Source organism: Rhodococcus sp. NPDC059179 (assembly GCF_042754885.1).
Taxonomy (GTDB): Bacteria; Actinomycetota; Actinomycetes; order Mycobacteriales; family Mycobacteriaceae; genus Rhodococcus_G.
Genome location: NZ_JBHZBV010000005.1, coordinates 225,743 through 310,944 on the forward strand (window position 1 = coordinate 225,743; position 85,202 = coordinate 310,944).

An 85,202-nucleotide genomic window follows, 5' to 3' on the forward strand; every position below is an offset into this window, starting at 1 on the left:
CGGTGCCGGAGGCGATGATCGTGGAAACGCTGATCGAGGAGGCCATGCGGATCGCCGAGGAGTTCGGCGAAAACGAATCCGCACCGGGATCCCCGGTCGTTACCGTCAGCTGACGCTCGCACGTATCGTGGGATCACCAGACCCTTTCGACCCGACCCGGGGGTGACTCGGTGCTCAAACTGCTCGGCGCCAGGCAGCTCGGTGCGCGCGACAGGGTGCACGTGTTGCGGGTGCTGGACGCCGACCCGATCGCCTCGTGCATGGTCGCCGCCCGAATCCAGGACCTCGGGGTGGACCCACGCGCCATCAACGGGGAGCTGTGGAGCCGGGGCGGGCCGGCCGAATCGCTGTGCTTCTCGGGCGCGAACCTGGTGCCGCTGCGCGGCGACCTCGACGACCTCCGGGCCTTTGCGGACCGGGCGTGCCGCGGACCGCGGATGTGTTCGTCGGTGGTCGGGCGCACCGAGCTGACGTTGCCGCTGTGGGAGATGCTCGAGACCGACTGGGGTCCCGCGCGGGAGGTCCGGGCCGAGCAGCCGCTGCTGGCGTTGTCGGCGCCGCCCGTCGTCGCGCCGGATCCGTACGTGCGGCCGGTGCGGATGGAGCAGCTCGAGCCCTACCTCAAGGCCGCGATCGCGATGTTCATCGAGGAGGTCGGCGTCGACCCCCGGTCCAACGACGGCGGCCGCGGTTACCGGCGCCGGGTCGCCGGCCTGATCGCCTCGGGCCGGGCGTGGGCCCGGTTCGACGGCGAGGAGGTGACCTTCAAGGCGGAGGTCGGCTCGATGTCCGCTCAGGTCGGCCAGATCCAGGGCGTGTGGGTGCACCCCCGGTACCGCGGCCACGGTCTCGGCGCGGGCGGAACGGCGTCCGTGGCGGCGGCGGTGGTGGCGTCGGGGCGGACCGCGAGCCTCTACGTGAACAGCTACAACCATCAGGCGAGGCGGACCTACCAGCGCATCGGGTTCACCCAGGTCGGCACGTTCTCGACGGTCCTGCTCGACTAGCGGCTGCGCCGCCCGTGCGCGAGTCGTACCCGGTTGGGGTGAAACACACTCAGAGTCCGGGTGTCTCCCCGGCCGCCGCGCCACCCCCACCTACGATGGCAGGCGATGATCTCTACCGCCGCGCCCCGCATCCTTTCCTCGCTCGTCGTCACGGGCGCGCTCGTCCTCGGCGCGGCCGCGTGCACACCGAAGCCGGACGGCCCGGAACCGGCAGCGCAGGAGTTCCTCGACGCGGTCGCCGACCGGGACACCGGGCGTGCCGCCGAGCTGTCCGACCGGCCGGAGGAAGCGCGGTCCGCGCTCGACTCCGCATGGGAGGGGCTGCAGGCCGAATCCCTCACCGCCACGACCCGATCCGTCCGGATGGACGGGGACACCGCGACCGTCGGCTACACCTACGAATGGCACCTGCCCAAGAATCGGGTCTGGACCTACACCGGCGACCTGCAGATGGGCAGGCGCAACGGGGAGTGGGCGGTCCGCTGGTCCGCCGCCGACGTGCACCCGAAGCTCGGCGACACCCAGACGATGACGCTGCGGGCCACTGCGGCGCCGCGGGCCCGGGTCAACGAGCGGGCCGGCTCCGACGTGCTCGTGCCGGGGACCATCGAGCGGATCGAGTTCAACGCCAAGGACTCTGCCAACGTGACGGCGGTCGCGACCGCGCTGGCGACGGCGCTGGCGCCCTTCGACAAGTCGCTCACGCCGCAGTCGATCGTGGAGTCGGCGACCGCGGTCGAGGGCGACTACCTGGTGGCCAGGCTGCGGCAGGAGGACTACGACACGGTGGCCGGGGCGCTGAGCGGCCTGTCCGGGGTCACGGTCTCGGAGGTGGCGGACCTGGTCTCCACCGATCGCGACTTCGCCCCGGACCTGATCGGCCAGGTCAAGAAGCGGGTGATCGACGAGGTGGACGGCAAGGCCGGCTGGAGCGTGGTCACCGTCAACAAGAACGGCGTCGACATCGACGTGCTCACCGAGACCAAACCCGAACCGGCGCCGTCCTTCTCGGTGAACCTGGACCGACCCATCCAGGTGGCAGCGCAGAACGCGGTGAACGCCCGGGTGGAGCAGGCGATGATGGTGGTGCTGCAGCCGTCCACCGGCGCGGTGCTGGCGGTCGCGCAGAACAAGGCCGCAGACAAGGACGGCCCGGTCGCGACGACCGGTCTGTACCCGCCCGGCTCGACGTTCAAGATCATCACGGCAGGCGCGGCCATCGACAACGGCCTCGCCAAGCCCGGCACCCCCGTCGGGTGCCCGGGCCGGATCATCATCGGGGAACGGTCGGTGCCGAACTACAACGAGTTCGCGCTTGGCACGGTGTCGATGAGCACCGCGTTCGCGCGCTCCTGCAACACCACCTTCGCCAAGCTGGCCAGCGAGATGGAGCCCGACGCGCTGACGGTGGCGGCCGCGCGCTTCGGCATCGGGCCCGACTACGACGTCGCCGGGCTGCCAACCGATTCCGGCTCCGTCCCGCCCGCGCCGGAACTGGTGCAGCGCACCGAGGACGGGTTCGGGCAGGGCAAGGTCGTCGTCAGCACCTTCGGCATGGCGCTGGCGGCCGCGACGATCGCGAACGGATCGACGCCGGTGCCGCAGCTGATCGCGGGGGAGGAAACCACGATCGAGGGCGCTCATCCGCCGATCACCCCGGAGATGGTCGAGGGCCTGCGCGGGATGATGCGCGACGTGGTGGTCAGCGGTACCGCCACCCGGATCGCGGACCAGGGCGAGGTCTACGGCAAGACCGGTGAGGCCGAGGTCGACGGCGGCTCGCACGCGTGGTTCGTCGGGTACCGCGGCGACATCGCGTTCGCGACGCTGGTGGTCAGGGGCGGCAGCTCCGACAACGCGGTGGCCGTGACGCGGGACATGTTCGCGGCGTTGCCCGAGGGGTACTGAGGCGAGCGATGACGCCCGCCGTCACCGACTTTCGCGCGCTCGCCAGGTCGTCGCCGTGGCGGTGGTCGACACTCGAGTTCGAGCTGGATCGCTCGGGAATGGTCGAGCATGCCTGGATCGCGCGGCCGGACCGGCTGCGGGTGGAATCGAGGGGCGAGGTCACCCAGGTCCAGTCCGAAGCCCAGCCGTTCAACCGCATGGGGTACTCGAGCAACGGCAGGGGCACGCCCATCGAGCGGGTCTGGCCGACGGACGTCGATCCCACATTTGACGGCAGCGGGCTGGTCTCGGCGCGGCCGGAGGATGTCGCCATCGACTACGACCCGCCGCTTCACTCCGACTACTTCTGGGTCGCGCTGCTCGACCCGGTCGAGCTATCCGACGGGGTGGAGATCGGCGGTGTCCGCGAGGTGACCCACCATGGTCGCCAAGCCTGGGAGGCGCGGGTCCGGCCCACACCCGACTACGAGCCGCGCTGCGACTGTTGTGCCCTGCTCAGCGGCTCGGGTGCACTCGATCAGGTGCCCTGGGTTCCCAACGCGGACACGGTGGTTCGCCTCGACGTGCAGACCGGGGTGTGCGTCTCGATCCGGCACCTCGGCGATGCGTGGTGCGGGCAGGAGGGCGAGATACGGATCCTGGCGGTGGACGAGCCGATGGCCGACGAGCTATTCAGGCGGCGGCGTTTCGGTCGGTGGCGACGGTTCCTGCGCTCGCGGAACGGAACTGGCGTGTAGCGGCGCGCGGTCAGGCAGTGTCGAGCCGAGCGGCCAATCGGTCCCGGACCTCGGGCCAGTCCTCGGCGACGATCGAGAACAGGACGCTGTCCCGGACGGTGCCGTCCTCACGCCGGAAGCTGCGGCGGAGCGTCCCCTCGTAGGTGGCGCCGAGGCGGGCGATGGCCTGTTGCGAGCGGACATTGCGCACGTCGGTCTTGAGCTGGACGCGTCCCACCCCCAGTTCCTCGAACGCGTAGCGCAGCAGGAGCGCCTTCGCCTCGGGATTGACTGTGCTGCTCCAGACTTCGGGGGCATAAAGTGTCATCCCGATCTCGAGCCGGGCGTCGCGCACGGCAACGTCGAGGTAGGCCGTGATCCCGACGATCGCGCCCGCTGGAAGTTCTCCGATCGAGGCGACGGTGCGGACGGTCCACTGCTGCCACTCCTGTTGCTCGCACCGCGCGCGGAGGAAGGCCTCGAACTGCGCGGGATCCGACGGCCGCCAGGGTACGTGGGCCCAGACTCGGTCGCGGTCGAGCGCATGGAACAGTTCCGGTGCGTCGGCGGCCGGGTCCAGCGGCGTCAACCGGATCGAGGCGCCGACGAGTTCGGTTCCGGCGGGGACCGGCCACGTCATCGTCGGCCACGGATGATCGGCCGGCCTGGGATCGTCGATCGGCCGGAACCGGGCGGGGTCGGTGTGGTGCTGCGGCATTCGACCAGTATCGACTGCCGGCATCAGCCGCCGACGTACACCTTGCACTCGCTGACGCTGTGGGTCTTGCGGTCGAGATAGGCGAACAGCACGGCGTGCCTGCCGTCCACGGTGCCGGAGGCGGTGACCGCGTCGCCTGCGGCGATCACCTTGGTCAGGTCGGTGATCGCGTTGCCGCCGAGCATCTTCAGTGCGTTCGCGTCGCCGCGATGTGCCGAGTCGACCAGTCGCCGGACCGACGCCTTGCCCTTCTTGCCGACGCTCAGGGCGGCCTTGCCGAAGGCGAGTGAGCCGCCCAGGCCCTGCAGTCGCAGCATCCGCGCACTCATCGCCGCGGTGACCTTCAGTCGCTCGGGGCTGACGCCGGCGACCTGCGCGAACATCGGCGTCACCTCCCAGTGTGCGGCGATCCTGCGGATGCGGGGTTCGCCGTCGTCGAGGGTGGCCTCGTAGAGCAGGTGCATCGGCGCCCTGGCCACGACCCCGGCCGAGAGTCGGGTTTCGATGGTCACGTCCCGGACGACGTGCAGTCCGTCGACGATGTCCTCGTGTTCGATGTCGAAGCTGATGCCGTTGGGTGCGATGAAGGTGTCCCAGAACCGGGCCAGCGGGTCGCCGCCGCGTCGGCCCGACTTCCGGTCGTGCAGCCCGCCGAGCACCGGCCGCCCGCCGACCGGGTCCTCGATGATGTGCTGGCGCGCGAACAGGCCGAGCCAGGCGGCCCTGTCGTGCACGGCGACGGCGGTCGGGGAGGACCGCGCCAGCGCCAGCAGGTCGTCGGTGGTCGGATTCGCGGACATGGCACCCCTGAGATCGGCGTCGGACAGTCGATCCGGAGTATGCCAGGAAAGGTAGAACTTGTTCTAGATTCTGCGGCCTCGCGGCGTCGCGGCGTCAGTTCATCGGTCCGGGCGGGACGCCCTCCTCGCCGAGGTACTCGGGGTGCAGCTCGGCCTTCACGCCCAGCTTCTTGTTGGCCAGGTTGTTGACGAACCACAGCACCACGCCGATCGCCAGCAGCACGCCCGCGATCTTGTACTGCGTGGGATCGCGGTCGGTGAACGGCGTGGCGAGGAAGGCGCAACTGATCGCGCCGATGATCGGCAGCACCGTCGGCGCGCGAAAGTGCTTGTGGTCCACCGTGTCCTTGCGCAGTACCAGCACGGCGATGTTGACGACGGTGAACACGCAGAGAAGCAGCAGCGCGGTGGTGCCGCCGAGCTGCGGCACCTCGCCGACAATCATGATCAGTCCCAGCGCCAGCAGGGTGGTGAACCCGATCGCGACGTACGGGGTTCGGCGCGTGCGGTGCACCCTGCCGAGCTGCGGCGGCAGCACATGCTGGCGGCTCATGCCGTACAGCAGGCGGCTGGCCATCAGCATGTTGATCAGTGCGGAGTTGGCCACCGCGAACATGGTGATGAACGCGAAGATCCCGATCGGGAACCCCGGGGCGCCTGCCTGCACGACCTTGAGCAGCGGGGTGTCGCCCTCGCCGAGTTCATCCGCCGGCACAAGGGCGATCGCCGTGACCGATACCAACACGTAGATGAGGCCGGTCGAGACCAGGCCGATCAGCAGGACCTTCGGGAAGATCCGGCTCGGCTCCTTGCATTCCTCGGCCATGTTCACCGAGTCCTCGAAGCCGACCATCGCGTAGAAGGCGAGCGTCGTCGCGGCGATGACACCGCCGAGCGCGGACCGGTCGCCGGTGTCGAAGGTGGCCGCCCGGGAGAAGTCGCCCTCGCCGATGCCGAGCGCCCACATGCCGATGAAGATGATGATCAGCAGGCCGGACAGCTCGATACAGGTGAGGACCACGTTCACCTTGACCGATTCGCCCACCCCGCGGAAGTTGATCGCCGCGACCGCGACCATGAACAGGATGCCGATCAGCGTGATGCCGATCCCGGTGCGCACGTCCAGGTCGAAGGCCTCGGCGAAGTTGGCGGCGAATGCCCGCGAGGCGGTGGAGGCCGAGGTGATGCCCGAGCACATGACCGCGAACGTCACCATGAACGTGAAGAACTGGATGCCGAACGCCTTGTGCGTGTACAGCGCGGCGCCTGCGGCCTGCGGGTACTTGGTGACCAGTTCCAGGTAGCTGAAGGCGGTGATCAGCGCGACCACGAAGGCCACCAGGAAGGGCAGCCACACCACGCCGCCGACGTCGTTGGCGACCTGTCCGGTGAGGGCATAGATGCCGGTGCCGAGGATGTCGCCGACGATGAACAGCAGCAGCAGCCACGGGCCCATTACCCGCTTGAGCGTGGGTTCTTCCGCCGACTCGCTCACGGTCCCCGGTGGATTAGTCATTGTCCGCCCCCTCGTGAGTAGCTCCGACGACCGACCGCGACACTCGATGATTCGATGCTGCCACAGTCGCGGTGGAGTTGACCGCCGAAATGGGCGGTCGCGGACTACGGGAGCAGACCGAGCCTCCTGGCGCTGACCACGGCCTCGTGCCGGGAGTGCGCGTCCAGCTTGCCCATCGCGCCGCGCAGGTAGCTCTTCACCGTCTCCGGTTGGAGGGAGAGTCGATGGGCCACTTCGTTGTTGGTGCAGCCGAGCGCGATGTGCGCGAGCACATCGAGTTCGCGCGGGGACAGGGTGACGGAGGTGTCGGCGGTCGCCGCGCCCTCCTCGCCGACCAGCGAGGCCAGCTTGTCGGACACCGCGCGGAGCCTGCCCCTGAGCGGGGCGTCCGGCACCGACTGCGCGAGCCCGCGCAGCTCCGCGTGCGCATCCCGGATGCCCTCGGCCACAGTCGAGTTCGAATGGCCGCGGTTGCTGTCGAGGACGCCGAGCATCTGCAGGCGACGGTCCACCTCGTCACGGATGGCGATCTCCGTGCCGAGGCGGCGGCCGGCCTGGACCAGTACCTCCGCGGTGCGGTCGCCGATCGGCATGGACTCGCGGACCGCGGCGTAGAGGACCGCGCGCGAGGCGCCCTTGACCAGAACCGGCACCGCGAGCACCGAGCGGATGCCCTCGCCGAGGACCGGTCGGTCGTAGTGGTGGGTGATCGACATCGAGCTGCTGTAGTCGGGCACCGAGGCCGGCTGGCGTTGTTCCACGACCCGCCCGCCGAGTCCCGAGTTCGGCGGGATGACCAGACCCTTGAGCCCGTTTGTCCTGGTCCCGAGGAACTCGGTCAGGTGCAGCGTGCCCCCGGCGACCTCCCCTCCGAACAGCACCGGCACGTTCGACCGCCCGGCAACGGTCCGCAGTTCGGCGCGCAGGGCGTCGCCGTCGCGGGGCCGCAGCAGGGGTGGGGTGCGGGAGAGCATTCGGCTACCCCTTTCCGGGGGTGGTGCGGGACGTTTGTGAGCTAGATCATAGGGCCATGGAGAAGTCCGGCGCCTGCCGGACCGCTGTCGAAGGAGTCAAACCATGGGCACCGATGCCACCTCGCGGGTGCGCGAGCTGCTGGAGCAGTACGACACGCCGCAGGCCTGCGCCGCTGACCTGCTGTGCGACCGGCATCCCGACACCGACGTGGCGTTCACGGTGATCGAGGGCGATCTGTCCTCGCGCGACCTGAGCTATGGCGAGCTGCGCGTGGAATCGGCCAAGTTCGCGGCCGCGCTTGCGGAGCTCGGGGTCGAGCCGGGCGACTGCGTGGCGACGTTGATGGGCAAGTCCGCGGAGCTGGTCGTCGCGCTCCTCGGCATCTGGCGTCGCGGCGCCGTGCACGTGCCGCTGTTCACCGCGTTCGCCTCCCCGGCCATCGCGTTCCGGCTCGGCTCCAGCGGCGCCAAGTTCGTGGTGTCCGATCAGAATCAGCTCGCCAAGCTCGCGCCCGGTGAGGACATCCCGGCCGACGCGCCCTGGCGGGTCATCGTCGCCGCGGGCGAGCCGGAGTCCGAGGACCAGTTGCGCTTCGCGGACCTGCTCGCCGCAAACGGTGCCGACGATCCCACCGGCGCCGCGGTCGCGGTCGGCGGCAACGGTCCGCTCGTGCAGTTGTTCACCAGCGGCACCACCGGGACGCCGAAGGGCGTGCCGGTGCCGGTGCGCGCTCTCGCGTCATTCCACGCGTACCAGGAGTTCGGCCTCGACGTTCGCAGAGACGATGTGTTCTGGAACGCTGCCGACCCCGGCTGGGCGTACGGGCTGTACTACGCGCTGCTGGGCCCCCTGGCGGCAGGCACCCGCAGCCTCCTGCTGCACTCCGGCTTCTCCGCGCCGCTGACCTGGCAGATCATCGAGAAGTTCGGCGTCACCAATTTCGCCGCGGCACCGACCGTCTACCGCAGTCTGCGCGCGGACACCAGCCCGGTACCCGAGGGTCTGTCGCTGCGCCGCGCGTCGTCGGCGGGCGAGCCGCTGACCCCCGACGTGGTGGCCTGGTCCCAGAGCGCCCTCGGCGCCCCGGTACGCGATCACTACGGACAGACCGAGCACGGCATGTTCATCGTCAACGCGTGGGCGGATGGCCTGCGCGAAGAGGTGCGGCCCGGCTCGATGGGGCGGCCGCTGCCCGGCTGGGCCTGCGCCGTGCTGCTCGACGACGCGGACGAGGTCGCGCCCGCAGGAACCCAGGGTCGCGTCGCCATCGACACGCTGGGCAGCCCGATGATGTGGTTCACCGGCTACGTCGACGCCCCCGAGAAGACCGCGCAGCGGTTCAGCGCGGACGGCCGCTGGTACATCACCGGGGACGCGGGCAAGACCGACGAGGACGGTCACTTTTTCTTCTCCGCGCGCGACGACGACGTGATCATCATGGCCGGCTACCGGATCGGGCCCTTCGACGTGGAGAGCGTGCTGGTCATGCACGAGGATGTAATCGAGGCCGCCGTCGTCGGCATGCCCGACGAGCTGCGCGGCGAGGTGCTTGAGGCGTTCGTGGTGCTCCGCGACGGAGTCGAGGGCACCGACCAGCTCGAGGCCGAGCTGCAGACCTTGGTCAAGAAGAAGTTCGCCGCGCACGCCTACCCGCGGACCGTGCACTTCGTGCCGTCGCTGCCGAAGACCCCCAGCGGCAAGGTGCAGCGCTACATCCTGCGCAAGGGGTAGGCGGCTGCGCCGCCCGTGAGTCCTTCTGGCCCCAGGATGGACCAGAAGGACTCACGGGTGCGTCAGCGCCTTACGGAGCAACCGACCGACGGAGGGTCCCGGACGGCGGTGCACTGAAGACATCGGACAGTTCGTCCAGGGATACGGGCTCCGCCACCACCTCGGACCAGGGGAAGACGTTGCGGGTGCGGTTCAGCAAGTCGATCGCTGCGGCGAGGTGGCGTGGCTCGTAGTTGTGCACCCCGGTGATCGTCACAAGCCGTCGCACCACGGATTCGGGATCGATCGACAGGGCCGGTCCGGGCGCCACCGAACCGGCCAGCACCAGGACACCGCCGACGTCGAGCCGGTCCAGCCCGTCCGCGATCGCGTCCGCAGCCCCGGAGAAGTCGAGGACGACGTCAACTGGCCCCCCGGTATCCCGGACGCCGCCGAACCGACGTGCGAGGCCGAGTCGTGCGGGGTCGATGTCGGTGATCCGTATCTGTGCGCCTGCATCGGCACACGCGGCGGCGGCGGTGACGCCGAGCATGCCTGCACCGCAGATCAGCACGCGGCGGTCCCGCAGCGGCGACGTGGCGTCGGGGGTGACGAGTGCGGCCGCGGCTATTGCGGCCATCACGGTCGCGGTCGCGCACGCCGCGGGCGCCGCGACGGCGTCCGGGAGGGTGTCGGGGATCCTCGCGACGGCCGTCCCGGCCGGCAGCACGATGTGCTGGGCATACGATCCGGACAGCGGCCACCGGCCGTCGAACGGCTCGTGTCCAACCTTGCGGACCCGCTCGCACTTCGCGGTGCGGCCCGCGCCGCACCGTGGGCAGGTGCCGCAGGCGACGGTGACGGACCAGACGATGCGGTCTCCAACGTCGACCGTGCCGTTCGAGGCTCCGCCGATCGCCTCGACCACGCCGACGGCCTCATGTCCGAGGACCGACGGGCAGGCAGCCGAACGGCGTCCGCTCACGGTGTGCAGGTCGCTCCCGCACACGGTGGCAAGCTGGACGCGGACGAGGATCTCACCCTCATCGAGGACAGGCACGGGGATGTCGCGGACATCGATTCCCGACCCCGTCCACACCGCGGCGCGACTCAGACGAGTTGTGAGCGTATCCACCCGGACAACCTTTCGATGGCGTAGACGATGACGAAGATGACGACGACGATCGCGCCTGCGACGTCGAAGTTGAGCGTGCGGATTGACTCGAAGAGCAGAAAGCCGATCCCGCCGGCCCCGACGATGCCGAGCACGGTCGAGGTGCGGATATTGACGTCGAACAGGTACAGGGTGGAACCGACGATCGAGGGCATTGCCTGCGGGAGAACCGCCGCGAACAGTGTCTTCCACCAGCCGCCGCCGACCGCGCGCACCGCCTCGATCGGGCCGGGATCGATCTCCTCCACGGCGTCGGCCACGAGCTTGGCGAGAAATCCGATCGACCCGATGGCGAGTGCGCAGGTACCGGCCACCGGGCCGAGGCCGAGCGCAGCAACGAAGATCACCGCCAGGATGAGTTCGGGGACGGCACGCACCACGAGAATCCAGGCGCGGGCCAGCCAATAGACCGCGGCGTGCGGTGTCACGTTGCGGGCGGCGAGGATGCCGACGGGGATCGACAGCACGGCACCGATCGCGGTGGCCACGACACCGATCGCGACGGTCTGCGCCGCCGCCGTGAACAGGTCGCCGCCGAGCGCCCCGAAGTTCGGCGGAATCATGCGGGTGAAGATCTCGAGTGAGGGACCAACCCATGTCACCAGCGACCACGGGTTGATCTCCAGTACCCACAGCGCCGCGATCGTCCCGACTCCGACGAGGCTCGAGAATAGAATTCGCCCCGCTCTCTCCCGACCGGGATGTGACCCGTTTGGAGTCAACAGCATTCGTCGCACGACAATCGCGACCAGTTCCATCATCGCGATCATCACGAGAATCACACAGACGATGCCGAGCGCCCGAGGGTAGATCAGCCCCCGCAGGGCGTCCTGCAGGGCGAAGCCGATGCCACCCGCACCGACGAAGCCGAGGACGACCGACATCCGCAGGTTGATATCGATGCAGGCACTGCGTGAACTCCTCGTCGACGGCCGCGTGGAGCGACGCGGTCGGACCACCGTCGTCGGCAGGCCCAAGGTGGTGCAGCCGCTGATGATCGGCTCATACACCGAAGACGCGCTTGCGCAGGGCCGCCAGGCCGGTCGCATCCTCGTCGGCTGGACCAACCTCGAGGCCGACGAAGCGCTCGCCCACCAGCTACAGATCCCGGCCGGTGCTCCGGTGCTCCAGCTCGAGCGAGTCCTGACCATCGACGACACCCGCGTCGGACTCGAAACCACCCGCCTTCCGGCGCAACGCTATCCGGGCCTCGCCGACAACTTCGACCACACGTCGTCGCTCTACGCCGCGATCCGGGCGAGGGGCATCGAGTTTGAACGAACCGTCGAGTCCATCGAGACCGCCCTACCCGACGCGAGGGAAGCGGCGTTGCTCGCCGTTGACGCCAGGACCCCGATGTTCCTGCTCAATCGGGTCTCGTTCGATCAGAACGACGTCCCGATCGAACAGCGGCGCTCGCTGTATCGGGGGGACCGAATGACCTTTACCACGACGCTCACCCGGTGACTCCAACGTCGTACTGTCGAACACCCTCGTCTTGATCAAAGGCCGAGCTGGTCGGCGGTCTGCTCGGCGAGGGCGGGGCCGAGCGTCATGCCGCGGCCGCCGGGGCCGGCCACCACCCAGACGTTGTCGGCGGGGTTGCCGCGGTGCACGAGCTCGCCGGAGTCGAGGCACTGGCTGTAGACGCCCGCCCAGCGCTTGACGATCGGGGGGAGCCTGCGGCCCAGCAGCTCCTCGACGACACCGGTCAGGTGCTGGTACGGCGCCTCGTCGACGTCGAAGTCGAAGGGCTCGTCGTACTCGTGGGTGTCGCCGATGGTCAGCCCGCCGTGCAGGCGCTGCACGCAGAGCAGCTGCATGCGGTGTTCCTCGGCGGTCGGGGCCTGCGGCTGGGCGGCCTTGAGGTTGTCGAGGGCGGCGCCCGCGAAGCCGGGGTAGTAGCGCAGGCTGTCGCCGTCGGCGATCGCCGTCGTCAGTGCCTCGCCGAGCGGGGCGGTCTGCATCATCTGCAGCCGGACTCGGCGCAACGGCAGTTCACCGGCCAGGTCCCGGGCCAGGCCGCCAAGGGTGGCGCCGGGGCAGACGATGGCGAGGTCGGCGTCGAACGTGCGTCCGTGGTCGTCGCGGACGTGCACGCCTGCCCCGTCGGAGCTCACCTCGCGGGCCTCGGTGCCCGCGTGGAAGGTGTACCGGCCGCTCGCCTCGAGGTGACGGCGGATCGCGGGCAGCGCCACGCGGGACTCGACGGCCCCGTCGCGGGTGCAGTGCAGGCCGGCGAGGAACTTGCCGCGCAGGGCGGGGTTGACGGCGAGCACCTGCTCGGGGTCGAGCAGCGCGAAGCCGCGGGCCTCGGCGTCGGGGCGGGCCATCGCCTCCTCGGCGACCGCGACCTCCTCCGGGGTGCACAGCAGCGTCATCGAGCCGGCGGGGCGAAACCCGATCGCCGGGACCCGGGAGGCGAGGTCTTCCCACAGCTCGCGCGAACGCAGGGCCGCGTCGAGCTCGTGCTCGGCGCGGCCGGAGACCCACACCAGGCCGAAGTTGCGGACGGTCGCGCCGCGGGCCTCGGTCTCGCGCTCGAGGTGGACGACGTGGTGCCCTCGGCGGATCGCCTCGTCGGCGTGCGCCGTGCCGAGGATGCCTCCGCCGACGATCAGAATTCTCATGGCGACGAGCATGCAGTTTGGTCTAGACCAGCCGGTGATGGTCGGGCCAACGCCGGGTGAACAATTGGTATAGACCAAATTCGGGTACGCTGACCGTCATGAATGGCGACCGGGTGGCCGTGGAAGCGGCTGGGGTGCAGGCCATCCCGAAGTACTACCGGGTGCGCACGGGACTCGAGGAGATCCTCGCCGACCTCTCCACGGGCGACCCGGTTCCCGCGGAACGCGAACTCGCGCAGCGGTTCGAGGTGTCCCGCGAGACCGTCCGGCAGGCGGTGCACGAGCTGCTGGTGGAGGGGCGCATCGAGCGTCGCGGGCGTGGCACGGTCGTCGCGAGCCCCAAACTCACCCAACCGCTCTCGCTGCGGTCGTATACCGAGGGTGCGCAGAGTCAGGGGCGGGTTCCCGGCCGCGAGCTGGTCACCTTCGGCCGGTCGCTCGCCGACGCCGACCTCGCCGCCGAGCTACGGGTACCCGTCGGATCCCACGTCCTCCATCTCGAGCGCGTGCTGCTCGCCGACGGCGAGAAGATCGGCCTGGAGAGCACCCACCTGCCGTCCCGGCGGTTCGCGGAGCTGGCCGAGACCTTTGATCCGCGCACCTCGCTGTACGCCGCGATCAGGGCGACCGGAGTGGAGTTCGCCTGCGCCACCGAGCGAATCGAGACCGTCCTTGCCACCCCGCGCGAGGCCGCGCTGATGGACTCGACGACCGCCATGCCGATGCTGCTGCTGCACCGCACCTCACTGGACGCCGACGGTGTGCCGATCGAGCGGGTGCGCTCGCTCTACCGCGGCGATCGGGTCGCCTTCCTGGCCACGCTGAGAGAATGAGCAGTGCCTGTCGCCCTAACCTGGCGGTCGGGGCCCGCAGTCCTGGAGGGTGCGCTCGGCGGCCGACCGCACGACCTCGGCGACGCACTGATTCCTCGCCATCGCGCGCCGCTGCCAGATGGCACCGTTGCCGTCCGCCACCTCGCGCCTCAACGACGTCTCGACCCGGCGGAACTCGCCCAGTTCGTCCAGCGACTCGTGCACGTGGCCGAGCAGGAGTCCCAGTTGGCGCCCGCACGGGACCGATTTGGTCGTGTTCGGGTCGATGCCCTTGCCGGACAGTCCGTCTCGCGCGGCGATCCAGTTGGCGACTCGCAGGGTTTCCATCCCTATTTCGGGCGCGGCATCGCCGCGGTGGATCGACGACAGGGCAGTCATGACGAGCGCCCGCACCAGGGTGGCCAGCAGGACCGTCTGGTCGACCGTTGGCAGGACGTCGCTCACCCGGACCTCCACCGTGGGCAGGTGCGAGGAGGGGCGAATGTCCCAATAGACCATCCGCTCGTCGAGTAGGCCGCCGCAGTCGATCATCATCGAGACGAAAGCGTCGTAGTGATCGGCCGAGGCGAACACCGGCGGCGGACCCGACACGGGCCACCGGGACCACAGGATCGTGCGCCAACTCGCATAGCGGCTGTCGATGCCGCGGTGGATCGGTGAGTTGGCGCTGAGGGCGAGCAGGATCGGGAGCCAGGGCCGAACGTGATTGCACACCTGGACCCGCGTCTCGCGATCGGGGACATCGACGTGCACGTGGCAGCCGCAGATGCCCTGCTCCAGGGCCAGGGTGCCGTACCTGTCCGCCATGCGGCGATATCGCTCGGAATCGCTGACCGGCATTCGACCCGGACCCATCGGCGGGGTTCCCGAGGCGAGCAGACGGCAGTCGTGTCGGGCCGCTGCGTCGGCCGCGGTCACGCGCATCTTGCGCAGATGCGCGCGCAGGTCGTCGCTGTCCCAACACACGGGGGAGTTGGCCTCGACCTGGCATTGAGAGAGTTCCAGTTGAAGTGGCACACCGAGTTCGGTTGCCGTCGAGGCCACCGCCGCGTTGCGCATCTGTGGCTGCCCCGTCGTCGGGTCGACGAGCAGGAACTCCTCTTCCACGCCGATAGAGGGAGGTGTCGGGAGGCTCATGCCGGAGTCGACGCTGGACCGCGCACGTCAGTACCAGTGCTTGCGGCCGCCCACCGCGCGGCCTGTGGCGCCGAGCAGGAAGAGAATCGCGCCGATCACCACGAGGATGATCCCGATCGTCCACAGGATCGAGATCCCGGTGAGCCAACCGATGAGCAACAAGATCAATCCGAGCACGATCATGGCCGGACCCCATCTCGGTTCCGTCGAAGGGGAGTGCCTCTGGTTCATCAATTGAAGCACTCCGGGCGGGCGTTCGGTAGCGACGTCGAGTCAGATCAACCTCGCGCTCCGGGTGGTTTCACCCGCTACCGCCCGGCGGCGTCGGGGCGGACAATCGAGGGGCAAGAAGACACGGCCTCCACCGACAAAGGAGGGGCAGCGGTGAACCGGACCGAGCTCCCACAGACATTGCGGCGATCGTCGAAGGAGGTGCAGGCGGCCTTCGCGGCGGCGCACGACACGGCCCTCAAGCGGTACGGGGAGGGCGAGGATGCCCTGCGTGCGGCGTACGGCGAGCTCAAACACGATTTCGAGTTGGAGACCGATCACTGGGTGCCCAAGCAGGGCTGACCCCGGCTGCTGTCAGACCGCGCGTCCGTCTGAGTGCGCGACGGGGCGCGGCCACGGGCGCCCGGCGCGGCGCTCGATGTCGAGATTGAAGCGTTCGAGCAGTTCCGCGAAGGCCGCGCGGTCGTCGGGTGTCCAGTCCTCGAGGACGGTCTCGAGCCCGCTGACGTTGCCCGCCCGCTCCCCGTCGAGGCGTCGTCGTCCCTCGTCGGTGATCCGGAACTTCCGCGCCATGCCGCCCTCGGGGTCTGGGATGCGTTGGACCAGACCGGAACTGAGCATCGACGTGGTCTGGCGGCTCAGGGTGGAGGTGTCCAGACCGAAGGCCTCGCTGAGTTCGCCGACGGACATGGGTCCCTGCATGCTGATGCGGGTGAGCAGGAGGTAGGCGCTGCCGTCGAGGTGACCCTCGCCGCGGCGAGGGTGCGCGAGATGCCGTGCGAGCAACAGGGTCTCGAACTCGATGCGGTCCGCGGCCGTGTCCATGTGCATCCTTCCTTCGATCCTCTCGGGCGGCATGCATCCTACCGCTCGCTTGTGCCGTACAACACATTTGCGCACTACATGCCCGTCCGGCCGACGGGCTTATTGTATCGTGCAATAAGTATGCATCATGCAAGTCTTGTGCATGGGGCACATCTGGCATTCGCCGCACCAGTACTGATAGTGAAGTAGTTAGGAGATTGCTCATGGTTGGGCCGAAACCCGCCGTGAACCCGAACGGCCTCGTCGGGGTACTCGCGTTCACCGGCATCGTCGCCGCGCTCATGCAGACCCTGGTCGTCCCGCTGATCGGCGACCTGCCACAGATACTGGACACGACCGCGTCGAACGCGTCCTGGATCATCACCGCGACGCTGGTGGCGGGCGCGGTGTTCGTCCCGATCACCGGCCGCCTCGGCGATCTGTACGGCAAGCGCCAGATGCTGCTCGCCTGCACGGTCCCGCTCATCGCCGGCTCCGTGGTGTGCGCGCTCGCGACGTCCGTGGTGCCGATGATCGCCGGCCGCGCCCTGCAGGGCGTCGGCATGGGATTGATCCCGATCGGCATCAGCGCGCTGCGCGACCTGCTGCCTGCCGAGCGGCTGAACTCGTCGATCGCCCTGATGAGTGCGTCGATGGGCATCGGCGGCGCGCTCGGTCTGCCGATCGCTGCGGCCGTCGCGCAGGGCACCAGTTGGCGGGTGCTGTTCTGGGGCGCGACCGTGCTGAGCGTCGCGATCGCCGTGCTGATCTGGAAGTTCGTGCCTGCCACGCCGGTCGACCCCGACGCCGGGAAGTTCGATCCCGTCGGCGCGATCGGCCTCGGCATCGGCCTCGTGTGCCTGCTGCTCGGCGTGTCCAAGGGCGCCGACTGGGGCTGGGCCAGCGGCACCACCCTCGGCCTGTTCGCAGGCGCCGTCGTCGTCCTGCTGGCCTGGGGCTGGTGGGAGTTGCGTACCAGCGATCCGCTGGTCGATCTCCGGACCACGGCACGGCCGCAGGTGCTGCTGACCAACGTGGCCGGACTGGTCGTCGGCTTCGCGATGTATGCCCAGTCGCTGATCCTGCCGCAGCTGCTGCAGCTGCCCGAGTCCACCGGCTACGGTCTGGGCCAGTCGATGCTGGTCATGGGCCTGTGGATGGCGCCCGGCGGTTTCGTGATGATGGCGCTCGCCCCCGTCGGCGCCAAGCTGTCGTCCGCCCGCGGCCCCAAGATCACCCTGATGGTCGGCGCCCTGATCATCGCGCTCGGCTACGGATCGTCGATGCTGCTGATGGGCTCGGCCTGGGGCCTGATGATCGTGGCCTGCATCTGCGGCGCGGGCACCGGCTTCGCCTACGGCGCGATGCCCGCCCTGATCATGAGCGCGGTGCCGCACTCGGAGACCGCCTCGGCCAACGCCTTCAACACGCTCTCCCGTTCCCTCGGCACCTCGATTGCCGCCGCGGTCGTCGGCGTCGTGCTCGCCCAGATGAGCGTCCAGGTCGGGGACTACACGCTGCCCACCGAGAGCGGCTTCCGGACCGGTCTGCTGATCGGTTGCGGTGTCGCCCTGGTGGCCGCCGCCGTCGCCGCGTGCATCCCGTCGCGTCGCCCAGTGCCCTCTGCCCCGGCTCCCGCGGCCGACGGGGAGTTGGTTGCCGCACGCGGCTGAGACGAGTCCGGCAGGACGCAGTGCGAACGGGCCCGGCTGGCATCCCTCGAAGGGATGCCCGCCGGGCTCGTCCGTGCATTCCGCGCGGTGGCGGTAGCCTGGGGCGCATGTCTGTGCGCGCATCCCTGGTTCCCGGAACCGTCTCGCCGACCCTGCCCGTGCCTGCGAAGATCGAGCGCCCCGAGTACGCGTGGAAGCCCACGGTCAACGAGGGCAACGAGCCGTGGGTGCAGACCCCCGAGACGATCGAGAAGATGCGGCTCGCGAGCAGGATCGCCGCGCAGGCGCTGGAGCAGGCAGGCAAGGCCGTCGCGCCGGGCGTGACCACCGACGAGCTCGACCGGATCGCGCACGAGTACATGATCGATCACGGTGCCTACCCGTCGACATTGGGCTACAAGGACTTTCCGAAGTCCTGCTGCACCTCGCTGAACGAGGTCATCTGCCACGGCATCCCCGACTCGACGGTGATCGCGGACGGCGACATCGTCAACATCGACGTCACCGCGTACATCGACGGGGTGCACGGCGACACCAACGCCACCTTCCTGGCAGGCGACGTCTCCGAGGAACACCGACTCCTCGTCGAGCGCACCCGCGAGGCGACCATGCGGGCCATCAAGGCCGTCAAGCCGGGCCGCGAACTCAACGTCATCGGCCGGGTCATCGAGGCCTACGCCAACCGTTTCGGCTACGGCGTCGTCCGCGACTTCACTGGCCACGGCATCGGCGAGACCTTCCACAACGGGCTGGTCATCCTGCACTACGACCAGCCGAACGTGGACACCGTCATCGAGCCCGGCATGGTGTTCACCATCGAGCCGATGATCAACCTCGGCACCGTCGACTACGACATCTGGGACGACAACTGGACCGTGGTCACCAAGGACCGCAAGTGGACGGCCCAGTTCGAGCACACCATCGTCGTCACCGACACAGGCGCGGAAATCCTCACGCTGCCATGAATGGTGCGCTGCTCGTCGCCGGAACCACCTCCGACGCGGGCAAGAGCGTCCTGGTCGCGGGACTGTGCCGGATGCTGGCCCGCCGCGGGGTGTCGGTGGCGCCGTTCAAGGCGCAGAACATGTCCAACAACTCGGTGGTCACCCTCGACGGCGGCGAGATCGGGCGGGCGCAGGCGCTGCAGGCGCGGGCCTGCGGGCTCGAGCCCAGCGTGCGCTTCAACCCGGTGCTGCTCAAACCGGGCAGTGACCGGACCTCACAGCTGGTGGTCCGTGGTCGCGCCGTGACGAATGTCGGGGCCCGCGACTACATCGAGCACCGCGAGTGGCTCCGTGGCGTCGTCACCGATGAACTGACCTCATTGCGGGCGGAATTCGACGTGGTGATCTGCGAGGGCGCCGGGTCGCCAGCCGAGATCAACCTGCGGGCAACGGATCTGGCCAACATGGGGCTGGCACGGGCGGCGTCTCTGCCGGTGATCGTGGTCGGGGACATCGACCGCGGGGGAGTGCTGGCGCACCTGTTCGGCACCGTTGCGGTGCTCTCGCCGGAGGATCAGGCGCTGATCGCGGGCTTCGTGGTCAACAAGTTCCGCGGTGACGTGGCACTGCTCGAACCCGGCCTCGACCAGCTGCGGGCGTTGACCGGCCGCCCCACGCTCGGCGTCGTGCCGTTCGCCGAGGGACTGTGGATCGACGCCGAGGACTCGCTGTCCACGGTGGCCGACGCCCCCGTCGGCAGGCCGGCCGCCCCGGTCGGGCAGGGGTGGCTGCGGGTGGCCGCGATCCGGCTGCCGCGGGTGTCCAACGCGACCGATGTCGAGGCCCTGGCCTGCGAACCGGGCGTCTCGGTGCACTGGGTCAGCGAGCCGTCGCGGCTGCAGGACGCCGACCTGGTGGTGATCCCGGGCAGCAAGTCCACCGTCTCGGACCTGGCCTGGCTGCGGTCGAGCGGGATCGCGGACGCGCTGAGCGACCGCGCCGCGGCGGGGCTACCCGTCCTCGGGATCTGCGGCGGCTATCAGATGCTCGGCCGCACCATCGTCGACGACGTCGAATCCGGGTCCGGGGCCATCGACGGGCTGGGGCTGCTGGACCTGGACATCGAGTTCGCGCCCGAGAAGGTGCTGCGGCAGGTCACGGGGACCGCGGGGGCAATCGCGGTGTCCGGCTACGAGATCCACCACGGCCGCGTCGTCCGCAACGGCGATGCGCCGCTGCTGTGCGGCGACGACGGCGAGCCCGAGGGCAGCATCCGGGGGCAGGTGCTCGGCACCCACTGGCACGGACTGCTCGAATCGGATGCGTTCCGCAGGGAGCTGCTTACCAGGGTCGCCGCCGTCACCGGCCGGCCGTTCACGGTCGCGCCCGACACGTCGGTGGCCGCGGAACGGACCGCTCAGCTGGACCTGCTGGCCGACCTGGTGGAGCGGCACCTGGACGTGGCCGCGATCGAGAAGCTCATCAACGGCGGTGCGCCGCAGGGGCTTCCGGTGATCACGCACGCTCCGGCGGGGGTAGACCCAGCTCGCTGATCGAGTGCCCGAAGTGTGCCGCCCAGGCCGCCGGTGTCGACCCGAACCGGTGATCGCGGATCGACGGGTCGGCGCCGAGGCTCAGCAGCAGCACAACCAGGTCGCGGTTCCCGGATCCCGCGGCCTCGTGCAGCGCCGTCTCCCACGGCTGCTCGATCGGCAGGTCCGAGCGGCCGAGGGCGTTGACGTCGAAGCCCAGGTCGGCGAGCAGTCGCACCACCGAGTCCTTCCCTGTCGCAGGACTGTGCGCGGCGACGGCCCGCAGGATCGCCGACGGGTGCCGTCGCCGGGCGACCGCCGCCAGCCCCGGGTCCGCGGCCGCCAGCGCGGTCGCGGCGGCCCGGTCCGCGGTCATCGCCGCGGCCATCAGCCGGTCGGCCGGGTCCAGGTCCGGTTCGCGGGCACCGGCGGCGCGCAGCGCGTCGGTGGCGACGGTCTTGCCGTAGACGAGCGCCAGCCCGAGCGGCGTGCGCCCGCCCCGTAGTGGTCGGTCCGGGTCTGCCCCGTGGCCCAGCAGCAGGTCCACCCGGTCGTGGTGCCCGTGCAGGATCGCCCAGCCCAGCTGGTCGCCGAGCAACTCGGCGGGGGACGGGAGGTCGACGCCCAGACGAGTCGACCACGGTTCGCGGTCGCCCCGGCCCAGGCCGAACTTCAGAAGCAGGCGCAGGTGCGTGTCGTCGCGCGCGAACATCCGGTTGTACAGGGCCTGTCCGTCGTTGGGGTTGGCGCCGGCCTCGAGCAGCACCCGGGCCAGGGCGTCCGCGTGCGGGTGCGGCGGCTGGTCGTCGCTGCCCCGCTCGCCGTTGCCGAAGGCGCCGGTCAGCGCGGTGAACGGGGGCTGTTCGCCGTGCCAGAGGTAGCCGGCATTCGGGTCCGCCCCCGCGGCCAGCAGCAGCCGGGCGGCGGTGACGGTCGCGGCCTCGGTGACGGCCGCGTCGTGCCGGGCGTAGGCCAGGTAGAGCAGCGGCGGCCAGCGCAGTGGGCCGCCCTCGGCGCCGGCCGCGGCCGGGTCGTCGGACAGCAGCGCCCACAACGCGTCGATGTCGGCGCACGCGGCCGCGGTGTGCACCGTCCGGGCGGCCAGCGCCGGGTCGGCGGCCAGCAGGCTCCGGGCCCGCTGGCGTCGGGCGTCGCCGTCGGCGGGGGAGTAGAGCAGGCAGGCGGACAGCAGGAACTCGTCGGCGGAGGTCACCGCCACCGCGCGATCGGGGTGGCGGGTGAGGCCTTCGTCGCTCACGCTCTCGTCGCTCATGGCGTCGCGCGGCGCAGCGCCACCCATCCGCCGGCGAGGGCGAGGAGGGCCAGGGCCAGGGGCAGCGCCACCAGCGGGAGCGCGCGCGGGACGTCGACGAACCACGATCCGATCTCCGGCCACCAGCGAGCCCAGGTGATCACGATCGCGGCGAGGCCCAGCGTGCAGAAGACGGACGTTCCGGCCGCGAGCAGGCCCGTGGTGCGCCACCGCTGGTAGATCGCGCCGGCGACGACGGCGATCCCAGAGGTGAGCAATAGGATCGCGAAACCCGAGAGCAGTTGGAGGGCCGGATTGTCGGTGAGGTAGCGCGCCAGCCCGAACATTCGCATATACACCCCCCACCCGTCGGTGGCGCTCTCGATCACGGACAGCACCTGCACCGCGACCGCGAAGATCGCCGACTGCGCGAAGGCCATCAGGAGCGTCGCGGTGTAGAACTCGCGGCGGGTCACGCTCAGCCCCAGGGCGAACGGAAAGCTCTGGGTCAGTGCCTGGACGTAGAACGCGATCACGAAACCGAGCAGCGCCGCGATGCTGCCGGTGAACCCCGCGCCCTCGTCGGTCCCGATGAGGTAGTAGATCGTCCAACTGATGGCGAAGGACGCCGCGATGAGGCCGACCGGCCAGGCGACCAGCAGGGGCCAGGCGACGGTGTGCAGGCGCAGGACCGAACCGATCCGGGAAGGTCCGGCGTTGGCGTGCATCGCGGGGGAGACGGTGGCTGTGGTCATGGCGTCGGCTCCTGGGTGGTGGTACGGATGACGAGTTCTTGCAGTGACGCCGGTTCGAGCGTGCCGCCGGCGTCGAGCAGTCGGGCACGGTCGGCCACGTCGGCGGTGACCTGCACGGTGGCACGGGCCTGGGATCCGAGCGAGTCACGTTGTAGAACAGTGCCTTTCGCGGCAAATATGTCGACGGCCGCGGTGGGTCCGGTCACGACAACGGCCCGTTGGCGCAGCCCGTCGGCGTCGTCGTCGAGAAGGATCCGGCCGCGATCGACCACGATGACGTGCTCGAGAAGGTTCGCGACCTCGTCGATCAGGTGGGTGGACAGCACCACGGTGCGCGGGTGCTCGGCGTAGTCGGCGAGCAGTCGGTCATAGAACATCTGGCGGGCCACGGCGTCGAGTCCGAGGTACGGCTCGTCGAACAGGGTCAGTGGTGCCCGCGACGCGAGACCGATGATCACCCCGAGGGCGGACTTCATGCCTCGGGAGAGCTTCTTGACCCTGCGGCCCAGCGGAAGCTGGAAGTCGTCGAGCAGGAGTTCGGCGAATTCGCGGTCCCAGTGCTCCATCAGATGCCCGGCGGTGGACAGGACGTGCTTGACCCGGAGATCGTCCGGGTAGGTCTGGCTCTCCTTGATGAAACTGACGCCCCGCAGCACCCGTGCGTTCTCGAACGGGGTGGCGCCGAAAACCGTGACATCACCGGACGTCTGGATGCTTTGACCTGTGAGGATTGACATGATCGTGGACTTGCCGGCCCCGTTGCGCCCGAGCAGGCCGTAGATCTTGTCGTGTTCGAGGTCGAACGAGACGTCTGTGAGCGCGTCGAAGTCCCCGTAGCGTTTGTCGACGTCCCGCATCGAGGCGACGACGTCGCGTCCGGTCGGCTGTCGGTCGTTGGTCGGGGCGACGGTCAGGTTCCGGGTCATCGTGTCACCTTCTTGGTGTCGAGCATGGACTTGAGTTCGTCGACGGGAATGCCAAGTCGAGTGGCCTCCGCAACGAGTGGCTCGATGTACTGGCGCGAGAAGGCTTCTCGGCGCCGGAACCGGAGGGCGTCGCGCGCCCCGACGGTGACGAACATTCCAATACCCCGCTTCTTGTAGAGGATTCCCTCGGCGACCAGCTGGTTCAGCCCTTTGGCTGCGGTCGCCGGGTTGATGCGGTGGAAGGCGGCGAGCTCGTTGGTCGAGGGCACCTGGCCGTCCTCCGTCAATGAGCCGTCGATGATCGCCTCCTCGATCTGCTCGGCGATCTGCTGGAAGAGCGGCCGGCCGTCGTCGATCACCGGAATCCCCACCGATGGAGGCTCGCTGGTTCATTACTCATGTAATGAACCATAGGACCGACAGCCGCGGGAGCGCAACCCCGGCGCACGGTTTCCCGTCCGGGGCACGGCGGCGTGTACCGTCCGGTGCCATGGAGTTGACGGAAGTGTCGGTCGGGGACGTCATCTACACCGTTCGGCTGGACGGTCCCGAGAGCGCCCACGTTGTCCTGCTGTTGCCCGGCGCAGGCGAGGACGGGTTGGTATTCGACGCGGTGTGCGGGCGACTGCACGACTCCGACCTGCGCACGGTGGTGCCGGACACGATCGACGGCCTGGATGTCGCGGGCGTCCTCGCGCTGCTCGACGGTCTCGGGCTGGCGTATGTGAACCTGGCAGGCAACCGGGAGGGGGCCGCCCTTGCGTGGGAACTCGCGGCCCGCACCTTCGGCCGGTTCAAGAGCCTCGTCGTCGCGGACAGTGCACACCCCGCCGTTGCGGGCGGGGACTGCCCGGCGGTGGAGATCCCGACGACGGTGCTCGTCGGCGGGCCCGACGCGCGCCCGGACGTCGACGCGTCCAGTCGCCACTGCTACTCCGACTTCCGGGTCGTCGAACTCGGCGGCATCGACTCGGTGCCCGGTGAGGCGGCCGCCGCGATGGCCACCGAGATCTCCCTGCGCACCAGCATGTGGTGAGGCTCCGCGACGGCCGCTTGCCGATCAGCGTGGCCGCGAAGTCGTCACCATCGGTACTCGTCGATGGTGCGAGAGGTCCTGCAGGCCGGCGACCCGGAGCAGGTCGAGCTTCTCTGCGTCGGCGGATCCGGGCGCGACCGTGTAGACGACGATCCGCAGGTCGCCGCTACCCGGCGCGCTGAGAACGTCGCAGTCCACCGTGATGTCGCCGACAGCTCGGGTGTGCACGATCTTTCGGCTGGACCGGTGCAGGGCCACGTGCGCCTGCGCCCACCGCGCCGCGAATTCGCCGGATTCCGCGAGGAGACGGTCCACGAGGTCCCTCAGTGGGGCATCGTCGGGGTAACGCCCCACCGCGGACCGCAGGTCCGCCACCAGGTCCGCTCTGAATTCGTCCTCCCCGACAGCGGTATGTGTGACAGGGGTCCGCGTTTCGGTGAACACCAGCCAGACAAGGTTCCGCCGGAACCCCGATCGCGTCGAGGGGTCGCCGAGCAGCGCCGCCCAGAGCGGATTCCACAGCAACAGGTCGTGTGCGGCGCTGTACACGGCGACCGGCACGTCACCGAGTCGGTCCACGATCCGCTGGACGCCCGGACCCACGTGCCGTGGCAACGAGGCAGGTGCCGGAACGGCGACACCGCCGACTCGGTACAGGTGGTCGCGCTCTTCGTCGGTCAAGCGCAACGCCCGCGCGAGTGCACCGAGCAGCTGCGCCGAGGGGCTGGTTGCCCGGCCCTGCTCGAGCCGCACGACGTAGTCGACGCTGACTCCGGCAAGCATCGCGAGCTCTTCCCGCCGCAGCCCCCGGGAGCGACGACCCGTACCGGGAGGCAGCCCGACCTCCTCGGGCTGTACCCGGTCGCGCCAAGCGCGCAGCACGCGCGCGAATTCGTCCATGCCCCCATCTTGCTGGCTGCCGGTCCGCCGTGGGTGGTACTGCCGGTCCCACCGTCGATCGGTGCCTGGTGCGCGCGCAGGAGCCGAGGGAATGTAGTGGGCATGACCACGACACTCATCACCGGAGCCAACCGCAGCCTCGGCCTGGAGACCGCGCGACGGCTCGTCGACGCCGGCCACATCGTCTACGCCGGCATGCGCGACCTGGCCTCGGCCGCCGAGGTACAGAACCTCGGGGCCCACCCCGTGCAACTCGACGTCACCGATCAGCGCAGCGTCGACGTGGCGCTCGGCCAGCTGCCCGAGCTCGACGTCCTGGTGAACAACGCGGGCGTCCTCGGCAGGTCCTTCGGCGTCGACGATCTCAATGCCGACGCCATGCAGGAGGTGTTCGACACGAATGTCCTCGGCGTCGTGCGTCTCACGCAGGCCGCGCTTCCGCTGCTGCGGCGCTCGGCGAACCCGGTGATCGTCAATGTCGCCTCCGGTGTCGGCTTCGCCCGGTCACTGAGCACCCCCGGCTCCGACGAGCACTTCGTGCGGGCCGTGCCCTACGCGAGTTCGAAGGCGGCCGTGATCGCCATGACTGTCCAGTATGCGAAGAACCTGCCCGAGTTTCGGGTCAACGCCAGCGACCCGGGCTACACCAGCACCGACTTCAATTGGCACCGCGGACATCAGACCGTGACCGAAGGAACCGATGCGACAGTGATGCTGGCCCAGCTCGGCCCCGATGGACCCACCGGACAGTTCTTCAACCGCGCAGGCCACATCGAGTTCTGAGCAACTCTTCTGCCCGGCTCCTCGATCCACGCGCGTGCCGGCCGTCGCTGCTGCCATGGTCGGCGCGAACGCGGAGCGCACTAGACTCTGCCGGTGTTCGACACCGTCCCAGCCCCTTCCGGCGTCACATCTGTCCGCTCGGCCCTGCGATCGCCGCGCCGGCTGACAACCGAGGCGCTGGCCGGCCTGGTCACCTCGCTCGCCCTCATCCCCGAGGTGATCTCGTTTGCGGTCATCGCGGGCGTCGACCCCCGGGTGGCGCTGTACACCTCGTGCATCATGGCGATGACGATCGCGTTCGTCGGCGGCAGGCCCGCCATGGTCTCGGCGGCGGCGGGCGCCACCGCGCTGGTGGTGGCGCCGCTGGTCGCCTCCCACGGCATCGACTACCTGATCGCGGCGGTGTGGCTGGCAGGCGCACTGCAGATCGCCTTCGCCGTCGCTGGTCTCGCGCGGCTGGTGCGGTTCATTCCGCGGTCGGTGATGATCGGCTTCGTCAACGCGCTCGCGATCCTCATCTTCAGCGCGCAGATCCAGCACCTGATCGACGTGCCGTGGCTGGTGTACCCGCTCACCGCCGCCGGAATCGCGATGGTCGTGCTCATCCCCAAGCTGACCACCACGGTTCCCGCGCCCCTGATCGCGATCGTCGTGCTCACCGGTGTGGTGGCGCTGCTGCACCTCGACGTGCCCGATGTCGCGGACCAGGGCGAGCTCCCGTCGGGCCTGCCCACGTGGATGATCCCGGACGTACCGTTCACGTGGGAGACGCTGACGGTCATCGCGCCGTTCGCACTCGGTCTCGCCCTGGTCGGGCTGCTCGAGTCACTGCTGACCGCCAAGCTCGTCGACGACATCACCGACACCCCATCGGACAAGACCCGCGAGTCGTGGGGGCAGGGCGTCGCGAACATGGCAGGCGCGCTCTTCGGCGGCATGGGCGGCTGCGCGATGATCGGCCAGACCATGGTCAACGTGAAGGAGGGCCGGGCACGAACCCGCATCTCCACATTCCTGGCCGGCCTGTTCCTGCTGGTGCTGTCCGTGACCGTCGGCGACGTCGTCGGCGCGATTCCGATGGCCGCGCTGGTGGCGGTGATGGTGGTGATCGCCGCGACCACGTTCGACTGGCACAGCGTCGCACCGCGCACGCTGCGCGTGATGCCGCGCAGCGAGACGCTCGTCATGGTGGTGACGGTCGTCGGCACCCTCGCCACCGAGAATCTCGCGGTGGGCGTCGTCCTCGGTGTGCTGACCGCGATGGTCGCGTTCGCGCGCCGGGTCGCCCAGATGGCCTCGGTCGCCGCCTCGGACCGCGACCGCGACGTCGAGGAGCGGGTCTATCGGGTGACGGGGCAGCTGTTCTGGGCGTCGAGCAACGATCTGGTCCACCGATTCGACTACGCGGGCGACCCGCAGTCGGTCGTCGTCGACCTCACCGACGCCGAGGTGTGGGACGCGTCGACGGTGGCCACGCTCGATGCGGTCCAGCACAAGTACGCGGTCCGGGGGAAGTCGGTTCGGATCGTCGGTCTCGACGGGGCGAGTCTGGACCGCATCGAACGGCTGTCCGGCAAGCTCGGTTGATGCAATCCTGACCAACGTCCCTGGGCAGTACGACTAGTCCAGGCCGAGGAGCGCATTCTCGACGACCTCGGTCAGCGCCGGATGAATCCAGTACTGGCCGAGCGCCATGTCCTGCGCGGACAGCCCGAAGCTCATCGCCTGGATCAGCGGCTGGATCAGCGTGGAGGCCTGGGCGCCGATGATGTGGGCGCCCAGCAGCCGGCCGGTGCCGCGGTCGGCGATCACCTTGCACAGGCCCTCGTCGTCCTCCATCGCCCAGCCGTAGGCGACGTCGGCGAACTTCTGCACCTTCACCGCGATGTCGAGGCCCTGCGCACGGGCCTGGTCCTCGGTCAGGCCCACGGTGGCGATCTGGGGGTCGGTGAACACCGCGGACGGCACGTAGCGGTGATCTGTCCGGACCAGCTCGACGCCGTCGCGCCACGCGTCGCGCAGCAGGTTCGCCTGCACGACCCGCGCCTCGTGGTTGGCCACGTGCTTGAGCTGGTGCGGTGAGGACACGTCGCCGAGCGCGAAGACGCCCGCCGCCGTGGTCCGCTGGAACTCGTCGACCACCACGCGGCCCGCGGCGTCCACCTCGATGCCCGCGCTCTCCGCGCCCAGTCGGTCACCGTTCGGAGTCCGGCCCGTCGCCACCAGCAGGGTGTCGCCTGCGACCACCGTGCCGTCTGCGAGTTCCACCTCGACCGCCCCGTCACCGCCGCCGACCCGCACCACCGGATTGCCCAGGTGCACATCCCATTTCCGGCGGGCGAGGTCGGTGAACCGCTGCGAGATGTCGGTGTCGAGGTCACGGAGCAGGCGGTTGCCGCGGCCGATGATCGAGACCCGGCTGCCGAAGGCGGAGAAAACGTGCGCGAACTCGGACGCGATGAACCCGCTTCCCAGGATCACCAGGTGCTCGGGCAGTTCGGGCAGCCGCATGATGTCGTCGTTGGTGAGGTACGGGACCCCGCTGCGACTGACCTCCTCGGGGATGATCGGTCGCGATCCGGCCGCGACCACCACCTGGTCGGCGGTGATCACCTCGCCGCTCCCGGTCCGGATCTGTCGAGGACCGACGAACGTCGCGTACCCGGAAAACAGTGTGGTGTCCGGGTTCTCGTCTTTTCGATAGCGCTCTCCGCCTGCCGAGATCGGGTCGATCCGGTCGAACACCCGACCGACGATGTCGGACCAGCGCACCTTCTCGACGCGCGCGTCGACGCCGTACCGGCTCGCGTGCTGGACCGCCCGCGCGACCTCGGCGGCGTAGACGAACATCTTGGTCGGGATGCATCCGACGTTCAGGCAGGTTCCGCCGAACGTGCCGCCCTCGAGGATCGCGACCCGCATCCCCTCGAAGCGCTCGTCGAGAATGGTGTTGCCGGAACCGGATCCGATGATCGCGAGGTCGAAGTGGTTCATGCGCCGTGCCCGTGCAGCCAGGTCAGCCAGAGGTCGACCTCGTCGAAGGCCTGCTTGCGTGGGACCTCGGTGGAGAGGAAGACGTCGTGCCTGGCGCCCTCGATCGGCACGATTGTGGTGCGGTCGCCGAGGCAGCCGGCCCAGCGGGCGATCTGCCTCACGTCGAGCACCAGGTCGGCCTCGTCGGACTTGGCCGTGTATCGCGAGGAGTAGTGCGTCTTCTCGGACCGCAGGATCAGCGAGGGCACACCGACGTCGAGGCCGCGGTGCAGCTTCGCGTGTCCCTGCCGGACGGCGCGCAGCCAGCCGAAGGTCACCGGGAAGCCGGTCATCGGCTTCCATTCGAGGTTGTAGTCCCACTCTCCGCTCGCACCGATGTGCAGGGTGCGTCCGTAGACGTCGGCGGAGGGGAGCTTGACCTCGAGCCGGTTCTTGACCCGGCCCACGGCATTGACCGCCACGGTGCCGACGCTGCGCAGGTACGCCGCGCCCTGCAGGTCGAACCACGGGCTGTTGAGGATCAGCCCGGCGATGCCTGCGCCGGCGCAGCCGCCGGGCCGCTTGTTCAGCCGGTCGAGCCACAGCGGCAGGATCAGCCCGCCGGTGGAGTGCGCCACCAGCAGAACGGTGCCGCCGCCGATCTGTTCGCGGACCAGTGCCAGCGCCCGGCCCAGTTCCTCGTCGTAGAGGGCGAGGTCGGTTACGAAGTGCGGGGTCTGGCCCAGCTTCAGCGAGCGGCCGCATTTGCGCAGGTCCAGGGCGAAGAACGAGTAGCCCTGGTCGTGGAAGTGCTCGGCCATGTGGTGCTGGAAGAAGTAGTCGGTGAACCCGTGTACGTAGAGCACGGCGCGCGCGGGCGTGCGGTCGATCCCGCCCTCGGGCTGGTACCGGACGAGTGTGGCGTCGATCTCACCTTCACCGTCGGGATCGGGCCCGAGTGGGATGGTCAACTGCTGATATCCGTCGCCGAGGACGTCGGGGGCCCAGGTAGTCACAGATCACAATGCTAGTGGGCTGGAAAGCCCTCCGCAGTGGCGCACAATTGGGTGAGGTGAACGACGCTCATACGCGCGGGTAACCTATCCGCTGCAGTCGGCGCGACTGCGCACTGCCAATGGACAAGGAAGTCGATTTTCCAGTGTCAGACAACAACGCGGTAGAGACCAAGACCGATGTAGTGCTCGTGGGTGCGGGCATCATGAGTGCGACCCTCGGAGCCATCCTGCGGCAGCTGCAGCCGGACTGGTCGATCAGCGTGTTCGAGCGGCTCGACGCCGCCGCCGCGGAGAGCAGCGACCCGTGGAACAACGCGGGCACCGGACACTCGGCTCTGTGTGAGCTCAACTACACCCCCGAGAACAAGGACGGCACCGTCGACATCGCCAAGGCGGTCACGGTCAACGAGCAGTTCCAGGTCTCCCGGCAGTTCTGGGCGCACGCGCTCGAGCAGGGCATCCTCACCGCGCCCAAGGAGTTCATCAATCCGATCCCGCACGTGAGCTTCGTGCACGGGGCGGACAACGTGAAGTACCTGAAGGCGCGCTATGACGCGCTCGCCGGCCACACGCTCTTCGACGGCATGGAGTACACCGACAGCGCGGACGAGTTCGCCCGCAGGCTGCCGCTGATGGCCAAGGGCCGCGACTTCTCCGACCCGATCGCCCTGAACTGGACCGACGGCGGCACCGACGTCGACTTCGGCGCGCTGACCAAGCAGCTGCTCAACCACGTCGCCTCGTCGGGCGGCACCGTGCACTTTGGTCACGAGGTCACCGGCATCAAGAAGCAGTCCGACGGCAGCTGGACGCTCAAGGTGCACAACCGTCGCACCGGCGGCCGCAAGACCGTGGGCGCCAAGTTCGTCTTCGTCGGCGCGGGCGGCGGGGCCCTGCACCTGCTGCAGCAGTCCGGCATCGCGGAGGCCAAGGGCTTCGGCGGCTTCCCGGTCAGCGGCGCGTTCCTGCGCTGCACCAACCCCGAGCTGATCGATCAGCACCGGGCCAAGGTCTACGGCAAGGCCGCGGTCGGCGCCCCGCCGATGTCCGTGCCGCACCTGGACACCCGCGTCATCGGCGGCAAGCCGGGCCTGCTGTTCGGTCCGTACGCCGGTTGGTCGCCGAAGTTCCTCAAGGAGGGCCGGGTCACCGACCTGCCCGGGTCGGTCAAGCCGAACAACCTGCTGTCCATGCTCGGCGTGGGCGTCTCCGAGCTCGGGCTGGTCAAGTACCTGGTCAGCGAGCTGACGAAGACCGGCGAGGGTCGCATCGAGACCCTGCGCGAATTCGTCCCCGAGGCGCTCGGTCCCGACTGGGAGCTGATCACCGCGGGCCAGCGTGTCCAGGTGATCCGCCGCGACAAGCGCAAGGGCGGCGTGCTGGAGTTCGGCACCGCGGTCATCAGCGCCGCGGACGGCTCGATCGCAGGCCTGCTCGGCGCCTCGCCCGGCGCCTCCACCGCGGTGCCTGCGATGCTCGACGTGCTCAAGCGCTGCTTCGCGGATCGATTCGCGTCCTGGGAGCCGCAGCTCAAGCAGATGGTGCCCTCGCTCGGCGTGAAGCTCTCCGACGACAAGTCGCTGTTCACCGAGGTGTGGGACTGGTCCAACCGGGTGCTCGAACTCGACACCAAGGTTCAGGAGACCGCGTCCGCGTCGGTGTGATAGTCATCACCGCATGACGGCAACAGCGGCGCTGCACCGCGCCTGGGCGCTCGACCTGGACACCCGCACGCTCTATGACCTGCTCAGGCTGCGGGTCGACGTGTTCGTCGTGGAGCAGGCCTGCCCGTATCCGGAACTGGACGGGCGGGACCTGCTCCCCGACACCAAGCACCTGTGGATCGAACAGGACGGCCAGGTGGTGTGCGCGCTCCGCCTGATGGAGGAGCACGACGGCGGCAAGTCGTACCGCATCGGGCGGCTGTGCACCCGGGCGGACGCCCGCGGGCACGGGCACACCACCCGACTGCTGCGCACGGCCCTGGCCGAGGTCGGGTCCGCGCCGTGCCGGCTGAGCGCGCAGAGCCACCTGGTGGACATGTACGCCAAGCACGGCTTCATCCCCGACGGTGACGAATTCGTCGAGGACGGGATCCCGCACGTGCCGATGCGGCGCGGTGGGGGCGACCCCTGGCGCGAGGGCTAGAGTCAGCATCCGATAGTCCCTGCCGCGGGGAAGTCCTGTGTGAACCAGGCACGGTCCCGCCACTGTGAAGGTCCCGGCACGAGCCAGGCGACCGGAGTCAGATCACCGCGGCGGCGGATCAAGGTCCGAACCCTCGGCGTGGATACCGGGGAGTGAAGGGAAATGCGCTGTGTCACAAGCTGGTACCGGGTCCGAACCGGGATTTCCGTTCAGTGCGATCGTCGGTCAGGACACGCTTCGGCTCGCCCTGACCCTCTGCGCCGTGCACCCCGGCATCGGGGGAGTGCTCGTGCGCGGGGAGAAGGGCACCGCGAAGTCGACGGTGGTGCGCGCGCTGGCCGTGCTGCTGCCGCCCGTCGATGACGGCAACGGGGGCCGCCCCGCCCGGCTCGTCGAGCTGCCGGTCGGCGCCACCGAGGACCGGGTCGTCGGATCGCTTGACCTGGAGAAGGTGCTGCGGGACGGGGAGCGGGCCTTCCAGCCCGGACTGCTCGCCGCCGCCCATGACGGCGTGCTCTACGTCGACGAGGTCAACCTGCTGCACGACCACCTGGTGGACGTGCTGCTCGACGCCGCCGCGATGGGCCGCGTGCACATCGAGCGTGACGGCGTCTCGCACTCGCACCCCGCGCGGTTCGTGCTGGTCGGGACCATGAACCCGGAGGAGGGCGAGCTCCGCCCGCAGCTGTTGGACCGCTTCGGCCTTGCCGTGGACGTCGCGGCCTCCCGGGAGGTGGACGTGCGCATGCAAGTGGTGCGCCGCCGACTCGACTTCGAGGCCGACCCGGCCGGATTCGCCGCCCGGTACGCGGACGAGGACTCGGCCCTGGCCCGCCGCATCGCCGCGGCCAGGGCGGCCCTGCCCGCGGTCGAACTCAGCGACACCGAGCTGCGCCGTATCGCCGCGCTGTGCGCGTCGTTCGACGTGGACGGCATGCGCGCCGACCTGGTGCTGGCGCGCACCGCCACCGCGCACGCCGCCTGGCGCGGCGCGGATGCGGTCGCCGAGGAGGACGTGCGGATTGCCGCCGAGCTGACGCTGCCGCACCGGCGCCGCCGCGACCCGTTCGACGAGCCGGGCCTGGACCCGCAGCAGCTCGAGGACGCGATGAACGACGCCGCCGAGCAGGCGAACCAGCCGGAGCCGGAGCCCGAGCCGGACCCCGACGGCCCCGGCGGCGGCGCACCCGAGCCCGAGTCGGACGGGGCCTCCCCGCCCGCAGCCGACACCGAGGCGTCGGATGCCGAGCAGCCCGGCCCCGGCCGGGCCTCCGAACGCCGGGCCGCGGCACCGTCGGCCCAGTTCAAGACGCGCCTGCTGACCATCCCTGGCGTCGGCGAGGGCGCGCCCGGCAGGCGGTCGCGTTCGCGCTCCGCGCAGGGCCGGACCGTGCGACCCACCACCGAATCCGGCCGGGGTCTGCACCTGGTCGGCACCCTCTTCGCCGCCGCCGAGCACCAGGTCGCCCGCGGGCGCCTGGACGGACGGATGCTGTTGGCGCCCGGCGACATCCGCGGCGCGCACCGGGAGGGCAGGGAGGGCAACCTGGTGGTCTTCGTGGTCGACGCCTCCGGATCGATGGCCGCAAGGGACCGGCTCTCCGCGGTCACCGGCGCCGTCGTCTCGCTGCTGCGCGATGCCTATCAGCGCCGCGACAAGGTCGCGGTGATCACCGTGCGCGGCGCCTCCGCCGAACTGGTGCTGCCGCCGACCTCCTCCGTCGATGTTGCGGTGCGGCGGCTGCGCTCGCTGCGCACCGGCGGGAAAACCCCACTGGCGCAAGGATTCCTGAAGGCCCGCGAGGTGGTGCTCCGCGAGAAGGTGCGCGACCCCCAGCGTCGGGCGATGGTCGTCGCCCTGACCGACGGTCGCGCGACCGGCGGAACCGAGCCGGTGCACCGCGCCAAGGTTGCGGCGGGACTGCTCGCTGACACGTCGGTGGCCTCGGTGGTGGTGGACTGCGAGTCGGGGATGGTGCGGTTGGGCCTGGCCCGCGAGCTGGCCACCGCGTTGCGCGGCGCCCACGTCCGGCTCGGCGAGCTCTCGGCCGAGCAGGTCGCGGGCGTGGTCCGGGCCGGTACCTCGAAGTTCGCGGCCTGAGAAGGAGTAGACGATGCCCAAGGGAGTTCCCGACAATGTCCCCGACGACGGACTGACGACGCGACAGCGCCGCAACGCCGCGATTCTGGCCGTACACACCGGGCCGGGCAAGGGGAAGTCGACGGCGGCGTTCGGGATGGCGCTGCGCGCCTGGAACCAGGGCTTCGACATCGGGGTGTTCCAGTTCGTCAAGAGCGCGAAGTGGAAGGTCGGCGAGGAGTCGGCGTTCCGCGCGCTCGGCGAGCTGCACGAGTCCACCGGCGTCGGCGGCCCCGTGCAGTGGCACAAGATGGGTGAGGGCTGGTCCTGGACCCGCAAGAAGGGCGAGGACGAGGACCACGCCCGCGTCGCGTTGGACGGCTGGCGCGAGGTGGCCCGCCGAATCGCTGGCGAGGAGCACAAGTTCTACGTCCTCGACGAGTTCACCTACCCGCTCAAGTGGGGCTGGGTGGACGTCGACGAGGTGGTGGACGTGCTGCGCGCCCGACCGGGCAACCAGCACGTGGTGATCACCGGCAGGGACGCGCCGCAGGCGCTGATCGACGCGGCCGACCTGGTCACCGAGATGACCAAGATCAAGCACCCGATGGACGCGGGCCGCAAGGGCCAGCGGGGCATCGAGTGGTGAACACTGTTCCATCGGTGGTCATCGCCGCGCCCGCGTCGGGCAGTGGAAAGACCACCGTCGCAACGGGTCTGATCGGCGCGCTGCGCGCGGCGGGCGACCGGGTGGCGCCGTTCAAGGTTGGCCCGGACTACATCGACCCGGGCTACCACGGCCTGGCGGCCGGGCGGGTAGGGCGCAACCTCGACCCGGTACTTGTCGGCGCCGACCGGATTGGCCCGCTGTACCGGCACGGCAGCGCGGGCTGCGACATCGCCGTCGTCGAGGGCGTGATGGGCCTGTTCGACGGCAAGATCGACGAGACGATGCCCGACGGCGGCGCCGAGGGGTCGACGGCCCAGGTCGCCGGGCTGCTCGGGGCGCCGGTGGTGCTGGTCGTCGACGCCCGCGGGCACAGCCAGTCGCTGGCCGCGGTGCTGCACGGCTTCGCGACCTTCGACAGCGCCGTCCGGATCGGCGGGGTGATCCTGAACCGGGTCGGCAGCGAGCGGCACGAGCAGGTCCTGCGCCAGGCCTGCGATCGTGTCGGGGTGCCGGTGCTCGGGGTGGTGCCCAGGCTCGCCGAGCTGGCGGTGCCGTCGCGTCACCTCGGCCTGATCACCGCCGTCGAGCACGGCCGGGCAGCCACCGACGCGGTGGACGCGATGACCGCGCTCATCGCCCAGCACGTCGACCTCGCGGCGGTGCGGGCGCTGGCCCGCTCGAGCGTCGACGCGCCGGTCTGGAACGCCGCCGACGAGGTAGGCGCGAGCGACGACTCCGGGCCGGCCCCGGTGGTCGCGCTGGCGGGCGGCTCGGCCTTCACCTTCGGCTATGCCGAGCACCGAGAGCTGCTCGAGGCCGCAGGCGCGCGGGTGCGCACCTTCGACCCGGCCGCCGACCAGCTGCCCGACGACGCCGCGGCGCTGGTGCTGCCCGGCGGCTTCCCGGAGGAGCACGCGCCCGATCTGGCCGCGAACGTCGCGCTGCTCACCACCGTCCGCGAGCTGGCGCGCCGCGGGATGCCGATCCACGCCGAATGCGCGGGGCTGCTGTACCTGGCGCGCCGCCTGGACGGGCACCCGATGGCGGGGGTGATCGGGGTGGACGCGGAGTTCGGCCGCGCGCTGACGCTCGGCTACCGCGAGGCCGTCGCCCTGGGGGAGTCGGTGCTGTTCGAGCAGGGCGAGCGGGTGGTCGGTCACGAGTTCCATCGGACCCGGCTCGAGTCCGCGTCCGTCGACGGCTGGGCCCCGGCCTGGGGCTGGCGGGCGGCGGGGGCGTCTGCAAGGGAGGGCTTCGCGGGCGGCGGCGTGCACGCCTCGTACCTGCACACCCACCCCGCGGGAAACCCGGCCTCGGTACGCCGGTTCGTCTCCGCGGCAAGAGTTTTCGAGGCCGCGAATGGGTGAACTGGTGGTGGGCATCGGTGCCCGCGACGGGGTGGACCCGGACACCGTGCTGGCCGCGATCAGCGCGGTCATCGACGACCCGACCGAGCTGTACGCACTGGCCACCCTCGAGCGCAAGGCCACCGAGTCGTCGATCGCCATCGCGGCGGCCGAGCTGGGCGTGCCGGTGCTCGGGTTCACGGCCGACGAGCTCTCGTCCGTGGACGTGCCGACGCCGTCCGGGCGGGTCTCGGCCGAGGTCGGGACCCCGAGCGTGGCCGAGGCGGCCGCGGTCCTCGGGTCTGGCGGCGGGGACCTGCTGGTGCGCAAGCGAGCCCAAAATGGCGTCACAGTGGCCGTCGCCCGTAATGTTTGGTAGCCCCGTGAGTCCTTTTGGCCCGCGTAGGGACCAGAAGGACTCACAGGCGAAGCCTATGAAGGAGAGCGCAGTGCCAGCAGCGGCCGGAGACGAGCACAACTACCTCGTAGGGCTCAACCTGACCGATCGACGGGTGGTCGTCGTGGGCGGCGGCACCGTCGCGCAGCGGCGCCTCGGCCTGCTCGTCGCCTCCGGGGCGCGGGTGCACGTGGTCAGCCGCGCCGTCACCCCCGCCGTCGAGGCGATGGCCACCGGCGGCCAGATCACCCTCGACCTGCGCGCGTACGTCGACGGTGACCTCGATGGCGCCTGGTACGCCATCGCCTGCACCGACGAGCCGGAAACCAACGCGGCCGTCGTCGCCGAGGCGGAGCGGGGCCGCGTCTTCTGCGTGCGCGCCGACAGCGCCCGCAACGGGACGGCGGTCACCCCTGCGAGCGCGTCCTTCGACGGGCTCGAGCTCGGCGTGCTGGCAGGCGGCGATCACCGCCGCTCGGCCGCGGTGCGCACCGCGCTGGTCGAGGCCCTGCAGTCCGGCGGCGTCGTGGACGTCGCCGAGCCGCACGTGCCCGGCGTCGCGCTGGTCGGCGGCGGACCCGGTGACCCGGACCTGATCACCGTCCGCGGCCGCCGGCTGCTGGCCCGCGCCGACGTCGTGGTGGCGGACCGGCTGGCTCCGCCCGAGCTGCTCGCCGAGCTCGGCCCCCAGGTGGAGGTCATCGACGCGGCGAAGATCCCGTACGGCCGCGCGATGGCGCAGGAGGCGATCAACGCCGCGCTGATCGACGGCTACAAGGCGGGCAAGTTCGTGGTCCGGCTCAAGGGCGGCGACCCGTACGTGTTCGGCCGCGGCTTCGAGGAGCTGCAGGCCTGCGCGGCGGCAGGCGTGCCGGTCACCGTTGTGCCGGGCATCACCAGCGCGATCGCGGTGCCGTCGGCGGCCGGGATCCCGGTGACCCACCGAGGCGTCACCCACGAGTTCGTGGTCGTCAGCGGGCACGTGGCGCCCGACCACCCCGATTCGCTGACCGACTGGTCGGCGCTGGCGCGGCTGCGCGGCACCCTGGTGATCCTGATGGGCGTCGAGCGGATCGAGAAGTTCGCCGCCGTACTCACCGAGGGCGGCAGGCCGGCCGAGACGCCGGTGACGGTGGTCCAGGAGGGCACCACCCGCTCGCAGCGGGTGCTGCGGGCCGACCTGGCGACCGTCGCGGCCCGGGTCCGAGAGGAGAACATCCGGCCGCCCGCGATCATCGTGATCGGGCCGGTCGCGGGCCTGACCGTCGACGCGCAGTAACCTGGGCGACCGTGCCTGACTCCATCGCAGTGAAGTACCCCGTGACCACGAGGGCGTTCGGTCTCGCGATCGTCGTCCTGGGTGGAATGCAGCTGATGATGGTGCTCGACGGCACCGTCGCATCGCTGGCCCTGGCCCGGATCCAGGAGGACCTCGACCTGAGCGACTCCGGCCGGAACTGGGTGATCACCTCCTACGCGCTGACCTTCGGCGGCCTGATGCTCCTCGGTGGCCGGCTCGGTGACGCGTTCGGCCGCAAGCGGGTCTTCATCGGCGGCGTGGTGCTGTTCACGGTGGCCTCGCTGTTCTGCGGGCTCGCGACCGGCGAGGTCACGCTGATCGCGGCGCGCGCGCTGCAGGGCGTCGGCGCGGCGATCGCGTCACCGACCGCGCTTGCCCTGGTGGCGACGACGTTCGCGCCCGGCCCGGTCCGCAACCAGGCGATCGCGATCTTCGCCGCCATGACCGGCATCGGTTCGGTGACCGGGCTGATCGTCGGCGGTGCGCTGACCGAGGTGTCCTGGCGCTGGATCTTCCTGATCAACGTGCCCATCGGCCTCGTCATCATCGCCCTCGCGTTCCGCTCGCTGGTGGAGACCGGCGCCGAGCGGCTCAAGCTCGACGTGCCGGGCGCGGTGCTCGCGACGCTGGGCTGCACGGGTGTGGTCTTCGGGTTCACCGAGGGTGCGGAGATGGGCTGGACGAGCCCGGCGGTCGTCGCGGCGCTCGTCGGCGGACTCGTGTTGCTGGCGGCCTTCCTGATGGTCGAGCGGAGGGCGGAGAACCCGCTGCTGCCGTTCTCGCTGTTCCGCAACCGGAACCGGGTGGCCACCTTCATCGCGATCGCGCTCGTCGGCGCGGTGATGTTCAGCCTGGCCCCGTTCGTCGCGCTGTTCGTGCAGGACGTGCTCGGTTACAGCCCGCTCGACGCTGGACTGGCGTTCGTGCCGTTCGCGTTCGGCCTCGGCGCCGCGGCGTTCGTGGCGTCCAAGCTCGCGGTCCGTGTGCAGCCCCGGTGGCTGATCCTCGTCGGCACCGTCCTGACCGCGTTGGGCCTGCTGTACGGGTCGACGCTGGACACGTCGGCGACGTACATGGGGAACCTGTTCGTGCTGGTGGTCGGTGTCGGGTTCGGCGTCGGTCTCGCGGTCGTCCCGCTGCCGCTGTGCGCGATCGCGGGCGTCGGGCCGCAGGAGATCGGCCCGCTGTCCGCGATCGCCCAGGTGGCGCAGGTGCTGTTCGGTCCGATCGGGCTGGCGATCGTCGGGGCGATGGCGACGTCGCGGACGCTCTCGCTCGGCGGTACCTCCGGGGTGGCGGCGAACATGAACGCGGACCAGTTGTCCGCGCTCAGCGAGGGCTACACCTTCGCCCTGTTCGGCTGCGCGATCTTCGCCGCGCTGGCCGCCATCGTGGCCCTGTTCATCCGGTTCACCCCAGAGCAGGTCGCCCAGGCGCAGGCCGCGGAAAAGGCCGCGCAGGAGGCGTAGCGGAGCCGCGTCGGACATGCAGAAAGGTCTGGCCTTCGCTCCGAGGAGCGAAGGCCAGACCTTTTTCTGGTGGCGCGTGGTTCAGTTTCGGATCTGACGAGACTCAGGACTTGAAGGTGACGGGGGTCTTGGTGTCCTGGGTGCGGTCAGCCGAGCCGTGTGCGGCGACGGTGTAGATCGAGCAGGTGTTCTGGAGGCAGTCGGAGGTGCCGGCGATCGCGGCGACGTCGATGGTGGCGGTCCAGGCGCCTGCGACGATGTCGGTGGTCTTGAGCCACTTGGTGGTCATCCACGAGGCGGCGTCGGTGGTGGAGAACTTGTTGTCCTGGGCGAGGCCGACGTAGAGGCCTGCGCCTTCGCCGGAGAATCCGGTGCCCGAGACTGTGATGGTCTCACCGGCCGCCGTGAGGTCGGTGGCCTTCGACAGGGAGACCAGCGGGGCCGGCTCTTCCGTCCCCGGCTCTTCGGGCTCCGGGGCACTGGAACCGAGCGACCCGGTGTCGAGGCCGAACGGCAGGGTGATCGCTCCTGCGACGCCGACCGGCATCGTGCAAGCGATCGTGGTGGCAACCGCAGCGATCGCAACCTTGTTAAACGTGCGCATGTTCCTGCTTTCTTGTGTGAGCCATGACGGCCAGTTATCGGAGTAGAACTTAGGGAAAGCCAACCTTTGGCAGGACCGAACAGCGGATGAATCCGCAGGTCAAGGAGGGTTTGGAGGGATGCTGTATCAGCTCCGGCGACGCATCGCTAAGGTCGTCCCCGCCGCAATGCCGGCTCCGACGACACCGCCAATCAGGAGCGGGGCTATCCAGGCGGGGCTGTCCGTGAACGTGCTGGAGAGGTTGCGGAGCGCAGAGGAGGCGTTGGAGCCGCCCGACGACGATCCTCCGCCGGCCGCGGCCTCGGCTGCGGCCAGGGCGGCGGCCTCGGCTGCGGCGCTCTCCGGGTTGTCGCCGAAGCTGACCGGCGTCTGACTGTCCTGACTCCGGTCGCTCGAGCCGTGCGCGGCAATCGTGTAGACCGAGCAGGCGTTCTTGGTGCAGTCGGAGGCGCCCTTGATGGCCATCACCTCCATCGTGGTTGACCAGGCGCCGTCGACGATCTTGTTCGGCGTGATGAATGCCGTGGTCATCCAGGCCCCCGCGTCGGTGGTGGAGAACTTGTCATCCTGGATGAGGCCGGTGTAGATGCCGGGGCCGCTGCTGGAGAATCCGGTGCCTGAGATGGTGATCGTGTCGCCGGCGACCTTGAGGCCGCTTGTCTTCGACAGGGTCACTGTCACGGAGTTTCCTTCGCCCACCTTGCCCTTGACCGCTGCTGCGGCGGTGCCGCCCGCCCCGCTCGCCGTGTTGTTGAATGCGGGATTGATCGCCCGTGTGCTGGTCGTGTCCGGTGCGACGCCGCCGACGAAGCCAACCGGGGTGCGGGAGTCCTGGCTGCGATCGCTCGAGCCGTGCGCGGCGACGGTGTAGATCGAGCAGGTGTTCTTGAGGCAGTCGAAGTTTCCAACGAGGGCGGGGAGCTGCATGCTGGTGGACCAGTTGCCGCCGGGGATTGCCTCTGGCTTGAGGAAGGCGGTCGTCATCCACGCCGCGGCGTCGACGGCGGAGAAGGCGCTGTCCTGGACGAGGCCGACGTAGAGGCCCGGCGCTGCTCCGGAGAACCCGGAGCCGGAAATGGTGACCGTCTCGCCAGCCGGGTCGAGGTTGGTGTTCTTGGACAGCGTCACCGACAGGTTGGGGTTGGTGGTCAGTGTGCCGCCGCCGGTGCCGGTCCCGGTGCCCGTGCCCGTGCCGGTGTCGGTGCCGCCGCCACCGGTGCTGGTGCCCGTTCCGGTGCCGGTGCCCGTGCCCGTGCCGGTCCCGCCGCCGGTTCCGGTGCCGGCCGAGCCGGTGAAGGAGATTCGTGTGGACGTGTCCTGGCTGCGGTCGGACGACCCGTGGGCGGCCAGGGTGTAGATGGCACAGGCATTGGCGATGCAGTCACTACCGGCGAACGTGGACGAAACGTTGAGCGACTTCGACCAGTTGCCGCCCGGCATCTCGGAGGGCTTGATGAACTTCGCGTCCTGGAAGACCGAGGCGTCGGTCACCGAGTACCTGTTCATCTGGGCGATACCGATGTAGATGCCCGGCCCCGAGGTCGAGAAGCCGCGGCCCGTGACGGTGATCGTGTCTCCGGCAGCGTTGAGTCCGCTGGTCCGGTCGGCGTTCACGCTGGGCCCGTTGCCCGATGGTGGTGCCGTCGTGGTGGTTGGCGGCACCGTGGTGGTGGTGGGCGGCTTGGTGGTGGTGGGCGGCTTAGTGGTGGTCGTCGGGGGCTTGGTGGTGGTGGGCGGCTTGGTGTTGGTGGGCGGTGCCGTGGTGGTGGTCGGCGGCTTGGTGGTGGTCGTCGGCGGCACCGTTGTCGTCGTGGTCGTGGTCGTGGTCGTGGTCGGAGGCACGGTGGTGGTGGTCGGGGGCTTGGTCGTGGTCGTCGGCGGCACCGTTGTCGTCGTGGTCGTCGGCACCGTGGTGGTCGTGGTCGGCGGCACCGTGGTGGTCGTCGTCGGCGGCACGGTGGTGGTGGGCGGCGGCGTCGTGGTCGTCGGGGGAGCCACCGCGGCGAAGGTCACCGAGGTCTGGGTGTCCTGGCTGCGGTCTGCCGAGCCGTGTGCGGCGACGGTGTAGATCGAGCAGGAGTTCTCGGTGCAATCCGACGCACCCTTGACGGCCATCACCTGGACCGAGGTCGACCAGGTGCCGCCGGTGATCTGGCTCGGCCGGATGAACACGGTGGATATCCATGCCTCGGCGTTGGTGGTGGAGAACCTGTTGTCCTGGGCGAGACCGACATAGATGCCGGGGTCGCTGCCGGAGAAACCGCTTCCCGAGACGGTGATGGTCTCGCCGTCCACGTTCAGGCCGGTCGTCTTGCCGACGGAAGTAACCGGAGGGCCGGAGATGGCTTGGACGGCAGTGTTGCTGTCGCCGGAGGTTTCGGGGCTGGCAATGGCGATGCCTGCCGGCGTCATCAATGCCATGGCGACCGCCGTGGTCGTGAATGCGGCCCTGCCTAACGCGCGCATCTTCCTTCTTCCTGGTCATCGCCGCAGGTCACGGCGCCGTGAGGACGGCAAAAGTAGTAGTGAGGTTAGCCTACGATTGGCTAGGTTAGGCTAAGGTACCTGATTGGGGTGTCCAATTGGTGAGCCAGGATTTTCGGGCGTTGCCCAGCTATCCGCCCAGCGGGTAATTCGCTCGCCGATGCCGCGGCGGCGCAGGTAGCGTCGGCTCGGTGCTGCTCACACTCACCGCGACCGCGACCACGACCGGCGATTTCCCGGACGCATCCGACCTCGGCTACCTCCTGCACAAGCACCCCGATCGGGTGCAGACCTTCGAGTTGTCGGTGGGCACCGCGACGGTGCTCTACCCGGAGTCGTCACGGTCGCGTTGCACCGTGGCGATGATCCTCGAGGTCGATCCCATCGACCTGGCGCGGAGCAAGTTTCGAAGTGGCAGTGACGGTTTCGCGCTGGGGCAGTACGTCAACGATCGACCGTACGCCGGGTCGTCGATGCTGGCTGTCGCCATCTCGCGGGTGTTCAAATCCGCCCTCGCGGGGACGCTCGCGTCGCGCCCCGACCTTCCCCTGACGGCCTTGCCGCTGCGCGTCACCATTCCGGCGATGCCGGCCAGAGGCGGCGCCGACCTGCCGGGCCGGCTCTTCGGGCCGCTCGGCTGGGATGTCATCGCCGAGCCCCTGCCCCTGGACGAGTCACTTCCGCAGTGGGGTGACTCGGCATATGTCAGCCTGAATCTGGCTGGCACGCTGACGCTTTCCGAGGCGCTGCGTCACCTGTACGTCCTGCTGCCGGTGCTCGATGACGTCAAGCACTACTGGGTTGGTGAGGAGGAGGCCGACAAGCTGGTTCGGATGGCGGGGGAGTGGCTGGCCGGACATCCGGAATCCGCGTTGATCGCGTCCAGGTACCTGGCACACCGGCGCGAGCTGGTTGAAGCGGTGGTCGATCGCCTGGCCGAGGACACCGACACCGATGTCGACGAGACGCCGGTGGTCAACCCCAGCCTCGCTCAGACGCGTCGCGAGGTGGTCCTGTCCACCCTCGAGAGCGTGGGAGCGGCACGGGTGGTCGACCTGGGCTGTGGTGAGGGACGGTTGCTGCAGGAGATGCTCGCCCGACCGGCCTTCACCGAGATTGTGGGTGTCGACGTCAGCGACAGCGCATTGCGCAAGGCCGAGCGTCGTCTGAACATCGCCGATCTGTCGGACCGTCAGCGGGAGCGGATCGCGGTGCTGCAGTCGTCGGCCACGTACCGGGATCCGCGGCTGCGCGGATTCGATGCGGTGGTCCTGATGGAGGTCATCGAGCATGTCGACGAGCCCCGCCTGCCCGCGCTTGTGCGGTCGGTGTTCGATGACATGCGGCCGCGGGTGGTGTTGGTGACGACGCCCAACTCCGAATACAACGTGCTGTATCCGGATCTCGAGGCGGGTGTGTTTCGGCACCCGGATCACCGTTTCGAGTTCAGCCGAACGCAGTTCGAGGCCTGGGCCGGTGAGATCACGTCCGCGCACGGCTACGACGTGGGCTTCACGGGGATCGGCGACCTCGACGAGACCCATGGCGCGCCAACGCAGATGGCCATCTTTACCCGCAGGGAGGTGTCGGCATGAGTGTTCTCGAAATTCCGGAACCGTCGCTGGTCGTGCTCATCGGGATCAGCGGGTCCGGGAAGTCGACCTTCGCCGCCGAGCACTTCGGCGAGTACGAGGTGATCTCCAGCGATCACTGTCGCGGATTGGTCAGCGACGACCCGAATTCGAAGGAAGCCACCGCCGACGCGTTCGACGTCCTCGAGTTCATCGCGACCAAGCGACTGCGCGCCGGGAAGCTGACCGTTGTGGACGCGACAAGCGTTCAGCCGGCGGCCCGCAAGAAACTGATCGACCTTGCCCGCTCTCGGGATGTGCTGCCGGTGGCGATCGTGCTGAACCTGCCGGAACCGGTGTGCGCCGAGCGCAATGCCGCCCGCGGGGACCGGGCGTTCGACCGCAGTGTCCTGCGTCGCCAGCACCAGCAACTCTCGCGATCGATGCGCGGGCTGGCACGCGAGGGCTTCCGCACCGTCCACGTCCTGGACGGGGTCGAGGACGTGGAGTCGGCGCGGATCGTCCGACAGCCACTTCGCAGCGACCGACGCGAACTGCACGGGCCGTTCGACGTGATCGGCGACATCCACGGTTGCCTCGGCGAGCTCGAAACACTGTTGGGTGTATTGGGATACACGGTGGTCCGTGACGATCAGGGTCGGGCCGTCGACGCGGTTCCGCCTGCGGGGCGAACCGCGCTCTTCGTTGGCGATTACGTCGACCGGGGACCCGACTCGCCCGGCGTGTTGCGGCTGGTCATGGGCATGATCGCCGCTGAGCACGCGCTCGGCGTCCCGGGAAACCACGAGAACAAACTGGTCAAGGCGCTGCGGGGCAAAAAGGTCAGCGCCACACACGGTCTCGAGCGAACCCTCGAGCAGTTGGCGGCAGAGTCGGAACAGTTCCGCCGCGAGGTCGCCGACTTCTGCGACGGACTGGTCGCACACCTGGTGCTGGACGACGGACGTCTGGTCGTCGCGCACGCCGGACTCAAGGAGGAGTACCACAACCGGGCTTCGGGCCGCGTGCGCAGTTTCGCGCTGTATGGCGAGACGACCGGTGAGACAGACGAGTTCGGCTTTCCTGTTCGTTACCCCTGGGCAGAGGACTACCGGGGCGACGCCGTGGTGCTCTATGGGCACACGCCGGTGCCCGATGTGCGGTGGATCAACAACACGGCCTGCCTGGACACCGGGTGCGTCTTCGGCGGTGCGCTCACGGCGATGCGGTACCCGGAGCGCGAGGTGGTGTCGGTGCCGGCGGAGCGTGAATGGTATCCGCCGGTGAAGCCATTGAACCTGCCCGAGCCGGACCCGCAAGCCCTCGACATCGACGACATCCTCGGCGTCGGGGGAGTGGACACATCGACACGCGGCCGAATCAGCGTCCGGCCGGAGAACGCGGCGGGCGCCCTGGAGGTGATGAGCCGGTACGCGGTCGCCCCGCAGTGGCTGAGCTACCTGCCGCCGACGATGGCGCCCTGTGCGACGTCGTCGGTGCCAGGCCTACTCGAGCACCCAACCGAGGCCTTCGCCGCGTATCGAAAAGCCAATGTGGACATGGTGATCTGCGAAGAGAAGCACATGGGATCGCGGGCGGTCGCGCTGGTGTGCCGCGACAAGTCGGTGGCCGCCGCGAGGTTCGGCGTCACCGATGGTCTGTCCGGGATGGTGCACACCCGGACCGGGCGGCGCATGTTCGACGAGTCGCAGACCGAGCTACTGGTCACCCGGATCGCGGAGGCAGTCGGGGCTGCCGGGCTGTGGGAGGAACTGGGCACCGACTGGATCCTGCTCGACGCAGAACTGCTGCCGTGGTCGGCGAAATCGGAGGGACTTCTGCGATCGCAGTACGCCGCAGTGGGTGCAGCCGCGCGGGCAGACCTCGGTGCTCAGCAGTCGCTGCTGGAGACTGCGGCGGAGCGTGGTCTGGACGTCGCGGATCTCCTCGATCGGGTGAACAGCAAGGCCGACGATGTTGAGCGCTACACCGATGCCTACCGGCGATACGTCTGGCCGACCGTCGGCCTGGACGGTGTGCGGTTGGCGCCGTTCCAGGTGTTGGCAACCGAGGGCGCCGGCCACAGCGATCGCGATCACGGGTGGCACCTGGCGGTCGCGGACCGGCTGGTGGAGGCGGCGCCGACTCTGTTTGCCACGACGCGTCGGATCGTCGTCGATCTGGCGTCAACCGAGTCGGAGGCGGCCGGGATCGGGTGGTGGGAGGCACTGACGGCCGGCGGCGGCGAGGGCATGGTGGTCAAACCGCTCGCCAACGGGGCGCAGGGTGGTTCTCGTCGAGTTCAGCCCGGTATCAAGGTGCGGGGACGGGAGTACCTGCGACTCATCTACGGCCCGCACTACGCCGAACCGGAGAACCTCGACAGGTTGAGGAGTCGGAGCCTCGGCCACAAGCAGTCGATGGCGCTGCGCGAGTATGCCCTCGGCATCGAGGCCATCGACCGACTGGTGAAGGCCGATCCGCTGTGGCGGGTCCACCAGGCGGTCTTCGCGGTGCTCGCCCTCGAGTCCGAGCCGGTCGATCCCCGGCTGTAGGCGGGCTGGGCAGGCCTAGACGCAGCGCAGACCGGCTGCGGCCGAGTGTGTTTCGGCCGCAACCGGTCTGGTGGTTGGGTGCGGGTATGTGGGTCAGGCTACTGGGTGGAGATCGCGCCGGTTGTGGGCCGGCCGGGGTCTTCGCAGCGGGTCCAGCCATGCGGGTGGGGTGAACCATGGGTGGCCGTCGTCGCCGATTTTCACGTCCCAGTGGTTTTTGTGGATGAGGGTGTGGTGCTTGCGGCACAGGAGCACGAGGTTCGACAGGGCGGTGGGTCCGCCTTTCGCCCAGTGCCAAATATGGTGTGCATCGGTCCATTCGGCGGGGCGGCCGCAGCCAGGGAAGGCGCATCCGCAGTCTCGTGCGACGAGTGCTTTGCGGATTTTCGTTGGGATGATGCGGGTGGTGGTGCCGACGTCGAGTGGGGTCCCGTTGCTGTCGACGATGATTGCGGTGGCCATGGCGTCGCAGGACAGTCGGGCGGCGACTGTGGGGGAGATCGGTCCGAGCCAGGGCATGGCGGCGTCTGCTCGGCGGTGTTGCGGCTGTGCGGGCCTGCAGTCGGCGCACCGGGTGCCGTACTGGCGGTCGCTGCCGTCCTTGTGGTGGTTCCAGTCCTCGCAGGCGGTGCCGTGTTCGGCGGGTCTGGTGTGGCCGGGCCCGGATGCGGCGGTGGAGTGGTAGTCCCAGCCGTTTTTGCCCCAGGGTCCGGTCGCGGGGGCCTGTGTTGACGCGGATACTGCCGCGACGAGGGCGTCGAAGTCGATGGTGATGGTGACGTGGGGTCGTTCGCCGTTTTCGGTGGGGCCGCGTCCGGCGTTGAGGTGTCCGCGGACGATGTCTTCGAGGGCGTCGGCGCGCCGCTTCGGTGCGCGGCGGGGGTCTCGGGTGGGGTTGCCGTTGTCGTCGGTGGTGGGGCGGGGCTTGGACAGTCCGGAGAGGGCGGTGGTGATCGCTTCGCCGGTTTCGGCGTCGAAGGTGCCTTTGAGGTGGAGGCGTCCGCCGAGGGTGGTGGAGGCGTAGAGCTCGTTGAGCTCGGGGTTTTCGCCGTCGGGTGGTGTGTCGCCGTCTCGTTCGAAGAGTATTTCCAGGGCGCGGGCTCGTTGGCGTAGCTGGTGGGGGTCTTCGAGTTGCGCGGCGATCAGGAGGTAGGCCTCGCAGTCGTCGGGGCGTGCGCTCATCGGGTCGGGGTGATCCCAGTCGGTGGGGGCGTCGTCCGGGTCGAGGTCTTTGGTGAGGATGGCGAGTCGGGTGAGGAACTTTGTGATGACCTGGGCGTGGCCGAGGGCGATGTTGCCGGAGTCCAGCAGGGCAGTCATCTGTGGGTGTTGGGGCAGTTCGCGTCCGATGTGGACGATCGTGCGTGCCTGCGCGGGGAGCATTCGGGTGGTTCCGGCGAGCCAGCTGGGGGTGTCGGCTGCGCCGACGTGTTCGGGTAGGGCTCGCTGGTCGGCTTCGTGGACGAGGCGCAGTCGTAGTGCTTCGAGCTTGAGGATTGCGGTGGAGAGTTGGGGGACTGCCGCGAGGAGGTCGGTTTCGTCGAGTCGCCATGCGTCGACCGTGTCGGGGTCGGTGAGCATCTCGGCGAGGTTCACGCCTTTGATTCTATAGAACGTGCGTTCGAGTGTCTAGAGTTTCGGCTGGTAGAAAAGGTGTGTGATCCCGAACATGAACGGAATCCAGGTCGGTGGAGGGTCCCGCGATGACGTTTGATGTCTTTGCCAAGGACCCGCATACATCGGTCCCTGGCCGAGGCTGTTCTCCGGACGGACAATTGACTGTCCGGTGTCCGAAGAGGCGCCAGCGCACCGGCCAACCAGGAGGAGAGGGTCATGGACATCGCCGGACCGGATACCGCAACCATTCGGAGCGTGGTCGAACTGGCATGCCGCGCGCCTTCGGTGCACAACAGCCAGCCATGGCGGTGGCGATACTCCGGCGGCCGGCTCGACCTGTTCAGCGATCGAACCCGGCTCCTGCCCTCCGCCGACCCGTCGGGACGACAGCTGCACATCAGCTGCGGCGCGGCCCTTCATCATGTGGAGGTTGCGCTCAAAGCGCAGCACTGGCGATCAGAGCTCAACCTCCTCCCGGAAGCCAGCCTTCCTCGCCTCGTGGCGTCCATTCGGTGCCACCAGAACGCGACACCGCGGTCGCACGACTTCGACCTGGTCTCGGCGATACGGCATCGTCACACCGATCGCCGACCCTTCGGTCCGCTCACCGGAGAGCCGGGGCTCGTCGACAGTCTCCGCGACGCGGCCGCCGGGTTCGGCGTCGCACTGACGGTGCTCCCTCCCGAGGCTAGGCCGACGCTCGCCGCGGCGACCGATGTGAGTTCCGCGGCCAGACACTACAACGCCGACTATCAGGCCGAATTGCACTGGTGGGCAGGGCACTCGCTCCCGACCGAGGGAATACCCCCCGACTCGCTGGCGACGGCAGGCGAGAGCGCACACGTCCCGATTGGACGCGCGTTCCCTCGCCCCGGCCGGGAGGAGTCGGAGCCACGGCTGACCGTCGACGAATCCACCGTGTTGATGCTGGGCACCGACGCCGACTCCCCGGCAGACTGGACGCGATGCGGGCAGGCCCTCTCGGCAATTCTCCTCGAGGCGACCGTTCGAGGGGTCGCGACCTGCCCGCTGACGCACCTCACCGAGATCGAACGGAGCCGCAGCATGATCGCCGAGCTGGCGCCCCGGGCCGGACTACCCCAGGTCCTGCTCCGAGCCGGCTCGGCCACGGACCCGACTCCCATGCGGGAAACGCCACGCCGGTCGACGGCGGACGTTCTGTCCCTGCACTGATCCGCCGACACGGCGGGCGGCAACGCTCAGCCGAGCCGCCGTTTGTGCGCTGGTTCTACGCGTTGGATCGGTGAATACAGGTCGGAAGCCCCAGCTGCCTACGTCAGGATGACCAGTTCTCGCTCGGAGGCGATTTCGACCGTCAGCCCGGCCTTCGACGCCACCCGCGCGACGCCCTTGACGTCGCTCGGCTCGGCGCGCGAGAGCACGAGCGCCCGGGCCAGCAGGCCCTTGTGGTGCTTGTTGAAGTGGCTGACCACCGACCGGGTGCCGTCCGGCTTTTCGGTGAGCACCGTCGCGATCACAGACCCCGGCACGGGTCCGAGCTGCTGGTAGGTGCCCGAGCGCAGGTCCACCACCAGCCCGTCGGCCTCCGCTTCGATCGCGGAGGTCAGCTCCGGCTTCCACAGCGACTGCAGGGTGCCCATCCCGGGCAGCTTCGAGCCGCCGGACAGCCGGTAGGCGGGGATCGGGTCGCCGGCGCGCACCGCCCCGAACAGCGCCGATCCGACGGCGAGCCGGACGTACGCCTTCGCCTTCTGGGCCCGGGTGAACGACTTCGCGTCGAGGGCGTCGAACAGCACGCCGGTGTAGCGCTCGAGCGCCGGCCGCGTGGCGGACGTCCACAGCGCCGCGTTGCGGGCGATCTCGTCCGATTGCCCGGCACTGAGCCCGAGCGCCACGCTCGACGCCTCGGAATCGGCGGCGAGCTCGACGAGCGCGTTCACCAGCAGCTCGCGGGTCGAGGTGAGCTTGGGTAGCGACAGCTCCCCGAGATCGAGCGGGGCGCCCTTGCCGCCGTCGGACTTGGTCTCGGAAGGGGGGAGCAGTACCAGCACGGGCGGTAACCGTACCGGGCGCGGCGGGTGGGGCATCCCGCGCCTCGAAACAGGTCCGGCCTCCGCCGACGAGCAGCGGAGGCCGGAACCCGGTGGTGCGGTGGATCAGCCCGCGAAGGTCACCGGGGTCTTGGTGTCCTGGGTCCGGTCTGCGGAGCCGTGCGCGGCAACGGTGTAGATCGAGCAGGTGTTCTTCAGGCAGTCGGAGTCGCCCTTGACGGCGGCGACGTCGACGGTGGCGGTCCAGACCCCGTCGACGATCTCGGCGGGCTTGAGCCACTTGGTGGTCATCCACGCGGTGGAGTCGGTGGCCGAGTACTTGCTGTCCTGAATGAGACCGACATAGAGGCCCGAGCCTGCGCCGGAGAAGCGGGTGCCCGAAACGGTGATGGTCTCGCCTGCCGCGGCGAGGCCCGTCGCCTTCGACAGCGTGACGGTCGGGCCTGCCGGCAGCTCGGGCTCCGGCTCGGTGCCCGGGTTCTCGGTGCCCGGGCCGCCGGGAAGGAGGCCCTCGAGCGAACCGGTGTCGAGGCCGGCGAGAAGGTCGGACTGGATCTTCGCCAGAACGTCCGTGCCGCCGCCCTCGGCCATCGTGGTTTCGATGCTCGCCGTGGATCCGAGGTCGAGGTCGACCGGCGTTGCCGCGGTGGCGATGCCGATGGGCAGGGCCGAAACGAGGGCAGCGGCGGCCGCGGTGGCGGCGACCTTATGGAACGGGCGCATGGTCCTTCTTTCGTGTGTGGGAAACGGTGGCTCGGGAGCCGATAGGGAATGTAGGCAATGCTTGCCTAAATTAGCAAGCCCTAACTTTGTGACGACGCATCCTCTGGTGGGGGGTCTCGCGAGCTCGACCGCTGTGCCCAAGGTCGGTCTCGCAAGCTCGACCGCTGTGCCCAAGCTCGGTCTCGCGAGCTCGACCGACTAGGCTCCTTGGTCGTGATCACCCGCCTTTCTCAGCTGTTCCTGCGCACCCTCCGCGACGACCCGGCCGACGCCGAGGTTGCCAGCCACAAGCTGCTCGTCCGCGCCGGCTACGTGCGGCGCATCGCGCCTGGCGTTTACTCCTGGCTGCCGCTGGGCCTGCGGGTGCTGCGCGAGGTCGAGCGGGTCGTCCGCGAAGAGATGGATGGCATTGGCGCACAGGAGATCCTGCTGCCCGCGCTGTTGCCGCGCGACCCCTACGAGACGTCGAACCGCTGGACCGAGTACGGCGCCGGGCTGTTCCGCCTCAAGGACCGCAAGGGCAACGACTACCTCCTCGGCCCCACCCACGAGGAGCTGTTCGCGCTCACCGTGAAGGGCGAGTACAACTCGTACAAGGACTTCCCGGTCACCCTGTACCAGGTGCAGACCAAGTACCGCGACGAGGAGCGTCCGCGTGCGGGCATCCTGCGCGGCCGCGAGTTCGTGATGAAGGACTCGTACTCCTTCGACCTCACCGACGAGGGCCTCACCGCGTCGTACCAGGCGCACCGCGACGCCTACGAGCGCATCCTGGCGCGGCTCGGTGTCAAGTACGTGATCGTCTCCGCGACGTCGGGCGCGATGGGCGGCAGTGCCTCGGAGGAGTTCCTGGCCGAGAGCCCGATCGGCGAGGACACCTACGTCCGATGCATCGAGTCCGGCTACGCCGCGAACGTCGAGGCCGTCAAGACCCTGGCGCCCGCGGCCATCCCGTTCGACGGTGCGCCCGAGGCGAAGGTGTACGACACCCCGGACACCCCGACCATCGAGTCGCTCGTCGACTGGGCCAACGCGGCCGACCTGGGCAAGACCGTCACCGCCGCGGACACGCTGAAGAACATCATGGTCAAGACCCGCGTGCCCGGCGGCGAGTGGGAACTGCTGGGCATCGGCATCCCCGGCGACCGGGAGGTCGACGAGAAGCGTCTGGAGGCCGCGCTCGCGCCTGCCGAGCACGTGCTGATCACGGAGACCGACTTCAAGAACAACCCGTACCTGGTCAAGGGCTACATCGGTCCGAAGGCGCTGCAGGCCAACGGCATCCGCTACCTGGTGGACCCGCGCGTCGTCGACGGCACCAGCTGGATCACCGGCGCCGACGAGCAGGACAAGCACGTCGTCGGCCTGATCGCCGGCCGCGACTTCACCCCCGACGGCACCATCGAGGCCGCCGAGGTGCGCGACGGCGACCCGTCGCCCGACGGCGCAGGCCCGCTGGTGGCCGCCCGCGGCATCGAGGTCGGCCATGTCTTCCAGCTCGGCCGCAAGTACACCGACGCGTTCGGCGTCGACGTGCTCGGCGAGAACGGCAAGCCGGTCCGCCCGACGATGGGCTCCTACGGCATCGGCGTCTCGCGGTTGGTCGCGGTGATGGCCGAGCAGCAGCACGACGACAAGGGCCTGCGCTGGCCCGCCGAGGTGTCGCCCGCGAACGTGCACCTGGTCATCGCGAACAAGGACGACGCCGCTCGCGAGGGTGCCGAGGCGCTCGCCGCGGAGCTGGACAAGGCGGGGCTGTCGGTGATCCTCGACGACCGCAAGGCCTCGCCCGGCGTTAAGTTCAAGGACTCCGAGCTGCTCGGGGTGCCGCTGGTGGTCGTCGTCGGACGCGGCTTCGCCGACGGCAACGTGGAACTGCGCGACCGGTTCACCGGCGAGTCCCGTGAGGTCGCCGTCGGCACTGCGCTCGCCGAGGTGCTCGCCGCGGTCCGCGGCTGACCGAAAACAGCTCTACCGGACTGGACCGGGCCGTCAGCTGGCGGCCCGGTCCAGTCCGTCGAGGCGAGCGTCCTCCGCCGCCACCCGCCGCCGTTGCACGCTCACGTGGGTGATCCCGGCCGCCGCGGCCGTCGCGACGACCGCCGACAGCACCCAGCCGGCGCCCGGAACGTGGTGTGAGATGGCGGTGGTCAGCGCGACGAAGCCGCGAAAGCCCCCGATGCAGAAGTAGGCGAGCGCCCCCGCGGCCACCCAACGGGCCTGCAGTGCAGCGACATTGACCAGCGGTCTGCGTGGTTCGAGGCCCAGGTGGGCGCGGTCCAGGCACTCGCGGACCACGGACCGGTCCTGCGCGGTGGCTCGGGCGGCGAGAGGGACGACGAGTACGGCTGCACAGGCGAGGACCAGTGCGGTCTCGCCCGCCGGACCCCTCCATACGGCCACGGCCGCCAGCGTCAAAAGTCCGGCCGCCGGCGCGTACGTCCGGACACGGGCCCACAGGTCGGCCCGCAACGCGGGGTTGCGGCGCAGTCGCCGGTAACCGAAGTATCCGACCCCGGCAACGGTCAGCAGCGCGACTGCGGTGAACATGTGGACACGGTCCCTCGGTTCGAGTGGTGGTGCGGCACTGGATGCTCTCACACGCTTGTCCTCGGCTTCGGTGCGAAGCTCATCGGATGGCTGAACGCGACCCTTCACGTCGAAGTTACCCGCTGGTAGGTTAGGCCCTACCTCGACGAAAGGCATGATCGTGGCGAACTACGGTGACCTGCTGTTCAATCCGAATACCTACGACCCGACGGAATTCGACCCCGAGACCAGGCGGCTGTTGCGCGCAACCATCGACTGGTTCGAGAACCGGGGTAAGCGGCGGCTGCTCCAGGACGACCTGGACGCGACCTGGGTGTCGGACTTCCTGGAATTCGTGAAGGACGAGAAGCTCTTCGCCACCTTCCAGACCCCGGCCGAGTTCGGTGACGGCGACCCGAACCGGCGGTGGGACGCGGCCCGCAACGCCGCGCTCAGCGAGATCTTCGGCTTCTACGGGCTGGCGTACTGGTACGCCTGGCAGGTCACCATCCTCGGCCTCGGGCCGATCTGGATGAGCGAGAACGTCGTCGCCAAGAAGCGGGCCGCCCGCGAACTGACGGACGGCGGCGTGATGGCGTTCGGCCTCTCCGAGCGCGAACACGGCGCCGACGTGTACTCCACCGACATGCTGCTCACGCCGACCTCGGACGACGGCCTCGCCTTTCGGGCGACGGGGGACAAGTACTACATCGGCAACGGCAACGTCGCGGGCATGGTGTCGGTGTTCGGTCGCCGCACCGACGTCAAGGGTCCCGAGGGCTACGTCTTCTTCGTCGCGGACAGCCAGCACCCGAACTACAAGCTGATCGACAGCGTCATCCACGGGCAGATGTACGTCAGCACCTTCCGGCTCGAGGACTACCCCGTGCGCGAGGAGGACATCCTCCACACCGGTGTGCAGGCCTTCGAGGCGGCGCTCAACACCGTCAACGTCGGCAAGTTCAATCTGTGCACCGGCTCGATCGGCATCACCGAGCACGCCTTCTATGAGGCGATCACGCACGCGCAGAACCGGATTCTGTACGGCAACCCGGTCACCGACTTCACCCACGTGCGGGCCGCCTTCGTCGACGCCTACGCCCGGATGATCGCGATGAAGCAGTTCAGCGCGAGGGCCGTCGACTATTTCCGCAGCGCCAGCCTCGAGGACCGTCGATACCTGTTGTTCAACCCGATGACCAAGGCGAAGGTCACCTCCGAGGGCGAACGCGTCATCGCGCTGCTGCACGACGTGGTCGCAGCCAAGGGGTACGAGAAGAACACCTACTTCCGCGAGGCCGCCCAGCTGATCGGTTGCCTGCCCAAACTGGAGGGCACCGTCCACGTAAACGTGGGGCTGATCCTCAAGTTCATGCCGAACTACATGTTCGATCCGGCCGAGTACCCGGAGATCGGGACCCGCCAGGACGCCGCCGACGACGAGTTCTTCTGGAACCAGGGCCCCACCCGCGGCGCGGCCAAGGTGCAGTTCCATGATTGGACCAAGGTCTACGAGCGGTTCGCCGACATCCCCAACGTGGTGCGGTTCTACGAACAGGCGCTCGAGCTCAAGAAGCTGCTCACCGTTGCGGCCCCGGACGCCGCGCAGCAGAAGGACCTCGACTTCCTGCTCGACGTCGGGCACCTGTTCTCGCTCGTCGTGTACGGGCAGTTGATCCTCGAGCAGGCCGAGATCACCGGCCTCGACCGCGACCTGGTGGATCAGATCTTCGACTTCCAGATCCGCGACTTCTCCGGGTATGCCGTTGCCCTACACGGGAAGCCGTCGTCGACGGCCGCGCAGCAGGAGTGGGCCCTCGGCGCGATCCGCAAGCCGGTGGTGGACGAGGATCGGTTCGCGCGAGTGTGGGAACAGGTGCGGGCCTACGACGGCGCGTACGAGATGCGTCCGTAACTGGACACGTTGCCATACAGGTGTCTGGCCAATAGTCTCGGATGAACTGTACGTCGAAGCAGCGCGAGGAGACCTTGGTGAAGTTTGGCATCACACTGTTCACGAGCGACCGCGGGATCACCCCCGCCGCGGCGGCCGTCGCCGCGGAGGGGGCCGGGTTCGATTCCTTCTATGTCCCCGAGCACACCCACATTCCGGCTCGCCGGGATGCCGCGCACCCGCAGACCGGCGACGAGACGCTGCCCGACGACCGCTACATGCGCACGCTCGACCCCTGGGTGGCGTTGGCGACCGCGGCGTCGGTGACCGAACGCATCCGGCTCGGCACCGCGGTCGCGCTGCCCGTCGAGCACGACCCGATCACGCTGGCCAAGACCATCGCCTCACTCGATCACCTCTCCGGCGGCCGGGTGACCCTTGGCGTCGGCTACGGCTGGAACCTCGACGAGCTGACCGATCACGGTGTGCCGCCGGGCAGGCGGCGGACCATGCTGCGCGAGTACCTCGAGGGCATGCAGGCGCTGTGGTCGCAGCAGGAGGCCGAGTACGACGGCGAGTTCCTCAAGTTCGGCCCGAGCTGGGCCTGGCCGAAAACCATTCAGCAGCCGCGTGTTCCGGTGATCGTGGGAGCGGCGGGCAACGAGAAGAACTTCAAGTGGATCGCCCGGTCCGCGGACGGCTGGATGACCACCCCGATCGAGCAGGACATCGACGACAACGTGCTGCTGCTGCGCAAGGTGTGGGAGGCGGCGGGACGCGACGGCGCGCCGCGGATCGTCGTGCTTGCGGGCAAGCCCGACCCCGAGAAGCTGGCCCGCTGGGCGGACATCGGCGTCACCGAGGTGGTGTTCGGGGTGCCCGACAAGTCCGAGGCCGAGGTCGTGGCCTACCTGGAGCGTCTGGCAGGCAAACTGAAGTAAGCGCTTCGCGCCTGTGCGCGATCGACACCCGGTTGGGGTATCGATCGCGCACGGTGCGGCGGAGCCGCAACTACCCCTTCGCGGCGGAGATGCCGGCGCGGCGGCCGTAGAAGCTGCCGTCGCCCAGCGAGGTTCCCGACGCGTAGCCGCCCGCGCACACGCCCGACGTGCAGCGGCCGGCCGCGAACAGGCCGGGGATCGGCTCGCCGCTCACGTGCAGCACCTCAGAGTTGATTGTGGTGCGCAGGCCGCCGAGGGTGAACCCGGCGGTGCAGTTGCGGAGGTCAAGGACCGCGACCGGGGAGCCGATCGGCTTGCACCATTCGGACTTCTTGCCGAGCACCGGATCCTCGCCGTTCTCGGCGTGCCGGTTGTACACCTCGACGGTCGAAACCAGCGTGCCCGCAGGCAGTCCCATTTCCGACTCGAGCTCCTCGACCGTCTCGGCCACCCACTTCGGCTGGAACCGGAAGAACGGGGTGGAGCTGTCGCCGGCGCAGCCCTCCTCGTAGGCGGCCTCGTCGATGATCAGGTAGGCCTGATTGTCGTTGCGCAGCAGCGTTTCCTGCCCGATCCGTCCGGGGTAGGTGTCCTCGTTCACGTAACGCTGACCCCGGCCGTTGACCAGGATGCCGCGGACCATCAGCTGCGGGTCGCCGAAGAACGCGACCTCGGTGGCATCCATGTGCGCCAGGTCCGCGCCGAGCGCCTGCGCCATCTGGATTGCCTTGCCGTCGTGTTCCTCGATCGACGCGCCGGGCTTGCCGATCAGTCGCGGCGCGTAGTTCTGCACCATCTGCTTGTTGTAGGCGAAGCTGCCGGTGGCGAGCACCACGCCGGTGCGGGCGCGGACCGCGATCTCCTTGCCGTACTGCTTGGCGATGATCCCGACGACCCGGCCATCCTCATCGACGACCAGGCGCTGCACGCGCATGTCGTACTCGGACCGAACGCCGAGCTTCTCGGCGGTTTCCACCAGCGGCTTCATCAGCATGAACCCGCCACCCTTCTCTCCGGTGCGCTTGCCGAGCATCTGCGGGACGTGCCCGCGCGGCGCGGGGGTGGCGATGGTGTTGAACGGCGCCGCGTTCTCGCCGCCGGAGTACATCAACCCGTCGTCGGACGGGGTCTCCCAGCCGGGCTGGCCGTAGAAGGACTCCTTGAACGGGACCCCGTTGTCGACGAGCCAGTTGTAGTGCTCGACGCTGCCGTTGCAGTAGTCGGTGATCTTCTCGTCGTCGGCGCCGGGGCCGAGGGCGGCCATCATGAACGCCTTCATGTTCTCCGGGGTGTCCTCGAACCCGAGCGCACGCTGCAGCGGGGTGCCGCCGCCCAGGTAGATGAATCCGCCTGCCAGGGCCGCCGCGCCGCCCCATCCGCTGGTGCGCTCGAGCACCAGCACCTCGGCGCCCGAGCGGGCCGCCTCGATCGCGGCGCTGACTCCGGCGATGCCGTAGCCGGCGATGACGACGTCGGCCTCGTGATGCCAGGTCTCGACGGTGTCGGCGGATTGGGGACGGATGGGGGCGGCCTCGGCCATGGATCGGGTCCTTCTCTCGAGAGTTGTTGCCTTCAGTGCAGTATTTCCGGTCGTGCCTCAGCCGGTGGCGGTTTCCGCGGAGTTCGTCTCGGCCGCCTTGGCCGCGGCGCGGGCAGCCCTGCGCCGGTCCGCCTTGACCGCGATCAGGGCGTTGTTGAGCCCGGTGCCCAACGGCCAGCCTACGTAGTGGCAGAGGAAGATCGCCGCCTCCTCCACCTGCTCCTCGGTCAGCTCCTCGTTGTGCAGCGCCGCGTTGATCTGGATCTTCGCGACATCCCCCTGCCCCTGCGCGGTGATCGCACCGAGCAGCAGCAGTCGGCGGTCCCGCAGGCTCAGGCCTTCGCGGGTCCAGACGTCGGCGAACAGATGGTCGGCGGTGACGGCGAAGAAGTCGCCGGGGACGTCCGAGGGCATCTCCCAGCCGTACACCTGGTTCATCATCGCGACGCCGCGGGCGCGCCTCTCGTCGGTCATGCGTGCTCCTTTGTGACGGATTCGGACAGTGCGCCGTTCCCGACGCCGAGGCCAGGGCCGAGATCGGCCAGGGCCCGCCGCGCGAGCGGCAGGTCGACGTCGAGCCTCTCGCCGAGGTCGAGCGCCAGGGTCAGGTCCTTCTCCCCGAGATTGCGGACGTGGCTCAGGATCGAGAACCAGCCGTCGGACTCGGCGACCGGAGCGGTGGTCTCGCGCAACATGATCGCCCCGGCACCACCGGTGATCGCGTCGGTGTGACGGACGACCTTTCCCAGTTCGCGGATGTCGAGTCCGGCCGCGTCGGCGAGGCGCTGCGCCTCGCTCGCCGCGGTGAAGGAGATGAAGTGGAGCAGGTTGCGGGCCAGCTTCATCCGCGTTCCCGCGCCGACATCACCGGCGTGGACCACCAGCTCCGCGAAACGGCCGAACGGCTCGCGAACCGCGGCGAACGCTTCCTCCGGGCCCCCGACCATCACCGCGAGCCTGCCCTGTTGGGCGCCCGGTGCGCCGCCGCTGATCGGCGCGTCGATCAGGTGGACGCCCGACTCCCCGCAGGTCCGGGCGAGTTCGATCGCGGTGACGTCCGAGATCGTCGAGTGCACCGCGATCACCGTGCCGGGCCGCGCGGTGGACAGGATGCCGTCCGGGCCTGCGACCACGTCGCGCACCTGGGCGTCGTCGAGCACGGTCACCGAGATCACCGTGGCCTCGGCGGCGACCGCGGCCGGGGTGGCGGCGGAGTGCGCGCCTGCGGCGGTGAACGGTTCCGTGGCCTCGGTGCGGGCGTCGCAGACCACCAGTCCGCCGGGCCAGTCGAGCAGCCGCTTGGCCATCGGCGCGCCCATGTTGCCGAGGCCGATGTAGCCGACGGTGACGTCGGTGTTGTTCGCGGTCACGACCGGTACACCTGTCCGCCGTCGACGTTGAAGATCTGACCGGTGACCCAGCCCGCCTCGTCGGAGAGCAGGAACAGGCACATGCCGATCAGGTCTTCGGTGGTTCCCATGCGCTGCAGCGGAATTCGCTTGACCATGTCCTTGACGATGTTGCCAGGAGTGACCGTTCGGGTGGCCTCGGTGTCGATCGGGCCTGGCGCGATCGCGTTGATGCGGATGTTCGACCAGCCGAGCTCGGTCGCGAGCTGCTGGGTCAGGCTGTTCACCCCGGCCTTCGCCAGACCGTAGTAGTTCGAGTACAGCCAGGCGGCGGTCGAGGACTGGTTGACGATCGAGCCGCCGTTGGCCCGCATGTGGGGGACCACCGCCCGGCAGACCTGCAGTGCGCCGTCCATGTTCACGCTCATGAACTTGCGGTAGTAGTCCCAGTCCACGGTCAGCAGTGAGTCGATCTTCATGCCGCCGTAGATCGCGGCGTTGTTGACCAGGTGCTCGATGCTGCCGAACTTCTCGATGGTGAAGTCGGCGAGGGCGGTGGCCGAAGCCCCGTCGGCGACGTCGACCTCCTGGAAGGCGGCGCTGCCGCCGTCCGCGGTGATCTGCTTGGCCACCTGCTCGCCGAGTTCCCTGTTGAGGTCGGCGATCACCACGTTGGCGCCCTCGGCCGCGAGTGCTCGCGCGTACCCCTCGCCGATGCCCTGTGCCGCACCGGTGACGATGGCGGTGCGTCCGTCGAAACGTCCCATTGTCATGTCCTGCTTTCTGTGGAGTCGATGCGATCTATGAGGTGGCTGGTCCGGCGACGAGCTTGGTTTCGAGGTACTCCTCGAAGCCCGCGACACCCATCTCCCGGCCGATGCCGGACTGCTTGTAGCCGCCGAACGGGGCGTCGACCGAGTACCAGAGGCCGCCGTTGACGCCGAGCGTGCCGGTGCGCACCCCGGCGACCACCCGCTCGATCCGCTCGGGATCGGTGCCCCACACGGCCCCGGACAGGCCGTAGGGCGAGTCGTTGGCGATCGCGATTGCGTCCTCGTCGCTGTCGTACGGCAGGATCACCAGGACCGGGCCGAATATTTCCTCTTGCGCAACGCGTGCCGAGTTATCCAGTCCTGCAATGAGAGTCGGCTCGACGAAGAAGCCGCTGTCGTAGCCTTCGGGGCGTCCGCCGCCGATGACGAAGGTGCCGCCCTCCTCGATCGCGAGCTTCAGGTAGCTCTCGACCCGGTCCCGCTGCTTTGCCGAGATCAGGGGCCCGCAGATGGTGCCGGGCTTGGTCGGATCCCCTGCGCGGACACCGGCCATGGCGGCGGCGGCGGCCGCGACGGCCTCGTCGTACTTCTCGCGCGGCACGAGCAGGCGGGTGCACAGTGCGCAGCCCTGCCCGGCATGCACGGACACGGAGAACGCCGCCATCGAGCACGCGGCCTTGATGTCGGCGTCGTCGAGGACGATGAACGCCGACTTGCCGCCGAGTTCGAGGAACACCTTCTTCAGCGATTCCGACGACGCCGCCATCACCGCGCGGCCGGTGGCGGTCGACCCGGTGAAGGAGACCAGGTCGACGCGGGGATCGGTGCACAGCTGTGCCCCGAGGGCGTGGTCGGTGGAGGTGACGATGTTGACGACGCCCGCCGGGATCTCGGTCTCCTCGGCGATCACCTTGCCGACCAGTGCCGCGCACCAGGGCGTGTCGGGGGCGGGCTTGAGCACGACGGTGTTGCCCGCCGCGAGCGCCGGGCCCAGCTTGGCGAAGTTGATCTGGTGCGGGAAGTTCCATGGGGTGATCGCGCCGACGACGCCGACCGCCTCCCTGAGCAGGCGTCGGTGCGTGGGGATCCCCATCGGGGTCGCGTTTCCCAGATCCGTTTCCCATGAATAGCTTTCGGCGAGGTCGGCCCAGAATCGCAGGTCCTCGATCGGACCTTCGAGTTGCGGCCCGGCGGTGAGCATGGCCGGTGCGCCGACCTCGGCGATGGTGATCTCGCGCAGTTCCTCGATGTGCGACTGCAGCGCGTCGCAGAGTTGGCGCAGGCATCGCGCCCGGAAGGCGTGGTCGCGGCTCCAGGTGGTGGTGTCGAAGGCCCGACGCGCGGCGGCGATGGCGGCGTCCATGTCCGCTGCGGTGCCGTCGGCGGCGAGGCCGACCACCTCCTCGGTGGCCGGGTTGAGGACCTCGAAAGTCCCTCCGGAGCCCGGAATCAGCTTTCCGTCGACGAGCAGTGCCGAGCTGTCGGCAGGTCGAAGCGTCATTGCGCAAACCCTCCCTTTCTGGACAGGTGTCTGGACTATAGTTCGTACAAATGTCACATGCAATGACCCGTTCCCCGTTCGTTCGATCAGAGGGAGAAGTGCTATGAACCGAGTTGCAGGCAAGGTCGCCTTCGTCACCGGCGCGGCCAGGGGGCAGGGCCGCAGTCACGCGGTCCGGTTGGCGCAGGAGGGCGCCGACGTCATCGCTTTCGACATCTGCGAGGACATCGGCAGCAACGAGTACCCGCTCGCCAGCGAGGCGGACCTCGCCGACACCGCCAAGCTGGTGGAGAAGGCCGGCCGCCGGGTGGTTGCCGCGAAGGTCGACGTCCGCGACCGGACCGCGATGGCCGCCCAGTTGGCCGACGCGGTCGCGCAGCTCGGCGGGCTCGACATCGTGGTCGCGAATGCCGGAATCTGCCCGTTGGGCAACCATATTCCGAACATGGGCTTCGTCGACGCGTTCGACGTGGACTTTGTCGGTGTCGTCAACACCGTGCACGTGGCCATGCCGCACCTGGGCGCAGGCGCCTCGATCATCGCGATCGGGTCGGTCGCGGGCCTCGTCCCGCAGACCGGGATCAACGGCCAGCAGGCGCTGCAGGGTCCGGGCGGTGACGGGTACGGACTGGCCAAGAAGATGATCCAGACGTACACGAGTTCGCTCGCCCTGACCCTCGGCCCCAGTTCGATCCGGGTCAACGCGATCCACCCGACCAACTGCAACACCGACATGCTGCAGAGTCCGCCGATGTACAAGACGTTCCGTCCGGACCTCGAGAACCCCACCGCCGAAGATGCGGCACTCACCTTCCCGTTCATGCAGGCCATGCCGATTCCGTGGGTCGAGCCCGAGGACATCTCGCATGCGGTGCTGTACTTCGCGTCCGACGAGTCCCGTTACGTGACGGGGCAGCAGTTGCGGGTGGACGGTGGCGCAGGCATGAAGATCGGTCTCTAGGTCCCCGGCCAGCGGAGATGAAGAAATCGATCGGCGCGCCGGGACTCGACGGCCATTGCTCTGGACAGGAGCCTGTAGTAGCGTCCAGACATGTGTCCAGTCCTAGTTTCGAGTCCACCCGGCGACGGCTGACCGAGAAGCAGGCCGAGACGGTGGACAGGTTGACCCGCGCTGGCGTCGAGGTACTGCGCGAGCAGGAGTTCGCCGGGCTGACGGTGCGGGCGGTGGCCTCGCGCGCCGGGGTGGGTCCCGCCACGGCCTACACCTACTTCTCCTCGAAGGAACACCTCGTCGCCGAGATCTTCTGGCGGCGGCTGCACGGCTCGCCGGTCGTCGACGGTGACGCACGGGGCCGCACCGACCGGGTGCTGGCGGTGCTGCGGAACATCGCACTGCTGATCGCCGACGAGCCCGAGGTGTCCGCCGCGGTGACGGGCGCACTGCTCGGCACCGATCCGGACGTGGTCCATCTGCGCGGCCGGATCGGCGCCGAGATCCACGGGCGCCTCGCCGCGGCGCTCGGGCCGGGCGGTGATCCCGACATCATCGAGACTCTCGAACTGCTTTATGCCGGAGCGCTTCTGCGCGCCGGCATGGGGTACGGCACCTACACGCACATTGCCGGACGCCTCGAGGCTTCCGCAAGACTGATCCTGGAGTAGCGATGACCGAAGCACTGATCGACCCGGTGGTCTTCAATCCGTACGACTACCGGTTCCACGACGACCCCTACCCCGTGTACAAGCGACTCCGGGAGGAGGCGCCGGTCTACTACAACCCGGACCTCGGGTTCTGGGCGCTCTCGCGGCATGCGGACGTCGCCGACGCGTTCAAGGACAACCGCCGACTGTCGAGCGCGAATGGCGTCTCCCTCGACCCGGCGGCCTACGGCCCGCACGCGCACTACGTGATGTCCTTCCTCGCGATGGACGATCCGCGGCATATGCGACTGCGGCAGTTGGTCTCTCGCGGGTTCACCCCCCGCCGAGTGGCCGAACTCGACGGTCGCATCCTGGAACTGACCCAGCTGTACCTGACGCCCGCGCTCGCAGCGGGAGAGTTCGACTGGATCGCGGAGGTCGCGGGCAAGCTTCCGATGGACGTCATCTCCGAGCTGATGGGCGTCCCGCAGTCGGACCGCGCCGAACTGCGCCGGATGGCGGATCTGGTGGTGCACCGCGAGGACGGCGTGCTTGACGTCCCGCAGGCGGCGGTGGAGTCCTCGATGGCGCTGATGACCTACTACAAGGACATGATCGCCGAACGCAGGCGCTCGCGCACCGAGGACCTCACATCGGCGCTGCTCGACGCGGAGATCGACGGGGACAAACTATCCGACGCCGAGATCCTCGGTTTCATGTTCTTGATGGTGGTGGCAGGCAACGAAACCACCACCAAACTGCTGGGCAATGCGCTCTACTGGGGCGCACGAAATCCCCATCAGGTGGCCCAGGTCCTGGCGGACCCGAGCCTGGTCTCGGACTGGACGGAGGAGACGCTGCGCTACGACACGTCGAGTCAGATCGTCGCGAGGACCACCGCGGAGGATCTCGAGTACTACGGCCGGACCGTGCCTGCCGGTGAGAAGATGCTGCTCCTGATCGGCTCGGCCAACCGTGACTCCGACGTCTTCGACGATGCCGACGAGTACCAGATCGGCCGGAACTCGACCAACAAGCTGGCCAGTTTCGGCGGCGGCGTGCACTTCTGCCTCGGCGCCCACCTGGCCCGGCTCGAGACGAACATCGCGCTCGCCGAGTTCGCCCGCCAGGTGTCCGGATTCGAGGTCGACGAGTCCGGGATGGAACGTGTCCATTCGACGAACGTGCGGGGCTTCGCGGCCCTGCCGGTGAAGGTGCAGGTGCGCTGATGCCCCGTTTCGAGCCCAACCCCGACCGTCGGCCGACGCTGATCAGCGGCGCCTCCTCCGGGATCGGTGAGGCGACTGCCTACGCGCTCGCCGAACTCGGACACCCGGTAGCGCTCGGAGCGCGTCGGGTGGCGCAGACCGAGGCGATCGCCGAGAAGATCCGCAGCAACGGGGGAGAGGCGTTCGCGCACGTCCTCGACGTCACGGACAACGACTCGGTCGACGCCTTCGTCACCGCGGCCGAGGCGGCGCTCGGGCCCGCGGAGATCGTCGTCTCCGGGGCAGGCGACCTCGAGTTCGGCACGGCCGACGAGATGGACCCCGCACGGTTCGCCATGCAGATCGACGTGCACCTGGTCGGTGCGCAGCGGCTGGCGCACCGGGTGCTGCCGGGGATGCGGGAGCGCAGACGCGGCGACTTCGTGCTGATCGGGTCCGACTGCGCCGACCGCCAGCGGCCCGGCATGGGTGCGTACGACGCGGCCAAGGCGGGCCTCGAAGCGATGGGGCGGCAGATGCGAATGGAACTCGAGGGCACCGGAATTCGCGCATCCATCGTTCGGCCGGGCCCGACCTTCACCGGGATGGGCATGGACTCCACCCCCGAGATTCTCGCCCCTGTCGCCGCAATGTGGGCCAAGTGGGGCTTCGCACGCCACGGCTACATGCTGCGCGCCTCGGATATGGCGAACGCCGTGGTCGCTGTGGTGTGCGCCCCGCGCGGCGCACACCTGGTCCTCGTCGAGGTCCAGCCCGAGGCGCCCCTCAACCCGCTCCCGACCACCACCTCGCAGGAGACGACATGACACACGGATTGCAGGAGAAGTCCACGGCACTGCCCAACCCGCCACGCGTGTCCGGCGGCGAGCACGAACACGGACACCTCGAGGAGCTGCGCACGGACCCCATCGCCCTGATGCGCCGGGTGCGCGAGGAGTGCGGCAACGTCGGGATCTTCCAGCTCGCCGACCGCGAGGTGGTACTGCTCTCCGGCGCCGAGGCCAACGAGTTCTTCTTTCGCGCCGACGATGGGGACCTCGACCAGCAGGCCGCGTACCCGTTCATGAAGCCGATCTTCGGTGAGGGCGTGGTCTTCGACGCCAGCCCCGAACGGCGCAAGGAGATGCTGCACAATTCGGCGCTGCGCGGCGAACAGATGAAGGGGCACGCCGCCACCATCGGCACCGAGGTCGAGGCGATGGTCGCGGGCTGGGGCGAGGAGGGCGAGATCGACCTGCTCGACTTCTTCGCCGAGCTGACCATCTACACCTCGTCGTCCTGCCTGATCGGCAAGAAGTTCCGCGACCAGCTCGACGACCGGTTCGCCAAGCTGTACCACGAGCTCGAACAGGGCACCGATGCCATCGCCTTCGTCGATCCCTACGCGCCGATCGAGAGCTTCCGTCGCCGCGACGAGGCCCGGGTCGCGCTGGTGGCCCTGGTGCAGGAGATCATGAACGGTCGGATCGCGAATCCGCCGCAGGGCAAGGAAGATCGCGACATGCTCGACATTCTCGTGTCCGTCAAGGACGAGAAGGGCGAACTGCGGTTCAGCGCGGACGAGATCACCGGCATCTTCATCTCGATGATGTTCGCCGGCCACCACACCACCTCCGGCACCGCGGCCTGGTCGCTGATCGAGCTGCTGCGGCACCCCGACGCGATGAACCGGGTGGTGACCGAACTCGACGACCTGTACTCGGACGGCGCCGACATCAGTTTCCATGCGCTGCGTCAGATCCCGGTACTCGAGTCGGTGATCAAGGAGACACTCCGCCTGCACCCGCCGCTGATCATCCTGCTGCGGGTGGCCCGCGGCGACTTCGAGGTCGGCGGCTATCAGATCCACGAGGGCAACCTCGTCGCGACGACCCCGGCGATCTCGAACCGGATCGCGGAGGACTTCCCGCGACCGGATGAGTTCGATCCGGGCCGCTATATCGACCCAAACCAGGAGGACATCGTCAACCGGTGGACCTGGATTCCGTTCGGGGCGGGCAGGCACCGCTGCGTCGGCGCCGCGTTCGCGCAGATGCAGCTCAAGGCGATCTTCTCGATCCTGTTGCGGGACTATGAATTCGAGATGGCGCAGCCGTCCGACACGTACCGTAACGACCACAGCAAGATGGTCGTGCAGCTGCAGCAGCCATGCAGGGTGCGCTACCGCAGGAGGATCCGATGAGGATCGAGGTGGACCTGGACCTGTGCCAGGGCCACGCCGCCTGCGAGATGGAGGCGCCCGACGTCTTCTCGGTACCGAACCGGGAGAAGGTCGAGATCATCGACCCGAACCCACCCGAGTCGTTGCGCGCCGACGTGGAGAGCGCCGTCCGGTACTGCCCGACGCAGGCCCTGCGGATCGCCCTGGACTGAATGAACCACACACTTGAGGGAGAGAGCAACATGACCGGATTCGACCGTGCCGAGCTCGACGAGATGGTGCAGCGCTGGGTGGAGGGAAACAAGAAGGCCGAGGCCGCAGGCGACTGGAAGCCGTTGGCGGAGTTCTACACCGAGGACGCGACCTACGGTTGGAACTACGGTCCGAAGCAGGACTTCATGGCGGTCGGGCGCGAGGAGATCCGAGAGGTGGCGCTCGGCCTGGAGATGAACGGGCTCGAGGGCTGGGAGTACCCGTACCAGGACTTCGTGATCGACGAGCGCAGCGGCAACGTGATCGGCCTGTGGAAGCAGATCTCCGACGCCAAGCGCGAGGACGGCAGCAACTACGCCGTGTACGGCATCGGCGGCAGCTGGTTCCGGTACGGCGGCGACTTCCAGTGGTCCTGGCAGCGTGACTTCTTCGACTTCGGCAACGTCTCCGCGCTGTTCATGGAGATGATCCAGAACAACGCGCTCTCGAAGGGCATGCAGGCCCGGATCCAGCGGTCCGTCTCGGGCAAGGACCTGCCCGGCTGGTACAAGGTCGGCACCGCGCCGGTCCCGCTGTGGTGAGCACCGAGACGGCGCGCTCGTTCGAGGCCCTGGCCCGTGCGGACCTCGCCACCCTGGTGCCCGAGCTGTTGCTGTGCGGCCAGCTCATCGACCGGTCCGGAATGGCGCACCTGATAGTGGAATTCGGCCGGGAGGGCATGGGGCAGGTCGCGATCGAGGAGTGGCAGGCGTCGAGTCCCTGGTACACGCGCCGGATGCAGAAGGCGTTGAACTACGAGGGCGACGACGTGGTGACCATCTTCAAGGGGCTGCAACTCGACATCGGGGCTCCGCCGCAGTTCATGGACTTCCGGTACAGGGTCGACGATCCCCGCCACGGCGAGTTCTGGCTGGACCACTGCGGCGCCCTGATGGACGTCGAACCGCTCGGCGACGAGTACGTCACGACGATGTGCCACGACATCGAGGACCCGACCTTCGACGCGACCGCGCTCGCCACCAACCCGTACGCCCAGGTGCGGCCGATCCACCGGCCACCGCGCGCGCCGGCGGACCGCAGCCCGCACTGCGCATGGACGGTGATCATCGACGAGGCGCACGTGCCGCCGGTGATGGAGTCGCACACCGAACAGATCGGCCGAACCGCCGCGGTCGCCGTGGAACTGAGCCCGATCGACACCACGGGCGAGGGGAACGACGACTACTCGGGACCGCTGCTCACCGATGTCCGATTCGCGGACTTCTCCTCCTCGGCGCTGGTGCGCATCGCCGAGGAGGTGTGCCTGCAGCACCACCTGCTCGCACTCGGCTTCCTCATCGCGGTGCGAAAGCGGGTCGACGAGGACAAGGCCGTGGAGATCACCCGCAAACAGCTGACCGGTATCGCGGGCGTCGCCGCACAGCGGATCCGGGATGCCCTCGGGCTGCCCGACGATCTCGGGGGACTCGCGACGGTGCTCTCGCTGCATCCGTTGCTCAACCCGAACCAGTACGTGGACAGCGAGATCCGATTCGACGGCGACAATCTCGAGTTGTGGATCGGCAGGCATGGCCTCGTCGACGCCGATGGCGGTTGGCCGACAGTGATCGACGGCGAGCACCTCGAGGCCCTACAGGCCCTGGTGCGCGGGGTGAACCCGCGCTTCACGGTGCGGGTGGTGAGCGAGGAGCCCGCGGGCCTGCGGGTCGCCGTCGACCTCACCGACGAGCCGGCACCCGAATGCGTTGAGGTGGCGATCACCAAGGTCAGCACCGGCGCCGCTTTTGTGTTCGAAGACCGCGGAATTCCCTTGCCGCTCTATGTTGTCTGAGCGGCCGACCCTGAAGGACCTCGCATGGCCTACACGTTCGCCGACCTGTTCGAGCATTCGGTCGACGCGATGCCGGACCGTCTCGCCCTGATCGCCTCGGGGGAGGAGGTCTCCTACCGTGAGCTCGACGAGCGCGCCAACCGGCTGGCACACCATCTCGAAACGGCCGGATTCGGCGTCGGCAGCCACATCGGCATCCACATGCACAACTCGATCGAGACCATGGTCGCAGTACTGGCCGCCTTCAAGATTCGGGCGGTGCCGCTCACCGTGAACTACCGGTACACCACCGACGAGTTGGTGTACCTCTACGAGAACGCCGACCTGGACGCGCTGGTGTTCCATCGGGGATTCGCCGAGCGGGTGGCCGAGGCGCTGCCGCAGGTCCCGCGGATCCGGCACCTGGTCGAGGTCCCCGACGAACTCGTCACCAGAGACGAGCCAGAGACACCGGCCGCGGTGCGCTACCTGGATGCGCTGGCCGGCGCATCGCCCGAGCGCGGCTTCGGCGAGCGCAGCGGCGACGACGTCTACATCTTGTACACCGGCGGCACAACCGGCAGGCCCAAGGGCGTCGTCTGGCGTCAGGAGGACATGTGGCGGGTGCTCGCAGGCGGACTCGACTTCTTCACCGGTGAGCCGATCGCCGACGAGTACCAGCAGTCCCGTACCGGGGCGGCGGGCGAGCCGATGCGGATGCTGATCCTGCCGCCGCTGATCCACACCTCGGCGTTGATGCCGACGTTTACCGCACTGCTCGCGGGCAACGCCGTGATCTACGACCCGAAGTTCGACGCCGTCCGCACCTGGGAACTGGTGGCCAGGCACCGCCCGACAGCGATGGTCATCACCGGCGACGCGATGGGCAGGCCGCTGGTCGAGGCGTATCGGAACACCCAGGCCGACACGTCCAGCCTGGCCGTGGTCGCCTCCGGTGCGGCACTGTTCTCCGCGGCGGTGAAGGACGCCTTCTTCGAGGCGATTCCGAACCTGATGATCTCAGACTCCGTCGGCTCCTCCGAAACCGGTTTCGGTGGAATCGGATTCGCTACCAAGGGCTTCGAACAGCAGGGTGGTCCGAAGGTGGGGGCGCACCGGCACACCGTCGTCGTGGACGACGACAACAACAAGCTCGGACCCGGTGGGGAGGGCTGGCTGGCCAAGCTCGGCTACGTGCCGCTCGGGTACTACAACGACCCCGTCAAGTCCGCGGAGATCTTCCGCGAGATCGAGGGCGGGCGGGCCGTGGTCACCGGGGACCGCGCCCGGATCGAGGACGACGGCTCGGTCACCCTGCTCGGGCGCGGGAACATGGTGATCAACACCGGCGGCGAGAAGGTGTTCGCCGAGGAGGTCGAGGCGGTGGTCAAGGCCCATCCCGACGTCTACGACGCGATCGTGATCGGCGTGGCCGACGAGCGATGGGGTAACCGGGTGGCCGTCGTGATGCGAGCGCGTGACGGACTGCCCGACTTCGAGAGCATCGAGAAGCATTCCCGCAGCCAACTGGCCGGTTACAAGATTCCGCGGTCCTTCTGGATCGTGCCGGAGGTCGAGCGGACGCCGAGCGGCAAACCCGAGTACCGGTGGGCCAAGGAGTACGCCACCGGGCACGCACCCGATCACCGAATCGACTGACGTCCCAACGAAAGGTCCATCCATGACCGAGCTGAACACCCCGACGCTCGACCTGCCGACGGGCTTCGACGTCACCGACCCGAAGCTGTACGGGGAGCGAGTTCCGTTGGCGGAGTACGCGCAACTGCGTCGCTGCGCCCCGGTGTGGTGGAACGCCCAGGAACCCGGGACCGGCGGCTTCCACGACGGCGGCTGCTGGGTGGTGTCCCGGCACGCCGACGTGCGCGACGTGTCGCGGCGTCCCGAGGACTTCTCCAACAACATCAATGGGGCCATTCCGCGGCACCAGGACGACATCTCGGCCGAGGAGCTGGAGGTGACCAAGCACGTCCTGATCAACAAGGACGCGCCCGAGCACACCCAGCTGCGCAAGCTGGTCTCGCGGCTGTTCACCCCGCGTGCGGTGGAGGCGATGCGCTCGGCGCTGGACGAGCGCGCGGAACGGATTGCGTGTGCGGCGGTGACGAACCCGACCGGGGACTTCGTCGTCGAGGTGGCCAGTGAGCTCCCGATGCAGGCGATCTCGGAGTTGCTCGGGGTCCCGCAGGAGGCCAGGATGCAGCTTTTCGACTGGTCCAACCAGATGACCGGGTACGACGACGAGACCCTCGAGGGGGCGTCACGGATGGCGTCGGCGCAGATCCTCGGCTACGCGTACCAGTTGGCCGAGGCGAGGCGTGAGGACCCGACCGAGGACATCATCTCGCAGTTGGTGCACGCGGACGTGGACGGCGAGGCGCTGACGCCGGAGCAGTTCGGCTTCTTCGTCATCATGCTCGCGGTTGCCGGAAACGAAACCACCCGCAATGCGACGACGATGGGGATGATGGCGTTCCTCGAGCACCCCGAGCAATGGGAGCTGTACAAGCGAGACCGCCCGAAGACGGCCGCCGACGAGATCATCCGCTGGGCGTCCCCCATCACCTCGATGCAGCGGACGGCGCTGGTGGACACCGAGATCGGTGGAATCGAGGTCAAGGCGGGAGAGCGAGTGGTACTGCTGTACGGGTCGGCGAACTTCGACGAGGAGGTGTTCGAGAATCCGAATGTCTTCGACATCACCCGGGACCCGAACCCGCACCTCGCGTTCGGCGGGACCGGACCGCACTACTGCATCGGCGCCAACCTGGCGCGGATGGAGATCGACCTGATCTTCAACAAGATCGCAGACCACATGCCCGACATCACCAAGCTCGGCGATCCAAGTCGACTGCAGTCCGGCTGGATCAACGGGATCAAGAGTTTCGAGGTCGACTACGGCTCGGGCGCCGCTGCCGGGCACTGTCCCGTCGCGCACTAGCGACGCAATTGCGGATCACGACGAGGGGAGGGCGCGTGGACCACACGAGATTGTCCGGACCGATGCGCGGGCTCGGTCAGTTCTACCGGATGGGTGCCGATGTCGCGGTCGGCCTGGTGCGCACGCGCTTTCAGCTGCAGGAGTTTCTCGAACAGAGCTGGATGATCGCACGGGTGTCGATCGTGCCGACCGTGCTCGTCGCGGTGCCGTTCACCGTGCTGGTCAGCTTCACCCTCAACATCCTGCTCCGGGAGATCGGTGCCGCCGACCTCAGCGGGGCTGGCGCCGCCCTCGGCGCGGTGACGCAGGTCGGACCGGTGGTGACCGTACTGATCGTCGCGGGCGCGGGAGCAACCGCGATCTGCGCGGACCTGGGCTCGCGCACCATCCGCGAGGAGATCGACGCGATGGAGGTGCTCGGCATCGACCCGGTCGTCCGGCTGGTGGTGCCGCGCGTGGTCGCGTCGACGGTGGTCGCGCTGCTGCTCAACGGGCTGGTGTGCGTGATCGGCATCGCGGGCGGGTTCGTGTTCTCCGTGTTCCTGCAGGGAGTCAACCCGGGCGCGTTCGCGGACGGGATCACGCTGCTGACCGGCCTGCCGGAGGTGGCCATCTCGATGGTCAAGGCGGCACTGTTCGGGCTGCTCGCCGGTCTGGTCGCCTGCTACCGCGGGCTGACGGTGCGTGGCGGGCCGAAGGGCGTCGGTGAGGCGGTCAACGAGACGGTGGTCTACGCGTTCATGGCGTTGTTCGTGGTCAACACCATCGTCACCGCGGTGGGCATCCGACTGACGGCGGGCTGACGCGATGGCACTGGCAACGACCGGCAAGTTCGGCCGGGCCCGCAGCAGGGCCGCGGGCCCGGCCCGCACCGTCGACGACATCGGCAGGCAGGCGGTGTTCTTCGTGCGCGCACTCGCGCACGTCCCGTGGGCGCTGCGTAAGCACCCGAAGGAGGTGCTCCGGCTGATCGCCGAGATCAGCATGGGCACGGGGGCGTTGGCGCTGATCGGCGGCACCGTCGCCGTGGTCGGCTTCCTCACCCTTGCCTCCGGCGGCACGATCGCGATCCAGGGTTTCAGCTCGCTGGGCAACATCGGAGTGGAGGCACTGACCGGGTTCTTCTCCGCCTTCATCAACGTGCGGATCGCGGCGCCGGTCATCGCGGGCATCGGGTTGTCGGCCACCATCGGCGCGGGTTCGACCGCCCAACTCGGCGCGATGCGCATCAGTGAGGAGATCGACGCGCTCGAGTCGATGGCGATCAGCTCCGTCCCGTACGTGGTCAGCACCCGGGTGGTGGCGGGAATGATCTCGATCCTGCCGCTCTACTCGCTGGCGCTTGTCGCCTCGTTCCTGGCGGGCCGGTTCACCACGGTGGTGCTGTTCGGCCAGTCGTCCGGGCTCTACGACCACTACTTCTCGACCTTCCTCGACCCGATCGACGTGATGTGGTCGTTCGTGCAGGTCCTGGCGATGGCGATGCTGGTGATGCTGATCCACACCTACTACGGCTACCACGCGGCAGGCGGCCCGTCCGGCGTCGGCACCGCGGTCGGCCGCGCGGTCCGGCTGTCGCTGATCTGTGTGGTGGCGGTGACGCTGCTCGTCTCGCTCGCCATCTACGGCGGTTCCGGCAACTTCAACCTGTCCGGCTAGGGGAGGCAGATGCGTAAGAACGGGTACAAGCTCGCCGCGCTGGCGCTGGTCGCCGCGGTCGGGGGCATCGTCGCTCTGGCCGTGGCGCTGTTCAATCAGTCCTTTACCGAACGGGTTCCGGTGACGGTGGTCGCGCAGCGCGCCGGCCTGGTGATGGACCCAGGAGCCAGGGTGAAGATGGCGGGCGTCACCGTCGGCACGGTCGAGTCGATCACGCAGGCAGGTGATTCCACCGCGCACTTGTCGCTGCTGATCGACCCCGAGGCACTCGACGCGATCCCGGCGAACGTCGACGTGCAGGTCACCTCGAACACGGCGTTCGGAGCCAAGTTCGTGAGCATGTCCGCACCCGCTCAGCCCAGCTCGGAGCGGCTGGCCGCTGGCTCCACCATCGACGCCTCACACGTGACGGTGGAGATGAACACGGTGTTCGAGAACCTCACCGAGGTGCTGCGCACGGTGCAGCCCGAGAAACTGGACGCCACCCTCGGAGCGATCTCCACAGCCCTGCAGGGTCGTGGTGACCGGCTCGGAGAGGCCCTGTCCCAGGCGGATTCGTCACTGATCGAGTTTGCGGCCGCCCGCGGCGAGCTCGACCAGGTCTTGACCGACCTGCCGCCGGTCACCGACACCTATGCCGGGGCGGCCCCGGACCTGATGCGCTCGCTCGGCGCGCTGACCACCACCGGCAACACGGTGCTGGATCGGCAGGCGGACCTGGACCTGTTGCTGCTCAACGTGACCGGGCTGGCGAACACCGGAGGCGAGGTGCTGGGCCAGAACAAGGACGCCGCCGTCGACGTGGTCTCGCTGCTGCGGCCGACGATGGTGCTGCTCGAGGAGTACTCGCCGGTGATCCCCTGCATGTTCCACGGTCTGCAGGAGAGCAAGAAGATCGGTGACGGCGCGTACAACGGACAGCCGGGCATCAAGATGTCGATCGGCCTGATCTCGGGCACCGAGCCCTACCGGTACCCGGACGACCTGCCGAAGGTCGCCGCGACCGGCGGCCCGCACTGCATGGGCCTGCCGCTGCTGGACGCGAACGTCAACGCCCCGTACCTGGTGACCGACACCGGTGTGAATCCCTTTGCCCCGGAGCGGCAGCCGAACGGAGGCAAGCCGGTCACGGCGATGCCGAACCTGATGAGCTACCTGTTCGGAACGGCGGTCCGATGAGGGTACTGGGACATAAAGTGCATGGCTACACCGTCAAGTTCGGGATCTTCGTCCTGGTCATGCTGCTGGTGAACGCGGGCCTGATCCTGGTGTTCGGGCAGGTTCGCGGCGGCGGCGCCACCTCGTACGGCGCCGAGTTCACCAGCGTGTCCGGACTCAAATCGGGCGACAAGGTGCGGATCGCGGGGGTGCCGGTCGGCGCCGTCAGCTCGGTCGCGCTCGGCGAGAACCGCAGGGCGCAGGTGGAGTTCACCGTCGACTCCGGCAACACGGTGACCGCCCAGACCCGGGCGGCGGTGCGCTACCAGGACCTGGTCGGCAACCGGTACCTCGAGCTACTCGACAGTCCGGGCACGGCTGCGCCCCTCGCCGAGGACGCGACCATTCCTGTCGAACAGACCGCGCCCGCACTGGATCTCGATGCGCTACTCGGTGGATTCAAGCCCCTGTTCCAGGCCCTCGACCCGGAGCAGGTCAACGCGCTGTCGATGTCCCTGCTGGAGGTCTTCCAGGGGCAGTCGGGGACCGTGTCGTCGGTGCTCGCGCACACCGGCTCGCTCACCAACACGCTGGCGGACCGGGACGAGCTGATCGGTCGCGTGATCGACAACCTCGACGGGGTGCTGAGCGAACTGCGCGGTCGCGGTGGGCAGTTCAGCGGCACCCTGGACCACCTGCAGCAACTGGTCAGTGGGCTCGCCGCCGATCGCGAGCTGATCGGCAACGCGGTGACGAGCGTGAACACAGCCACCGGCACCTTTGCCGACCTGCTCACCGACACCCGGCCGAACATCGAGGGCACGCTCGCCGAGCTGAACACCAGCCTGGATCCGATGATCGATCAGCAGGGCGAGCTGAACCGCATCGTCGAGTCGATGCCCTCGAACTATCGGCAGCTGATCCGGGTCGGCGCGTACGGCTCGTTCTTCAACTTCTACCTGTGCGGGATCGCGATGAAGGTCACCGGTGCCGACGGCAGGCCCATCACCGTCGACCTGGTCGACCAGAAGACCGGAAGGTGTGCGCCGCGATGAGGAACATGGTGGAGAGCCACGCGGTGCGGGTGGGGGTGATCGGCCTCGCCGTCACCGCGGCCGTGGTGCTGACCGCGCTGCAGTACCAGAGCCTTCAGTTCGTGAAGTCCGGTGTGCCCTACAGCGCGGTGTTCGACGATGCCAGCGGGCTGGCCGTCGGCGACGAGGTCAACGCGGCGGGCGTGAAGATCGGCACCGTCGAGGGCATCGGAGTCGAGGGCGGTCGTGCCCGGGTGGACTTCACCCTCGACGGCTCGATCGGCATGGGGGAGAGCACCGCCGCGGCCATCACCACGATGTCGTTGCTCGGCAAGCGGGCCGTCACCCTTGACCTGGCCGACGACGGCCGGGTTCCGGTCGGCGGGCAGATTCCCCTCGAACGCACCCGGTCGGCGTACTCGCTGCCGGACGTGCTGGGGGACCTGACGACCACCGTGGAGGACATCGACCTGAACCGGTTGTCCGACTCGCTGGACGAGGTGGGGAAGGTGATGGCGGACAGCGCTCCGAACCTGCGGCCCGCCCTCGACGGCGTCAGCCGAATCTCCCACAGCCTCAGCAGTCGCGACGAGACGCTGCGGGTGTTGCTCGCCGACGCCAACAACGTGGCAGGGCTGCTCGCCGAGCGCGGCCCGCAGGTCAACGCGTTGCTCGTGGACGGCAACGCGCTGCTCGGTGAACTCGTTCGCCGCGAGGGCGCCCTGTCGGAGGTGATCAGCAACGTCTCCGCGGTCTCGACGCAGTTGAGCGGACTCGTGCGAGAGAACGAGGCGCAGATGGGCCCGACCCTCGACAAGCTCAACACCGTGGTCGGGATCCTGCAGAAGAACCGGGACAACCTGGCACAGGGCATCGACGGGTTGGGCACCTACGTCGGCACCCTCGGCGACACCGTCGCCAGCGGGCCGTTCTACTACGCGTACGTGCAGAACCTGATGCCAGCACAGTTCACCCAGCCGCTGATCAATTCGATTTTCGGGCTGCCGCCCGCCCCGCTGCCGATTCCGGAGGTCCGCTGATGGTGACCAGGCGCGCGATGGCGCTGGCCGGTGTCGGGCTCGTGCTGGCGGCCACCATGGTGGCGGCCGGTTACCTTGCGGTGCAACACTTCCGGCACTACCGGGTAACCGCATACTTCACCTCCGTCACCGGTCTGTACGTCGGCGACGACGTCCGCGTGGTTGGGGTCGATGTCGGCCGGGTCATCGGCATCGACCCGGACGGTGACCGGATGCGGGTGCGCCTCCAACTGGACCGCTCGGTCCCGGTGGCGGCGGATGCGAAGGCGGTGATCGTCGCGCAATCCCTGGTCTCCGCGCGGTTCGTGCAGCTGACCCCGGCGGTGACGGAGGACGGGGCACCGGCCCTCGTCGACGGCGCGGAGATCGGACTCGATCGCACCGCGGTCCCGGTCGAATGGGACCGGGTGAAGCAGGAACTGGGCCGGGCTGCGGAGGCGTTGGGGCCAAAGGGGGATGACCGCGGCCCGGCGGCGAACCTGCTCGACGGGGCGGGAACCGCGTTGCAGGGCAACGGCGCCGCGCTGGGCGAGTCCGTGGTGGAGCTGTCGAGGGCGATGAGCACCCTCTCCGGTAGCGGCGGCGACCTGTTCGGGACGATCCGCGGCCTGCAGACGTTCACCACCGCACTCGCCGCAAGCAACGAGCAGATCGTGCAGTTCCAGGGCCGTTTGGCGACGGTGACGGGGGTACTGGCCGACAGCCGAACGCAACTGGCGCCCGCGCTGGCCGAGCTGGACATCGCGATCGCGGACGTGCAGCGATTCGTCGCGCAGAACCGGACTGGGTTGACCGAGCAGGTCAAGAAGTTGGGGGACGTGTCGCAGGTGCTGGTGGACAAGCGTGACGGGCTGGAGAAGATCCTGCACATCGGTCCGACGGCACTGTCGAACTACTACAACGTCTACCGGCCCGCGCAGGGTGCGATGGTCGGGGTGCCCGCCTTCCAGAACATGGGCAACCCGATCGACCTGATCTGCGGCGGGATCGCCGGCCTGGCGAACGAGACCTCCGCCAGGGGTGCCGAACTGTGCGCCCAGTACCTCGGGCCGCTGCTGAACACCGTCAAGGCCAACTATCCGGACCTGAGCATCAACCCGACGCGGGCGCTCGGTGCCACCCCGGACCAATTGGTGTACAGCGAACCGCAGTTGGAGCCACTGACGATGCCGACGGTTCCGGTGTCGCCGAGCCTGGCAGATCTGATGACACCGGGAAGGGGCATCCGATGACGATGCGCGCGTGGGGGATCGGTGGCGCGGCGGTGGCGGCGGCGATCCTGCTGTCCGGCTGCCAATGGAGCGGCTTGAACTCCGTCGCACTGCCCGGTGCGGCGGGTCGGGGTGAGGGGAGCTTCTCGGTGGTGATCGAGATGCCCGATGTCACAACGATCAGCCCGAACTCACCGGTGCTCGTCGATGACGTCACGGTGGGCAGCATCAGCTCCATCGAGACGGAGAACTGGCATGCGAGGGTGACCGTGTCGCTGGAGGATTCGGTGCGGCTCCCGGCGAACGCGACCGCGAAGATCGGCCAGACGAGTCTGCTCGGATCCAAGCACATCGCGCTGGCACCACCCACCGATGTCCGGTCGGAGGGCGAGCTGAGCGAAGGGTCCGTGATCCCGCTGGCCTCGGCTGGGGTGTATCCGACCACAGAGGAGGCGCTGACCGCTCTGTCGGTCGTCCTCAACGGCGGCGGGCTCGCCCAGGTACAAACCATCACCACCGAACTGAACAAGGCGCTCGGCGGACGCCAGGGCGAGGTGCGGGACCTGTTGTCGCAGCTCGACTCCCTGGCCGAGACCCTGGACCGGCAGCGGGACGCGATGGTGACCACAATGGCGAACCTGGATCTGTTCGCGGGCGAGATCAACACGCAGCGAGACGTTCTCGGTCAGGCCCTCGAGACCCTTGACCCGGCGATGGCGGTGCTGGCCGCCCAGCGCGCCGACCTGACCGTGGCCCTCGACGCGGTTGGGAGGTTCGGCGACGTCGGGACGGACCTGGTGAACCGGACCCGCGACGATCTCAAGGCCAACCTCGCGGCCCTGGAGCCGACCCTGGCCAAGGTCGTGGAGACTGGGCCGGACCTGATGAACAATCTGGGTAACCTCAGTACCTTCCCGTTCCCGCAGACGACCATCGATCAGGGCATGCGCGGCGACTACACGAATCTGTGGGCGTTGATCGATCTGACCACGCCAAGGCTGGAGTCCGGGCTCGGGTTCGGCACCCCGTTCGGCCCGGCGCCGTCGGTCTCCGACGGAAGGCCCACCAACCCGTTGACCGCGCCGCTGACGGCCGCGGCGAAGCAGGAGGGGAGCGGCCGATGATCCTGACACGATTGGTCCGCATACAGCTGACGATCTTCGCGGTCATCGCGGTGATCGGCATGACCGCGGCCGCGGTCTCCTACCTGAGGGTCCCGACGGCGCTCGGCATCGGCCGCTACGAGGTGACGGTGGAACTGCCCAATGCCGGTGGCCTGTACCGCAATGCGAACGTCACCTACCGCGGCGACACCGTCGGTCGGGTGCGCGAGGTCCGGCTCGACCCGGACAGCGTGCGCGCCGAGCTGTCGCTGGAGAGTGCGGTGCCGGTGCCCAGCAGCGACCTGGTGGTCGCGGTCCGCAGCGTGTCGGCGATCGGCGAGCAGTACCTGGACCTGCAGCCGACCACCACCGAGGGGCCGTTCCTCGCCGAAGGCGACGTCATCGCGGCCACACAGGTGACCGTGCCACAGGAGATCGGACCCGTCCTCGACCAGGCGAAGGCGATGCTGGAATCGGTTCCCCGGGACAAACTGCGCGCGGTGATCGACGAGTCCGCCGCGGCCTTCGCGGGCAAGGCGCCGGATCTCGCGCGGTTGCTGGACTCGACCACCTCCTTCATCGACCAGGCGTCAGCCGCGACCACGCCAGCCACCACCCTGGTGCAGCAGCTCGCCCCGCTGCTCGACACCCAGGTGGTGACGGGTGACCAGATCCGGCAGTGGACCTCGAACGTGGCGCACCTGAGCGGCGAGCTGGCAGCAGCCGACGGGTCGGTGCGCGGCGTCCTCGACAAGGGGCCCGGGTTCGCCACCGAGGCCGACACCCTGTTCCAGGATCTACGTCCGACCCTGCCGGTCCTGCTGGCGAATCTGACCAGTACCGGGCAGGTCGCGGTCACCTACAACGCGTCTCTCGAGCAGGTGCTGGTGATCCTGCCGCCGCTGGTGGCGGCCCAGGAAACGGTGGTGCAGCGTGGCCAGGCCGATGGGGCCGCGAACGTCAACTTCCATCTGCAGGCGCAGGATCCGGCGGCCTGCTCGACCGGGTACCTGCCCGCCGATCAGCGCCGCGACCCCACCCAGATGAGCGTCCCGGAGACGCCACCGGATCTGTATTGCAAGGTGCCGCAGGACTCGGAGTTCGCGGTGCGCGGTTCTCGGAACATCCCGTGCACCGAGGTGCCAGGCAAGCGGGCGCCGAACCCCCAGATCTGCCGCAGCGCTGAGCCGTTCGTCCCGAGCGGCACGAATGCATCGGACGAGTTGTATGCGGGCCCCGCCGGTACCCGGCACACCGACCTCGCCCCGGCCGCTGGGGAGCCGGGCTGGCAGCAGCTGCTGACGGGACCACGGCCGTGACCGGCGTCCAGACGGAGGCCGCCGACCCGGGTGTGGCGGAGGAAGTGGCCCGCGGGTCGTGGGGACGCCGTCGAATCGTGTTGTCCGCGTTGGCCTGCTCCGCGGTGATCGCGCTGTTCGTCGCCGCTGTCCTGGCGACCACGACATACCTGGCCGACCGCTCACGCGAGGCACACCGGCAGGAGTTGGTCGATGCCGCCCACGACGGCGTGCTGGCGCTGATCGACGTGCACACCGACTCCGCGGATGACGACCTGGCGCAGCTGCGCGAGCGAAGCACCGGTGCGTTCGCGGAGGAACTGAGCGGGGGTTCGGTCGGCTTCGCGGCGTCGATCCGGGACGCGGCGGTGAACTCGGACGGCCGGATCGACTCCGCCGCGCTGGTGAGCGAGGACGGCGATTCGGGGGTCGTGATCGTGGCGGCCTCGGCGCAGGTCGGCAACGCCGACAGCCCGACCGCGACCGCGCGCAGCTACCGGCTGCGGGTGACGATCGACGAGGTGGAGGGACGGCTGTTGATGTCGAGCGTGGAGTTCGTGCCGTGAGCGGGCGCCGGGTCGCGGGTGCGCTGGCGGTCCTGGTGATCCTCGCGTCGCTGGTTGTGACGTCGTGGCTGGTGTGGACGAACAGGGAGACGGCGGCACGGGAGGCGGCCCGTGGCGAGGCGCTGGCCGCCGCGCCTGCGCGGCTCGAGACGCTGCTCAGCTACGACTCCGCGACCGTCGATGTCGACCTCGACGAGGCGGCCCTCGGCGCGACGGGCACGTTCGCGGACGGGTTCCGCGAGTACGCCGCGAATACCGTTGCACCGGAATCGAAGAGAGAGGGAATCAGCACCAGGGCGAGGATTGCGGAGATCGGGTACCTCAGCGGTGCGGCGGATGATGCGCGTCTGCTCGTCTTCGTCGACCAGATCACCACGAGCACCCGATCGCCTGCGCCGACCTCGACGGCGAGCCGGGTGATCGTGGAGATGCAGCGCGTCGGCGACGACTGGTTGGTCGCCGCGATGACCCCGATCTGACCCGGACTGGTGACAGGATCGAGTCGTGGACCTTGACGACGTTGCCGACGAGCTCTACGGCCTCGACCCCGCCGAGTTCGTCGAAGCCAGGACGGGATACGCAGCCCGCGCACGCGAGGGCGGAGACCGGGCGCTCGCGACCGCGATCACCGGGCTGCGGAAGCCGACGACGGTCGGTTGGCTGGTGAACCTCCTGGCCCGCGAGTCGCCGGATGAGATGGCGGCGCTGCTTCGATTGGGCGAGGAGCTCCGCACCGCCCAGCGGCAGCTGTCCGGCGAGGACTTGCGACTGCTTTCCTCGCAGCGCCAGCAGGTCGTCCGCGCGCTCGCCCGGCGGACAGGCGTTCTGGCCGCGGAGCGCGGGCGCAAGGTCGGGGAGGATTCGCTGCGGGAGGTCGGGCAGACGCTGCACGCGGCCCTCGCGGATCCGGAGGTGGCGGAGCGGGTCCGGGCGGGACGCATGGTCACCGCGGCCAGTTACAGCGGATTCGGCCCCGCGGGCCTGAGCGTCGTCGCGGAGGAGCGGGTGGCCGCACCGGCAGTAGGTCCGAAGCCGAAGGTCGAGGTCGAGGTGGAGGTGGACCGGCTGCCAGCCGCCCGCACGGAACTTGCCGAGGCCACCGCGGACCTGGAGCAAGCGGCCGGTGCCGCCGAGCAGGCACGGGCAGCCCTCGAGCGGGCATCGGAGGACGCCGCGGGGCTCGACACTCGGATAAGTGCGCTCCGGGGCGAACTCGAGCGCGCCGAGCAGGAGCGGCAGTTCGCCCGCAGCGCGGCGGCCGCGGCGGCGGGGACGGTGACTCAGAGTGAAAGCGAACTGGAGCGAGCCCGGGAGCGGGTCGAAGAGGCGAGGCGGACGCTCGAGGAGCTGGAATGACGTCACGAATCGCGGAGGAGCAGCGGTTGCTCGAGATCGTGCTCGAGAATCCTGTGTGCCGGCGGATCGTCGATCGGGCGGGCGATCTGGGTGTGAGCGACTGGTATCTGACCGCAGGCGGGGTGTTCCAGACGGTCTGGAATCACCTCGACGGACGCGATCTCCGCGCCGGCATCAAGGATTACGACTTGTTCTATTTCGACCGGAGCGACCTGAGCTACGACGCCGAGGACCGGATCATCAGGAAGGCTGAGGTGCTGTTCCGCGACATTGTGGAGGTTGTCGAGGTTCGCAACGAGGCCCGGGTGCATCTCTGGTACGAGGATCATTTCGGTGTTCCCGCTGTGCCATTCACCAGCTCCACAGACGCGATTGACCACTTCGCGTCCACAACGTGCTGTTTTGGCATCACCCGAGATCAGGGCGGAACCCTCCGGGTCTACGCACCGCACGGTTTCGATGACCTCTTCGACATGGTTGTGCGGCCCAATCCGGTGATGGCGCCCCGGGAGGTCTACGAGGCCAAGACAGCCCGGTGGCAGACGGAGTGGCCGCGGTTGAAGGTCATTCCGTGGGAGGTCCTGACTTGACGGACGTCGGCAGATCCGCTGATCTGCGGCAGCTCGCATCTCGGAGTGTTCATCAGAACCTGTGGACCCCACTCAGTCTCCCAATTCCTCAATTGTGGACTTGACTGTGTGACCGGGACTCCCGAATGTTCTCGGCATGGCAACCAATGATGTGGCGCTCGAAACAGCACCTCCGGGGGACTATCTGGGCGGCGACGAGTTCGTCGATGTCGAGGACCGTGCCGTCCGAGCGCTTGCGGTGTCGTTGCGGGAGCGGTCAGGTGGCGACGTGCCCTTCGCCAAGACTGCCTTTGAATGGGTGCGAGACGAGGTGGGACATTCCTACGATGTCCAGGATCCGCGGGTCACCTTGACCGCCGGCGAAGTTCTCTCGCAGCGCGTCGGACTCTGCTACGCCAAGTCGCACCTGCTGGCGGCCCTCTTGCGATCCGAAGGGATCCCGACCGGCCTGTGCTACCAGCGCCTGACGCATGGCGATGGACATGTTCTGCACGGGTTGGTCGCGATCTACCTCAATGGCGCCTGGCACCGCCAGGATCCGCGCGGCAACAAGGACGGTGTCGACGCGCAGTTCTCGGTCGACTCGGAACAACTCGCCTGGCAGGTTGACCGTGGCCTTGGGGAGGTCGACTATCCGCAGCTCTTCGTCTCACCGGCGCCGTGTGTCGTCGACACGCTCCGAGGGGCGACAGACGTGCTCGCGCTCTATGACGCGGGATTGCCCACGAGCGTCTGACAGCTGACGCCGACTCTGTGAACCTCGGGCATCGTGGCAGATCAGGGCACAAACTTCCCGACGGCGTCGAGGTTGGCGAACACCTCACCAGCCGTGACGAGGTTGGCGCCGGCAGCCTCGTTGAGGGCCTGCGCGAAATATGGGGTGAAGCGGAATGGCCAATACGTGGGGCCGATCCCGCCACCGTGCGGCGTCATGAGCGTCGGCATCATCTCATTCATGTTGTAGGTGGCGACCATCCTCTCGCCCTGGGCGACCCCGTTGATCCTCACGGTCGCGTAGGCGCCGTCCATCCGCAGCCAGATGTTCTCGGCCGAAACCGAGTTCCCGGTCTTGCTGACGAATCTCGGCCCGCCGGGGTAGTACACGCCCATGCAGGCGTCGACATGGTTGTTGTTGAATGAGCCGATCGGCAGATAGAGACCGGTCTTTGCGGGCTTGGCCTGGAACGGTGCGATGCCTTCGACCGCGATCTCGTTTTCGTTCAGTACCGCGACGATTCGCGGGGGGAAATCGAAGTTGGCATATCCGAAGGGCGTGAAGTACGGCATCCTCATGCACTCGGCCTGAGCAGTCGGCACGGGCCCGTGAAGAGATAGCGCCAGAACCAGGACGATCGCCGAAGCGACAGCTCCCACAAACGCACGCAAGATACGCATCTCTGCTCCTATCCTCGGGTTTGTTCGGCGTGGCACCGGGGCGACAAGGAGCGCTGATAAGCGCCAAGAAGCCTCACAGGGTCGCCAAGAAGCGCCACATCGTAGATTACGCGCCCCGCGCCTGGGATTGAATCGCTGTTTTGCTGGTTTCCTGCTCATCCGGTTGCCGTCCTGCATCGACGAATTGGTAGGCCGAATTGGTAGGCGACGGCCCGCGGTCCGGGAGGGCGCGCGGGTCTCCCGCTTCTGAAATGGATCAGTGGGTGCCGGAGTCGGAGGTGTGCCCGTGCCGGTGAGGCCCCCGCTCAACGCCTCGAGCAGCTCCAGCCGGTCCCGGGGGCGGCTGCTGGGTCGGTTAGGGGACCCTCCAGACACCGGCGCCGGGCGTGCTGGCGAGTATCCGGTAGCCGGGCCCGTCGGGCACCGTGGCCACGGCTACCACCGTCCCGGAACCGGTCTCGACCGATGTGCCGTAGCGGTTGCCGAGGTATGCGACACCCGCTGCGCCGGTGGAGATGTTTCGCCAGTGGACGTGGACGCCGGTGTAAGGCCCCAAGCGGGTCACTCCCGGAGTTTCAGTATCGGTGGTGGCGGTCAGGTAGAAGTAGCCCGAGCTCGGGAGTCCGGTAACGCCGACGCTGAGGCCGGCGACGGGAATGGGGAAGACAGTGTCGGTCGGTGCGGCGGCGGCCGGGTGTGCTGCGAGAAGCAGTGCTGCACCGGCTCCGGCGACGATGGATGCTCGGCGTAGGCGGTGACGGTGCCTCATCGACGGACCTCCCTGCCTGGTGGCCCGTTCCGGTCGCGAATACCGGCGCCGACCGAAGGATGCTGTCAGCCTACATCCGCGACGGGTCTCCCCGACCATGAATCACCTGGTTGGGCCGACCTTCGCGTGTTCGGCGTGGCCTGATTGGGCCGGGTGAAGCTTGGCGCGAGCCGCGCTGGTCTCGATCGCCCTGTCGCGCACTGCCTGCCCGATCATCAGGACTCGATCCCGAGCGAGGGCGTGTCCCCTCTGGAACGCCAAGGAACGGCGCGAGAGCACCGCCACCTATCGCCGCGAGTCACGCCAGCGGGTCTCTCGATTCACCGATCCGCGGGGTTTGCCATTGCCGTTTCGTGTCGCGGTCCGTCGTCGAAAACCTGTCGGTGCCCGCGCGTAGACTCGTACACATGTTCGACACGGGGGAATCTCGGGGCAACGCCGCAGGTGAGAGCGCCTGCGACGAGGGCCTCCCGACTCCCGAGTATGTGGTTGATTACGACGATGCAGCCGCCGCGTTGTCGGCGTTGACGGGGTGTGCGCGGGCGGAGAACATCGCGGCGGCCAACAAGGTTTTGT

At 68.9% G+C, this 85,202-nt stretch carries 79 protein-coding genes, 2 pseudogenes and 1 riboswitch (1 of these 82 cut by a window edge); of the genes and pseudogenes, 51 read left to right on the top strand and 30 right to left on the bottom strand.

Annotated elements, in window-relative coordinates; all coding sequences use genetic code 11:
* The 4 genes from ispG to ACFXMV_RS13630 all read left to right on the top strand — a co-directional run.
* Window positions 1-113 carry the 3' portion of a flavodoxin-dependent (E)-4-hydroxy-3-methylbut-2-enyl-diphosphate synthase gene (ispG, locus tag ACFXMV_RS13615; protein WP_378503404.1) on the top strand. 1,048 nt of this gene lie to the left of the window's left edge, so only the last 113 of its 1,161 coding nucleotides appear in the window; its start codon lies off the left edge, out of view; the stop codon is at window positions 111-113.
* 57 nt (window positions 114-170) lie between these two features.
* Window positions 171-1,007 (top strand): GNAT family N-acetyltransferase, encoded by an 837-nt coding sequence (locus tag ACFXMV_RS13620; protein ID WP_378499405.1) that lies wholly within the window; start codon window positions 171-173, stop codon window positions 1,005-1,007.
* A 105-nt stretch (window positions 1,008-1,112) separates the two neighbouring features.
* Window positions 1,113-2,915, top strand: a complete 1,803-nt coding sequence (locus ACFXMV_RS13625; protein ID WP_378499406.1) for a penicillin-binding transpeptidase domain-containing protein — start codon at window positions 1,113-1,115, stop codon at window positions 2,913-2,915.
* An 8-nt stretch (window positions 2,916-2,923) separates the two neighbouring features.
* Window positions 2,924-3,652, top strand: a complete 729-nt coding sequence (locus ACFXMV_RS13630; protein ID WP_378499407.1) for a hypothetical protein — start codon at window positions 2,924-2,926, stop codon at window positions 3,650-3,652.
* Between the two features lie 10 nt (window positions 3,653-3,662).
* On the opposite strand, the gene ACFXMV_RS13635 is transcribed toward ACFXMV_RS13630, so the two are convergent.
* From ACFXMV_RS13635 to ACFXMV_RS13650, 4 genes are all read right to left on the bottom strand, one after another.
* Entirely contained in the window at window positions 3,663-4,349 is a 687-nt protein-coding gene (locus ACFXMV_RS13635; RefSeq protein WP_378499408.1) for a GNAT family N-acetyltransferase, read from the bottom strand.
* 23 nt (window positions 4,350-4,372) lie between these two features.
* Window positions 4,373-5,149 carry a transporter gene (locus ACFXMV_RS13640; RefSeq protein ID WP_378499409.1) on the bottom strand — a complete coding sequence of 259 codons (777 nt, stop codon included), beginning with the start codon at window positions 5,147-5,149 and terminating at the stop codon, window positions 4,373-4,375.
* A 94-nt stretch (window positions 5,150-5,243) separates the two neighbouring features.
* Window positions 5,244-6,665, bottom strand: a complete 1,422-nt coding sequence (locus ACFXMV_RS13645) for an APC family permease (RefSeq protein WP_378503403.1) — start codon at window positions 6,663-6,665, stop codon at window positions 5,244-5,246.
* Between the two features lie 104 nt (window positions 6,666-6,769).
* Window positions 6,770-7,639, bottom strand: coding sequence for a LuxR C-terminal-related transcriptional regulator (locus ACFXMV_RS13650; protein WP_378499411.1), 870 nt, complete (start codon window positions 7,637-7,639; stop codon window positions 6,770-6,772).
* Between the two features lie 103 nt (window positions 7,640-7,742).
* On the opposite strand from ACFXMV_RS13650, the gene ACFXMV_RS13655 reads away from it, so the two are divergent.
* The gene (locus ACFXMV_RS13655) at window positions 7,743-9,371 is read left to right on the top strand and encodes an AMP-binding protein (protein ID WP_378499412.1); all 1,629 of its coding nucleotides are present in this window, start codon (window positions 7,743-7,745) and stop codon (window positions 9,369-9,371) included.
* Between the two features lie 70 nt (window positions 9,372-9,441).
* Here the strand turns inward: ACFXMV_RS13655 and ACFXMV_RS13660 are convergent, their stop codons facing one another.
* Window positions 9,442-10,485 (bottom strand): zinc-binding dehydrogenase, encoded by a 1,044-nt coding sequence (locus ACFXMV_RS13660; RefSeq protein ID WP_378501350.1) that lies wholly within the window; start codon window positions 10,483-10,485, stop codon window positions 9,442-9,444.
* Window positions 10,461-11,426, bottom strand: a pseudogene (phnE, locus tag ACFXMV_RS13665) (phosphonate ABC transporter, permease protein PhnE); the annotation flags it as partial. The gene ACFXMV_RS13660 and the pseudogene phnE, both read right to left, overlap by 25 nt.
* Between phnE and ACFXMV_RS13670 the strand changes: the two are divergent.
* Window positions 11,422-11,991 (top strand): annotated as a pseudogene (locus ACFXMV_RS13670) (GntR family transcriptional regulator); the annotation flags it as partial. The pseudogenes phnE and ACFXMV_RS13670 sit on opposite strands and share 5 nt — an antisense overlap.
* A 35-nt stretch (window positions 11,992-12,026) precedes the next feature.
* Here ACFXMV_RS13670 and ACFXMV_RS13675 read toward each other — a convergent pair.
* The gene (locus ACFXMV_RS13675) at window positions 12,027-13,154 is read right to left on the bottom strand and encodes a TIGR03364 family FAD-dependent oxidoreductase (protein ID WP_378501349.1); all 1,128 of its coding nucleotides are present in this window, start codon (window positions 13,152-13,154) and stop codon (window positions 12,027-12,029) included.
* A 98-nt stretch (window positions 13,155-13,252) separates the two neighbouring features.
* Between ACFXMV_RS13675 and ACFXMV_RS13680 the strand changes: the two genes are divergently transcribed.
* Complete coding sequence (locus tag ACFXMV_RS13680; protein WP_378501348.1) at window positions 13,253-13,987, top strand: GntR family transcriptional regulator; 735 nt, start codon at window positions 13,253-13,255, stop codon at window positions 13,985-13,987.
* Between the two features lie 15 nt (window positions 13,988-14,002).
* Here the strand turns inward: ACFXMV_RS13680 and ACFXMV_RS13685 are convergent, their stop codons facing one another.
* On the bottom strand, window positions 14,003-15,124 hold the full coding sequence (locus ACFXMV_RS13685; protein ID WP_378503402.1) for a glutamate--cysteine ligase: 1,122 nt from the start codon (window positions 15,122-15,124) through the stop codon (window positions 14,003-14,005).
* A gap of 27 nt (window positions 15,125-15,151) precedes the next feature.
* Window positions 15,152-15,307, bottom strand: coding sequence for a DUF6131 family protein (locus tag ACFXMV_RS13690; protein WP_378501652.1), 156 nt, complete (start codon window positions 15,305-15,307; stop codon window positions 15,152-15,154).
* A gap of 201 nt (window positions 15,308-15,508) precedes the next feature.
* On the opposite strand from ACFXMV_RS13690, the gene ACFXMV_RS13695 reads away from it, so the two are divergent.
* The gene (locus tag ACFXMV_RS13695; protein WP_378501653.1) at window positions 15,509-15,697 is read left to right on the top strand and encodes a ChaB family protein; all 189 of its coding nucleotides are present in this window, start codon (window positions 15,509-15,511) and stop codon (window positions 15,695-15,697) included.
* A gap of 12 nt (window positions 15,698-15,709) precedes the next feature.
* On the opposite strand, the gene ACFXMV_RS13700 is transcribed toward ACFXMV_RS13695, so the two are convergent.
* On the bottom strand, window positions 15,710-16,180 hold the full coding sequence (locus tag ACFXMV_RS13700) for a MarR family winged helix-turn-helix transcriptional regulator (protein ID WP_378501654.1): 471 nt from the start codon (window positions 16,178-16,180) through the stop codon (window positions 15,710-15,712).
* A 203-nt stretch (window positions 16,181-16,383) separates the two neighbouring features.
* Here ACFXMV_RS13700 and ACFXMV_RS13705 point away from each other — a divergent pair, with 203 nt between their 5' ends.
* From ACFXMV_RS13705 to ACFXMV_RS13715, 3 genes are all read left to right on the top strand, one after another.
* A complete protein-coding gene (locus tag ACFXMV_RS13705) occupies window positions 16,384-17,832 on the top strand; it encodes an MFS transporter (protein ID WP_378501655.1) in 1,449 nt (482 codons plus the stop codon).
* A 107-nt stretch (window positions 17,833-17,939) separates the two neighbouring features.
* Window positions 17,940-18,797, top strand: coding sequence for a type I methionyl aminopeptidase (gene map, locus ACFXMV_RS13710; RefSeq protein WP_378500841.1), 858 nt, complete (start codon window positions 17,940-17,942; stop codon window positions 18,795-18,797).
* The gene (locus ACFXMV_RS13715) at window positions 18,794-20,329 is read left to right on the top strand and encodes a cobyric acid synthase (protein WP_378500840.1); all 1,536 of its coding nucleotides are present in this window, start codon (window positions 18,794-18,796) and stop codon (window positions 20,327-20,329) included. The genes map and ACFXMV_RS13715 overlap by 4 nt, the downstream gene beginning before the upstream one ends.
* On the opposite strand, the gene ACFXMV_RS13720 is transcribed toward ACFXMV_RS13715, so the two are convergent.
* The 4 genes from ACFXMV_RS13720 to ACFXMV_RS13735 are packed head-to-tail and all read right to left on the bottom strand — an operon-like array spanning window position 20,292 to window position 23,600.
* Window positions 20,292-21,566, bottom strand: a complete 1,275-nt coding sequence (locus tag ACFXMV_RS13720) for an ankyrin repeat domain-containing protein (RefSeq protein WP_378500839.1) — start codon at window positions 21,564-21,566, stop codon at window positions 20,292-20,294. The genes ACFXMV_RS13715 and ACFXMV_RS13720 overlap by 38 nt on opposite strands.
* Window positions 21,567-21,577: 11 nt before the next feature.
* Complete coding sequence (locus ACFXMV_RS13725; RefSeq protein WP_378500838.1) at window positions 21,578-22,315, bottom strand: ABC transporter permease; 738 nt, start codon at window positions 22,313-22,315, stop codon at window positions 21,578-21,580.
* Window positions 22,312-23,241, bottom strand: coding sequence for an ABC transporter ATP-binding protein (locus tag ACFXMV_RS13730; protein WP_378500837.1), 930 nt, complete (start codon window positions 23,239-23,241; stop codon window positions 22,312-22,314). The genes ACFXMV_RS13725 and ACFXMV_RS13730 overlap by 4 nt, the downstream gene beginning before the upstream one ends.
* Window positions 23,238-23,600 carry a GntR family transcriptional regulator gene (locus ACFXMV_RS13735; protein WP_378500842.1) on the bottom strand — a complete coding sequence of 121 codons (363 nt, stop codon included), beginning with the start codon at window positions 23,598-23,600 and terminating at the stop codon, window positions 23,238-23,240. The genes ACFXMV_RS13730 and ACFXMV_RS13735 overlap by 4 nt, the downstream gene beginning before the upstream one ends.
* 131 nt (window positions 23,601-23,731) lie before the next feature.
* On the opposite strand from ACFXMV_RS13735, the gene ACFXMV_RS13740 reads away from it, so the two are divergent.
* The gene (locus ACFXMV_RS13740; protein WP_378500836.1) at window positions 23,732-24,277 is read left to right on the top strand and encodes an alpha/beta hydrolase; all 546 of its coding nucleotides are present in this window, start codon (window positions 23,732-23,734) and stop codon (window positions 24,275-24,277) included.
* Window positions 24,278-24,301: 24 nt separating this feature from the next.
* On the opposite strand, the gene ACFXMV_RS13745 is transcribed toward ACFXMV_RS13740, so the two are convergent.
* Window positions 24,302-25,177 carry a helix-turn-helix domain-containing protein gene (locus ACFXMV_RS13745; RefSeq protein ID WP_378503401.1) on the bottom strand — a complete coding sequence of 292 codons (876 nt, stop codon included), beginning with the start codon at window positions 25,175-25,177 and terminating at the stop codon, window positions 24,302-24,304.
* Window positions 25,178-25,279: 102 nt separating this feature from the next.
* Here ACFXMV_RS13745 and ACFXMV_RS13750 point away from each other — a divergent pair, with 102 nt between their 5' ends.
* Together ACFXMV_RS13750 and ACFXMV_RS13755 are read left to right on the top strand one after the other, a co-directional pair.
* Window positions 25,280-25,960, top strand: a complete 681-nt coding sequence (locus ACFXMV_RS13750) for an SDR family NAD(P)-dependent oxidoreductase (protein WP_378500582.1) — start codon at window positions 25,280-25,282, stop codon at window positions 25,958-25,960.
* A gap of 93 nt (window positions 25,961-26,053) precedes the next feature.
* Entirely contained in the window at window positions 26,054-27,547 is a 1,494-nt protein-coding gene (locus ACFXMV_RS13755; protein ID WP_378500581.1) for a SulP family inorganic anion transporter, read from the top strand.
* 33 nt (window positions 27,548-27,580) lie between these two features.
* Here ACFXMV_RS13755 and mtr read toward each other — a convergent pair whose 3' ends face one another.
* Window positions 27,581-28,954, bottom strand: coding sequence for a mycothione reductase (mtr, locus tag ACFXMV_RS13760; protein ID WP_378500580.1), 1,374 nt, complete (start codon window positions 28,952-28,954; stop codon window positions 27,581-27,583).
* A complete protein-coding gene (locus tag ACFXMV_RS13765) occupies window positions 28,951-29,949 on the bottom strand; it encodes an alpha/beta hydrolase (RefSeq protein WP_378503400.1) in 999 nt (332 codons plus the stop codon). The genes mtr and ACFXMV_RS13765 overlap by 4 nt, the downstream gene beginning before the upstream one ends.
* A 119-nt stretch (window positions 29,950-30,068) precedes the next feature.
* Here ACFXMV_RS13765 and mqo point away from each other — a divergent pair, with 119 nt between their 5' ends.
* The 8 genes from mqo to ACFXMV_RS13805 all read left to right on the top strand — a co-directional run bounded on the left by mqo (window position 30,069) and on the right by ACFXMV_RS13805 (window position 39,359).
* Window positions 30,069-31,613, top strand: coding sequence for a malate dehydrogenase (quinone) (gene mqo / locus ACFXMV_RS13770; RefSeq protein ID WP_378500578.1), 1,545 nt, complete (start codon window positions 30,069-30,071; stop codon window positions 31,611-31,613).
* 13 nt (window positions 31,614-31,626) lie between these two features.
* Window positions 31,627-32,097 (top strand): GNAT family N-acetyltransferase, encoded by a 471-nt coding sequence (locus ACFXMV_RS13775; protein ID WP_378503399.1) that lies wholly within the window; start codon window positions 31,627-31,629, stop codon window positions 32,095-32,097.
* Between the two features lie 27 nt (window positions 32,098-32,124).
* Window positions 32,125-32,190: riboswitch (cobalamin riboswitch) on the top strand.
* Between the two features lie 76 nt (window positions 32,191-32,266).
* Window positions 32,267-34,198 (top strand): magnesium chelatase subunit D family protein, encoded by a 1,932-nt coding sequence (locus ACFXMV_RS13780; protein ID WP_378503398.1) that lies wholly within the window; start codon window positions 32,267-32,269, stop codon window positions 34,196-34,198.
* A 13-nt stretch (window positions 34,199-34,211) separates the two neighbouring features.
* Window positions 34,212-34,826: a cob(I)yrinic acid a,c-diamide adenosyltransferase gene (gene cobO / locus ACFXMV_RS13785; protein WP_378500378.1), complete on the top strand. Its 615-nt coding sequence runs from the start codon at window positions 34,212-34,214 to the stop codon at window positions 34,824-34,826.
* Window positions 34,820-36,214, top strand: coding sequence for a cobyrinate a,c-diamide synthase (locus tag ACFXMV_RS13790; RefSeq protein WP_378503397.1), 1,395 nt, complete (start codon window positions 34,820-34,822; stop codon window positions 36,212-36,214). The genes cobO and ACFXMV_RS13790 overlap by 7 nt, the downstream gene beginning before the upstream one ends.
* The gene (locus ACFXMV_RS13795; RefSeq protein ID WP_378500377.1) at window positions 36,207-36,572 is read left to right on the top strand and encodes a cobalamin biosynthesis protein; all 366 of its coding nucleotides are present in this window, start codon (window positions 36,207-36,209) and stop codon (window positions 36,570-36,572) included. The genes ACFXMV_RS13790 and ACFXMV_RS13795 overlap by 8 nt, the downstream gene beginning before the upstream one ends.
* Before the next feature lie 70 nt (window positions 36,573-36,642).
* Entirely contained in the window at window positions 36,643-37,869 is a 1,227-nt protein-coding gene (gene cobA / locus ACFXMV_RS13800; RefSeq protein ID WP_378500376.1) for a uroporphyrinogen-III C-methyltransferase, read from the top strand.
* A gap of 11 nt (window positions 37,870-37,880) precedes the next feature.
* Complete coding sequence (locus tag ACFXMV_RS13805) at window positions 37,881-39,359, top strand: MFS transporter (protein WP_378503396.1); 1,479 nt, start codon at window positions 37,881-37,883, stop codon at window positions 39,357-39,359.
* Window positions 39,360-39,462: 103 nt separating this feature from the next.
* Here ACFXMV_RS13805 and ACFXMV_RS13810 read toward each other — a convergent pair whose 3' ends face one another.
* Both ACFXMV_RS13810 and ACFXMV_RS13815 read right to left on the bottom strand, forming a co-directional pair.
* The gene (locus tag ACFXMV_RS13810; RefSeq protein ID WP_378502478.1) at window positions 39,463-39,963 is read right to left on the bottom strand and encodes a hypothetical protein; all 501 of its coding nucleotides are present in this window, start codon (window positions 39,961-39,963) and stop codon (window positions 39,463-39,465) included.
* A gap of 126 nt (window positions 39,964-40,089) precedes the next feature.
* A complete protein-coding gene (locus ACFXMV_RS13815) occupies window positions 40,090-42,384 on the bottom strand; it encodes a hypothetical protein (protein ID WP_378503395.1) in 2,295 nt (764 codons plus the stop codon).
* A gap of 254 nt (window positions 42,385-42,638) precedes the next feature.
* Between ACFXMV_RS13815 and ACFXMV_RS13820 the strand changes: the two genes are divergently transcribed.
* On the top strand, window positions 42,639-44,042 hold the full coding sequence (locus ACFXMV_RS13820; RefSeq protein WP_378502263.1) for a 3' terminal RNA ribose 2'-O-methyltransferase Hen1: 1,404 nt from the start codon (window positions 42,639-42,641) through the stop codon (window positions 44,040-44,042).
* Complete coding sequence (locus tag ACFXMV_RS13825; protein WP_378503394.1) at window positions 44,039-46,573, top strand: polynucleotide kinase-phosphatase; 2,535 nt, start codon at window positions 44,039-44,041, stop codon at window positions 46,571-46,573. The genes ACFXMV_RS13820 and ACFXMV_RS13825 overlap by 4 nt, the downstream gene beginning before the upstream one ends.
* Window positions 46,574-46,666: 93 nt before the next feature.
* On the opposite strand, the gene ACFXMV_RS13830 is transcribed toward ACFXMV_RS13825, so the two are convergent.
* A complete protein-coding gene (locus ACFXMV_RS13830; protein WP_378503393.1) occupies window positions 46,667-48,169 on the bottom strand; it encodes a DUF222 domain-containing protein in 1,503 nt (500 codons plus the stop codon).
* Window positions 48,170-48,406: 237 nt separating this feature from the next.
* Here ACFXMV_RS13830 and ACFXMV_RS13835 point away from each other — a divergent pair, with 237 nt between their 5' ends.
* Window positions 48,407-49,384 (top strand): Acg family FMN-binding oxidoreductase, encoded by a 978-nt coding sequence (locus ACFXMV_RS13835; protein ID WP_378501819.1) that lies wholly within the window; start codon window positions 48,407-48,409, stop codon window positions 49,382-49,384.
* Window positions 49,385-49,482: 98 nt separating this feature from the next.
* On the opposite strand, the gene yaaA is transcribed toward ACFXMV_RS13835, so the two are convergent.
* Both yaaA and ACFXMV_RS13845 read right to left on the bottom strand, forming a co-directional pair.
* Window positions 49,483-50,223, bottom strand: a complete 741-nt coding sequence (gene yaaA, locus ACFXMV_RS13840) for a peroxide stress protein YaaA (protein WP_378503392.1) — start codon at window positions 50,221-50,223, stop codon at window positions 49,483-49,485.
* A 105-nt stretch (window positions 50,224-50,328) separates the two neighbouring features.
* Window positions 50,329-50,946 carry a hypothetical protein gene (locus tag ACFXMV_RS13845; RefSeq protein WP_378502173.1) on the bottom strand — a complete coding sequence of 206 codons (618 nt, stop codon included), beginning with the start codon at window positions 50,944-50,946 and terminating at the stop codon, window positions 50,329-50,331.
* Window positions 50,947-51,159: 213 nt separating this feature from the next.
* Between ACFXMV_RS13845 and ACFXMV_RS13850 the strand changes: the two genes are divergently transcribed.
* Entirely contained in the window at window positions 51,160-52,905 is a 1,746-nt protein-coding gene (locus ACFXMV_RS13850; RefSeq protein ID WP_378503391.1) for a proline--tRNA ligase, read from the top strand.
* A gap of 33 nt (window positions 52,906-52,938) precedes the next feature.
* On the opposite strand, the gene ACFXMV_RS13855 is transcribed toward ACFXMV_RS13850, so the two are convergent.
* Window positions 52,939-53,496 (bottom strand): hypothetical protein, encoded by a 558-nt coding sequence (locus ACFXMV_RS13855; RefSeq protein ID WP_378503390.1) that lies wholly within the window; start codon window positions 53,494-53,496, stop codon window positions 52,939-52,941.
* A gap of 160 nt (window positions 53,497-53,656) precedes the next feature.
* On the opposite strand from ACFXMV_RS13855, the gene ACFXMV_RS13860 reads away from it, so the two are divergent.
* Window positions 53,657-55,390 carry an acyl-CoA dehydrogenase family protein gene (locus tag ACFXMV_RS13860; protein ID WP_378501848.1) on the top strand — a complete coding sequence of 578 codons (1,734 nt, stop codon included), beginning with the start codon at window positions 53,657-53,659 and terminating at the stop codon, window positions 55,388-55,390.
* Between the two features lie 77 nt (window positions 55,391-55,467).
* Complete coding sequence (locus tag ACFXMV_RS13865; protein WP_378501847.1) at window positions 55,468-56,310, top strand: LLM class F420-dependent oxidoreductase; 843 nt, start codon at window positions 55,468-55,470, stop codon at window positions 56,308-56,310.
* Between the two features lie 70 nt (window positions 56,311-56,380).
* On the opposite strand, the gene ACFXMV_RS13870 is transcribed toward ACFXMV_RS13865, so the two are convergent.
* From ACFXMV_RS13870 to ACFXMV_RS13890, 5 genes are read right to left on the bottom strand one after another with little or no spacing between them, the layout of a single operon-like run.
* Window positions 56,381-57,850 carry an FAD-dependent oxidoreductase gene (locus ACFXMV_RS13870; protein ID WP_378503389.1) on the bottom strand — a complete coding sequence of 490 codons (1,470 nt, stop codon included), beginning with the start codon at window positions 57,848-57,850 and terminating at the stop codon, window positions 56,381-56,383.
* A 57-nt stretch (window positions 57,851-57,907) separates the two neighbouring features.
* The gene (locus tag ACFXMV_RS13875; protein ID WP_378501423.1) at window positions 57,908-58,324 is read right to left on the bottom strand and encodes a carboxymuconolactone decarboxylase family protein; all 417 of its coding nucleotides are present in this window, start codon (window positions 58,322-58,324) and stop codon (window positions 57,908-57,910) included.
* Window positions 58,321-59,220 (bottom strand): NAD(P)-dependent oxidoreductase, encoded by a 900-nt coding sequence (locus tag ACFXMV_RS13880; RefSeq protein ID WP_378501422.1) that lies wholly within the window; start codon window positions 59,218-59,220, stop codon window positions 58,321-58,323. The genes ACFXMV_RS13875 and ACFXMV_RS13880 overlap by 4 nt, the downstream gene beginning before the upstream one ends.
* Window positions 59,217-59,966 (bottom strand): SDR family oxidoreductase, encoded by a 750-nt coding sequence (locus tag ACFXMV_RS13885; RefSeq protein ID WP_378501425.1) that lies wholly within the window; start codon window positions 59,964-59,966, stop codon window positions 59,217-59,219. The genes ACFXMV_RS13880 and ACFXMV_RS13885 overlap by 4 nt, the downstream gene beginning before the upstream one ends.
* A 34-nt stretch (window positions 59,967-60,000) precedes the next feature.
* The gene (locus ACFXMV_RS13890) at window positions 60,001-61,473 is read right to left on the bottom strand and encodes an aldehyde dehydrogenase (RefSeq protein ID WP_378503388.1); all 1,473 of its coding nucleotides are present in this window, start codon (window positions 61,471-61,473) and stop codon (window positions 60,001-60,003) included.
* A gap of 103 nt (window positions 61,474-61,576) precedes the next feature.
* Here ACFXMV_RS13890 and ACFXMV_RS13895 point away from each other — a divergent pair, with 103 nt between their 5' ends.
* From ACFXMV_RS13895 to ACFXMV_RS14005, 23 genes are all read left to right on the top strand, one after another.
* Entirely contained in the window at window positions 61,577-62,434 is an 858-nt protein-coding gene (locus tag ACFXMV_RS13895) for a mycofactocin-coupled SDR family oxidoreductase (protein ID WP_378503387.1), read from the top strand.
* Window positions 62,435-62,526: 92 nt separating this feature from the next.
* Entirely contained in the window at window positions 62,527-63,096 is a 570-nt protein-coding gene (locus tag ACFXMV_RS13900; protein WP_378501840.1) for a TetR/AcrR family transcriptional regulator, read from the top strand.
* Window positions 63,097-63,098: 2 nt separating this feature from the next.
* Window positions 63,099-64,304: a cytochrome P450 gene (locus tag ACFXMV_RS13905; RefSeq protein ID WP_378501839.1), complete on the top strand. Its 1,206-nt coding sequence runs from the start codon at window positions 63,099-63,101 to the stop codon at window positions 64,302-64,304.
* Window positions 64,304-65,110 carry an SDR family oxidoreductase gene (locus tag ACFXMV_RS13910; RefSeq protein WP_378503386.1) on the top strand — a complete coding sequence of 269 codons (807 nt, stop codon included), beginning with the start codon at window positions 64,304-64,306 and terminating at the stop codon, window positions 65,108-65,110. The genes ACFXMV_RS13905 and ACFXMV_RS13910 overlap by 1 nt, the downstream gene beginning before the upstream one ends.
* The gene (locus ACFXMV_RS13915; RefSeq protein WP_378501871.1) at window positions 65,107-66,486 is read left to right on the top strand and encodes a cytochrome P450; all 1,380 of its coding nucleotides are present in this window, start codon (window positions 65,107-65,109) and stop codon (window positions 66,484-66,486) included. Before ACFXMV_RS13910 ends, ACFXMV_RS13915 begins: the two co-directional genes overlap by 4 nt.
* Window positions 66,483-66,677 (top strand): ferredoxin, encoded by a 195-nt coding sequence (locus ACFXMV_RS13920; RefSeq protein WP_378501872.1) that lies wholly within the window; start codon window positions 66,483-66,485, stop codon window positions 66,675-66,677. Before ACFXMV_RS13915 ends, ACFXMV_RS13920 begins: the two co-directional genes overlap by 4 nt.
* Before the next feature lie 30 nt (window positions 66,678-66,707).
* The gene (locus ACFXMV_RS13925; protein ID WP_378501873.1) at window positions 66,708-67,259 is read left to right on the top strand and encodes a nuclear transport factor 2 family protein; all 552 of its coding nucleotides are present in this window, start codon (window positions 66,708-66,710) and stop codon (window positions 67,257-67,259) included.
* Entirely contained in the window at window positions 67,253-68,509 is a 1,257-nt protein-coding gene (locus ACFXMV_RS13930) for a hypothetical protein (protein ID WP_378503385.1), read from the top strand. The genes ACFXMV_RS13925 and ACFXMV_RS13930 overlap by 7 nt, the downstream gene beginning before the upstream one ends.
* Window positions 68,510-68,533: 24 nt before the next feature.
* Entirely contained in the window at window positions 68,534-70,147 is a 1,614-nt protein-coding gene (locus ACFXMV_RS13935) for an acyl-CoA synthetase (RefSeq protein ID WP_378501426.1), read from the top strand.
* A 22-nt stretch (window positions 70,148-70,169) separates the two neighbouring features.
* On the top strand, window positions 70,170-71,447 hold the full coding sequence (locus ACFXMV_RS13940; RefSeq protein ID WP_378501427.1) for a cytochrome P450: 1,278 nt from the start codon (window positions 70,170-70,172) through the stop codon (window positions 71,445-71,447).
* Between the two features lie 62 nt (window positions 71,448-71,509).
* Window positions 71,510-72,250: an MlaE family ABC transporter permease gene (locus tag ACFXMV_RS13945; protein WP_378501428.1), complete on the top strand. Its 741-nt coding sequence runs from the start codon at window positions 71,510-71,512 to the stop codon at window positions 72,248-72,250.
* A 4-nt stretch (window positions 72,251-72,254) separates the two neighbouring features.
* The gene (locus tag ACFXMV_RS13950; RefSeq protein WP_378503384.1) at window positions 72,255-73,106 is read left to right on the top strand and encodes an MlaE family ABC transporter permease; all 852 of its coding nucleotides are present in this window, start codon (window positions 72,255-72,257) and stop codon (window positions 73,104-73,106) included.
* A 9-nt stretch (window positions 73,107-73,115) separates the two neighbouring features.
* Window positions 73,116-74,285, top strand: coding sequence for an MCE family protein (locus ACFXMV_RS13955; protein ID WP_378501955.1), 1,170 nt, complete (start codon window positions 73,116-73,118; stop codon window positions 74,283-74,285).
* On the top strand, window positions 74,282-75,319 hold the full coding sequence (locus tag ACFXMV_RS13960) for an MCE family protein (RefSeq protein ID WP_378501954.1): 1,038 nt from the start codon (window positions 74,282-74,284) through the stop codon (window positions 75,317-75,319). Before ACFXMV_RS13955 ends, ACFXMV_RS13960 begins: the two co-directional genes overlap by 4 nt.
* On the top strand, window positions 75,316-76,338 hold the full coding sequence (locus tag ACFXMV_RS13965) for an MCE family protein (RefSeq protein WP_378503383.1): 1,023 nt from the start codon (window positions 75,316-75,318) through the stop codon (window positions 76,336-76,338). The genes ACFXMV_RS13960 and ACFXMV_RS13965 overlap by 4 nt, the downstream gene beginning before the upstream one ends.
* On the top strand, window positions 76,338-77,570 hold the full coding sequence (locus ACFXMV_RS13970; RefSeq protein ID WP_378501356.1) for an MCE family protein: 1,233 nt from the start codon (window positions 76,338-76,340) through the stop codon (window positions 77,568-77,570). Before ACFXMV_RS13965 ends, ACFXMV_RS13970 begins: the two co-directional genes overlap by 1 nt.
* Entirely contained in the window at window positions 77,567-78,673 is a 1,107-nt protein-coding gene (locus ACFXMV_RS13975) for an MCE family protein (RefSeq protein WP_378501355.1), read from the top strand. Before ACFXMV_RS13970 ends, ACFXMV_RS13975 begins: the two co-directional genes overlap by 4 nt.
* Complete coding sequence (locus ACFXMV_RS13980) at window positions 78,670-79,971, top strand: MCE family protein (RefSeq protein ID WP_378501354.1); 1,302 nt, start codon at window positions 78,670-78,672, stop codon at window positions 79,969-79,971. Before ACFXMV_RS13975 ends, ACFXMV_RS13980 begins: the two co-directional genes overlap by 4 nt.
* Window positions 79,968-80,516 (top strand): hypothetical protein, encoded by a 549-nt coding sequence (locus ACFXMV_RS13985; protein ID WP_378503382.1) that lies wholly within the window; start codon window positions 79,968-79,970, stop codon window positions 80,514-80,516. The genes ACFXMV_RS13980 and ACFXMV_RS13985 overlap by 4 nt, the downstream gene beginning before the upstream one ends.
* Window positions 80,513-80,995: a hypothetical protein gene (locus tag ACFXMV_RS13990; RefSeq protein ID WP_378500713.1), complete on the top strand. Its 483-nt coding sequence runs from the start codon at window positions 80,513-80,515 to the stop codon at window positions 80,993-80,995. The genes ACFXMV_RS13985 and ACFXMV_RS13990 overlap by 4 nt, the downstream gene beginning before the upstream one ends.
* Window positions 80,996-81,020: 25 nt before the next feature.
* Entirely contained in the window at window positions 81,021-81,872 is an 852-nt protein-coding gene (locus ACFXMV_RS13995; protein WP_378500714.1) for a hypothetical protein, read from the top strand.
* Window positions 81,869-82,462 carry a nucleotidyltransferase family protein gene (locus tag ACFXMV_RS14000; RefSeq protein ID WP_378503381.1) on the top strand — a complete coding sequence of 198 codons (594 nt, stop codon included), beginning with the start codon at window positions 81,869-81,871 and terminating at the stop codon, window positions 82,460-82,462. Before ACFXMV_RS13995 ends, ACFXMV_RS14000 begins: the two co-directional genes overlap by 4 nt.
* A gap of 136 nt (window positions 82,463-82,598) precedes the next feature.
* Window positions 82,599-83,198, top strand: coding sequence for a transglutaminase family protein (locus ACFXMV_RS14005; protein ID WP_378500716.1), 600 nt, complete (start codon window positions 82,599-82,601; stop codon window positions 83,196-83,198).
* A 41-nt stretch (window positions 83,199-83,239) separates the two neighbouring features.
* Here ACFXMV_RS14005 and ACFXMV_RS14010 read toward each other — a convergent pair whose 3' ends face one another.
* Window positions 83,240-83,857, bottom strand: a complete 618-nt coding sequence (locus ACFXMV_RS14010; RefSeq protein WP_378500717.1) for a hypothetical protein — start codon at window positions 83,855-83,857, stop codon at window positions 83,240-83,242.
* Window positions 83,858-84,212: 355 nt separating this feature from the next.
* A complete protein-coding gene (locus ACFXMV_RS14015; protein ID WP_378500718.1) occupies window positions 84,213-84,626 on the bottom strand; it encodes a hypothetical protein in 414 nt (137 codons plus the stop codon).
* Window positions 84,627-85,202 lie beyond the last annotated feature (576 nt).

Excerpts from the sequence above, each read along its gene's own strand:
- ACFXMV_RS13625 (WP_378499406.1), top strand. The coding sequence starts at position 1,113 with ATGATCTCTACCGCCGCGCCCCGCATCCTTTCCTCGCTCGTCGTCACG.
- ACFXMV_RS13630 (WP_378499407.1), top strand. The coding sequence starts at position 2,924 with ATGACGCCCGCCGTCACCGACTTTCGCGCGCTCGCCAGGTCGTCGCCG.
- ACFXMV_RS13635 (WP_378499408.1), bottom strand. The coding sequence starts at position 4,349 with ATGCCGCAGCACCACACCGACCCCGCCCGGTTCCGGCCGATCGACGAT.
- ACFXMV_RS13640 (WP_378499409.1), bottom strand. The coding sequence starts at position 5,149 with ATGTCCGCGAATCCGACCACCGACGACCTGCTGGCGCTGGCGCGGTCC.
- ACFXMV_RS13645 (WP_378503403.1), bottom strand. The coding sequence starts at position 6,665 with ATGACTAATCCACCGGGGACCGTGAGCGAGTCGGCGGAAGAACCCACG.
- ACFXMV_RS13650 (WP_378499411.1), bottom strand. The coding sequence starts at position 7,639 with ATGCTCTCCCGCACCCCACCCCTGCTGCGGCCCCGCGACGGCGACGCC.
- ACFXMV_RS13655 (WP_378499412.1), top strand. The coding sequence starts at position 7,743 with ATGGGCACCGATGCCACCTCGCGGGTGCGCGAGCTGCTGGAGCAGTAC.
- ACFXMV_RS13675 (WP_378501349.1), bottom strand. The coding sequence starts at position 13,154 with ATGAGAATTCTGATCGTCGGCGGAGGCATCCTCGGCACGGCGCACGCC.
- ACFXMV_RS13680 (WP_378501348.1), top strand. The coding sequence starts at position 13,253 with ATGAATGGCGACCGGGTGGCCGTGGAAGCGGCTGGGGTGCAGGCCATC.
- ACFXMV_RS13685 (WP_378503402.1), bottom strand. The coding sequence starts at position 15,124 with ATGAGCCTCCCGACACCTCCCTCTATCGGCGTGGAAGAGGAGTTCCTG.
- ACFXMV_RS13690 (WP_378501652.1), bottom strand. The coding sequence starts at position 15,307 with ATGATCGTGCTCGGATTGATCTTGTTGCTCATCGGTTGGCTCACCGGG.
- ACFXMV_RS13700 (WP_378501654.1), bottom strand. The coding sequence starts at position 16,180 with ATGGACACGGCCGCGGACCGCATCGAGTTCGAGACCCTGTTGCTCGCA.
- ACFXMV_RS13705 (WP_378501655.1), top strand. The coding sequence starts at position 16,384 with ATGGTTGGGCCGAAACCCGCCGTGAACCCGAACGGCCTCGTCGGGGTA.
- map (WP_378500841.1), top strand. The coding sequence starts at position 17,940 with ATGTCTGTGCGCGCATCCCTGGTTCCCGGAACCGTCTCGCCGACCCTG.
- ACFXMV_RS13715 (WP_378500840.1), top strand. The coding sequence starts at position 18,794 with ATGAATGGTGCGCTGCTCGTCGCCGGAACCACCTCCGACGCGGGCAAG.
- ACFXMV_RS13725 (WP_378500838.1), bottom strand. The coding sequence starts at position 22,315 with ATGACCACAGCCACCGTCTCCCCCGCGATGCACGCCAACGCCGGACCT.
- ACFXMV_RS13730 (WP_378500837.1), bottom strand. The coding sequence starts at position 23,241 with ATGACCCGGAACCTGACCGTCGCCCCGACCAACGACCGACAGCCGACC.
- ACFXMV_RS13740 (WP_378500836.1), top strand. The coding sequence starts at position 23,732 with ATGGAGTTGACGGAAGTGTCGGTCGGGGACGTCATCTACACCGTTCGG.
- ACFXMV_RS13745 (WP_378503401.1), bottom strand. The coding sequence starts at position 25,177 with ATGGACGAATTCGCGCGCGTGCTGCGCGCTTGGCGCGACCGGGTACAG.
- ACFXMV_RS13750 (WP_378500582.1), top strand. The coding sequence starts at position 25,280 with ATGACCACGACACTCATCACCGGAGCCAACCGCAGCCTCGGCCTGGAG.
- mtr (WP_378500580.1), bottom strand. The coding sequence starts at position 28,954 with ATGAACCACTTCGACCTCGCGATCATCGGATCCGGTTCCGGCAACACC.
- mqo (WP_378500578.1), top strand. The coding sequence starts at position 30,069 with ATGGACAAGGAAGTCGATTTTCCAGTGTCAGACAACAACGCGGTAGAG.
- ACFXMV_RS13775 (WP_378503399.1), top strand. The coding sequence starts at position 31,627 with ATGACGGCAACAGCGGCGCTGCACCGCGCCTGGGCGCTCGACCTGGAC.
- cobO (WP_378500378.1), top strand. The coding sequence starts at position 34,212 with ATGCCCAAGGGAGTTCCCGACAATGTCCCCGACGACGGACTGACGACG.
- ACFXMV_RS13795 (WP_378500377.1), top strand. The coding sequence starts at position 36,207 with ATGGGTGAACTGGTGGTGGGCATCGGTGCCCGCGACGGGGTGGACCCG.
- ACFXMV_RS13810 (WP_378502478.1), bottom strand. The coding sequence starts at position 39,963 with ATGCGCACGTTTAACAAGGTTGCGATCGCTGCGGTTGCCACCACGATC.
- ACFXMV_RS13815 (WP_378503395.1), bottom strand. The coding sequence starts at position 42,384 with ATGGCATTGATGACGCCGGCAGGCATCGCCATTGCCAGCCCCGAAACC.
- ACFXMV_RS13825 (WP_378503394.1), top strand. The coding sequence starts at position 44,039 with ATGAGTGTTCTCGAAATTCCGGAACCGTCGCTGGTCGTGCTCATCGGG.
- ACFXMV_RS13835 (WP_378501819.1), top strand. The coding sequence starts at position 48,407 with ATGGACATCGCCGGACCGGATACCGCAACCATTCGGAGCGTGGTCGAA.
- ACFXMV_RS13845 (WP_378502173.1), bottom strand. The coding sequence starts at position 50,946 with ATGCGCCCGTTCCATAAGGTCGCCGCCACCGCGGCCGCCGCTGCCCTC.
- ACFXMV_RS13855 (WP_378503390.1), bottom strand. The coding sequence starts at position 53,496 with ATGTTCACCGCAGTCGCGCTGCTGACCGTTGCCGGGGTCGGATACTTC.
- ACFXMV_RS13870 (WP_378503389.1), bottom strand. The coding sequence starts at position 57,850 with ATGGCCGAGGCCGCCCCCATCCGTCCCCAATCCGCCGACACCGTCGAG.
- ACFXMV_RS13875 (WP_378501423.1), bottom strand. The coding sequence starts at position 58,324 with ATGACCGACGAGAGGCGCGCCCGCGGCGTCGCGATGATGAACCAGGTG.
- ACFXMV_RS13885 (WP_378501425.1), bottom strand. The coding sequence starts at position 59,966 with ATGGGACGTTTCGACGGACGCACCGCCATCGTCACCGGTGCGGCACAG.
- ACFXMV_RS13890 (WP_378503388.1), bottom strand. The coding sequence starts at position 61,473 with ATGACGCTTCGACCTGCCGACAGCTCGGCACTGCTCGTCGACGGAAAG.
- ACFXMV_RS13895 (WP_378503387.1), top strand. The coding sequence starts at position 61,577 with ATGAACCGAGTTGCAGGCAAGGTCGCCTTCGTCACCGGCGCGGCCAGG.
- ACFXMV_RS13905 (WP_378501839.1), top strand. The coding sequence starts at position 63,099 with ATGACCGAAGCACTGATCGACCCGGTGGTCTTCAATCCGTACGACTAC.
- ACFXMV_RS13910 (WP_378503386.1), top strand. The coding sequence starts at position 64,304 with ATGCCCCGTTTCGAGCCCAACCCCGACCGTCGGCCGACGCTGATCAGC.
- ACFXMV_RS13915 (WP_378501871.1), top strand. The coding sequence starts at position 65,107 with ATGACACACGGATTGCAGGAGAAGTCCACGGCACTGCCCAACCCGCCA.
- ACFXMV_RS13920 (WP_378501872.1), top strand. The coding sequence starts at position 66,483 with ATGAGGATCGAGGTGGACCTGGACCTGTGCCAGGGCCACGCCGCCTGC.
- ACFXMV_RS13925 (WP_378501873.1), top strand. The coding sequence starts at position 66,708 with ATGACCGGATTCGACCGTGCCGAGCTCGACGAGATGGTGCAGCGCTGG.
- ACFXMV_RS13935 (WP_378501426.1), top strand. The coding sequence starts at position 68,534 with ATGGCCTACACGTTCGCCGACCTGTTCGAGCATTCGGTCGACGCGATG.
- ACFXMV_RS13940 (WP_378501427.1), top strand. The coding sequence starts at position 70,170 with ATGACCGAGCTGAACACCCCGACGCTCGACCTGCCGACGGGCTTCGAC.
- ACFXMV_RS13945 (WP_378501428.1), top strand. The coding sequence starts at position 71,510 with ATGCGCGGGCTCGGTCAGTTCTACCGGATGGGTGCCGATGTCGCGGTC.
- ACFXMV_RS13950 (WP_378503384.1), top strand. The coding sequence starts at position 72,255 with ATGGCACTGGCAACGACCGGCAAGTTCGGCCGGGCCCGCAGCAGGGCC.
- ACFXMV_RS13955 (WP_378501955.1), top strand. The coding sequence starts at position 73,116 with ATGCGTAAGAACGGGTACAAGCTCGCCGCGCTGGCGCTGGTCGCCGCG.
- ACFXMV_RS13960 (WP_378501954.1), top strand. The coding sequence starts at position 74,282 with ATGAGGGTACTGGGACATAAAGTGCATGGCTACACCGTCAAGTTCGGG.
- ACFXMV_RS13965 (WP_378503383.1), top strand. The coding sequence starts at position 75,316 with ATGAGGAACATGGTGGAGAGCCACGCGGTGCGGGTGGGGGTGATCGGC.
- ACFXMV_RS13970 (WP_378501356.1), top strand. The coding sequence starts at position 76,338 with ATGGTGACCAGGCGCGCGATGGCGCTGGCCGGTGTCGGGCTCGTGCTG.
- ACFXMV_RS13975 (WP_378501355.1), top strand. The coding sequence starts at position 77,567 with ATGACGATGCGCGCGTGGGGGATCGGTGGCGCGGCGGTGGCGGCGGCG.
- ACFXMV_RS13980 (WP_378501354.1), top strand. The coding sequence starts at position 78,670 with ATGATCCTGACACGATTGGTCCGCATACAGCTGACGATCTTCGCGGTC.
- ACFXMV_RS14000 (WP_378503381.1), top strand. The coding sequence starts at position 81,869 with ATGACGTCACGAATCGCGGAGGAGCAGCGGTTGCTCGAGATCGTGCTC.
- ACFXMV_RS14005 (WP_378500716.1), top strand. The coding sequence starts at position 82,599 with ATGGCAACCAATGATGTGGCGCTCGAAACAGCACCTCCGGGGGACTAT.
- ACFXMV_RS14010 (WP_378500717.1), bottom strand. The coding sequence starts at position 83,857 with ATGCGTATCTTGCGTGCGTTTGTGGGAGCTGTCGCTTCGGCGATCGTC.
- ACFXMV_RS14015 (WP_378500718.1), bottom strand. The coding sequence starts at position 84,626 with ATGAGGCACCGTCACCGCCTACGCCGAGCATCCATCGTCGCCGGAGCC.